The sequence below is a fragment of the Candidatus Thiodiazotropha sp. AKAK3 genome (genome assembly GCF_058244645.1).
On the sequence record NZ_JBSYOQ010000050.1, the window covers coordinates 173014 to 288356 of the forward strand.

Below are 115343 nucleotides of genomic sequence, written 5' to 3' on the forward strand. Positions count from 1 at the left end.
ACAGTTGCCATGGTGATTGGGCTGTTTGTGCTGGCAGTGGTCGGCTTCGGCAGTGTCAAGCAGGCCTTCTTTCCTGAATCCAACACACCAATGTTCTTTGTCGATGTCTGGGAGATTGAGGGAACCGATATTCGCGCCACCCGTGAGGACACCCTGCGCATCAACCAGTTTCTGATGGAACAGGAGGGGGTGGAGCAGACCAGCATCAGCATAGGCAGCGGCCATCAACGATTCACTCTTGTCTACGACCCCAAAGAGACCTCAGCAGTCTATAGCCAGATCATCGTTCATACCGATAGCAGAGCGCGTATCGCTGAGATCTGGGCAAAGGTGGATCGCCACATCAAAGAACACTACCCCTGGACAGATCCGATTATAAAATCCATGCGCATCGGCCCAGGCAGAGACAGCAAGATTGAGGCACGCTTTCAAGGTCCAGATCCGGTTGTATTGCGCCAACTTTCTCAGCAGGCCCAATCGATCATGCGAGCTGATTCCGAAGCAAAGGATATCCGTGACGATTGGCGGCAGCCTGTAAAACTGATTCGCCCGATTTTCAATGAGCAGGCTGGTCGTCAACTGGGTATTACTCGTGAAAACCTGGCTTCGGCACTGCAATATGCTATGGATGGAACCCCTGTAGGGCAGTTCCGGGATGGCATACGGGTTCTCCCCATCTACATGCGTGCTTCTGAGGATGAACGAAGTGATGTAGGCAACCTGCGGGATATCGTGCTTTGGAGTCCGGTATTGAACCAGTCAGTGCCTGCAGCTCAGGTAATCAATGGCTTCGAAACGGTATTCGAAAATCCACTGATCCGATCCCGTGATCGTATTCAGACCATTATCGCTTCATGCAATCCAACTACAGAATTGGCCACTCCCCTGTTCAGCCGTTTAAAACCTCAAGTAGAAGCAATCGAACTACCGCCTGGTTACAATTTCAGTTGGGGTGGAGAGTATGAGGATTCGAAGAACGCACAGGCAGGATTAGCCAGCTCCCTGCCCTTCGGTTTTCTGCTCATGATTTTGGTCAGCATTCTACTATTCGGCAGACTCCGCCAGCCATTGATCATCTGGCTGACCGTACCTTTAGCCATAGTTGGTATCACCGCCGGATTACTTGGCTTTAATGGTGCCTTTGATTTCATGTCACTGCTTGGCGCCCTATCCCTGATCGGGCTATTAATCAAGAATGCCATCGTACTCATAGATGAGATAGACCAACAGATTGCCAGCGGTAAGCAGGCCTACGACGCAATCCTTGACTCGACTGTAAGCCGTCTGCGACCAGTAGTGTTGGCGGCAGCCACCACCATTCTCGGATTGATACCACTGCTACAGGATGTATTCTTCGTCAACATGTCACTCACCATCATGACAGGACTGGGTTTTGCTACACTCTTGACGCTGCTATTCGTGCCAACACTCTATGCAATCATGTTTAAGATTAAACCAACCTCATAAACAGATAAGCTGAGCGCCCTTAACTATTAAGTGAGGCACCAGCAATTACACCCTGAGGCAAAGTGTCGGGAGCTGGCGAGAACTGCAGACGCTTAATTGAAGTCAGCGGTATGACATGCAGATGGCCATCGGCTTCAATAACAAATCGATCTGTCTTCATAGCGTCATTCAATTTACTCATAAGATCAAAATGATCCTTCGCTTGCTTGGGAAAGGTGAAAGTCTCATTTGAGCCATCCAGATAGTGAATTGTCAAAAAGCGACTTGCTGACATCTTTAACCTCTTTATTATGTTGGGGCCTGTTAACACTAATAGTCAATCAGAGAGTTACATCAAGCTTAGTAGTATCAGGTTATTGATTCAACACGCCTCGCCATTGGGATATTAGCATTGATATCTTGATAATATATATTTCTGCGTTACTTGAAATCAGCGACCATTGGTTTTTACTCTTCTCTGATCCATAGTAGTAGAATCGGGTTAATAACCAAACTTTCAGTAGGATTTTCAGACATTGAACCAATCAATTTTTTTGTTTCTTTTATCTCTACTACTATTTCCAGTCATAGGTCATGCAACTAATTTCAGTTCGTTGTTTGCGAAAGTAGATCCCGCTGTTGTTACACTCCATACCTATTCAAAATCCCCTCTTTCCGAAAAAGTGGATCGAGGTATTGGCACAGGTATTGTTATCAGCAACAAGGGGGATATTTTAACTGCCGCACATGTTGTTCATACAAGTGATGCTGTTCATGTCGAATTCAAAGATGGTCAACGGGCGTTGGCTAAGGTAATAGGCTCTGAGCCTGCAGCAGATCTCGCCCTACTCCGGTTACAAAAAATCCCTGATAATCTAATTAGTGCTGAGCTTGGAGATTCAGACAAAGTCGCTATTGGTAACGAGATCTTTGTAATAGGCTCACCATATGGCCTGCACCACACATTAACCACCGGTCATATCAGTGCCAAACACTCAGGGCATGATTTAGGTAAATCTTTCCTACTCGGTGATTTTTTTCAAACTGATGCCGCCATCAATCAGGGCAATTCCGGAGGTCCGGTATGTAATCTCAATGGTGAAGTGATCGGAATAGTCAGTCACATAGAGAGTACATCTGGCGGAAACCAGGGTATTGGCTTTGCTGTTACTTCAAATACCGCACGCAGATTGATGTTAGAAAGGAGCAACTTTTGGAGCGGTCTTAACGCCATTTCCATTACCCCAGATATTGCCAAGGCTATCAACTTTCCTCTTGAGCAAGGGGTGTTAGTGCAAAAAATCGCCGATGGCTCAGCTGCAGACAGATTGGGATTGCGTGAAGGCAGTGTTCCAGCAACTATTGATGGTCAAGAACTCTTGCTGGGTGGTGACATCATCGTCTCTGTTGCCGGCATTCCTCTCGATAGCCAAAATAGCCTGCAAGCAATACGAGGCAAAATTGATCAATATAAAAAAGGACAATCAATAAACATTCAGATCTATCGAAAAGGGATGTTGGCTGTTTTAAATCTTAAGAAACCCTAAACCCACTGTGACCCTCCATATTAGATCACCCTATCGATCCAGGCATTGCAAAACGCAACGATAGTTACGGATTGCAACAAACCTTACATCTCACACAATTCAGTAGTTCTACGACATTCCTGTGAATGAACGATTGCAAAATGCAACGCCATCAAATCAGCGCCTCTAATTATCTACTTACAATCAATAACTTAACGGCACCGACTCATGGCACGAACAGTGCAATAAGATCATTAAATGGTGAACATGACACTGGATGTTTATAGCTAGACAAGGCTGTCATAGGGGTGAACAGAACCAGATCATTCATGTTGCACTGCAATTCAAGCATCAGTCTCACAACATGAGACTCATGAATTTCATAGAAGTAAAAATTTCATGCAAACAACGACTCATCCTGCCTGGTGGAGCTGGTTTCTACCCTTTCTGAATTGGCTGCCAAATACGTCAAATCGTGATCTGCGTGCCGATCTATCTGCCGGATTAACCGGTGCCATTGTCGTGCTTCCCCAGGGGGTTGCCTTTGCTGCCATTGCTGGTATGCCACCGCAATATGGACTCTACGCAGGTATGATACCGGCTGTCATTGCAGCCCTCTTTGGCTCCTCGAAGCACCTTGTATCCGGCCCTACCACAGCGGCATCAATCGTACTTTTTTCAGCCCTGTCGGTTTACGCTGAACCTGGGACTATCGACTACGTCTCTCTGGCGTTGACCATGACTTTTCTTGTTGGTCTGTTTGAATTGGCCCTGGGTCTCGCACGTATGGGTGCTCTGGTCAATTTCATCTCCCACTCGGTTGTTGTAGGTTTTACTGCCGGTGCAGCGATATTGATTGCTGCAAAACAATTAAAGTACTTTTTTGGCATAAGCATGGAAGGTGGTGGTCATCTACACGATATTCTCATCCAGTTTGCTTACCAATTCAGTCAAATCAATGTTTATGTCACCAGTGTTGCCCTATTCACACTATTCAGTGGTGTGTTGGTAAAACGCTGGTTACCGCAGATTCCATACATGATTTTTGCGATGGTATCCGGCAGTCTATTAGCATTTGGTCTGAACCAGTTTCTCGGTGAATCCATTACAGGCATTGTTACAGTCGGTGCTTTACCAGATACCTTGCCGCCTCTGTCAGCCCCCAATCTCACCCTGGAGAACATCAAGAATCTAGCCCCATCTGCACTAGCAGTCACCCTCTTTGCACTTACCGAGGCTGTATCTATTGGTCGCTCCCTGGCAGCACGTGGCGGTTATCGGATCAATGGAAATCAGGAATTTGTCGGTCAGGGTCTGTCAAATATTGCCGGTGCGTTTTTCTCTGGATATGTTGCAACAGGCTCTTTCAACAGAAGCGGCCTCAACTACCAAGCAGGGGCTAAAACCCCAATAGCGGCGGTCTCAGCAGGCCTCTTCCTGATGGTGATCGTGCTCCTGGTGGCTCCATTGGCAGCCTATCTACCAAAAGCTGGCATGGCAGGCATTCTGTTTCTGGTTGCCTGGGGATTGATCGACTTTAAAGAGATCAAGCATATCCTCCACACCTCCAAACGGGAGAGTGGTGTGCTAATGGTCACCTTTTTCAGTGCGCTTTTTCTGGAACTGGAATTTGCTATCTTTGCCGGAGTGCTTCTCTCTCTTGTCCTCTACCTGGAGCGGGTTTCAAAACCTTTAATCACCTCCCGCATTCCAGATCCACGTCTGCATAAAAGAGCCTTCTCATGTAACAGCGAACTGCCCGAATGCCCACAATTGAAGTTCGTTCGTATCGATGGTTCGCTATTTTTTGGCTCGGTCAACCACGTTCAGGAGAGATTCGACAAAATAAGGTCGGAAGCACCGCAACAAAAACACCTCGCGATCATCGCCCAGGGTATCAATTTCGTCGATCTTCAGGGTGGTGAGGCGATAGCGGAAGAGGCTCGTCTTAGAAAAGAGAATCAGGGTAACCTCTATATAACCAATGTCACCAAAGGATTGTGGACCTCTTTGGAAAAATATGGCTGTCTGGATGCGACGGGAGCCAGAAACGTTTTCCAATCAAAAACCGCAGCAATCAGGGGTATATACCAAAAACTGGACAAATCGATATGCGCCAGTTGCACACAGCGTATTTTTCATGAGTGTCAGAAAAAACCTTAACAACAATAACTCACTGTCTTAGTTAGGCAAAACATATAACCTTGCTCACTAAAACCAGGGATGGGATGGCAAATTTTGGAATCCTTCTAATTGACACTTGATCGAGTGTATGTGCTACAACCGGTTTATTAACTGATCTAAGGCACTCCTGATATTTAAAGCTATTATTGTTGTTCAGGGAGGTGCCTGCAGCCTTCTCCTAAGACCAGCGGGCCATGTCAGGTCTCTTCTAATCCTGCATGGAGATGGACTGAGTAACAGTTTCTCGGCTTTGCTCTGGTGTTTGCCATGTCCCCTAGTGAATAGACTGCTTCTGGGCCAAATCGGAGGTGTTAATCTTTTTAGCCCCCCTGCCGCTAGGGTTCTAGTGACAGAGTACAATTTTTGGACCGCTTTTTAGATATGTGGAAGTTATCGATAATTGCAAAACCACTCCTTTGGATCCCCTTGTTGCTATTGCTAAGTGGCTGCGAAAAGGCAATAGAACCCAGCTATAAACCCACATTTTCAACCACACCGCCAATAACTGATACTGTCTATCACTTTGGTGTCCACCCCCTGCACAATCCTCAAAAGCTATATGCGGTCTTTAGCCCTCTAACGGATTATCTCAGTGAGCAAATCCCAGGGGTAAGATTCAAGCTTGAAGCATCGCGCAACTACGCCGCTTACGATAAGAAACTCTATGCCGGTGAGTTTCATTTCAGTTTACCCAACCCCTTTCAGACTATTAACGCTATTGACAAAGGCTACCGCGTATTTGCGAAGATGGGAGACGACTCAAATTTCAGAGGTATCATTCTGGTCAGAAAGGATAGCGGAATTAGTCGGGTCTCAGATCTAAAAGGCAGAAAAGTCAGCTATCCTGCACCCACTGCCCTGGCCGCCACAATGATGCCCCAATACTATCTGCAAACTAATGGGGTTGATGTCATGAAGGATCTTGATAACCGCTATGTTGGTTCTCAGGAGTCCTCGATCATGAACGTATACCTCAAACAGACAGCTGCGGGTGCTACCTGGCCACCGCCCTGGATAGCATTAGCCAAGCAAAGACCTGAGCTGGAAGAGGAATTATCGGTTATCTGGGAGACTGACTCTCTCATCAATAACAGCCTGGTGGTTCTACCCGAAGTACCGAAATCAATTGTGCAACAGGTTCATGATCTGCTCGTCAATCTGCATAAACACGAGCCTGGAAGAGAGATTTTAAGACCGATGGAACTGTCTCGATTTGAAACTGCTGAAAATCAATCTTATGATGTGGTTAGGCAGTTCATCGATAACTTTACACAGAAAGTTCGCCCTGTAGGCGGTGCTGGCTAGTCATATTATGCTGAAGCTGTTTCACCACTTCTGGACTGCATCCATCGGGCGTCAACTGATGCTCGGTATCTCCTTGGTCCATGCTTTTCTGATGAGCGTCTTTGTCTATGACCTGGTCACTCGCCAACAGGATTTTCTGCTGGCTCAATCCCAACAGCAGGCTATCTCCTTAGCCGAAACGCTGGCAGCTAATGGCACCTCCTGGATTCTGGCCAGAGATTACATCGGCATCGAAGAAGTTATTCTCTCTCAGCAGAAGTTTCCTGGCCTGCAATATGCCCTTTTTATCGATCTGCAAGGCCAGGTACTGGGCTATACAGACCGCAGCAAAGTGGGTAGTTATGTCAATGATGCTGTCAGCCTGCAACTATTGCAGGCACCTAAAACCACCCAAATCCTTCTCGACAACCCCCTGCAAATCGATGTTTCCCACCCAATCATGGTTGAAGAGAATCATATTGGCTGGGCCCGGGTAAGTATCAGCCGTGCAGCGATTACTGAAAATCTTCAAGTAGTTACCCAGGAGGGGCTGTTCTATACCGTAATTGCCATCTTCGTCGGCGTCATTTTTGCCTGGTTGATGAGCCGTGGTCTAACCCAGGACATCCGTAAACTGGCTGGATTCGCCAAAGGCATTGAAGCGGGAGATCGCGATCAACACTGCCATCTGAAACGACCAGACGAACTGGGTCAATTATCTGATGACATGAATCATATGCTCGACACCTTGGTTGAAAGGGAGAACGAGGTCGAATTGATGAATGAGCGCATCAGTGCCAGCGAAGAACGACTGCGCTATGCGTTGGAAGGGAGCAATGACGGCATATGGGACTGGGATTTAACAACCAACAAAGTCTACTTTTCACCCCGATGGAAAGAGATGCTGGGTTATCAGGAACATGAGATTGCTGATCACTATCAATCCTGGGAAGATCTGATCCATCCCGAAGACCGACCCGCTGTGCTTAGCAACCTCAAGGCTCACCTGCAAGATCCAGCTTCAACTTATGAAATCCTGCATCGTATGCGCCATAAAGATGGCAGCTTACGCTGGATATTGACCCGTGGCCGTGCCTGGGGAAATAGCGATGGGGAAATGGTGCGAATGGCCGGCACACATGTTGACATTACTGAGCAGAAAGAACTTGAATCAACCCTTTATGAAGAACGGGAACGCGCATTAGTCACCCTAAGCTCTATTGGCGATGGCGTCATCACTACAGATGCAAATGGTCTCATTACATTCCTAAACCCAATTGCAGAGAAGCTGACCGGCTGGCAAAACGAGGATGCAGATGGCAGGACGCTGGAAGAGGTCTACCCAATAATTGATGAGAATGAGCGTACCCCAATAGAAAACCTGGTAGAACACTGCTTGCGTGAGGAGCGGGTTATCAACCTCGGCTACCAAACCCTGCTGATCAATCGAGAAGGCATAGAGATAGCCATTTCAGACTCCGCCGCACCTATACGCAATGAATCAGGCCAGATCATTGGGGTGGTTCTGGTATTTCATGATGTATCCGTTTCACGGCAACTGCAACGGAAAATTGAATATCAGGCAATGCATGACAACCTCACTGGATTGTGGAGCCGTACTGCATTTGATCAAGAATTAGAAAAGCATGTCGGACTTGCATTGAATGGTATGGGAGAGCATGTACTGATCTATATCGATCTGGATCAATTTAAAGTTGTCAACGACACAGTCGGTCATGTGGCAGGTGACGAATTACTCAAGCAAGTTGCTACTCTGCTGCTGAGTCATACCCGGGAGTCTGACATGCTCGCACGTCTGGGGGGTGATGAATTTGGATTACTAATGAAAGGCTGTGATGTTGATCACGGCCTTAATACTGCAGAGCAACTACGTAGCAGTCTCGCGGACTTCCCCTTTGCCTGGGAGGAACGTCATTTTCAGATCGGCGCCAGTTTCGGGATAGTCGAAATAAATAGTGATTTGCCCGATCCAAACGCGTTGAGTCTGGCTGATCTGGCCTGCTACAGCGCAAAGGAACAGGGACGTAACCGAACGCACGTCTACCAGGCAGATGATCAACTGATGGTTGAGCGACGCAGTGAGATGAACTGGGTTACACACATTAAAGCGGCACTTAACGAAGAGCGGTTGGTTCTCTATACCCAACGCATACAACCCCTCTCACGGGAGGCATCCTCCAGAATCTATCACGAAGTTCTAGTCAGAATGGTCGACGAAAACCAACAACTTGTAATGCCCGGACAGTTTATTCCTGCCGCAGAGCGGTATGACATTATGCATCGAGTGGATGAATGGGTGATTCACAAAGCATGTAACTGGTTAATGATCCCTGAAAACAGTGATATCAGTCTTTTCATCAATCTCTCCGGTGGCTCTCTAGCCAATCGCCATATCCTGGAAGGTGTTGAGGCACGTTTGCATCAAAACCCTGAATTGGGCGAAAGAATCTGTTTTGAGATCACTGAAACAGCCGCAATAGGAAATCTGCAGAAGGCCCTAAACTACATAGGGAGACTGAAAAGGCTCAAGGTAAAATTTGCCTTGGATGATTTCGGCAGTGGTTTGTCTTCTTTCAATTACCTTAAAACACTCCCCGTAGATTATGTAAAAATCGATGGGTGTTTTATCCGTGACCTACCTGATGACCCCCTGGATGAAGCAATCGTGGAGTCTATCTGCCAGATCTCCAGACAGCTGAATATTGAGACCATTGCTGAGTTTGTTGAGGATCGAGCAATCATTGACTGGCTGACTGCAATAGGCGTTGATTTTGCCCAAGGTTATGGTATCGAAAGACCTCAGCCTATCCAGCTGGCTGACTGACACTGAGAAGTAAAATTTAGTGAATCTCCGAATAGGTTCAAGATGACCAGACTGACTGTACTACCAAATGATCTTTCTCCATCGCAAGGATATAGAATTCACCACCTGAAAGAATTGTTTTCTCCTGCAAAGATATAAAGAAACCAGGCAACTTATTCTGATACTTTGGTTCAATCATATTACTGTCAATCTCAGCACGTAGAACCAGGTGATTTTCCACCTTTTCCATAGTGAAGTTTACTTCACCATCCAGGTGTTCATCTAAACATATCATTTTCAGTGTATCTTTAAACATTCGATAGAGAATTGATTTCTGATCCCGATAGATCTGATCCTCATCAACCGCGATATCTATGCTGATTTGCAAACCTGTCGTGATCGTATGGCACTCAGAGACAAGTGAGTTCAAAGCCGCCTTAAGCCCAAAATCATCCAGACTCGGAGGCCGAAGATCTATCGCCACCGACCTTATTCTATGAGCCGCTTCTTGCAACACAGGTATGATATTTTTTGAAAGCTCGGTTGCGTTATCGTCTTCATCCAGCTCACCAATCGACAAAATATAGCGCTCTAGCTGCATTTTTACACCAGACAAGGTCTGCACGACATCCTCATGCAGTTCAAATGCAATACGCTTTTTCTCATCCTCTTGAGCTGTAATCATTTTCGAGGTCAGAAACTCGAGAAGCTTTTTCTTCTCTCTGGTCTCTCTGTTTTGGCGCTCTATAATACGTTCTGATCTTTTGATATGCAGCAGTAGGAAAAAGTAGAGGAATGCCATCAGAAGCAGGATGACGATCAGTAACAGAAAAGTGGTTTTATTCGCCTCAACAATATAACCACTAATGTCTGAGTAGATCTCCATCACCCCAAGAACGGGAGATTTCTCAGTAGCTCTAATTGGCACGTAAGTTTGTACCAAGCTATTCTCTTTAGTCGGTCTGAAGAGCTTAATAGTGCTCTCATAGACCGTACTTGTTGCTGGAATACCACTGATTGCAGAGGAGAAGGCCTCGTTGTGCTCTTCATCATCCTCTATGTAGGATGGGTCTGTCGTATAGACCACCTTGCCAGAAAGGTTGTAGAGCTTGATTCTGACCACATGGGTGTCAGAGAGCATTTTTCTGATGACACGCTCCAATACCGGCTCAAACGGCATATGTGATATTTCGCGGTCCTTATTATTCTTAACCACATTGAGAAACATCACAAAATGGTCATTCAGGGCATACTCTGTGGCTATGGTAAGAGTTTCGTTACTTCGCTTGCTGGCATCTTCAATAATTGAAAGTGCTTCGAATCGTATGAAAAAAAAGATAACCACTAAGGTTGCTGCCATTGCGGCTAGACTGGTTATACCATAGCGCTTGGCAAGACGATAACCGGTAGTATTTAGTTTTGTCCCTGAGGGTTCCATATTTTCAAGCACACTATCCAGTCTAGCTGTTAGCGTTGTAACCAGCTGGGGTCAGGGTGCTTGCCAATTGGTAAGCTGAACCAACCCACCACCTTGATTGTCGACTGTTGCAATGTAGAACCCTCTGGAGACGAATCTTTGCCCTGGGGCCAAACTAACCCTTGGATATATGGAAGTATAGGGCAAATCGTCAACCATATGTTCTATTTTTTCGATCATATAGTCGCGATAAAAGTATCCTCGTATCTGCTTTACCGCATCTCCGGCTGCTTTCATGGCAAAGTAAGCATTGGCCTGAATCTCCTTGGCCTGGGGGTTATAGATACGTTTTGACTTGAACCACCCGGTGGATCTGAGCAGCAGGCGGTTCAGTTTCGATGGCATCTCAGAAGAGTGAACAAACCTCAGATTACCCCGAATCTGTTTGGGAATCGATTCGGTTGAGGAACCATAGAAACGGGTTGAGAGATAGAGAGCCGGTCTCTGCTCCTGGCTTTTTGCCAAAAATTTAGCCAGCAGTTGGTCGGATTTAGCCTTATTAGCCCAGATTACTAAAGCCTGTTCGGCATCAAGCGGGTCAATATGTGTCAAGCCCTCAGAAAGCTTATCGAATTGAACCGTTTTGACTGCCATACCACGCTGTTCCATAGCAGATATAAATCTGTTTGCGGCAATCTGGCTCAATGGATCAGAGCGATCTGCTATTTGCACAATCTCACCCACCCCTTTCCATGATGAAAGATGAGAGGCCAGTGCCTCCGCTTCCTGTGCAACCCCTCTATCAAGATAGAGATTATAAAAACTTACATCTGACTCAACCGGAGTCAGTGTTGTGGGGAAGAGACAGGGCAAGGCGTTCGATTGGCAAAATTCATGCACCTTCTCCCAACCCTGGGGGACTAAACCGTTGAGAACTGAAAATACTGGTGTTTCCCTGTAATAGGCTTCCAGCTGTTCCGGCCAGCTCTCAGGTGAGCCCTTCAGCTCCCAGACATGAAGCCGCCATTTTCTATAGGGCTTGAGTAACCACTCCTTATGCCAGGGTGCGTTCTTAGCCCTTTTAGACTCATAACGGGTCTCAATATTCTTCTGCTCAAAGTAACCCTGCATAACATCCAATAGCGCTTTATTCTCATCGGCAGAATTTGTCTCGAGTATTATTGTCGCGAAATGTATATCCACTTCATCTACACCAGGGGAGATCTCCTGGGAGAGTGTATTCATATAGGCGATCAAACCCTCTACATCTGCCTCATCCAGCTCATAGCGAGGCATAAAGGGATCAAGTGGATCACCATTGGCATCAACACCATCACGAACAGCCCTGAGTAGACTCTCTTTGGTATAAGCTGGCCGGTAGACTGGTGGCTCCGGGGGTTTGGTGATGGGCAGTTTCAGTGGTTTGAACAGCATATGCCCCGCAATGGCTGGCACTACCTGCTGCCCTTCTGTCGAGCCCATGCCACTTCTTCTATGGCAGGTTTCGCAGATCAGTTGATCCCCTTCCACCTGAATATCATTCTGAACAACAGCCCTGACCAGCTTGCCTGAAGCACGCTTGCCCTCTGTATATATCTTTTGGCCTACCAGGTAACCCTCGGAATCGATCTCTGCGTTAAGCAACGAGGGTGATGAATAACCAACACAGCTAGCTAGTAGTACAGCGTTGAGCAAGCCATGGGGCTTTTTAATCATTGTTTTGTCTTGTTCAAAATATTTTTATACTCTTTGACGATATCCTCAGCACTGGCCAATCCATCTATACGGGTCCAGGCACCTTCTTCACCACCTCGAATCAAGGTAATGGGTTCGTGGTTCATTTTTGATCCACGGAAGATATCAAATGCTTTTTCAACAGCAACCACGTCATTATAACTACCTGTATAGAATTTCCAATTCTCTTTAGCTTTAAAGCGCTTTGAATATTTCATCAACTGCTCAGGCGTATCATATTCCGGATCGATGGTAATCGAGATCATTGATACGCTCTGATCTTCACCCAATATTTCCTGAACCTGGTGAAAACTGGCAGACAACACAGGGCAGATAGTCGTGCAGGTGGTGAAAATGAAGTTGAGCATGACTGGCTTATCGGTATTCAGAAGCTGAGGCAGGTTGGTATCTTCACCCTCATGAGAAGTCAGTACAACATCTGGAATCGAATAGTTGGCGGTATCCACCTTGTAATCTTTCTGATCCATCATCATCTGGTGATGAGCATGATGATCATGTTGGGCTTGTTCACTCATATTCATCGACACCCTGAACCTGTCTGAGCTTTTACTATTCTCAGATGGTTTGGTAACACAATCCATCTTGAAGGGGGGAAGCAGAGTCTCTTCGTTCTGTTTGGTTGCTATTTCAGGTAAATCAGCTGAATGTGCAATAGAGGCACATAGCATTCCACAGAATAACCATAAACCTTTACTCTGCTGCCTAATCAGTAATGCCATTTTATAACTACTCCAAACAGTTTAATAACTAATGCTTTACTCGCCCTTACAGACGAGACCTGCTCGCTCGTGGATTTCGGTAAAGCAGAACCAGACTACACAGCAACATAGTGAGCAGCATCAGATCGAGACTTCCGCCTCCGCCACCACCGCCGCTATCACTACCACCTCCGTCACCGGGATCTGTTGTTGTCGTCTCATCGTCAATAATCGTAATCAGCAAACTATTGTTAGCGCTATCAATCGTCGCACTGCCTGATGCATTGCCTAAAGTAAAGGTGATTGTCTTATCTCCATCCTCTACCGTGTTGTCAATGATCTCCACATCTATGCTCTTTGACGACTCACCATCCGCAAACTGAAGCGTTCCTGTAGTGACATTGAAATCAGTACCAGCTGTAGCATTCGAAGAATCCACTGTCAGATCCACCGTGATAATTCCGCTGGTGGATGTAGCCCGAGTGATGGTGAATGTTGCGCTCGCAGTTGATTCATCGACACTCAGACTGGTTGTCTGGAAGGCAAGAACGGCAGTATTTGAAGGTACCTCATCATCGGCAATGGTGATAACTGAATCACTTTGAGCCCCCAGCACAGCACCACCCTGTACATTACCAAGCTGCAATGCGATCTGTTCGCTACCTTCCAGCTCGCTGTCATCATTGATGGTAACCACAAAACTCTTAGCGGTGGTTTCACCATCAGCAAAATTGATTCTGCCAGCAGTAAACTCGTAGTCCGATGAAGCAACAGCCGATATATCAAAAGTGGCATAGTCAACACTGATGGCACCAGTCGAGCCATCGCTTCGGGTTACATTAACCGTGACGCTGGCGCCATCTTCGGTAACATCGTAATTGACCAGCGAGAAGCCTACAGCACCAGCTGCAGGTGCGGTATCATCATCACCCAGGCTAACTGTAGAGGTCACCTGACTACCAAATATGGCACCGAAAACCGTGCTTAACTCGATATTGATAGTCTCACTACCCTCATAATTACCATCATCGATAAGGCTGATATCAAAACTCTTGGAAACCTCGCCATCGGCGAACACCAGGATTCCGCTGGCAACGTCATAATCACTACCAGCCGTCGCAGTACCATCACTGGTGGCATAGTTGACTTGTGCTGTTCCGGAACTGCCACCTACACGCTCGACAGTAATGGTCACGCTGCCATCGAACTCTTCGGCAGAGTATTCAGCTGTTGTGAAGCCGATGGCACCAGAAACTGGAGCCAGCTCATTATCATCAATGGTTAACGTGGCACTATTGTTGGCGCCTAGTACAGCACCACCTGTTGGACTGCTCAGGGTGATATCTATCGTTTCATCACCTTCGTAAGCGCTATCATCTATCAGGCTGATCTGGAATGTTGCAGACGAAGCACCATTGGCAAGACTCAAGGTACCCGATGCGGCATTGTAGTCCTCACCAGCGGTGGCACTACCATCTGAGGTTGCGTAGTTGACAGTGATTGCACCTGATGTGCCACCGGTTCGGGTCACAGATATGGTTGCAGTGGCTGAATCCTCAGTCTGACTGAACTCGCTGAGACTGAACTGTAAACTGCCAGCGCTTGGTACCGGATCATTATCGTGGATGGTAACGCTGGCCATAACGGGCGTGCCCAAAACCGCATTTCCAGATAGTGAACCCAGGCTGACAGCAAAGGTTTCATCATTTTCATAACCGCTATCGTCAGTGATTGGAACATTACAGTGCTGAACGATCTCTCCACTGGCGAAGTTAAGCGTGCTCTGTGTGGCGGTATAGTCGCTGCCGGAAACCGCACTCGAATTGGTACTGCTGCAGACCACACTCACAGCACCGCTGCTACCATTGATACGGGTAACCGGAATGCTGATCTGAGTTGCGCCTTCAGTGACCTCGTAGGAGGCACCACTAAACTGAAAACTGCCACCAGCAGCCGCAGGCTCATTATCAAGAATAGTCACCTCAGTGAAATCCTGATCTCCCAGACTTACGCTAACCGGGTTACTCAGACTCACCATGAAGGACTCCGAACCCTCCTGTGAGCTATCGTCAGTGATAGCAACAGTAAAACTCGCACTGATCTGGCCATCGGTAAAACTCAAGGTACCAGAGGTACTGGTATAATCGCTGCCAGCACTGGCTGAGGTATCAGCCGTCGCATAGTCGACTGAGCCACTACCCAGTGAACCTTCATTTCGCTGTACAGTAATCGTTACACTGCCTGCACCTTCCGTAACCCTGTACTCACTGCCACTGAACAGAACTTGGCCAACAGGCTGGGAATCATTTTCCTGAATTGTCAGTATGGCCGAGTTCAATACCCCAAGGTCGCTCCCACTCAAAAGCAGATTGACGGTTTCATCACCTTCATAGACACCATCATCGATGAGATCCAAGGTAAAGGTTTTGCTGCTCTCACCGTCAGCGAAATCGAGCGTCCCTGAAGTGTCTGTATAGTCCTGGCCACTGGTAGCCGTACCACCAGTTGCGATCTCATAGTCGACAGAAAGTGCACCAGAGGTTCCACCACTACGCTCTACTGTAATCTGTACACTGGAAGCGCTTTCACTGACGCTGTAAGTTGCACTGCTGAACTGCAGCTTCTGTCCAGGAAAAGCCCCAGCTTGAGCAGCCAGGGTGAAGTCATCTGAGAAAAAGGTATTTGCTTCCGGACCAGTCTCATCAACTGTTTCAATGAGTAGTGTAGAGAAGCCACCATCATCGATGAAACCGAGGAAACTCCAATCGAATACAGTCGCCTGCTCGCCTGTGAAATCCACTGTATCGCCATTGGTGGTAAAACCCAGTTGCGCGCCACCAGAGCTGCGAAACCATCCACCAACACCGTACAGGGTAATCCCATTGGCAGTGAGGGTTATCTTATCTGGCACCAGATGACCATTATCTTTATCAGCGGCAAACAGCAGATAGCTGCCTTCATGGACATCCCCGCCTCCGGTGCTGGTTCGTACTCCAGAGACGCCAGTGGAACTGGCAGCCCAGGTTACACTCTGGGAGGTTACGCTCACCTGAGGTGTGGTACGGGTTCCCGCCCAGTCGCTACCCTCGAAGCTTTCAGTGGTCATATCCACCGAAACTGAGGTCAAAGCTGCAAGATCCTGTATGTATTGAGCTTCGGCATTGGCATCACAGCAGTAAACTGTCACTGCTGCATGACTTTGAAAGGAAAAAAGGAGGGCAATCAGCGAGAGAATCTTTAAGGCAGGATTCCTGGTGAGCATATATCCATCTCTTATGATAAGTGGTTCAGTTAACAGTCAAATTAGCGGCTTTAAAATCCCCTATGACCATGGTCACCTTCTCACCTGATTTGACATGTGCATCAGGATTTGCAAAGACCATGTAGTAGGTCCTATCCGGCTTAATGTTCTTGCCACGATTGGTGGTGCGGAAAGCACCGACTTTCGCTGCCATAGGTATAGGTAGTTTAGCATTTGAGCGTTTAACCACCAGTAGAGGTTTAAAGCGGTTGTCAAAAAAGACTTTCGCTTTTTCCACATCCAGAACGCGAAACCGAAAATCGATCATATAGCCTGCGGCAGTAAGCCTGAGACTGACCAGTTCCACACCCCATTTCTCTGCGATATGCTTGGCCATCTCCTTGTCAACCACGGGTTTCAGGGTTACAGCTTTAGCGACTGGGGGACGCCAGGTATCAACCGCCTTTTTACCCTCCTTCTGAGGCACTTGAGTTTCACCGGCTTTTGCAGCCAATGCGAACCCCATCAGAACCGATGCACAAACGATTAAAACCAGGATAATTAAGAGCGGATTCTTTTGCAGTTCAACGTCCCTGCAATCCAGTTCAGTAGTTTCTTGAGTTTTCATAGCCAACCAACTTTTACAACTTTAGATTATGCCAACTCAGTGATCGACCCCGCTCCAAGCAGGATCGATCACCTAGTTCACTATGGCATGATAAACACAGGATAGTTCGTGTAGACAGCATCTACAAAGCCTTCAACTTCAACCCTTAGAGTATCGCCAGGTTGTGGCTCAGGACCAATGTTGTTTGCATTGATACTCCAGGTGTTATTGGCGTTGTTGAGTACTACACCACTGTTATTCACATTGACGTTGGCATGGGGAACAATCTCTGCAACATCAACGCCATTACGCACCAGGAAGACATGTACCTGTGTGCCAGGTGGAATACTCACATCCGCCCTACCCCGAATACGCCAATCATCGTTCGCCGGATTGGTATCTTCACGCAGGTTGTACTCAGAACGGTTGATCGACACCAGCCTCATAAAGTCGGCCTGGGCCTCAAGACTGACTGCACCGTTTGAGTCGGTTGCCTGATAGGTCAGACTGCCAACTACACCAGTTGCAACACTGTCGACTGTTATGGTGGCAGCGCCATCCACACCAACCAGTTCAGGTGTAATTCCATCAGGATCGTTAACCTCAGCTGCAGTCATGGTGTCGCCTTCGAGATCGACATCATTCGCCAATACACCCAGTGCAGGGATATTGAAGATTGTCTCCAGAGGTTGGCCATCAGGATCCAGGGTGGTCAAAGTAGCATCCGTCAACAACAGGGTGTCAGCGTTCGCCTGTGGTGCATCATTCTGAGGAGTAACTTCAATGGTTACCGTCACCAGATCTGAGTTAAGCATTCCATCGTTCGCCATGTAAACGAAGCTTGTAGTGCCGCTGAAATCTGCAGCTGGCTCATAGTGGAACGAACCATCAGGATTAAGCACAAATGATTCTGGAAGGTTATCGCGAATTTCCAGTGGTGCACTGACCAACACCGCAGTGATCGGGTCACCATTAGCGTCGGAATCATTCTCCAGCACACCAGGAGCAGCCACATCAAAAACAGTGTCTTCAAGCATCACATAGTTTTCAGCTACACCGACAGGAGCAACAGGGACATTTTCCATAATGTTAATGGTAACTTCTGTTGCAGGATCTGATTCAACATTTACATTGTCAGTAATGGTGTAGGTGAAGGTCAGTGCCAGTGGCAACGTGCTGGGCGGCGTAACTGGTGCCTCATAGGTACAAGCACCTGTTAAGTTGACACAGGTCAGCGTACCTACTGTGATGCCTGTAGCATCCAGCGTGACGATTTCGAGAGCATCACCTTCATTGTCTAGATCATTCAGTAGAACGTTGAAGTCCACCGTCGTACCAGGCTCGACATTAACTTCATCATTAACCGGACTTGGTGCCTCATTGCCGATCATTTCCACAGCGACCTGAGCAGTCACCTCGTTGACTCCATCGGAAACGGCGTAGTTGAAAGTTCCGGTACCCTGGACATAGAAGCCCGTGTTGACATCGATCTCTGGGGTGAAGGTACAACCGCCAGCGGCCAGACAATCAACGGTACCACCTAAACCAGTGACAAAGGTATCGGTGTTGGCAATGTTCAGACTCAGTAGCATACCTTCTGGATCTGAATCGTTGGCGAGCACATTAAGCACGCCCTCTACACCTGTAGTTGCTTCAAGTGGATACTGAATGGTAAGTGTGTCTGGCTGAGGAACTGGAGGCAGGTTTGCAACACTGGTTCCGAAACTCAGAAAACGAAGCATACCGCCTACCGTGTCGCCCTGAGTGATAACTTCAGGATCACTGGGATTGGTCATATTGCCATTACCATCGTAGAGCGCATAGCGCCCTGCCAGTGCTGGTGTAATGATGACATCCTTGGTCTTCAATGGTGGCAGTCCGACTGAATATTGCTCGCGAGGCGCATATTCAAAATCTCCCGCAGCACTGTTCTGCCAGTTATAACGAATACCGTCCTCTGCGTGGATAACACCGTGCATACCTTGCAAAACCGGTACATGCTTCTCACTGGAAGCGCTCAAAAAGCGCAGCAGTGTAGGTTCACCCGCACTACCCAGCGCAAGATCCGCCATTGTCTCCACATAGGGTTCGCCATTGATCAGGAACCACTTGGGATGGTAATGGATGGGGGTGTAGTTGGGGTCACCAGCTGCAACCGCCGCATTGTGATCCGGATCGATCTCACTATAGAAGAGGATCTGTTCGTTAACGAATGGTACCCCTTCATAGACCTGGCCAGCAGCAAAACTCTTTGTTGCAGCGCCATACAATCCCATATAGACCTGCAACTGAGGCTCTGTACCAGAGTAGTAGGTAAAGGTACCACCAGGATTGGCGATTTGTGTACCGCGATTATTATTCCAGATATATCGCTGTTTACCACCCCCTGCATCGGCTTCACGTCCATATGAGCGTACTCTCTGGGTCGAATTAATACGAGAACCAACATGATTGTCATTCCAAGTTGGACCGTTATTGTTCCTTGACCACGGACGCTCCTGACCCGTCATGAAGAGAGAGGTTGGAACCGGAAGAAGGTTGGTTAGAAAAATCCTGACATTCTCCATGCCTGGGGGAATAACCAACTCAGGTCCTGGCGCAGTAGCCTCAGGAGTTGTACAAGCAGTATCTGTCGTAGGCGTTGCTGCCGCATAACAAGTGCCTGCCGCATCATCCTCTGCGTAACCCCACATGGTCACAGTGCTGCCATCTGGTAAGGTTTTGGTGAACTCTTTAGCAATCAGATAGAAATCTATTGCCATAGCCGGTCCACTCGCTAGAGCCAAAGCACAGGCAATAGCGATAGGTTTGATCTTAGCATTCATGATTTTTGACCTTTTCATTGTCTCTTTCTCCCCTTATTGAATGCCAACGTAGGGCGGAAGGACGACAACTGCGCCCAGGCTTCCACCTGGAAAGATATCGAACGTGGTGAGCTCTTTTTCAGCATGTGAGTGCCATACAAGAAAGTAACCACCGAATGGATTCAGACCACCTTCACCCGGAGGCAGATCGCCTGTGTCACCCAGGAAGGGGCTACCACTCCACCAACCACCCAGTGTCATATCGCCAATACCAGGAATGTTGACCAGGTTGGAGAGCGCCTTGCCATGGTCATCGCAGAACTCATGCTCATAGGTACTGCCTGCTGAAACGTCACCAAAACCGTCACCATTACCATCAATACAGACGTGGTTGGTATCGTGTCCGTAGATATCCCAGTTCAAGTTCTTACCTGACCAGGTCCAGAGGGCATCAACGGTCTGCTTGGGAGCTGAATTAATAGTGTTGTCAGAACGCCCTAAATTGGAAACCGCACCATCAGAGGTAAGCATTTTGCCATCACGACCTATGAATCGCAGGTTCTCACCATGGTAATGCATTGGATGTGAGTCCTGACCTGCATTGACATTGCGTACCAGGACGTAATCACCAGGATGGGCCATTACCAGTGACTCATAAGGCTGATGAGGAAAGAGATTATTGAAGTCCCCTTGGAAGAGATCGGGGAAAACCCGGCCGTTGATAAACCAGACCTTGGCATAACGGTCAGAGTTGGTGAAATGCTCGAAGTGACCCTTCTCCATCTGAATATGGATATCGGGATCGATCTCTGTCATCAGATAGAGATTTTCCTGATCATAGTCAGTCAGGGTGCCCGCACCGTAGGCAGTACGACTACCGTCTGCAGGACGCACAATCATCACACCCTGCAACCCCATTTCAGCATGCAGACCCGGATTCGAGCCATCAAGACTGTGGTAGATATAGGTACCTGGACTGCCAGCAGTGAAACTGTAGGTCACTGACTCGCCAACATCGGCTGATTGGGTTACCAGACCTGGAGAACCACCGGTTGCTTCCAGATTATGACCTGTCATGACGATGGATACCGGATTAGGCACACCGTAATTGGTCAGGTTGATGGTAATCGCCTGACCTTCCTGAACAATCAAAGTCGGCGCAGGATATTGAGGCAGTGCATAGCCATCCCCTTCCTGATGGGTTGCTCCGGTTCCCCCATCGCGATCACCAAACCCCCACATATAGAGGCTGGTGCCTTCTGGCAGGTTCATATTGAAAGGGAAGCTGTATAGGTTAAACACCCCATTTGTATCCGGCATAATGCCGCGGATGTCGTGTGCCGCCTGAGCCTGCGCCCAGGGAAGCAGACTCGCAACACCCAACATCAGGACGCCCATCAGCCGTCCAGGTTGTTTGAGTAATTTTCTCATCATCATTATCTCCTAGCTCGGCTTGGCTTTAGTTCACGACGATCTCAGTGATCATGCCGCCATCGAACTGTGTCATGTTGCTCATCTGGTGGAGTTCAGTTGTATGCAGGAAGTAGGTCCCTGGTGCGATGTCTGCTGTCTCGACAATCACGTCAAGCGTCTCACCACCACCGAAGTTCAGTGAAGATGCGGTGTGATAGAGGTTCTTACCATCTGCACCTCGCATGTGGCGAGCACCGGTTCCGACTACTGTCATCTTCAAACCAGGCGCTGAAATGGTCCAGAAGCGATCCAGTCCCACATTGGAAAGTCTCAGCAAAAGTCTCTCACCCTGGTTAACTTCAATAACTGAATCCAAAGTTTGGGAGGGCGTACCATTGTTAAGGATTTCACCAGGAGTGCCGGTGACCTTACCCGTTGCGTCATCGACAGGAGGAGGAAGAGCACCTGCTCTGACTGTGTCAGGATAGCCTCGACCATTGAACTGCGGATATTCACCCTCCAGTAGCGCGAATGGCAGAGGTTGAACAAACAAACTCGCATCATGGAAATCGGCATCAAAACTGGACAGTTGCAGGGCCACCTCATGATCAAACGCTGTGCTGCCATCGTCGTCGTTGTAGACATACCCTAAAGGTGCGCCCAGATCAGTACCGCCTTTTCTTGTGGCAATCGGGCAGCCTGGATTTGGACTCACACAACCTGTCTCATCCTGACGAGGATGTACATAGAGGTTGGCCAACATGCCCATCTCCATATGCTCTGTGGCTTCCACATGGCAGTGATAGAGATAGGTGCCAGGCTCGACCACATTGTAGTAGTAGGAGAGGGTCGCACCCATGTTGATACTGATCGAAACCTCAGGCACACCATCAAATACTGCAGAGGCATTAGGAAAGCCATGCCAGTGAATGGTGTGTGGATCGAACAGATCGGGACGTATCACCGTACCCACGTTGGTCAGGTTGAGCCAGAACTCATCTCCCTCATCAAGTTCGATGGTAGGGCCCGACCACTCAGCATCGAGGATACCGTTGGCGATGACATTCGACTCAGCGGTTCCAGTCTGATTACCAAAACCGAAGATATACATCGGATTGTCATCAGACATGACGGCGAAACCGTCACCGGCAACCAGGCTCATACATTTGTGGTTATCCGGAGCCAATGGATCATCAATCACCGCATCACCGTTGCTGTCACCGGGACACTGGATATTGACCACCGCAGCGGCGCTGCCCATGAAACCCAGCAGCGTCAATGCAATGGCTCCCGCGAGTGTATTTTTGCTAAACGTTTTCATTGGGCGTTACTCCTCGTGATCTTGTAACCGCCTGGCATAATGACAAAATAACTTTCTTGCTCTGTTTGTCCTTTGACCTGCGCCTGGCCAGGCGCAGTCAGGGACAATTCAATTGTTGGTTTTGACTTATTCATTTAAGGCACCATCTCATCAGCACCGATGTCGGACTGACCAGCTGCTGGTGTCCTCGCATCATTGTCAAAGTCAACACTCAACAGGCCACTGGCAGGGGTACTGCCACCGTTGTTGATTGCAGCTGAACCAACAGCCAGATGGTAATCAAACAGGGTTGCTCCAGCTGTACCCGGCTCTACCAGAGACAGAGGACCGTAAGCTACCTGTATGAAGTTGCCACCCTCGTCGAAAGCCGCTGCTGTCTGCAGCCCAATCGCTTCGTTGAACAACAAGGTGTTGTTACGTCCTACGTTGAAGTACTCGTTGGCAAAGCCAGGATCACCAGTGATATAGGTGTTGTTTGTACTGTAAGGCGTACCTGCCAGGAGCAGTGATCTAATCGGATTGAGACTAAAATCAGGGCTTACTCCAAGACCGTTCAACACTGCAAGATCACGGGAAACATCATCCATTGAGGCCACTGTCGCGATATCGCAGTTAGCGTTACCGACAGGTGCCGCAGGCGTATCACAGGTCACTGGTACCAGACTGTTTTCAATCACCAATGTGTTTGGATCATCAAAGTTGGTCCAGAAGAATGAACGGTTGTGATAGACAATCGAGTCACGCAGGATCGGATCAGAGAAATCAGAACCCTGTGGGCGATTACCAAACACATCCGGATCGACAAATACATCACCAAAGTTCTCATCCAGGTTCAGCAGCTGATCCATCACATCACTGTGATAACGGGAGACGATACCCGCTGGCATAGCTGTGGAGAGATTTGGTGAGCCAGGTGCGAAAGCCTGAGATCCGGTAGCTGTAGAGTCGTTGTTGGCGACTGTGTTATTACGGATAAAGACCTTAGGTGAATCCAACAGGGCCAAGGCGCCTGCTACACCAGCAACGTTGTTGTCGATCATGTTGTTGTAGACCAAGACACGATACCAGGGACCACGTGCACCCAGATTCTGGCCAATATCCTGACCATTGATGCTGGAGAGCATGATACCGCTACCGTCACCGGCACCTGCCAGGTTACCCCGGATCAGGTTGGCGTCGATGGTGACATGACCTGTTCCAGGTGAGAGCAACAGACCTGTCTCATCCTCTGGAATAAGTGCTGGCAGACCTGTAACCAGGATACCACCACCTGCCGGCGCACTGCCGGGAGTCTGACGGAAGGTCTCATTGAAAAGGATGGTGTTATCCTCGATCAGACCGTTACGCGAGAGACCCTGGTGAGCGATACCGCCACCGCCGCCCTGGCTGAAGTTACCGCATACCCAGTTCTTCTGTACACGATAACTGTCGCTGCCGGTATTCAGAGAGATACCGCCACCTGCACCGTTAAGGGTACCGTTCTGGCTGATGTGGTTATGGTGAATACGAACTCGGTCGTTGACAGCATCATCATAGACCAATGAGCCAACAGCCTGGTTCGGATTGCCATCCACAAAGCTAGGATCGTTTTCATTGGCAATGGCGTGAGTCAGGTCAGGATGACCGATACGAATACCACCACCGTTGAAGCCTGAGTTGGCAGTCAAACGATTGTTAGCAATATGCAGGAACTGGTTAAAACCATTGGCGATGATACCGCCACCGGTGCTGGCACCGATAATGGTGAAACCATCGATTCTGGCGCCACGGTTACGGGGATGACCAAAGCGGTTGATGCCGTTACGTACACCGGCAACAAACACGCCTGCACCCTCTTCCGTTGGGAAGGCACCGTTGTTCAGACCAGGAAAACCGAAAGGTGCATTTACCTGACCTGGTGTCTGGGTAATGGAACCATCATCCACCAGATATTGGGCAAGTGCACGCCAGGCGATAATCTTCTCAGTCGGTGACTTTCTGGCATTGATGGTTACTGCACCAGCGCCCCAGCCTTGGAGCTTAACCGGCTTGTACATAATGACCATCTCATCGTACACACCAGGTGCAACCAGAATCAGATCACCAGCCTCAACACCAGGCTGACCTTCCAGTGGATTACCAATAGCTGACTGAATAGTAGGATATTGGGCGCTTGGAATATTGACTACGTTGTAGTAGGTACCATTACCGCGCAGACCCATCTCAGTGCCGTTAACATCAACACCAACTGTCAGTGTTACACCGATAGGTGTTTCAGCACCATCACTATTAACAACGGTCAGTTGATATTCACCTGCTGCTGTACCGGCGGGTATGGCTGCGAAGATCCGGTTACCGTTTCCACCTGTTACTGTCAGCTGGGAGCGAGTGCCAGTGGCGTCCTCAATCCAGGCTTCAGCAGCTGCTGAGAAGCGATAGTCACGGGTCGTTGTCTTCAGCGCCAGATCAGCACCATCCCACTCTGGATTAGGTACAACAACGTTGTTACCCATAGAGTTGATGCGAATCTCCTGGCCTGGCAGAGCGAAAGGACCGCCACCGCCACTGCTGTTTCGACGCTTCACCGATGAGATCATCGGAGTTGAGTCTGGGCGTTCGCAATCGACCGGGAACTGTCCAGGACCAGCAAAAGCCGCAACCTGAACCACTGGGGTATCCAGATAGGTAATGGTTCCCGGCATATACTGGAAGGTGTAACAGAACTGGCTGTACTGAGTATCGAAGTAAGGATCGATAATCAGCGCCGACTGTCCGTTCTCATCAATACCATCACCATCAGTATCTGCAGTTGGATCATACTGTGGATTCTTGATCGGACCGGCGTCGTTCATGCAGGAGACCAGCATGTTAGGTGACATACCGGAAGGCATCGGCAGATTGGCTGTAGAGGTCGAAGGCACCAGAGCGTCAAAGCGACCATACTGATCGGCATAGACCCGGTTCACCAGATCACCATTCCAGTCATAGAAGGCGACTGGCACATGAGGTGGTGCATACTTCTCACCAAAGCTTGGTGCGCTTGGATCGAACTCATTGGCCAGATCGTTCAGGATGACACCTGAAATATTGCCTGCCTTAGGTACATGAGTCATGACGAAGAACTCAGCTGCAGCATTCTGTGCAGATGAGAGCGGGATCTGTTTCATGTCACACAATGGGCGGGTATCACCTGCGAAAGGTGCATAGACCCCTTCATCTCCAACCAGAGCCGGATCGATCAGATTGGCATCACCTACTCCTGCATCACCGCTGCCATCTTTGGTGACCATGGTGAGATATTGGGGCACAACATGAGGTTCACCTACGCATGATGGTGGAAGAGCCTGTAGATCAGCCCGCCAATCCTGGCCTTCACCTGGGATGTACTCATCACCGAAGTCGACGTTCTTATGTTCCTCTCTAAGGTTTTCGTACCCTGGAGGGGTCGACATCTGCACGATGTAGTCGCTCGGCAGCATACCTAGTTGCAGGTTATCCGCCTTAGCAGGATCGATCGCACGAACCGCGGCATCAGCACTTACCAGATAGTTCTGGATGTCTGCTACAGCGGCTGCGGTGTTACCGCCAATATTTGTCAGATGATCAAGATCATAGTCCGCAAAGGCAAAGCCACCATCAAATACAGCATCACGTAGCTGATTGTAGTTTCGCAGTCCGTCAAAACAGCGGTCATCGGCAATTGGAGGATCGACAATAGCGACACCCACATTGTTTCGCCCCTGACACCCTTCTGGAATGCTGTCGTCCCAGCTGTCAGTGTAAGTGACCTGCAGTGCATCGTTGAGATCAAATACGCCGTTACCTGCACCAGGATTCTGGATACAAACGCCATTTGCATCAGGCGTATTGGTCCAGTTGTAATCTATATCCTCATCTCCAGGGAAGTTACCGAACGGATAGTTATCGACGTCGGCATAACTGACACAGCCGTTAAGATCGATATCATCGATTACACCGTCATCAGGTTGAGCGATACCATCGTTATTCCAATCCACATCACCATAGGTTGCTTCACCAAAGGCATCAGTTCCATTCGGGAAGCTGGCACCTATTGGAAAGGAGTCGATGTCACCATCTGCATATAGAGCCAACTGCACTCTTGGCATACCAGGCTCCCATACTTCTGCAGCGGCTCCCTGAGGATCGTCTTCGGCACGGGTGGTGGCATAGAAAACCATACCTGAAATGCCGCCATTTTCACCAACGAATTTCGGTAGGACAGGTGGGAAAGTAGTAAAATCAGCCTCGGTGAAACCGATATAGTCGGTCTTACCAAATTGCATCACATTGGTTTGTCCAAGAAAACCCTGGATACCCATCGTCAAAACCTGGCCGGTCTCTGTGCGAGAGAGATTATCACCAGTATTTGGGTTGATGGCTTCAAATCCTGGACAGCTGTTGGTCGCAGGATCGTATTGGGATGAGTCCGTACATTGGGCTTGAGGAACCAGCTCACCATAGCTTGGAAACTCTGTAGCGGTGGTGTCCACTGGACCGCCAGCGTCAACTACAAAAGTACCGCCGGTAGCTTTCTTGTTGGCAAAGCTGACTTCCGCAACCAACCAATGAAAGAAGGGGAACTTCTCATCGAAAGGCGCCAGGCCTTCACCATCAGTTGGAAAGTTCTGATAGATGGTACCATCACGCCAGCGCAGTGAGACATCCTGACTCTCAGGCCCGATTCCGGCCTCAGTTGGATCCCAGAAGCCATCCTGATCTTCATCAGAGAAAATGCCCGCATTGACTCTGGAGAACCAGTTGAAGACGCCCACATCGCCAAAGTTACAGGTGCCACCAAGATTACAGGTTCCACCAGTCGGATCGACGGTAAAGGGCTGCAAACTAATGACTGCATCCAGGTTGGCATCAAAAACAACCAGTTGATATGAACCAGGACTCAGACCAGGAATTGAAAAATTACTGTTGGTGCATGGTGTAGCGAAGACACCTTGACCACCACCGGCAGCCATGTCATTCACACCAACCCAGCAACCAGGAAAATCACGTCCACTGTAAAACTGAGAAAAAGGAGGACGGGAGATATGAATATCGGTAACCGTACCTGTGACGGTGGCAACCTGTTCCCCTGGCGTTGATGTCAACGCAGGAAAACCACCATCAGCAGTCGACTTAATGAAGCCGACGAAGACATGTGGACCAGGAGGTCCGAACTCAACAAAAGCGGCAGGCTCATTTGCCTTGACCCAGGCATCGATAACCTTACTGCCCTCGATGGTACTGGTCTGCTGCCAACCAGTTGCTTCATTGGTATCTTTGATCGGGGGCTTGATTATTATGCCATATTTACCAGGCGCCAGGTTTTTAACAAGCAGCAGGCCGTCTTCATTGGGCTGCAGTGTTCCGTTACCCAGTTGATCAATAATCGGCGCGCCATCTACGTAGCAGATGAAATTGGTGAATACATCGGTATCGGGTTGACCGTTGATATCGCAATCTTCACGATAGGAGGTACCGAGATAGTTACCGAAAGCGTCTTGAATGACCTGTCCACCAGCCTGTCCATAACGACCGGCAGGCTCTTCGAGAAAGAGGTTAAACTGAGTCCAATCCACATGACCAGGCTCACCTGGCGCTGGATTGGTCTCTTCTGGAAGATCAGGCGCACCATTGATTGGATAGTTATCATGGAAGAGAAAGATCGAGATCTGTGCAGTAGGAATCGGATAGGCCTGAGATGTCACCGTCAGATCATCAAGCATGTTATCCGGATCGTTGGCGTTTGGTAATACAGTTACCGAACCACCAGTAATGCCATGACCACTGTAGGGCAACACGGATACATAGTATCTACCAGGAGTAACATTCAAAATCTCTACGCTTGAGAGATCTGTATTGCCACTCATGCCACTGGCATCATTCTGTGCCTTTCCGACAGGTGCATAACTCCTGTGAAAGCTCAGTGAGAGCAGCTCATCAGCAGTCGTCGCCGGGGCAGCAGGATCCACCGGAAATGTGGTGTCGTCCTGAATCATCCAGCGGAAACCTTCCACTGGGTTACCTGCGCCATCCACTACATTCAGGTTAAAACGCGCAGCATTTACTGCGGTACTTAAAAAAAGCAGAGTCAGCATAATGAATATCATCGCGACTCTGTTTTTGTAACCCTGATTCTCGTTTATCATGGTTTCTTTCTCCAGACCCTAATTGGTCAACAAACTTTCCGGGGCTTGCATACAAGCCAGCCAGATATACTGGCCCCTTTACCAGCACTTGCAGCTAATCATACGTTTCCTTATATATATGGTCTTTGAGTGGTACTACGCCTTTGGCCGGGGTTCGCCCCTACCCTGCGGGTCTGAAAATATGTAGTTGAGCGGGGTAGAAACCCTACCTACCTGGTAGGGTGTTCAATTGATGGGATATGGTATACAGCGCAGTTAAATGTAATAGTTATGTTGGAGGGAATTTGACCAGGCAATCCTGGCCTCTCATTTGGAATAAGAGGGTCTGCACTCTAGTGGCCAACCAGGTAATGGTTGAGTGCAATAATTGGATACGCTGTTGAACTGTTATCTGAATTTGAATAGACGATCTAAATTCCCTGACTGACAATTATTGATGACATTCAAGCTTGCTTCGAGGTCATCCCCAACTAAACTTTCAGGGAAGCGTGTAAAACAATGGATCCTGAACTTTTAACGCCCGGCTGCTCGAGAACAAACGAAGAACATGAGCTCAGATAAAAAGAATATCCTTATCGCAGAAGATCACACAATTCTGCGCGCCGGATTAAAGGCATTACTCACATCGAATCCAAATTTCGAGATTATTGGGGAAGCTGATAACGGGCGGGATGCCATCCGAAGAACCATAGAACTCAAACCCGACCTTGTGATTATGGATTTAAATATGCCTGGTCTCAATGGAATGGATGCGGTCAGGGAAATCAAAGAGAGAATGCCGGAAGTTAAAGCCCTGGTTCTTACAGTTCACAATGAAGAAGAGTATGTACTGGCAAGCCTTAAAGCGGGCGCCAATGGTTATGTACTGAAAGATGCAACCCAGAACGAATTGATGGTTGCGGCTGAAAGGGTGCTGGAAGGAAAAACCTACCTGAGTGCGGAAATTACAGAGAAAGTAGTCAACAGCTATTTACATACCAACAATGTCAATCAGGAACCACTTACCCGCTGGGACACAATTACCCAAAGAGAGCGCCAAATTCTGAAATTGATCGCAGAAGGCCACACCAATAAAAGCATGGCTGACTATCTCTGTATCAGTGTAAAAACAGTGGAAAAACACCGCGCGAATTTAATGAAGAAACTCGATCTGCACAGCGTCTCTGCATTGACCACTTATGCCTTGGAGAAAGGTATAATCAACCGCTAAGAAGATCGGTTTAGAGTGGAAAAGATGCGCGAATCTGAACGCCTTGATTGATTCCGGTATCGATTCGGATTCTACCTTCGACTGACTCTGCCCGCTCACGCATACCAACCAGACCCATGCCAATTTTACCCTGAATTTCAGAAGGGTCGAAACCAACACCATCATCAATAACCAGCAGATGAATCGCATCGTGGGCCTGTAAAAGTGAGACACTGATTGTCTTCGCTTTAGAATATTTGACTGCGTTATTCAGTGACTCCTGGACAATACGATAGATGACACTTTTGTAGTCATCAGGGATTGCGCTCTCATCAACATCAAAATCGGTTACGACTTGAGTATCGCTGCAAATTTTAGAGATTTGACGACACTGCCATGAGATAGCAGGAAGCACCCCAAGATCATCAAGTATGGCAGGTCGAATAGCACTGCAGATTGACCTGACTTCTGACATCGCCTGTTTGACCATTGAAGATATAGCCTCAAGTGAATCGCGATGTTCAGCCGGCATTGCCTGATCCTGATTTTCATCACAATCATTCAGGCAACGCTGCACATGAAGACCCATACCGGTAAGTAGCTGTCCTAGACCATCATGAAGTTCCCGGGATATGCGCTTTCTCTCCTCCTCCTCTGAAGTTACAAAGGGGTGAGAGGTGTGACTGGTTTTTTTGAGACAGGCTAAGCCGTCTGATAGATGAGGATCGGTTGGCTTGACCTTGTCGTTGATAGATATGCCTGAAGTGAGCTCCCTTTCGGTGACAGGAAAGGCTGAAGAAGAGAGTCTGATTGCGGAAATTTCATTCAGACTGATACTGCCCAACTTGTCTTTCATTAAGGTCATATATACCCTTTTTGTTTTTTATTTAAACAATGTTTCGGCTGGTAATAAAAAAAATGAACTGGTTTTGCATCACATTTTATATCTCAGCCTAATTGGGATTCATTATTTGCACGGTTCATGCCAAATAGTATATTATCCTTTAATTACAGTAAGTTATTTTTGTTACTTGATAAATCACTCTCAGTTATTAATTTGATCAGTGTAAAGTATCTCGACAGATATGCCTTTGATTCCTAAATCGCAATGGGTTAAATGCCCTATTTCATGGGTAGCGTCGAATAATTTTACACTGTTTGATAATTGTCAATGACTTGGAATCTCATCAACAGAGAAGTGTAATATCCGGGAAATTGTTCAAAAACGGGCCTACCTGCCCGTTCTTGAGAAGATTTTTAAATCCAGGGAAGGGAGAATAGAACTGTTGCCCTGTGTGGAAATCTCAAGGATTTGTCTGAGATCCCTGGAGAAGCGCTTCTACTTTTGAAATATCATCACGTGTATCCACGCCATGACCAGGATCGACCTTAGCATTACTGACATGAATCCTGCCTCCATGCCAGAGTACCCTGAGCTGCTCCAGGGATTCCGCCCTTTCGATGGGGGCGTGCTCCCAGGAAACAAAACGTGCCAGATAGCCAGCACGATAGGCATACAGACCGATATGCCGGGAAAAGCCGGTCTCCTTGGGTAAGGGGCTCTCAGCCTGCAAAAACTCATCACGATGCCAGGGAATGGGCGCACGACTGAAGTAGAGCGCATAACCCTGCTGATCCGTCACAACTTTGACCACATGGGGGTCAAACAACATATTTCGATCAGTGATCGCAGCAGACAAGGTAGTGACACCTGCGACTTCGTGTCGACTCATATCATCTGCAACCTGAGTCAGCAGCTCAGGCGGCATACAGGGTTCGTCTCCCTGCAGATTGACCACAATCTCATCCTCCCCCCAATTTTTCAGTGCCACCACCTCAGCAATACGATCAGAGCCACTGCGATGATCTGCTGATGTCATACAGATATCTGCTGAGAATGCCCCACAGACATCTGCAATCTGCTGACTGTCTGTGGCAACAACCACCTCTTCGGCTCCACTCTCGACAGCTCTCTCAAAAACATGCTGAATCATCGGTTTACCGGCAATCGGCAGCAACGGTTTTCCAGGCAGGCGAACTGAAGCGTATCGGGCAGGAATGACAACTTTGAAACCCATCGTTTTATCCTTCTGGAATCTCTTCATCTGCTGCTAATTTCCTCGCCTCTTCTTCCAACATGACAGGTATTTCGTCACGTATGGGATAGGCCAATCGATCAGCACGGCATATCAGCTCTTGCTCTTTTTTCATATACAGGAGTTTTCCCTTACATACAGGGCAAACCAAAATATCAAGCAGTTTTCTGTCCATCTAAGAGCCTTTTTACCTTCGTCAAAAATAGTTGTTCGAATTCAGGATCTACCTTCGCAGTCGCAGGTACATACCAGTGATTAGATTGAGCGTACTTTTCGCACTTTACAGCATCTTTCTCGGTCATGAGAACTGTGTTGTCACGATAAGCGGCCAAATCATCAGCGGAAAAGGGATGATGATCTGGAAAAACATGGCGATCAACCCTGAGCCCTGATAGTTCAAGCATAGAAAAAAATCGCTCAGGATTCCCAATACCCGCTACTGCATCGACACGGCTCCCTGAAAACTCGACCAGGGCCTTAGCAGCCAACTCTCCGTTAAGAGGGATTGCCATCTTGCCTGTAACACTCATCTGGTATTCATCTGTATTGGCTTGGCCGTTTACAATCACCAAATCAACACTATTCACTCTTTTTGGGGTCTCTCGCAAGGGGCCGGCGGGAAGGCAGTAGCCGTTACCAAAACGACGCTGACCATCAATCACAACAATTTCCAGATCCCGTTGCAACGCATAATGCTGTAATCCGTCATCAGAGAGAATGAGATCACATTGGTAGTTGGAAATTAACTGTTCTGCAGTTTCTGGGCGGTCTGGCCCTGCATAGACTGGACATCCACTATGTCGTTTGAGCAATATCGCTTCATCACCCACCTGCCCTGCACCACTATCGGATGTGACTTCACAAGGCCAGCTCTTCGACTGACCACCATAGCCTCTTGTGATAATGCCTGGCCTATAGCCCAACTCAGTCAGTTGCTGAGCCATCCAAACGATGAGTGGCGTTTTTCCAGTGCCTCCCACTGTGATATTGCCAACAATGATCACCGGCTTTCCCACACTCCGACTACTGAAGAGACCCAACCGATAGAACCATCTTCTTAATAGAGCAACCAGGCAAAACAAGCCACTCAAAGGCAACAGTAACAGCGTTGAAAGTCGCCGCTCCTGCCAGGAAGATTCAATCCAATTCAATGTAGAGAAAGCCTCACTCTGCTGCCGGCTTATGGGCTGAAAATGTCATCTTGGTCAAACCAAGCTGACTCGCTGCATCCATTGCGGTCATCACCGACTGGTGGGGGGTACGAGCATCTGCATTGATAATCACCGGGATATTCCCCTCTTCACCAATGGCTTTACTGATTGCCATTTTCAAGGTTTCGATTTCTGTATTGACAACTTCTCTCTGATTGACAAAAAAGGTTCCGGCAATATTGATGGTTATATCCAGCTCATTCTTTTCACGCTGAAGTTCCTCACCGGTCGCTTCGGGTAGTTCGATAAGGATCTGGCTCTCATGTTCGAAGGTTGTCGATACCATGAAAAATATCAACAATAAAAACACAACATCGATAAGTGGCGTGATATCCACCTCAGGTGTTTTTCGAGGCTTCAGTCTGAAATTCATTTCAGCGCTCTCTCTCACCGTGTATCACTTCGACCATCTTCAATGCCCGCTCTTCCATACCGATCACCAGTCTGTCGATCAGGCCAGTAAAATAACGATGAAACATCAGGCTGGGTATTGCTACAGAAAGCCCCGCAGCTGTAGTTATCAGGGCTTCAGAGATACCCCCCGCCAAAACACCGGGATCACCTACTCCTGAAGTCACAATGACGCTGAAGACTTTGATCATGCCGATGACCGTACCAAGCAGACCGAGCAGTGGTGAGATCGATGCAATCGTGCCTAATGTATTGAGGTAACGTTCAAGCTCGTGCACAACCTGACGCCCAACCTCTTCGATCGCCTCTTTCATCACATCTTTGTCATGATTTCGATTGACCAGCCCAGCGGCAAGTATTCTTCCCAGAGGTGAACTGCTTTTTAACTTGTTCAAGTCCGCCAGGCTCAGTTTATTCTCCTGGTGAAGCTGTAGAATCTGCTTCATCAGATAATCCGGCATAACCTTTTTGTGCTGCAGGGACCAGAAACGCTCAATGACGATACCCAATGCAACGATGGAACAGATGATGATAGGCAGCATCAGCCATCCGCCAGATTTTACAAGTTCAAACACTTATCCTTTTCCTTTTATTGCATTTCACTAACAGATCGCTCGATCAGGCCATGTTCCTAATGTGCCGTGCAGTAAATTCGGCAACTCTCGTCCGCACCACAAGTCTCATTGGCAAGCAATACGAGCGGCGACTAGCAGTCTCTAGATCACGCAAGCCTAACACAGCCAATGGCGCTTGTGGACAGGCCCATATGAAGCGATTCGTTGCGCCTCTGGGAGAGCCCGATATTCACTCCCTATTGTGCCAGTATCGACCATTTAACACCCGGTAGAGCCGAGGCAGTGGATTTTTTTCTCCAGCTGCAATTCGAAATTCAATCGCACCGCTCAGCGCCGTATTCAGATTATCAGCACCTTGAAGCCGCCAGCGTTCAATTACCTCAGGTCTGGGGAAACCATAGCTGTTTTTGTACCCAGTTGAAAATAGAACCCACTCAGGATCGACAGCGGTCACAAACTCAGGGGATGAGGAGCTGTTTGAGCCATGGTGTGGTGCCACGATCAGTTTCGATTTCAAATGCTCAGGGCTCTGATCTATCAATTGCTCTTCAGCCGCTTTTTCAATATCTCCCGGAAGCAGAATGCCCCAATCGCTGCTGACTATCTTCAGCACGCAGGAACGATCATTACGTCTCTTATAGCTTGCCTCTGCGGTTGGATGGAGTATCTGAAAACTGACACCATCCAATGACCACGCTTCTCCAGCGCGACAGGGTTGAGCCTGATCAATCAACTCCGGCTCTCCAGCCAATATTCTCTCAGTAGGAATCGCTTTGACGAGCGTCTCCAAACCCCCAGCATGATCCCTGTCTCCATTACTCACCAGTAAAAGATCGATCTGGTCGTGACCACGCGATCTGAGGAACGGAATGATAACTGATTCAGCCGCATCCTGAGCTGTACCACGCTTTGGTCCTGTGTCGTAGATTATCAAATGATTACTGGTCTCTATAACACAAGCCAGCCCCTGACCCACATCCAGTAGTGTGAACCATAATTCACCCTCTTCTGGCCGCTCCGGTGTCGATAGCAGAACAGGCAGACAAAGCCAGATCCCCATCCCCCTTCCGGGAATGCCACTGGGCATAATCAGAAGCAGGCACCCAACCAAAGCAGAGAACCAGAAGAGCGTCTCTTGTGCCGGCAATTCAGAGACCGCGAACGACAGAGTTGAGAACCATTGCAGGGTATCGAAGGTCATCCCGGAGAGGGTGCCGAGCCAGTTAAACCAGATCTGGGCCAACTCAGGAATAAGCAAAGCAGGTAAACCAATCAGCATCATCGGCACTAAAACCATACTGAACCAAGGCACCATTATCAGATTGACCAAGGGCGAGATCATAGAGACCTGACCAAAGAAGAGAAACAGCACCGGCAGTAACCCCAGGGTAACGGCCAGCTGTATTCGCACTCCCTGGCGCCAACCACGCATTGGAACAATTCGCCCTCCCATATGCCACAATATCACTGCCACAGCGATGAAAGAGAGCCAAAAACCGATACTCAGCGTTGCCAATGGATCGATCAGGACAACCAGAAACAGGGCAAGCAGCAGGCTTCGTCCAAACTGCACACGATAGCCAAGAATCACTGCACCAAGGGTGGTCACCAACATCAGCAGTGCACGTTGTGTGGGGAGCGTAAATCCTGCTAAGGCGGCGTAGCCTATTGCTCCCAGCAGAGCGATCAGGGCACCCGCCTTGAGTGCTGGCCAGATCAAACATAGCCTGCTGCTACGACGCCAGAGCCAGGATCCTGTAATCAGTAACCAGCCGGCAACCAAACCGACATGCAAACCGGATATCGCCATCAGATGGTTGGTTCCCGTGCTGCTAAAGACCTGCCAGGCTTGTTGATCGATGCCCCGCTTGTCACCGACAGCCAGCGCCTTCAATAGTGCCGCAGCTTGAGGTGCTTCTGTATAGTGGTCTATGGCACCGGCAATGCTTTGACGTAAGCGCCCTATCCATGATGGAATCAATACAGCATCAATTTGCTCATTTCCCTGCCACTTCCGAACATATCCTTTGGCATCAATCTGCTGTAGAAACAGCCAACGTTCATGATCGAATCCTGCAGGATTCTGAGTGCCTCTTGGCCGGATTAATCTCACCTTCAAACGCCAGCTATCTCCGACTTTCAGTGGTTGGTGGGCGCCGTACCAACTGAGTTGGACATGAGAAATTTTGTACGCCACATCGTCAGCATCATGAAGCGAGATTACACGCATCCGAAAATGAGAAATAAGACCACGCTTTACGGGCAGGGAATCCACCACCCCTTGCAGAACCATATCACTACGTTCTAATGAGACAGGCAACTGCTGTTGCAGGGAGAAGCTGGCATGAAGTAGACTCCATGCAAGGCCTATAAAAAGCCCCAGCCATGGACGTAACTGAGTGAATCGCCAAAGGAATGGTACAAATAGAAGTAGTGACAGCCACTTTAACCCAGGCAGGGCATCCAGTTGATGAAACAGTGTTGCCCCTATAACAAAACAGATAAGAATCCAATTCATGACTTCTCCTTGTCACCATCCATTCCCTTTCCATCAGGTATACTCTATCTTTTAGTATCTCAAGAGTTTTTCATGGAAGAATCAGTTTTTAGATCAACCAGCAGAGGACATTTCCCATGCTTTGCTGATGCTTGCAATCCGGTTGCACCCACTAATAGCCATTGAGACCGTTTTTTAACAACAGACATGCCAAAACGACTCATCAAACGTCTGCTGCCCCATCACGACCAGGTGCGTAATCACAAACACCTGCAGATATTTGGCAATCTACTCCATGACCCCAACCTCTGGCACCTGAATAGACACTCTGTCTCAGGCGCATTCGCAGTAGGCCTTTTCATGGCCTTTTTGCCCTTCCCTTTTCAGATGGTTTTTGCAGCTGCCGCAGCCATCTTTTTCCGGGTCAACCTACCTCTCTCTGTTGTCTTGGTATGGATTACCAATCCAATCACCATCCCCCCTATGTTTTATTTCGCATACCGGGTAGGAACTTCAATCACTGGTGATGAAGCGACACTGGAGCCTTTCCAATTCAGCGTGGAATGGCTGCAGAGCGCCGGTTTTGATATTTTGATCCCTCTGATCGTCGGCTCACTGGTCTGCGCCACAATCTCATCAATCATTGGTTACAGTCTGATTCTATGGATCTGGCGCTGGCGAGTAATAGAAAAATGGAAAAGTCGACGACGTAGATGTCCATCCCCAAAAGTCTCTAAATGAGCCTTTCTGCAGGGCCACTGATTTACTCAATATGTTTAGAGCTACTGATTAGCTAATCTGCCATCTACTAAATGCAACGTCCGATCCATGCGCGCGGCTAGATCCACATCATGAGTGACCACGATAAAACTGACCTTACGCTCTGTATTAAGCTGTAACATCAATTCATAGACCTGCTCTGCTGTTTTTCTATCCAGATTGCCTGTTGGCTCATCGGCTAAAACACAAGCTGGGTGGTGAACCAGGGCTCTTGCCAATGCGGCCCGTTGGCGCTCACCACCAGAGAGTTCGTTGGGTTTATGGTGTGTCCGCTTGGCCAAACCAACCTGTTGCAGCATTTCAGCCGCCTGATCCCGGGCACTAGTGACCGATTGACCACCTATCAACAGTGGCATCGCCACATTTTCCAAAGCGGTAAATTCCGGTAGCAGGTGGTGAAATTGATAGACAAAGCCCATGCTTTGATTTCTTAACTTTCCTTTATCCCGTTCATTGAGACTCAGCAGATCCTGACCATTGAGGATGATCGAGCCTGAATCCGGTCTATCCAGTCCACCAAGGCAGTGCAGTAAAGTGCTCTTTCCTGAACCGGATGCCCCAACGATGGCTACCCGCTCCCCCTCTTTTAACTGCAAGCAGACATCCTGCAGAACCTCCACATAGAGATCACCTTGTGCGAAAGTCCTGACCAGATTACTGGCTTCCAGTACTAAACCAGCTTCACTCATATCGCAATGCCTCAGCAGGCTGGGTGCGGGATGCTTTCCACGCTGGATAGAGTGTTGCAATCAGCGTAATCAGAAAGGCCATGCCACCAATAAACAACATATCGCTGGTATGGGGATCTGATGGCAGCTTGGTGATGTAGTAGATACTGGGATCGAGAAAGTCGACGCTCAATGTGCGCTCTATCCAACTCACAATCTCTTCCACATTGTGGGCCAGCAGCATGCCCCCGGCCATTCCGAGAATGTTCCCCACAATACCGATTGTCGCCCCCTGAACCATAAAAATCCCCATAATCGACTGGGGTGATGCGCCCAAAGTACGCAGGATTGCAATATCTGACTGTTTATCAGTGACAACCATAACCATGGTCGAAACTATATTGAAAGCTGCCACAGCAACGATCAGGGAGAGGATAATGGTCATCATCCGTTTCTCGGTTCTTAGTGCAGAAAAGAAGTTTCGATGCTGCATAGTCCAGTCGCTGATACGGTAATAGCCCCCCATCTTCATCGCCAACTCACGGGAAACCTGAGGTGCCAGATAGAGATCATCCAATTTCAATCGAATACCGGTAATCCCATCCTGCAAACGCATCAGTTTCGCTGCATCTATGATATGCAGAATAGCAACACCACGGTCATACTCTCCCATACCCACCTGAAAAATGGCGCTGACCCTGAGACGTTTCAATCGTGGCATTATCCCGGCAGGTGTTACGTTGACCTGTGGCGTTACCAGGGTGACCCTATCGCCAACTCCAACATCCAGAACTGAAGCAAGTTCACGCCCCAGAACAATACCGTAATCTCCTGGCTGCAATGTCTCTATCGATCCATGGATAATGGATGATATAACTTCAGAGACCTCACCTTCCTCTTCTGGCAAGATCCCCCTCAACAGCACACCACTGACTTTCTGACCACTGATCAACATGCCCTGCCCCTCAACATAGGGGGCTTCTCCGATCACATGGGGATATTTGGCAGCTTCAGATTGAACTTCCCGCCAATCTGTCAGCTCCCCATTGACGCCGGAAATTGTTGCATGGGAGGCCATTCCGAGAATCCGTTCACGGATCTCTTTGTGAAAGCCGTTCATAACTGATAACACAACAATCAAAGCCACAACCCCAAGCATGATCCCGACCATGGAGATCATTGAGATAAAGGAGATGAAGTGATTTCGACGTTTTGCTCGTGTATAGCGCAGGCCGATAAATAATTCGATCGGTTTAAACATAGCTCGGCATTAAAACACAAAGTTGCCACTAAACCGCATACCCTGGCAAAAAAAATTACCTGAATTGATTAGATTATGAAATCTGTCAACTGCATCTGGGTTTTATGCAGTTCACGCTTTTCATTCCGATTAATTGCTCATGGTTTCCTATAGTTAGACAAGAGTGCTATATTCCTTCTTGAAGAGACAAATTCGGAGTTGCTCAGATGAGTTTTCGCATTACCGCCCTATCCATCACCCTGTTTGCCTGCCTGATATCTCAATCCGTCACTGCGGAAGTGCTGTTGATTGATTCAATCGACACTGCACCGATCAACAGTGAAGAGGGGATACCCCGTCCTAGCCGCAGTATGACAATGGACCAGGTAAGTCAGCGATTCGGTCAACCCAGCGCAGCCCATCCCAGTGTGGGCGATCCCCCTATCACCCGTTGGGACTATCCGAGTTACTCTGTATTCTTTGAATATAACCATGTATTGACTTCGGTACTGCACCGCTAGGTTTTTCCTGCTCAGGTTCGCTAGCCTCGGACTTTGCTTGCTTGACTGGCGATTCCTGGGGATCTCCACAGCTCCCATTGGCTAACAGCTACCGCGTTTGCCAAAAAAACACCCCACGGAGTGTCCGGCAGTAATTCTTGACAATTTTACTAAGTTTTTTATACTCCCCCGCAAACCTATCTCTAATAGATCATTCGGCAGGCCCCCAAGCCGTCAGGTAGTAGAAATGACAAACAATACTTCAGCAACTTTGATGCACTCCATTATTCAACGCATCGCCACTGGCCCGGAACTGAGCAAAGATATCTCACTGGATGAGGCCAGGGAGGGTATGTCAGCTATTCTTCGAGGTGAGATCGACGATGTTCAGACCGCTATTTTTCTGATAGCTCTGCGTATGAAGCGGGAAACCGATGATGAAAACAAGGGTGCTTTAGAGGCGATTCTGAATATTTCTGATAGTCGTACAGCCAACGTAGAGGAGCTGATCTCTTTGGCTGACCCCTATGACGGCATGAATCGAAATCTGCCTGTTGCCCCGATGATTCCGGCTCTCCTCGCTGCTTGCGGACTGCCCTGTGTCAGCCACGGCCTCGATGCAGTAGGTCCCAAGTTTGGTGTCACCCACCGCCATATTCTTCAGGCAGCAGGTATCAATGTCGATATGAGTCTGGATGAAGCGGTATCCCGCATTGAGAATCCCGAGTCAGGATGGGCCTATGTGGATCAAAAGACCTTCTGTCCGGGCCTTCACGACCTGACCGACATTCGCAAAAGAATTATCAAACGTCAGGTGCTGACAACGGTTGAAGTTCTTGCAAAACCGATTACAGCACAAAAAAAGACTCACCTGGTCACCGGCTATGTTCATAAGCCATATCCAGCAAAATATGCTTCACTTGCTCGCTTTGCAGAATTTGAGGGATGCCTATTGGTGCGCGGCACAGAGGGTGGTGTAATCCCCTCATTGAGACAGCAGGGTATGCTCTTTCGCTATGACGATATGGGAGAGGAGCAAGCGGTGGAAATCTCTCCGGAAAGCCTGTCGATCAAGCAGTCTGTTCGCGCTGTTCCCTTACCTGATCATCCCGCCATCAATAACAGCGGTGATGACGTCGCACGTATATCTGATGTCTCACAAGCAGCACAACTGGCCGCTGATACCGGCTTGCGTGCGCTTCAAGGTGAACCAGGCCCTGCCTATGACTCACTGGTCTACAGCTGTTCATTGTCTCTATGGCATGCTGGCCGACATGATTCCCTTGAAAAAGCTGCCGCCCAGGTTCGACAGGTTCTGGATTCAGGTAGAGCTGCTGAACGGCTCGTATAGTGGATGTAAAAATGCAGGAACAATGGATCAAGGTCGCAGCCGCTGATGAATTGCCTCCAGGCAAAATGAAGCGATTCGATTTCGAACAACATCGCTATCTGATCGTCAACGCAGAAGGTCAAATATACGCTGTGAATGATCAATGCAGCCATGAGGATGTTTCGCTCTATCTTGGCTGCATTCAAGGACAAAACATTAAATGTTCTCTACATGGTAGCCGCTTTTGTCTTAAAACAGGTCTACCTCTGGAAGAGCCGGCTACAGAGGCAATTGCTACATTTCCTGTCAAAATAGAGAATAATCAAATACTAATACAGCTAAAAAAATAGCCGAAAGACTCCCTTTTGGTGACCTGGATCAAAATCAATTGCTTCCTACACTAGCGGAGTCAGGGTAATTACTATATATTCCACCTCATAAAAATTCTGCCTGATAAGGCATTACCATTTCACCACCATACAATGTTCCGGGGGTACAATCGGTGAAATTTCTTTTAATGTTGGCAGTCGCTTTCTGCATGACTCTCTTTTGGCAAACGTCCAACATTGCTGACAGAACCCCTAATCTCCAGAGTTTTGAACAAGAGCAAGTCATTATCAAGGCGCCACAAGCCTCCTAAGATCTACTCTATGCACACCTGATTTCAGGAGTGCGTATCCAAACACCACACTTGCAACATCCTGTATCGCTTTATCAAATGGTAGGTCCCATCGATTTTCGTGACCTAATACCGATTTATGAGTAAAAAACAGTTCGATGTTGAATAAATTCTGGCATTCCGCTGTCCTAGTTTGGGAATATTAACCCACACATATAGATTGAACGGATAATTCACTCGGCTAATTGGCCCAAAGCTTTTTTTTGTTGAGACTCCTGTGTGAGTTCAGGTATTGTTGTCAGGCTAGGTTCTGCTAACAAAACATTAAAAATAGAGGCTGTTAAGCGTACAGAGAGTCCGGAACTGGCTTATTCTGTATTTGCGAGATGAAAGCAGTCCTGGCTGTGCCGGCTGAATTTATATTATCTGGCCTTATAAATACGATAAAGATAAACGACTAAACTTGTGACAACCTCATCTTCCCCCCATTCCACTGCGACATTTGAAGCGAGAGCCCTCTCCTGCATAAGGGACGATCGAATGCTGTTCGAGGATCTTGATTTTACGATCAATCCTGGACAAGCCCTGGTTCTTGAGGGTAGAAATGGCAGTGGCAAAACCTCACTATTGAGGATCTTATGCGGCATTCGCCTCCCCGAATCCGGTAAATTACTCTGGGAAGGTAAAGATATTTTCATGCAGGGCCCAGAGTTCCATGAACACATAGCCTATCTTGGACACAAAGATGGCTCAAAACTCGACCTGACACCCCTGGAGAATCTACGTATTGCCCAAGGTCTGGGCAAGGCCAAAGAGGGTATAGACCTGGAGCATGCACTGGAACAGGTTGGTCTTTACGGCTTCGAAGATGTACCTACCCGTAATCTTTCAGCAGGACAGCAGCGTAGACTCGCTATCGCACGCCTGCTGGTCACCGACGCAAAGCTTTGGATACTCGATGAACCATTCACCTCACTTGATCGTAAAGGCATAGAACATATGGAGCGACTGTTTGAGGGGCACCTCAACCAAGGCGGCATGGCTGCCATGACCACTCACCATCGAGTTGGCTTTAGGGATGAGGTCGAACTGGTGCGCGTAAATCTGTCTGAAAGATGAGTACACTCTCCCTAACCAGCGCTTTTAGCCTGCTCCTGAAAAGGGATCTGTTGCTCGCCTATCGCCGACGTTCAGAGCTGGTCAATCCAATGCTGTTTTTTGTTCTGGTGACCGCGATGTTCCCTCTTGGCATCGGCAACGACGCCAAACTTATCGAAGCTGTAGGTCCTGGGGTTATCTGGGTCGCCGCACTGCTGGCCTCCCTACTCTCTCTGGACAGCATGTTCCGTTCTGATTTTGATGACGGCTCTCTTGAACAGTTTATGTTGAGTGCCCACCCCGTCTCCATTCTGGTGTTGGCGAAGATTTTGGCCCATTGGCTCGTGACAGGCTTACCCCTGTTTATCGTTGCCCCCCTACTGGCGGTGTTATTGAACATCCCCGGATCTGCCATTCCCACCCTGATGCTAACCTTAATACTGGGAACACCTGTGCTCAGCCTCATTGGGTCTGTTGGGGTTGCACTGACTGTCGGGTTGAGACGTGGCGGCGTGATTCTTTCGCTGCTGGTCTTACCCTTATATGTTCCAGTGCTGATATTTGCTACAGATGCTGTTAAAACAGCCATAATCGGCATACCAATCACCGCGCAATTGTCTATTCTGGCAGCGATGTTGGTAGGCTCCCTGGTACTGGCGCCCTTGGCCACTGCCGCTTCACTGAGAATTAGTCTAAGTTGATATGATCATACGCTTCTTTCATCAAATGGGTTCTCCCCGCTATTTCTATAACGTTGCGGGTAAACTGGTTCCCTGGTTCATGGTCAGTTTTCTGATCACTTTGGTGGTCGGCCTCTACTATGGTTTGTTCGTGGCCCCTCCTGACTATCAGCAGGGCGAAAGTTATCGCATCATGTACATCCATGTTCCAGCCGCCTGGATGTCAATGTTCATCTATGTCGTGATGGCGGTTTCTGGATTGATCAGCCTGGTGTGGCGGATAAAAATCACTGAAATAGTGGTTATCAGCAGCGCCACTGTCGGCGCCTCCTTTACATTCCTTGCCCTGGCAACAGGTTCTCTATGGGGCAAGCCCATGTGGGGCACCTGGTGGGTCTGGGATGCTCGACTGACCTCTGAGCTGTTATTGCTGTTTCTCTATCTCGGCATCATCGCTTTGCACAGCGCAATCGAAGACAAAAGGGTTGCTGCCAGAGCGGTTTCAATCCTTGCCCTGGTGGGCGTTGTTAATATTCCAGTGATTCACTATTCGGTCGAATGGTGGAACACCTTGCACCAGACAGCCTCGGTCACAAAATTCAGTAAACCCTCCATGGATATCAGGATGCTAATCCCTCTGCTGACCATGGCTATCTCATTTAAACTTTACTATGGCGCTGTGGTCTTAATGCGCGCGCGCGCAGAAATTGTTGAACGTGAAAGAAACAGCCGCTGGGTATTGGAAATGGTTGAGCAGGAGGCGAAATGAGTGAATTTTTCGCAATGGGTGGCTACGCAGTCTACGTTTGGCCCTCCTTCCTTCTGGCGCTCATCGTTCTGGTTGCCAATATTGTTGCTCCTTTGCTGCAAAGAAAACGCGCATTAACTGATATCGCCCGAAAAATTCGTCGGGCCAGGAAAGTAGAGAAATGAATCCCATACGTAAAAAACGACTTACACTGATCGGTTTAATGGTAGCTGGTATAGGTGTTGCCACCTGGCTGGCATTGAACGCATTTGACGAAAATCTGATGTTCTTCTTTTCACCCTCCGAAGTAGTTGAAGGCAAAGCTCCGGTTGCACACCCATTCCGCATTGGCGGCCTGGTTCAGAATGAAAGTGTCAAACGCAAACCCGATGGCCTTACCACGGCCTTCTCGGTCACTGATAATGCGGAAGCCGTTACCGTGGAATATACCGGCATTCTGCCCGACCTGTTCCGTGAAGGTCAGGGCATAGTTGCTATGGGACAGCTCAATCAGGATGGTATTTTCATCGCCAGCGAAGTGCTGGCTAAACATGATGAAAACTATATGCCCCCAGAAGTCGCAGATTCTTTGAAGACTGCACATGATGAGGGCGTTGGTAACACTCAACCTCAGGCCAGCATTCAATGATCCCGGAATTAGGACATTTCACCCTAATACTCTCCCTCTGCCTGGCAGTTACCATGGCAGTGGTACCTTTAATTGGCTCTTACACCCATAACGCCTCATGGATGGCCGCTTCTCGCAGCCTGGCATGGGGCCAGTTTGTGTTTCTGGCTATCTCCCTTTTGATTCTGACAAATGCCTTTCTGAGCAACGATTTTTCAGTAATCTACGTGGCTCAGCATGGCAATACCAAATTGCCAGACATCTACAAGATATCTGCAGTTTGGGGTGCTCATGAGGGATCATTACTACTATGGGCCTTCCTGCTTGCCAGCTGGAGTGTTGCCATTGCCAGTTTCAGTCGCAATCTGCCACTGGAGATGGTATCCAGAGTACTTTCTGTGATGGGTATGATCAGTATCGGCTTTCTGCTGTTCATGCTACTGACCTCAAATCCCTTCGATAGAACCTTTCCGGTGCCTTCCGAAGGTGGCGAGCTTAACCCGATGCTTCAGGATCCCGGCCTGGCGATCCATCCCCCCATGCTCTATATGGGTTATGTGGGCTTTTCGGTTGCCTTTGCTTTCGCCATAGCGGCACTTCTTGGTGGACGACTGGATGCCTCATGGGCTCGCTGGTCACGCCCCTGGACTACGGTTGCCTGGGTCTTTTTAACCCTCGGCATCGTCCTTGGAAGCTGGTGGGCCTACTATGAGCTGGGCTGGGGCGGCTGGTGGTTTTGGGATCCGGTGGAAAATGCCTCATTCATGCCCTGGCTGATTGGTACGGCATTGATCCACTCCCTGGCCGTCACTGAAAAGCGTGGTGCATTTAAAAGCTGGACAGTATTGTTAGCCATATCAGCATTTTCACTAAGTTTGCTGGGTACCTTCCTGGTTCGCTCAGGTGTACTCACCTCTGTACACTCTTTTGCCTCTGATCCGGCACGGGGTGTCTTTATCCTGATATTCCTGCTGATAGTTATTGGTGGTTCGCTGCTGCTCTACACGTGGCGTGCCCCATATATAACCAGTGGAGGACGATTTGATCTGGTCTCAAGGGAGACCTTTCTACTCGGCAACAACCTGCTGCTCTCCGTGTTTGCGGCTCTGGTACTGCTCGGTACTCTGGCACCCCTGATTTACGACGCCTTGGAGCTGGGTAAAATTTCAGTGGGATTTCCCTGGTTCAACAAGATGTTCCTACTCACAACGCCCTTCCTGGCACTGTTAATGGGGATAGGTTCTCTCTCCAGATGGAAACACGCTGAACCCTCCTTATTGATCAAAGAGCTCAAGGTAGCCTTCGCTGTCAGTCTGGCTTTTGGTCTGATTAGCCTGCTGCCTATGTTCTCCGGCGGTAACTGGTTGGTAGGACTCGGTATGGGACTGGCCCTCTGGGTAGCTACTGCTCATCTTGTCAACATCAGGGATCGCCTTAAAAACAAGCATGGCTTCAGTGGATTCTGGCAAGATTTCAAAACCGGCGGCCGCAGTTATTACGGGATGATCACTGCCCATATGGGGGTAGCGGTATTCATAGTGGGTGTCACCATGGTCTCTAATTTCGGGCAGGAGAATGATGTCCGCATGAGTCCAGGTGATGTCAGTGAGATTGCCGGTTATGAGTTCGCTTTCGAAGGGGTAAAACGAATCCCCGGACCGAACTATAACGCCCATCGTGGCAGTTTCAAGGTTTCCAAAAACGGTGAGCAATTCACCACTCTGGAGCCTGAAAAACGCACCTACTTCGTGCAGACAAGACCAATGACAGAAGCCTCTATCGATTGGGGTTTCACTCGCGACCTCTATGTCTCTCTCGGTGAACCACTGGGGGGTGGCGACTGGAGCTTACGTCTCTACTACAAACCCTACGTTCGGTGGATATGGCTTGGGGGTGTATTGATGGGATTGGGTGGCTTACTGGCGATTACCGACCGACGTTATCGCACCGCTCGCGTACGTTCTGCTGAAATGGTAAACAGCGCTACCGCAGCAGCTGCTGCCACTGGGAGATGAACCTGAAATGAATCGATACTTGCGTTATTCCGTTCCGCTGCTCGTTTTCGGAGTAATTGCGGTCTTCCTGTTCAAGGGGTTGGGGATGAATCCAAGGGAGATCCCATCCCCTTTGATCGGTAAATCCGTGCCAGAATTTTCCCTGCCAACAGTTGAGAGTGCTGAGACCTTGATCAGCGACAAAAACCTGAAGGGAAAGGTCTACCTGTTGAATGTCTGGGCAACCTGGTGTGTATCCTGTCGTGCTGAACATCAGACCCTTGTCCGTCTGGCCCGTTCCGGCAAGGTGGATATCGTTGGACTCAACTGGAAAGATGAAAGAGACAAGGCCCAATCCTGGCTGCAACAGCTTGGAGACCCCTATGTCATCAATATCTTTGATAAAAAGGGCCGGACTGCGATCGATCTTGGTGTCTACGGCGCCCCGGAAACCTTCTTGGTAGACAGTAAAGGCATCATCCACTACAAACATGCAGGGCCGGTGACCATGTCACTGTTCAATGAAAAGCTCCTACCGATAATTAATGAATTGAAAGGCCAAGGGTCATAATCGTGCGTCTAGTCTATCTCAGTTTTTTAAGCCTCTTTTGCCTGGCATCCCTGCAAGCCGCAACATTGGCGGAATATACCTTTGAGGATCCTGACCAAGACAATGACTTTCGCGCCATCATTGAAGAGATGCGCTGTCTGGTCTGCCAAAATGAATCCTTGGCAGGGTCGAATGCCGAACTGGCAGTAGACCTCAGAAACGAAATCTACGAGATGATGAAAAATGGCCAGAGTAAGGATGACATCATCGAATTTATGGTCGCACGTTATGGTGACTTTGTACTCTACAGTCCACCAGTCAAACCAAGCACCTACCCGATTTGGTTCGGTCCAATGATCGTATTTTTAATCGGTGGCGTGGTTCTGTTTCGCATTATCAGGCGCAAAAACAGAAGCAGCGAAACTGAATTGACTGAAGAAGAACAACAGCGACTCGACAACCTGCTAACAGAGTCGACCGAGAAAAGAGACACGAATCAATGACCCTATTTTGGATTATTTCTGCCGGACTTACTGTTCTGGCAATGGCTTTTGTTGCGCTGCCGTTACTGAGAAAAGAGGTAACCAGCGACATCACCTCAGATGAACTGAATCTAGCCGTCTTCAAGCAGCAGCTGGCTGAGCTGGACAGTGATCTTGAAGAGGGAAAACTCGACCAGGCCCAACATGAGGCTGCCCGCAAGGATCTGCAAAAGGCACTTCTGACTGATGTCTCGCCTAATGCAGAAATCACGCAAAACAAAACCTCTGGCCGGGCGATGGCTGCCACTGCAGTCCTGGTTCCTATAGCTGCTGTGCTGATATACAACATATTAGGCTCACCTGAGATCATTCAGCATTTGGCTCAACAGCCTGCAGGCCAACCCAATCAACAGCCAGTCCAATCTCAAAAAGAGGGTATGGAAAACCTGCCGCCAATGGAGGAGCTGGTTCGAAGACTGGCAGAAAAGCTCGAGCAAAATCCTGACAATCATGAAGGCTGGATTATGCTGGGCCGTAGTTATATGTCACTCAATGATCACTCCGCAGCAATCAATGCCTATCAACGGGCAATGGAGATGAATGATCAGGATGTGAGCCTGCTGCTGGCCTACTCTGAAGCCATCGCAGCCACCAGTGGAAACGACTTCACTGGACGGGCTGCACCGATGATACAGAAGGCCTTTGAGCTGGAGCCTGAGAATCCCAATGTGCTTTGGCTGACCGGTATCCTTGCCTATCAGTCCTCAGACTTCAAATCGGCGATAGTCCGCTGGAACGCACTTCGTGATCAACTGACTCCCCAAAGTAACGAGCTCGAATCTGTCAATAAAGCCATCGATGATGCACGCTCCCAGCTTGGTCTACCGGCTGAAGTAGAGGAGTTACCATCTATTGTCAAAGCGAAAAAGCCGGCAGCGAAACCACAATCTTCGACTGCAGCCAAAGCCATCAAGGTAGAAATATCCCTTTCACCTGATCTGCAAAGTAAGGCAAAACCAAACGATCTGGTATTCATCTACGCCAAAGCGGTCAGTGGCCCCCCTATGCCGCTGGCTGCAGTTCGGAAAAAAGTGAGTGACCTGCCTATCTCTCTCAGTCTCGATGACAGCATGGCCATGATGCCGCAAATGAAACTTTCAGGATTCAGTGAAGTGACCGTTGGCGCCAGAATATCCCTCTCTGGCAATCCAAAAGCTCAGAGTGGTGACCTGGAAGGTGAAATAGAGCCAATCAAACCAGGACAAGCTGAGACGGTACAGGTCGTCATTAACTCTGTACATCCCTGATATTACTACTCCGATAGCCCATTGATTGCGCCCTGGCGCAGCAGCGTGTCTGCTTGCGCCACTTCCTTTGTTGATAACATCAAAAATTCTGTATCTGAAATCAGTGTCACACCACTCTTTTGTCTGCATGGCATGCCATAGGGAGTGATATCTACCGCAACAATACAGATGGCCACTTACCGAACTACCCAATGAAGGTTAGCTCAGGCCAGGCCAACACCCTGTGGTTTACTTTTTTTTGATATACCCTAGGGTTTTATGCCAATCTACTGCTTAAACTCAACAACTGTTCTTTTTTGATTGATATACTGGCAATAAATAAAACCATAAGTCATTTTGCCGACGCCTTCCCTGGCTATTCGAAGCAAGTCGGCAAGTTCCGTTGATAGGAGTCAATATGGCCAACTACTCTACCCACGATATTCGCAATGTCGCTCTGACCGGCCATGCCGGCTCTGGTAAAACCAGCCTGATTGAAGACCTGTTGTACCGATCTGGCGCCATCAAAACCAAAGGCACTATCGAACGTGGAGATACCGTCTGCGATAACGATGATCTTGAGAAAGAGCTTCAACACTCTCTTGATATCGCCATCACACATCTAAGTCATGAAAATAAACAGGTCAATATTATCGACACCCCCGGCTATGCTGATTTTTTAGGGCGGGGCATCAGTATATTGCCAGCGGTTGAGTCGGCTGTAATCGTAGTCAATGCGGCTACAGGTATCGAACCCGTAACAATACGAATGATGGAAGCCGCGAAACGCCGCGATCTCTGCCGCTTTATCATTATCAATAAAATTGACTTACCGGAGGTAGATCTTGCAGCCCTGCTGGAGAATCTTCAGGAGACCTTTGGTAATGAGTGTCTGCCCATCAATCTACCAGCAGAAAATGGCCAAAAAGTCATCGACTGCTATTTTCAACCCGGTGGTGAATCTACCGATTTCTCATCCGTCAGTCAGGCTCATGACAACCTGGTAGACCAGGTTGTGGAGGTAGACGAGGCTTTAATGGAGGTCTACCTGGAGCAAGGAGAGGCAATCGAGCCGGAGCAACTGCATGATCCCTTTGAAAAGGCACTCCGGGAAGGACACCTCATTCCAGTCTGTTTCACTTCCGTAGAGAACGGCGCAGGCATAGATGAGTTATTAAACCTGTTTTCTAAACTCATGCCTGATCCCACTGAAGGTAACCCTCCCCCATTCATGAAAGGCGAAGGGGCCAACATGAAGCCAGTCGAGGTCTCCCCCGATGAGAACAAACATGTCATAGGTCATGCTTTCAAGGTCATCAACGACCCTTACCGTGGAAAACTGGGCATCTTCAGGGTTCATCAGGGGAAACTCGAGGTCAACTCTCAGCTCTTTATCGGTGACGCTCGCAAACCTTTTAAGGTCAGTCATCTCTTCCGTCTACATGGAAAAGATCAAGAGGAGATGAAACAGGCTGTGCCTGGTGATATCTGTGCCGTTGCCCGGGTGGAAGATATTCACTTCGATGCCGTGTTACACGACTCTCATGATGAAGATCATCACCACCTGCGATCAATCGAGTGCCCAGTACCCCTGTTTGGGTTGGCTATCAACACGGCCAAGCGTGGCGATGAACAGAAATTAAGTGATGCACTGCATAAACTGGAAGATGAAGATCCCTGTTTCCATGTAGAGCATAATGTCAGTCTAAATGAAACAGTCATGCGCGGACTTGGAGAGTTGCATCTTGATGTACTGCTGCAACAGATCAAAAAGAAATACAGTGTAGAAGTTGAGACTCACCCACCCAGTATCTCCTACCGGGAGACCATTACACGCAAAGCTGAGGGCCACTACCGGCATAAAAAACAGACCGGGGGTGCTGGCCAGTTCGGTGAAGTCTTTTTACGTATCGAGCCTCTTGAGCGCGGGTCTGGTTTTGAATATGTCAATAAAGTGGTTGGTGGCGCTATTCCCGGTCAATTTATACCGGCGATTGAAAAAGGTGTTAGAAGCGCATTGGATGAAGGTGCTATTGGTGGCTTCACCATGCAGGATGTACGGGTCACCGTTTATGATGGAAAGTTTCACTCTGTTGATTCCAAAGAGATCGCATTTGTCACTGCAGGTAAAAAAGCATTTCTTGAAGCTGTCGAAAATGCAGGTCCCGTGATCCTTGAGCCGATTGTTAACATCTCAATTACCACTTCTGACCAGTTCATGGGAGATCTGACAGGAGACCTTGCAGGGCGACGCGGACAGATCAGTGGTACCGAGACAGGACGAAACAATACATTGATCATCAAAGGCCAAGCACCTTTGGCGGAACTGGAAGGGTATGCCACCCACCTGAAAGCACTCACCGGTGGCGAAGGAATTTACACCATAGAGTTCAGCCACTATGAACCGGTTCCTGGAAACATCCAAAAGCAACTGTCCAATAACAAGCCATCATAGGCTTCCTGAATCGCTGCAAGATCAGATCCGATGGGCAAGTTACTTTTTTTCTTGCCCATCGAAACAGCAATCACGAAATAGTATCGGATCAACTGTTATCAACCCGGTCTGACAAACAGATAGGCTAAGGCACAGCTTCGAGTGACAGCTGAGATATTAAAACCTCATCCTGGGTTGCAGTGAATAGATGGTTGTTCAGGACTGTAACTGCTCTTACCTGTGAGGATGTATGAAAATTTCCCACAAACTCTGGCACTTCAGGGTTATCTACGTTGAGCACTTGAATATTCCCTGCTGAAACTGTACCGGCTGAAGCAAACTCCATAACAGATTGGTCATAGTTTGAATGTAAAGATAGCGCCATGGGATCAGAAATATCGAACAGAGTAACACCTGAAAAGATGCTTGTTGCATAGAGGTGTTGATCTAAAACCAGTGGATTCTGGTACAGGTCAGAGTAGACTTCTGTAGATGTGCTAATGATTTCTTGCATATCTGACAGGTCCAGACTCACAATGCGGCGGTGTTGATCCTCTCCGGACAGCAGAAAAGCATGGTTTCCAGCTGATGTGGCGATCTCCTGTACATCCTGTACATCCATACGCCCAACTATTGCTGGACTTTCCACACTCACCCATCCTCTCAAATCAAATATCTGTAAGCCAAATTGATCAATTACAGCAAAAACGACAGATCCAGATCTACTTTGAACATAAAGCCATTCATCAGTGATCGACATTTCAGTTATATGACCAGAGATATAATTCACTTACTGATGGTTCGATGGCATCAAATAATGTAATTGTGTGTTGAGCTGTAGATCGATTCTGATGTATATCCTGGATAACTAACTGAAGCTGTTCCAGACTGGGTCTTGTTGTTTCACGATCAAGTCGCGGGTGCCATTCAGCAAGGTCCAGATGATCAATAGTGCCATCACCGTTAAGATCCTGTTTCAGTAGAAACTGCGCACTACTATCCAATGCTAGCAATATGTCAGCCTGGCTTGACCTGCTGGCTAATAGATAGCGAACATTTTGGTATGCAGCTTCGGTTAAAACTGTTGCCTTTGCCTCACCTGAGATCAACTGTTCACCTGTCAACAGGGTATGAAATTTTCCATTGACTTGAGCGGGTGCCTCATCCAGCAGACCATCATCATTTGCATCAATATCGACACCTTGACTGATTAACAACAGATTAGGTTAATAGTTTGCATATAGAGATGTACCACTTTGTGGGTATGCCGTATAATTAATCCAGGGTAGATAATTTATCGGATAGATTTTTACCCCTGAATCGTCAGATATTATTTCACCAGAAATAGAAATAATAATGAACTTTTTATTTTAAAAGATAACATCAAAAAGCCTATATTTAATTGCCTTTTGCTACATTTAAAGACACTTTTAATATTCGCTAAATTTCTACTTTAAATAACTCCATTGGCACTTGATTTAGATCAAGGCATACCCACATCCGAACCGTTCTCATAGCCCTGAGTAAGCACTAATAAGAACAGGGTTTTACTGACCATAAGAGTGAAACCATGCTGTCCCCATATCTATAATAAATTAAGTGGGGTTGGGTAATTTAGTCAAAACTATCCCTTTCTTCGAACTTGGCTTGCCAATACTTCAGGGGTGATTTTCAACAGTGATTCAATGTGCTCGATAAAGCAGTAGTTTTTCGACACAAATCCCTATTGGAGGAGATCCCTCATTATATCAACCCACTATAGGAGGGAGCTATGAAACGCTTCGGTAACCGTACGTTCACAGCGATACTGGGTAGTATGGCAGCGGCACTGACTCTATTGCTGCAAGTCTCAACTGCTGATGCCGCAAGACCATCAGGTTCAATAGGTAAGGATTGGGGAAACCCAAAAGGCCAGGAGTGTATAGAGTGTCACTGGCAGGAAGACCCCGGATTGACCATGGAGTGGAACCGCAGTCAACATGGTCAGAGTGGCGTCAACTGCCTCGACTGTCATGAAGCAAAAGCTGATGATATTGATGGCTTTGAACATGAAGGACAACGTATCACCATCATCGTTACCCCTAAAGACTGTTCAAAATGCCACTCTGTGGAATTTGAGGAGATGGATGGCTCCCACCACTCAAAAGGCGGTCAAATCCTAGCTTCGCTTGATAACCTGCTCGGTGAAGTTGTTGGTGGCCCGGCTGCTGTTAATGCTGGCTGTCGACAATGCCATGGTGCAAAGATAGAGATTGGTGAAGATGGCAAACCAAGCCCGACAACCTGGCCAAACACAGGTATAGGCCGGATTAACCCTGATGGCTCCACTGGCTCATGTACAGCCTGTCATGGCCGCCATCGCTTCTCTAAGGCACAAGCCCGAACACCGGATACTTGCGGTAAATGCCACGTCGGCCCTGACCATCCACAGATTGAAGTCTACAACGAATCCAAACACGGCATTATCTATCGTGCAAAAGTCGATGAAATGAATATGGAATCGGACAAATGGGTGGCTGGTATCGATTACTCTGCCGCACCTACTTGTGCCACTTGTCATATGAGTGCTGGTGGTAAAGAGAGCAAGACTCACAACGTTGGTGATCGTATATCCTGGACACTGCGCCCACCCATCTCCCAGAAAATCAATCTGGTGCGCCTGGAAGATGGTAATGAGTTTGATGTCAAAGAGGGTAATGCTCTACCAAAGGTTGGCGACAAGGCCAAGGGCTCTACTGTGGTCGAAGTACTGACCTGGAAAGAGCGTCGTAAAAAGATGCAGGAGGTCTGTAAAGCCTGTCATAGCGACAGTGTCATCAATGGCCACTACAACCAGTTCGATAATGTGGTTGAACTCTACAATGAGAAATTCGCCAAACCTATCGCAGCTGTGATGGGAGAACTGAAAAAGAACGGCTATATCACAAAGAGCCCCTTCGACGACAAAATCGAGTGGACCTGGTGGGAGATCTGGCATCATGAAGGACGTCGCGCCCGCCATGGTGCTTCCATGAATGGCCCCGACTACACCTGGTGGCACGGTATCTATGACGTTGCCAAGCATACCTACTTCAAGTGGATTCCTGAATTGAAAGAGGCAGTTCATAAGAAGGATGGTAATGAGAAGTTTGCCGACGCAATGCTTGATAAATACTTCAGGCCGATCGATGGTCATACCTGGTACTTTGAAGGTATGAGCAAAGAAGCTATCGACAAGGTACGTAAAGGCTTTGAAGACCGCTACGGTAAGGGTGCACTGAAATAAGCAAGCCCTGCCCCTTCAGGTTCAACCTGAGGGGGCTTTTATTAACCCGGCGACTAAGTATGTCGTCTTCAGGGTTTCAAGCCTGCCCTTGATCAAGGCGCGGCTCGTAGGCAATGGTTGTTCCCTTGTCAAGAGCCGCAACACCGAGCAAGGGCTGGCTTGAAACCCCTAACAATATGATTTTTAAAAGAGAGGCCGAAGTGTGCCTGCCTGCAGACTGCGTTATCAAAACTTGCTGTAGGAGTGCTACAGCGGCGTTTTGATGCCTTGCCGCAGGCAGGCACACTTCGGCTGAAGACAACATACTCAGTCGCCGGGTTAATAGCTTTTACAATCTGCGAAAACTGAACAATCTCACGAGGTATTAAATGTTGCAATACTCTAAATACCTGTTTCTTGCTTTACTCGGGTGTAGTCTTTGTATATCCGCTACAGCAAACAGCGAAACTGATTCTTTAGTCAACCAGGCATTGGTTCAATCTGAAGCTGGTGATATGAAAAAGGCACAGTCTCTGTTGGAAGAAGCAGTTAAAACAGAACCCTCCTCTTTGGCTTATACACGACTTGGTGGTGTACACCTGCTTCAGCAGGCCTACTCATCAGGTATTGACCATTTTCAACAGGCCATTATGCTCGATCAATCCAATTCTGAAGCTTTTATCGGATTAGCGGTAGCCTATTTACACCTGGGTAGATATCAACTAGCCAGAGAAGCTCTGAAACAAGCTCAACAGCTTGATCCCACCAAAAAACAAGAAATAGATAAAGTTGTCATATGGTTGAATCAGCGTTCCTCCCAACAATCAGTACACTGATTCAGAAAACATCAGAGGAGATTTTCATGACTATAAGAAAAATACGGCTTTTGGCAATCAGTGCCGCGCTGATACTCTCAGGGACTCTTTATGCTGAAGGTGTGCGCACTCCGAGCATGCTTGCCAACACCTGTGCCGGTTGCCATGGCACCCTGGGTGCAAGTGCCGGTGACCTGATGCCAATCATCGGTGGAATGGAAAAAGAGTTTTTACAAACCATTCTCCTGGAATATAAAACTGGAGAACGTGACTCCACCATTATGGGTAGGATTGCTAAAGGCTACAGTGATTCAGAATTGAAAGCGATCGCTTCATTCATGGCAGATCAGGAGTGGGTCTCCAGTCCAGTGAAAACAAATTCAAAAATGGTTTCAATGGGTAAAAAGATTCATGACAAGCAGTGTAAAACCTGCCATGAAGAGAACGGCCGTGTACAAGAGGATGATGCGCCACGCCTGGCCGGCCAGTGGCCTGAATATACCCTGCACTATCTGCAATGGTGCCATAGTAAGGGAAAACGTTGTCAGCCCCGAAAAATGGGCACTCGTGTCATGAAACTCTCCGAAAAAGAGTTAAAAGCCATGGCTGAGTTTTATGCCAGTGAAAAATAACTTTTGGGGAGAAACAGATATGGCTAAATTCACTCGAAGAAGATTTATTAAAGCGGCTGGCGCCTGTAGTGCATTAGGTGCGATGGTATCAATGGGCGCCTGTACTGCCAGTAATCCCAAGCAATCTTCCAGTATCAAGAAAGGCCGGGTGATTGTTATTGGCGGTGGCTATGGCGGCGCAATTGCTGCGAAGTATGTCAAACTGGCCGATGCAGAGATCAGTGTTACTTTGATCGAAATGAACAAAAAATATGTCTCCTGCCCACTGAGTAATGAAATACTGGGTGGAGACAGAACGATCGACAGCATTACATTTGGTTATGACAAGCTCAGTGATAATCGAAATATCAATGTCGTATACGATGAAGTCGTTGCAATTGATGCTGATAAACATAGCGTTAAATGCAAGAGTGGTAAACAGTACAGCTATGATAAATTGATAGTCTCACCTGGTGTAGACTTCCACTACGAAAAGATTGATGGATACAGCGCTGAGGTTGCTGAACAGATTCCCCATGCCTGGAAGGCTGGACCGCAAACTGTCACCCTAAGAAAACAACTTAGTGCCATGAAGAATGGTGGTGTTTGTTATATTGCAGCACCACCAAACCCGTTTCGTTGTCCTCCAGGGCCCTATGAGAGGGCCGCTCAAATCGCTCACTACTTTAAACAGCATAAGCCCAAATCCAAGGTTATCATCCTTGATGCCAAGGATAAGTTTTCAAAACAGGGGCTGTTTATGCAAGGTTATAAAAAGTTCTACGGCGATATGGTGGAATGGGTATCCGGTGCCGGTGGCGGCATAATCGAAGCGATCGACCCTAAAAGCCGAACCCTGGTTGGCCAGGTTGATGAGTATCAAGGTGATGTTGTTAATATCATACCGGCACAGAAAGCGGGTAAGATTGCGCAAATTGCAGGCTTGGCAGATGACTCAGGTTGGTGCCCGGTGGATCAAAAGACCTTTGAATCCAAACTGCACAAGGACATACATGTCATTGGTGATGCCTGTATTGCCGGCAAAATGCCTAAATCCGGCTATGCCGCCAATTCTCAAGGTAAGGTATGTGCTGCTGCAATTGTGGCGGCATTGAATGGCCAGGATCCGGGCGAGCCATCGTACGTCAATACCTGCTACAGCATTATCGCACCTGAATGGGGTATCTCGGTCGCAGCGGTATATCAGCTGGCAGACGGAAAGATCGTTGGTGTGAAGGGTGCTGGGGGGCTGTCGCCCATGAATGCCAGTGCCGCAACCCGCGCCATCGAAGCCAAGTTTGCCCGAAGCTGGTTTAAAAACATCACTGGAGATATGTTTACCTGAGCTAAACCTAACATGAAGTAGGATGAGTAGAGGAATAGTGTGACCATTCCTATGAGTGTATAACGATACCTTCAGTTATTCACAGAATCTGATGTAGTCACATCACCACTAACTCATCCTACTTCGTTAGATTACACCTTAAATTGCGCAATAAGGCCTTTTAGCTGTTCAGAAAGTTCTGCGAGATCCAAACTGGCCTGGGCAGTTTGTTCAGCACCAACTGAAGTCTGTTCAGCAACGTGAGAGATATTGACTATATTACGATTTATCTCTTCTGTAACCGAACCCTGCTCTTCAGCAGCGCTGGCAATTTGGGCGTTCATATTGTTGATCAGATCCACTGATTCAGTAATCAGATCCAGCGATTCTCCTGCAAGGCTGGCTTGTTCCACACCATCTGCCGACTTTGCTTTACTGGCCTCCATAACCTGAACTGCTTGAACAGCACCAGTTTGAAGTTTACTGATCATCTCTTCAATCTCTTGAGTGGACTTCTGAGTGCGACCAGCGAGTGTTCTGACTTCATCCGCAACCACGGCAAATCCACGACCTTGCTCACCTGCCCGTGCAGCTTCAATTGCAGCATTGAGAGCAAGAAGATTGGTTTGCTCTGCAATACTCTTAATCACATCAAGAACTGACCCTATACTCTCTGTCTCAGTCTCAAGTCTATGTATTACGTTTGCAGCCTGTTCCACTTCAGTTGCCAACTGGCCGATAGCTTCAATCGTTTGGCTTACCACCTCCTTACCTTTTGCAGATGAGTGATCAGCTTTCTGAGTTGCTTCAGCAGCATTTACAGCGTTTTGAGCGACATCATGTACTGTAGCATTCATCTGATTAATGGCAGTCGCAATCTGTTCAGTCTCAGATTTTTGTTGATTGATTGCATTTGTGGTTTGTGCGGTAACAGTCGATGTCTCTTCGGCAGCAGATGCGAGCCGTATAATAGAGTCTTTTATCTGACTGATGGTATCACTGAACTTCTCTGCCATACTATTAAATTCAGCTGCGATATGGCCAAGCTCATCCTTTGCCACATAATCTACCCGGGCTGTAAGATCGCCCTCTGACATTCGTTTAGCAGATTTTTCAATCGATTCAACGCCCTTTGTAATACTGGAGATGGAAAGATATGCCAGAAATGCACTGATTATCGATCCTACAACAAGAATAAAGATAACCAGCTTTAGCATCGATTGATAGTTATCATACGATTGATTGAAAGAGTCTTCCGCCTCTTCCATCTGCATCTCAAATAGCTTCTCTGCAGCTTCGTTAGTCTTCTGGAATGTAGGATTAATTACCTCCACTATAATTTTGTTCGCTGCAGTATAATTGCCAGACTTGATTTGCTCGACAGCGGGCACGATTCCCTGTGATTCCAATTTCTCTTTATACATTTCAAACTCGTTTGCAGCAGCTCTCTCTTCACTATCCAATTCAGAGTCAGTGATCTCCTTCCAATGCTCATCAATTTGTTCCAGGTTATGAGCAATAGTATCGAGATGCTTCGATATGTTGTGGTTATGCATATTGGCATATTCGCTACTAGGATCATGCTGCACGCTGAGTAGCAACTGGGTTCTATTGTCAGAGCTATGCTCTAATACAACGCCTAAAGCATGGGTATGGTGCATTCCTCCGTGATATAGGTCATCTATCGACAGGTTTGCATTACGCATTCCACTGATTGCAAAGAGACCGACAATCACGGTCATCGAAATTGCAATTATGACAAGTATGGTTAGCCGCCATTTGATAGGTAGACTGTTTAGCAGTGACATATCTATTCTCCTTCATAATATGTTGATATAGCACACAAAACAGTCCGAATTTAAATCCAGGGATAGCGCTAAGATCAGCAAGAGTCCATTAGGGGATTAAATTAATCCATTCGACAGAAAGAGTCGGCTCTGATCGGGTTTTCTTCAACTATATTTAATTAACTATTTTGACCTAAATCAATTAACCATCACTAGTATTCTTCACTATTTAATAGTTTATGCCGATATAAAAACCATCGACATTAAGGATGGATATACCGGTGACTTTATCTAAAAATACTCTCCTTCCTATACTATTGTGTTTATATCCAGGCTCCCAGGTTTTTGGTGATGAACCACAAGATAGATTTGGTCTTCTCACTCCAGCCATTCCAGGAGTTGAGGTTGGAATGACAATGATTTGGCAAGCGGCTGATGATGAAAATGTAGACCGTGAGTTATTGGCATCATTGGATGTAGTAGGCCATTGGTCTGTCGCAGGAGGAGCAATCACCCTCTATGTAGAAGGCAGCACGACACCGGGCTCATCGGCTGTCTCATCTTCGTTTCCAGAAGCTAATGGTGATGCAGGAAGTGCATTGAATAAGAATGGCGAGGGACGCGTACAAGTGTCTGAACTGTTTTATGAAAAGGAATTCGGCCCAGCAACTGTTTTTGGTGGCTTGCTGAACCCCACCTCTTCGCTTGATAATAGTGATCTTATGAATGATGAGACCTCACAATTTTTGGCGACGCCACTGGTCAACAACCCTACGATTGGATTCCCTGACTATTCATTGGGGGGACTACTTCATCACGAACCCTCATCGAATTTACCAGGTTTTAATCTATTCATCTCCAGTTCACATGGGCTCGGCGATAATCCGAATGCAAGTTATGATGAACTTTTTCATATTGGCGATGATGAGAAAGGCTTTTTTACAGCGATAGAGGCCTATAACTATAGCAAAAGCATAACCTGGCGATTTGGTGCTTGGCATAATAGTGCAGATCATGAACAGCTAGATAATCCCAGTAAGAGTGACACAAACTACGGTATGTATATGGTTTTGGATGGAGAAACAGATCTGTTCAACTGGTCTCATCGTTTAGGTATTGCTAACCCAAAGAGTTCTGCTGCCGACCGATTTATTGCCCTGGCCATATCACGAGAATTGACTGAGGATTTAGAATTAGGAGCGGGCTTTGCACATACTATGGTAAGCCGAGAGTTACCTAATGATCTCGAAGATCAATCAATTTCAGAGATCTATCTCAAAAAAGCCATAAAAAAACACGCTGAACTCTCACTTTCAATTCAATATCTCGACCAAGCAAATTTCGCTGATCCGGAAAGTGTCAGTGGCTGGATCGGTAGTGTAAGAGTGTCTGTGGTACTTTGAGAAAATGGACTACAATCTGATAACCGAGTTGCGCTCTAGTGGGCCGCTCGGTAAATTTCACCTTTCAAATATCTCTTACGAACTACCTCAGGAAATTTCTCAATCGCATACCTCAACATAGTCCGGGGCATTGCTTTATAGTGTTTTACAAGGAATGCTTCTTCTATCTTCCTCTCCCTGTTACCCACTTCACGCAACATCCATCCTACTGCTTTATGTATTAAATCATGCTCGTCATTCAGCAACAATTCTGAAAGTATCAGGGTATCCTGAAACTGATCTCTTTTTATAAAATGATAAGTGGCAATAATAGCTATCCGTCTCTCCCAAAGGGAGGGAGATTCAACCAACTGATAGAGCGGAGCCTTATCTTTTTCAAATAGATAACCACCAATTATGTGATAGGCGGAGCTGTCAACCAGATCCCAGTTGTTTATATAACGTGTCTGTTTCAAGTAGAGCTGATAGACTCGACCACGCAATGTTTCATCACCACGCTCGAATTTTCTTACCAGTAACAGCAGTGCGCATAAACGCTCCTCGTGATAGTCAGATTTGAGTAAGCGTTCAACTTCCTTGAGTGACATCTCTTGAAATTTTTTTGTCTGCTGCCTGAGGAGAGGCACTCTTATACCCAAGAATTTATCACCTTCTCCGTACTCTCCCTTGCCGGTTTTAAAGAACCTCTGGGAATGAGTAGCTATCTCAGGATTGGCTAACTCTCTAAGCCGCTTTCTAAGGTGATCAGCTTTTAATGTTGCTTGAGAAATCGCCATGACATTTATTCTGGATCGCGTTTATTGCCAATTGCCCCATCTAAAATATTGCCTCTCAAATCGACACCTGCAAATAGTGCTTCCCGTAAATTGGCCTTACGTAAGTTGCATCGATGTAGTTTGGCCCCTGTAAAGTCTGCTCCATAGAGATTTGTCGATGTGAAATCAGTGAATTCCAAATGTGCCCGGCGAAAACTTGCCCCTTTAAGATTTGATCCACTCATGTTGACCCGCATGATGCTGGCGTCAGAGAAGTCTGTATCGATAAGGTTACCACTGACAACAACCCCTTCCAATTGAGCCTCCTGAAGTTGCGCCCCTTTGAGATTAACTCCCAACATCTGTGCCCTGTTCAACTTAGCTCGACGCAGGTCAGCGCCGATCAGCTTGGTTTTTTTCAACTCGGTTTCTGATAACAGGGACGATAGCAGACGACTGTTCGACAAATCTGCCTTGAGTAGTCTGGCTTGAGTGAAATCGACATGGCTCAGATCCAGTCCTGATAGATTGCTGTTGCGCAGATTGGTTTGTCTGAAACTGACCTGACTGATCGAACTGACCTGACTTAGATCGACACCTCGTAAATCGGCACCATCAAGGGTCGCATTAGAAAAATCTGTAGCCACGAGTCTACTTTTGGAGAAGAGTGCCGATTTCAAATTTGCACCACTTAGATTAGCATCCGAGAGGTCCGCGCCACTAAAATTTGCCTCTTGCAGATGGCTCTGCTGAAGATTGGCACCGCTTAAATCTGCCCGACTGAAGCGACCTCGCTTAATCACTATTCCTTGCAGGTTGGCTCCGGAGAGGTCAGATTTGGCGAAGCTCGCGCCATTTAAGCTTGCCCCTCGGAAATCAACGTTGCTGAGATCGCTGCCGTAGAAGATGGCATTATCCAGTTTGGCGCCTCTCAGATCACTACCTGACAGAGACTTCATCCTCAGATCAGCGCCGGATAGATCGCACTCCCGGCATTCACCTTGCGTAAGCAGTTGTTCCACAGACAACTCAGAGGCAGAGAGGGAGCCGAGCGATCCGATGATGAGAGAGATCGATATCGAGTAAAGTATTTGCACTGACATTCGCATTGAAGACCTTTAAGTTTATTTAGGAATAGTCAGAGAACCTCTGAACAGTTCATGGATCGACATCTTGCCGCCAGAACGGGCTGCTTCTGCATCAATAATCTTCGCTATAGCTGGGTTATTATCTGCAATTCGCGCTTGAATCACCCCATTTTGTTCGGCCCAGACTTATTAAGAGGTTCCATAGCTGTTATCAGCCTATTGTAGGCCTGTTTATAGTGCTCGCACCAATTAGATGCACTGTTTTTTTTGCCGCCTGACCTGTGGCAGTAGTTGTGAGACAATTAGCCGCTTTTTATTTTCAGCTAGTCGTAGATGAACACACAAATATCAAACCACTCCCCTCTCACCCCTGAACTGCCCCGAGCTGCCGGAGAGCGCTTTCAGTGGGGCGGCCTGCGTGGTTGCAGTGCCTCTCTGGCAATTGCCAATACAGCACAGCACTATCAAGGTGTTATTTTAGTTGTAACCCCGGATATGCAGTCGGCAAACCAGCTCGAAACTGAGTTACGCTTCTTTCTTGGTGAAGGGGATATTCCGGTCATCAACTTTCCAGACTGGGAGACCCTGCCTTATGATCTCTTCTCACCACTACCCGAGCTGATATCACAACGACTGCTTACCCTGCAGCAACTGCCCTCTATGAACCGGGGTTTGCTGGTCACACCAGTCTCAACTTTGATGCAGCGGCTGGCGCCACAGCATTTTCTCGATGCCAATTGTCTGCTGATAAAAGCTGGACAGCAGCTAAATATCGAAGAGACCCGGAAACGACTGGAGCATAGCGGTTATCAGTGTGTCTCCCAGGTCTTTTCCCATGGTGAGTTTGCCGTTAGAGGCTCTCTGCTCGACATCTATCCTATGGGTAGCCAGACACCCTACCGAATAGATCTCTTCGATGATGAAATTGACACAATCCGCACTTTTGACCCGGAAACCCAACGTTCACTGGAGAAAGTCAATGCCATCGAGATGCTGCCTGCACGGGAGTTTCCGCTTGATGAATCCGGCATCCAACAATTCCGGCGTAGCTATCGGGTCCAGTTTGAGGGTGACTTACAACAAAGTCTGATCTACCAGGATGTATCAGAAGGCAGAATCCCCAGTGGACTGGAGTACTATCTGCCACTCTTTTTCGAACAGACTGCTACCCTGTTCGACTACCTGCCACAACAACACCTGGTTATCCAATGGGATGATATCAGGCAACAAGCTGACAATTTCTTCGCAGAAGTTGCCAGTCGTTTCGAGGAGCGTCGACATGATATTGAGCGCCCTATCCTGCCACCACAACATATCTACTTGCGGGAAGATGAACTGGTAGCAGAACTGAAACGGGGACAACTGATTACAGTCAGCCGTACTGAGCTTGCACAACGTAGCAAAGGCTATGCTGACCTGATCAACTACCAGACTCAACTGCCACCGCCTGTTGCCTTTCAGGCCCGTAGCAAAACTCCAGCTATCGCTCTCAAACGATTCCTTAAGGATCAGGGAAAACGAACCCTGTTTGTTGCCGAAGGTGCCGGCAGGCGTGAAATGCTTCTTGGAACGCTTCGAGACATCGGCATTCATGCCAAACCTGTCGAGACATGGCATGACTTTCTTGATTGCGATCTCGAAATCGGGCTCTGTGTCGCTCCCCTCGAACAGGGCCTGTGGCTTGAGTCTGCTGGCATTGCGATCATTACCGAAACCCAGCTGTATGGTGAACGGGTACGTCAGCAACGCAGACGACGCAAGGTCAGTCAGGATCCAGATCAAATCGTTCGCAACCTTACCGAGCTTCACGTTGGAGCGCCGGTTGTTCATGAAGATCACGGTGTCGGTCGTTACCTGGGGTTACAAACCCTGGATGTGGGCGGTCAAACCACAGAGTTCCTTACCCTGGAATATGCTCGGGGTGACAAACTTTATGTCCCGGTTGCCTCCCTGCATCTAATCAGTCGTTACGCCGGCGCGTCACCCGAGCATGCTCCTCTACATCGACTGGGTGGAGACCAATGGGAGAAAACCAAGAAAAAAGCGGCCAAACAGATCCGCGATGTTGCCGCTGAGCTGCTGGAGATTTATGCCCGCCGTGCGGCCCGTCAGGGGGTAGCCTTTCCTGCCCCAGATGCAGAGTATCAGGAGTTTGCCGCATCATTCGAGTTCGAGGAGACTCCAGATCAGCACCAGACTATTTCTGCAGTAATAGAGGATATGACCTCCCCTCAGCCTATGGATCGTGTTGTCTGCGGTGATGTGGGTTTTGGTAAAACCGAGGTGGCGATGCGAGCTGCTTTTACTGCTACCCAAGGCAACAAACAGGTCGCAGTATTGGTGCCCACCACCTTATTGGCGCAACAGCACTATCAAAATTTCGCAGATCGTTTTGCCGACTGGCCGGTCAAGGTGGAGAGCCTTTCCCGGTTTCGTACCGGCAAACAACAGCAGGTCGTGTTGGATGGGCTGAAAAGTGGCGTTGTTGATATTGTCATTGGTACCCATAAACTCCTCTCCGAAGGCATACAGTTCAAAAACCTGGGGCTTGTCATCGTTGACGAAGAGCACCGTTTTGGCGTGCGTCATAAAGAGAAACTTAAGGCACTTCGCAGTGAGGTTGACCTGTTGACCCTCACAGCGACTCCGATTCCACGAACCCTGAATATGGCCATGTCGGGTATGCGGGATCTGTCCATCATTGCCACCCCTCCTGCCTTGCGACATCCGGTGAAGACCTTTGTCAGCCAGTGGAGTGACAGCCTGATCAGTGAGGCCTGTCAACGTGAGTTAAAACGTGGCGGTCAGATCTACTTTCTGCACAATGAAGTCAGCACCATCGAAAACATGGCGGAACGGTTGGAAGCACTGTTGCCAGGTGTGCGCCTGCAGGTAGCCCATGGGCAGATGCGGGAACGCCAGCTGGAAGGGATCATGCGTGATTTCTATCATCAGCGCTTCAATCTTTTGGTCTGCACCACTATCGTTGAGAGTGGCATTGACGTGCCCACAGCCAATACCATCATCATCAACCGAGCGGATAAACTTGGCCTGGCACAACTCCATCAGATACGTGGACGCGTTGGACGCTCACACCACCGTGCCTATGCTTATCTGCTGACGCCAGCAACTGAAAGCCTAACATCTGACGCAAAGAAACGCCTGGAAGCCATTGAATCTCTTGAGGATCTTGGAGCTGGATTTACGCTAGCAACCCATGACTTAGAAATCCGTGGCGCCGGTGAGCTGCTGGGAGATGTACAGAGCGGGCAGATACAGGAGATCGGTTTTGCCCTCTACACAGAACTGCTGGAACGGGCTGTGGAAGCACTGAAGTCCGGTCAACAGCCGGAATTGGATCGACCTCTCGATCATGGCACCGAAATTGAACTCAGCATACCGGCACTGCTACCCGAAGACTATCTGCCGGATGTTCACAGCCGTCTGGTGCTCTATAAAAGGATCGCCAGCGCTAAAGACAAAGCAGAGCTACGGGAACTGCAGGTGGAGATGATTGACCGCTTCGGATTGCTTCCAGATGCAGCTAAAAACCTCTTCTCAATCACAGAGCTGAAACTCCGCGCCCATCCTCTTGGAATCAGAAAGATAGAAGCCGGTCCAAAGGGGGCAAGATTGCTGTTCGATGAGAGTCCTAAATTTGATCCAGCTTCGCTGATACGACTGATACAACAGAAACCTCAAGTCTATCGATTTGAGGGTAGTGATAAATTGAGATACCACATACCACTTGAGAATCCTGCCAGTCGCGTTGAAAAGATACACGAGCTGCTCGACAGACTGATAGACTAGGGTCTGTTAACCCCAAATAGATTACTGATTTCAGAGGCATGTCCCACAAACACAAGGTGTTTTTTGTACTATGATCCGCGAGATGTTCGATAAAAAGGAAAAAAATCTCCTCCTTATTCTTGGCTTTCTGCTGATTCTTCCCATGAGTCTGCAGGCAGAATCCAATAGCGGAGAAACGTCCGAACCCTGGTATCAGTTCGAGATCCTGGTATTTCGTCGTATAGCACCAGGTGCCGGGGGTACTGAAGCCTGGGAATTTGACCCAGGCATACCAGATCAAGAAGGCAGCGTACGGCTTACTCGAGGTCCTCTCACACAGGGGAACAAACCGATTGCCTATCGCGCACTACCTGCAGTGGAGAAGAGCCTGACTGAGGCCTGGAGCATTATGCGTAGATCGAGGGACTATCGGCCGCTATACCATATCGCCTGGCGTCAGCCCGTTACTCATCCTGATCGAGCCACACCACTCTATTTCAGTTTAAAACCGAAAAGTAACTCCGCATTCGATGAGCCCCTACCAAGACTGGAAGGTCGCATTAAATTTGGTGTGAAACGCTATCTTCACCTGGAGACCGATATCCTATTGAGAGCTGAGAACAGCAACTCACTTTCTGAGGAGGGCTATGGCCCCAGTTTTCGTAGCTATCGGATGCAGGACAAACGTCGTATGCGCAGTGGTAAATTGCACTATCTGGATCACCCCGTCCTAGGTGTTCTGGCTATAGCAAAGCGCTATGAAATGCCTGTTCCTGAAGTTGTTGAACCACCAGCTGTTCAAGCCGTGCCGATGGAGGCAGAAAAGACTCAACAGAGCGAGCAGTAGTGTTATCGCCACGCCACATCCGCCACTATTTACTGTTACATTTTTACGGATTTCACCGGCAGACCTTCGGCTAAAGGCTAAGGTAGCCTGGATGGAGTGTAACGGAATCCGGGGTAGTTTCGTGCGTTGCTCTTCCCGGATTCCGTTGCACTCCATCCAGGCTACGGTGTGGTAGTAATCGTTGGGATCAAATGTAAGGTTTGCTTAATTAATCAACCCTTTACTGTTTATCATAGACAGCAGAACCTTTATCGGTTTTTCACATGTTTTCCAATTTGAGACGCCATATGTTCTGCCAATCGACTCACTGCCCGATTGGCAGCCTCGACACCCGCTTCAACCCCTCCGGAAAAGGCTTCTTGCAGGGTTATTTGCTGCATCTCTACAATCTCACTGGCATGACCTTCTATCAGACTCCAGAGCGCCTGTATAACCACCTTATCACCCACCCTATCGAAACGTTGGATTGAAAGCGTCAATTCATAGTCTGGACTTATACCTTGTTGCCAGGGATAGGTGATCACCTGCATCGTCTTGAGCTGCTGTTGTAATCGATCACTTACCACACGCTGTAAATTATCTTGCAGAGATCCTGCCCACTGGTCAAAGTCATAGAGTTCCAACCGATGTCCAGAACGACGTTCAACAATCTGAGGTCGATCCAGATAGCCGGCCAATACCACAGAGGAAACACCTATTTGGACAACACCGGGCCGAGGTTTCAGATCAACCATCTCAGGGTTGGCTTCACCGCTATCCAAACGATAAAAGCGCGTAGGCTGTGATGGGCTGGCGCAGCCTACCAGACTGGCTACGACCAGCGTCGTAACAATCCGTTTTGTGATCCCCCAACATTTCATATGATTACTGTTTCCCACGTAGTAATGCCTCCGGATGGCGTTCAAGATATTCAGACATGATGCGTATCGACCGCGCCGCACTCCCCAGTTCACGCAGAGTCATGGTGAGCTGACTCATCAGTTCCGAATCCTGATTCAGGACCTGATCAGCGGACTTTGCCGTATCACCGACCTGTCTTAAGGTTGAATCCCATCGAGAGAAGGCCGATGAGAGTTTCTTATCCGTGGTTGCGATCAATGTCTGTGTCTCTTTTGCGGTGTCCGCCACATCAGAGATCATCGCACGAGCCTCAACCAGGGTTGCATTGCTGTTATTCAGCAGCACAGGAGCCTCTTCAACAAGTAGTTGACTCACTTTATCCAATCTTTCAGTTATCTGAGATAGAGAAGTGATCAGATTTTTAAGCCCACCATGATCCATCATCCCATCGATGCTATCCAGAATCTCCGACAGCCGTTGTGTTATTCGCTCAACCGGTATCTTATCAATCGCGGTTGCCAGCTTTTCCATGCTGGATTGAATGGTGGGTATCTCAGGATAGCTATCATCCTCATTGACCAGTCTGATTGGCGTATCTGGCATGAAATCCAGTTCGATCTCCAATCTACCTGTGACCAGGCTTTGTAGATTCAATCTGGCTCTGAGTCCTTGCTGGATCAGCTTATTCAGTTCCAATATACCACTTTGATCGGTTACCACCCCTTCCACTTCGACTCGAGAATCCTCTATACCAATCACAACTGGAATCCTGAACTCCTGTGACTCATGAAAATAGGTAATCGACATCGATTCGACCTCTCCTACCTTTACCCCACGGAAGTTCACAGGCGAACCAACCTGCAACCCCTTCACGTCCCCTTCGAAGTAGAGAATGAATAGCGTAGGCTTTTTAGCCAGGGAGCCATTTGAGAGAAGAAACAGAGAACCTAGCCCCAGCACCAATGTCGCCAAGACGAAGCTTCCAATAAGGGTTGGGCTAATCTTCGATTGCATGATAGTGGTTTGCCTCTGAATCACCCCGGGTCAGAAATTCTCTAACCCTGGGGTCTTCGGTCTGAGCTAAAAGTTCTACTGGATTACCTTGTGCAATCATGGTTTTGCACTCCGGATCAAGAAATACTGAATCATTTCCTATTGCAAATATGCTCGCCAACTCATGGGTCACAACAACAACGGTAGTGCCCAGGGAATCACTCAACTCCATGATCAGGTCATCTAGACGTCTCGCACTAACCGGATCCAGACCTGCGGAAGGTTCATCGAAAAACAGCAGTTCAGGGTCTAGCGCCATGGCGCGAGCCAGTCCGGCACGTTTCTGCATACCACCACTGATCTCAGATGGGTAGTAATCCTCGAAACCTTTCAATCCCACCAGGGAGAGTTTAAACGAAGACAACTCACTCACTTCAGCGACAGACAATTCGGTGTAAGTTCGCAGTGGTAGAGAGATATTCTCAGCCAGGGTCATATGAGACCAGAGGGCACCGGACTGGTATAGAACCCCCATTCTACGCATGATCTGTTGGCGATCCTGGAGGTCAAGATCCCAGAAGGATTGCGCCTGATAGTGTATTTTTCCCTGTGCTGGCTTTTTCAGCCCTACCAAATGGCGTAAAAGGGTACTTTTGCCACATCCACTCCCCCCCATGATAATGAACACATCACCACGCCGGATAGTGAAATTCAGATCCCTTTGAATGACAAAATTGCCATAGGCCATAGTAAGCCCTTCTACCTCGATTAAAGCCTCATCAACGCTCTCATGCTCTGCTTGCAACACCATGCCGATTAAAAACCTAACTGGTTAAAAAGAATGGTGGTAATAGCATCCCATATAACGATCAACAGGATGGCTGTAACCATAGCCGATGTGGTCGCTTTACCTACTGAAGAAGAGTCTTTGCCACTCTGTAAACCTCGTAGACAACCAGACATGGCAATAACGATCGCGAACAGTACACTTTTTATCAGTCCAGCTGCGATATCCTCCCAAGCTATGGCATCTTTGCTCTGTACCAAATACTCCAAAAGTGAAAGATCGAGAATAAAAACCCCCACTAGTAGACCACCAACAATACCGAGAATATCGGCCCAAAGCGTCAGCAGTGGCAACATGATTACCAGAGCCAGAATACGCGGCAGTACCAGAAAATCGATCGCTGATATACCGAAGGTTTTTAGTGCATCAAGCTCATCATTGACCTGCATACTACCCAATTGTGCCGCATAGGCTGATCCAGTACGGCCCGCCATGATGATTGCGGTCATCATCGCTCCCATCTCCCGTACCGAACCCAAGGCAACCAAGTTAGCAACATAGATCTCTGCGCCAAACATCTGCAGTTGTATTGCCCCAACAAAAGCCAGTACGGCCCCAACCAGAATAGCAATCAGACTGACAATCGGCAGGGCTTCCGGGCCTGCAGCCTGAAGAAAGAGATAGAAATCTGTGGAACGGAAACTTGCCTTTCCCCTCAACAACCGAAGAAAGGCGATAACCAGCTCCCCAGCAAAGGTGGTAAAGCTGACAGACTCCCGCCAGGCGGACAAAACGGTATCACCAATACGATACAGCAGGGAAAACTGCTGGCGCCCTCTTCTCGCCCCTTTTCTTTCGGCAACAGCCTGCCCCAAATCCAGCAACCGCTCTATCCCTGATGGCAAGTCACCAGCCTGCAGCCGACACTCATTCTCAGTACAAAAATCGTTCAATTGCTGCAGTAGCGTTAACAGACGGCTATCCCACGAACCAAGATGGTGGGTATTGAGCCGGATCTCATTTAAATCTGTCTGGGAAAGTAGCTGATCCTGCAGCTGTTCCCACCTATAGATATCCGACTGAATAGTCCAATCGCCAAGGAACACCAGCTCTACAATATCAGCTGCAGGAAAAGCTATTTTCAGCGAATCATGGTGCATTGATCAATGTCCATTCTCGACCGAAATAATCAAGTTAAGGAATACCTGAATAAGTCTGGGCCGAACAGATTGTCGAACAAAATGGGGCGACTCAAGGTACGTATTTCTCATAATAGCCCAGCCATTGTTAGAATTCGCAACGCTGTAGCAGCCGTTTTGGCAGCAAGATATTGGCCCATGACTTGTTCAGAGGTTGCTTCAACACATCAATATCATATCCCGGGTTTGCTGGATAGCCCACAATGATCCATATTATGGAATCATAATGAACGGTTCAGATATTTCTACTCGAGTCGATGTAGATAGAGCTGCCACAAATAAAACAGAATGGTTGAAGCCATGTCTAATGACCCCAAAATCAGCGGAAATCACGGCAAAGCTCTAATTGTCGAGGACGAAATCACCAACAGGATGATTTTAAAAAAGCTGTTACAAAAACATGGTTATGAGGTAATCGAAGCGGAAAACGGCATTGAAGCTGTGGCATATTTTGAACAGCAACAACCCGATATCGTCTTCATGGATGTCATGATGCCGGAAATGGATGGCTATGAGGCAACCACTCAAATCAAACAAAAAGCGGGTGACCACTTTGTGCCCATAATATTTCTCACAGCCATGCAAGATGAGAAAGCCCTGGCTCGTTGTGTCGAAGTCGGGGGAGATGACTTTTTATCAAAACCTTATAGTTTTACGGTTCTTTCCGCAAAAGTGAAAGCAATGGAGCGTATTCGCATCCTGCAGCAAGATACTCGTATGCTCTACAGTAGAATGCAGAGGGACGAAGAGATCGCTGAACAAGTCTTCAGTGGCGCAGTAGTTGCTGATAATGTTGCACTTGATCAAATCCATAGTCTGCTAAAACCCGCCAGCGTATTCAGTGGTGACCTGCTACTCACAGCGTTCGCGCCATCTCACGATCTATACGTCTTATTAGGTGACTTCACCGGACACGGACTGGCATCTGCGTTGGGTGCATTACCGACCTCTGAGGCCTTCCGCTCTATGACTGCGAAGGGGTTTGCGCCACAGCAGATTCTTCAAGCCATTAATAACAAGCTCTACAGTTTACTCCCTACCGGGATGTTTATGGCTACCCAGTTTGTAAAGATAGACAGTCAGCTCGACCATATAACCATCATCAATTGTGGCATGCCTGATTGCTATCTGATTGAAAAAGATAGTCGTCGCGTCAAACAGAAAATCGTTTCCCAGTCACTTCCGCTGGGAATATCACCCAATATCGATATGAAGGGTGAATTCCATGTACTGCGAGTCGATGAAGGCGACCGAATCATGCTCGCAACCGATGGTGTGACTGAAGCACGTAATCCCCAGGGTGAGCTATATGGCCAGGCGAGATATTCTGAATCTATCAGCAACAGCATCAAGCATAACTACATTCTGGAAAAGTTGGAGCAGGATCTGCATAACTTCTGCAAAGACGCAGCCCAGGACGATGATATCAGCGTGGTCGAGGTACCATTGGTTAGAGAGATATTTCCAAGCTGGGGATCGGCTTCAGATTACAGTTCGCTTCAAAACGGCTATCCAGATGCTCTTTTAAAAGAGCATCCCGACTGTGTTGAATTCGAGTTTACGCTTTATGGCACACAACTTCGCCAGGCAGATCCTATACCTATCCTGATCAACTCAATACAGGAAACTGCAGGACTCCACGAACACAGACGTCCTCTTTACACAATTCTGACAGAACTCTATGTCAATGCACTTGATCATGGCGTACTCAAGCTGGAATCAAGTCTTAAACAGGGTGAGAACGGTTTTACTGACTATTTTCAACAGAGAGAAGAGCGTTTGAGTAATATATCCCAAGGTTGTGTCAGATTAAATCTGAGGATTCATAGCCAGGATGACGGCGGTTATATCATCATCACCATTGAAGACAGTGGCACTGGATTTGATTACAAAAACCATGTAACTGAAATTACCGACGACCAACTATATAGTGGGCGTGGTTTAAAACTGGTTGAATCTCTGTGCAAGCAACTACACTTTTTTGAACCGGGTAACAAGGCCGAAGCCATCTATACCTGGAAGCATACTGAATAGAGGCATGGCTGGTAATGAACTTTTCATTTTAGTCATTACATGATCTATAGTGACAAATAATAATAGAGTTTTTACACCCAGATTAACCAAAGGTTCCCAAGAAGCCAGAATAGTACAATCATGGAAAGTGACCAATTTACTCCACTATGATCTACTGATCTGATAGTCTCTCAGCATGGCTAAAACACTCATTATAGACAGTAACGATCATACCCGTGCGCCCTTCCTGCGGGGCATATTGACTCGTTCCTTAACTGATTCAGGATTATCCTTCGAGACAGCCTATCAACTCTCATCAGAGATCAGGCAGCAGATCAGTGGAAAAGATGAAATCTCAAGCCGCGACCTGCGTAAGTTGGTACTAAAAAAGCTCGAGCAACTTGAACAGCATGAGGTAATTGAGAATTACGAAAGCATCGCACCCTCAACCACTGAAATTATGGTTACCGACCGGAAGGGTAACGCTCGCCCCTTTTCAATTATCGAACACAGACAAACATTGGAATCAACCGGCCTGAGTAACGATAAAGCTGCTTTGATCTCCCAGGCCATCTATCTGGATCTGTTGGAATCCTTCCAGGATGGCGTTACTAGTAGCACTGTAGGCAAACTGACCTATGAGAATTTAAAACAACGCTATGGCAAGCAGGCAGCTAACAACTATCTGGTATGGGTCGACTATAAGCACTCCAAGCGCCCACTGATCATATTAATTGGTGGGGCCACCGGTTGTGGCAAGAGTACCATTGCCACAGAAGTCGCTCATCGACTCAATATCATTCGTACCCAATCGACCGACATGCTGCGGGAAGTAATGCGCATGATGATCCCGCAGCGATTGATGCCGGAACTGCACTCTTCATCCTTTAATGCCTGGCGTAAAACACTTGGGCAGCATGAACACGAAGAGAGCAGCGAAGAGATGATGATTCATGGCTATCTGCATCAATCCGAACTGGTTTCGGTGCCCTGTGAAGCGGTAGTGCAGAGGGCTTTGCGAGAGCGGGTCTCATTGATCCTTGAAGGTGTCCATGTGACACCAACACTGTTCAATCGATTTCGTGAAAATGAAGACGCGGTGATCGTGCCAATCATGTTGGCAGTATTAAAACAAAACCAGCTGAAACACAGACTCAGAGATCGAGGGATCTCCGCCCCTGAGCGGAGTGAAATGAGTAACTATCTTTCGAATTTCGAATCAATCTGGATGTTACAGACCCATCTGCTTTCCGAAGCTGACAATCACTCAGTCTCAATCATCTCCAATGACAACAAAGATCTTGCTACAGACAATATCATGCGCTTGATAATTAGGGTGTTAGAGCAAAATTTTCATGCTAAAGTGACCGATGTATTTGGTGTTGACGAGGATCAGTCGACAACAAAAGAGTAATAACAAAACTGCAATGACATCCCCCCTATTCGGCAGAGGTTATTTGACTTGATAGCGACCCGCAAAGGCCTGATGATTGTCCTCGATGGCCTGGGAGACAGGGGTATCCCCTCATTTGGAGGAAAAACCCCCCTAGAGGTAGCGCAGACAGCAAACATGGATAGTCTAGCCAGTGCTGGTCAGTGTGGCTTGGTCGACCCCCTCTTTCCAGGTATGCCGGTAGGAACACACACCGGTTTCTGTCCGTTGTTTGGCCTATCCCAGGAGCAGACGGTTCAATTGGCCAGAGGTCCTGTGGAAGCGTCTGGTGTCGGATTCGACAAGAGCGATCAGGCACTCTACTTCCGATGTAATTTTGCAACACTGAAAAAAGCTGGTGAGCAATTTCATATTCTCGATCGACGTGCCGGGCGTATCAATCAGGGCACCGAAGCCCTGGCCTCAGCATTGGGGCAACTGGATCTCGGTGAGGGCATCACAGCCACACTCCATCCCGCAACTCAACATAGGGCTGTTCTGCAACTGAGAGGAGAAGGGCTTTCTCATGATGTGAGTAATACAGATCCAGGAAACCACTTTCATACCAAGGGATTACTCTCCTGCCAGGCCAACGCCCCTGCCGACCCTGGCGCAGAAAGGACTGCCCGTGCCATGAATCGGCTGATAGATATCGTGCATGAGAAACTGGAACCTCATCCGATCAATCAGAGCCGCGTAAATAGTGGCCTGCCGCCAGCAAATGGCCTCATCTGTCGCAGCCCAGGCAAGCTTCCAAAAATCAAATCCCTGATAAAATACTTAAAGCTACAAGCAGCAATCATTTCGGGTGAAAGAACTGTACTCGGATTAGGTAAGTTACTGGGTTACAAATTGTATGAGGATCGTCGTTTCACAGGCACTGCCGATACCGATCTCAATGCCAAAGTAGCTACAGTTTTGAAAGCATTGGAGAAACATGACCTTGTCTATCTTCATATCAAGGCAACTGATATCGTCTCGCATGACACGGATGCAAATGGTAAACGGGAGATATTGTTAAAAATCGATGATGCAATTACACCGTTGATCAATGATGAATTGGTAATCGGCATCACTGCAGACCATAGCACCGATAGTAACACCGGCCGACACACTGGAGATCCTGTTCCCAGCCTGATCTACAACCCCTGGGGCAGGAGAGATGCCTGCAAGGAATTTAGCGAAACCGAGTGCACAAGAGGCGGCCTTGGCAGAATTAACAGTTTCGGATTTCTTCTGACATTTCTCGACCAGATGAATCAACTGGAAAATTTCAGGCCGAAAGACAGTACATATATTTTTTGACAGCTACATAAGATATTCCACTATTGCTGAATCAAGGCATATACTTACAGGGCAGCTGATAAAATCTTGAGCAACTGAATGGTGATTGTTGAAACAACCAGCTGCTCATAACCTATCCACCTACACCACTACACACAGCGAACCATGAACAATCCAGAGCCGATGACAGTCCAGCAGGAAGTAGATGCCGATAAGATGGACAGTGAGCAAACCGAATTCGATTTGGAAGATCCCAGCCTATACCTGAACCGGGAACTTACCTGGCTTGCTTTCAACAGCCGGGTTTTGTCTGAGGCATTGAGAGAGAATAACCCTACTCTTGAGCGGGTAAAGTTCCTGGCAATTGTAAGTAATAACCTCGATGAGTTTTTCATGAAACGCATTGGTGGTTTGAAGCAACAGGTGGCTGCAGGCATCAGTCTCCCGAGTATCGATGGCCGAACTCCGATACAACAGCTCGAGGCATGCCACGAAGTGACCCGGGAAATGCAGCAGACTCAGCAGGACATCTACAGGGAGCTACTCGAAGCGCTATCCCTATCGGAGATAACAATTGCAGAGTATAAAGCCCTGGACGCCAGTCAGCAGGAGAGCCTGCGGGAACATTTCCAACAAAATATATTTCCCATGCTCACCCCTCTTGCTATGGATCCCAGCCATCCATTTCCCTTCATTTCAAACCTGACACTCAACCTTCTGGTGACATTGCGATTCCCAGGTGGACATGATCTGCACATGGCCAGGGTCAAGGTCCCTGTAAGCAAGGATGTCTCGTCACGTTTAATCCAGGTCGGAGAAGGTTTCACTTATGTCACACTGGATGATTTGATTGCCAACAACCTGGATATGCTCTTCCCAGGCATGGAGATTCAATCCTGTGATCTGTTCAGGGTTACCCGAAACGCTAATGTTGAGCTCGATCAGGAAGCGGCCAACGACCTGCTTGAAACCATTGAAACTGAGTTACGCGAACGTCATTTTGCTCCAATTGTACGCCTGGAAATATCAGATGGCATGAGCCCGGTGCATCGTGGCATGTTAGCTGCTGAGCTTGGACTCAATGAAGAGCAGGATGTCTATATCATCAAGGGCATGATGGCCCTTTGTGACCTATTCGAGCTGGCCAAGCTGAATCTGCCCGATTTACACGATGCGCCACATCACCCGGTGGACCATCCTCAATTGGCCCATGACAGACGGAATATTTTCCACATCCTCCGTGATCACCAGGGATTACTGTTACAACACCCCTATGAATCATTCAGTACCACGGTCGAGCGTTTTTTACGCACTGCTGCAGAAGACCCCAAAGTACTGGCGATCAAAATGACCCTCTATCGTACATCTGCGGACGGTAATGTACTCGATTCGTTAACCAAGGCTGCCCGTAACGGCAAACAAGTCGCTGTACTGGTCGAGTTGAAGGCACGCTTCGATGAAGCTGCAAATATACGTTGGGCCAGACGCCTGGAGCAGGCAGGCATCCATGTTACCTATGGTGTTCTCGGGCTTAAGACTCACAGCAAGTTGACCATGGTGATTCGCAAAGACTATTCACAATTGCGGCGCTACTACCATATTGGTACAGGTAACTATCATGCAGGAACTGCCCGTCTCTATACTGACCTGGGCTTATTGGGCTGTGACGAAGAGATTGGTATGGACCTCACAGAACAATTCAACTACCTGACAGGCTACTCTCCGCCTCCCAGCTACCGAAAGATTCTCGCTGCCCCCTATAGCCTGAAACAGTCACTGCTGAACAAAATTGAGCGTGAGATCAAGATTCACCAGGAATCTTCAACGGGACACATTCAATTGAAAATGAATGCCTTGGAGGATCATGACATCGTCAGAGCACTCTACCAGGCAACTCAAGCTGGAGTGAAAGTCGAGTTGATCGTACGCGACACCTGCCGCTTCCGTCCTGGTATCAAAGGACTCAGTGAGAGCGGTAGTGTAGTCAGTATCGTGGGACGCTTCCTGGAACACGCCCGAATCACATACTTCCATAACGGAGGAGAGGAAGAGTACTTCATTGGCTCAGCCGATCTCATGCAACGCAACCTGATGCAACGGGTGGAGGTTCTGGTTCCCGTTGAGGCCCCAGCACTCCGTCAAGAACTGCGTTTGATTCTCGATGTCCAGCTGAGTGACAAACAGAATGCCTGGGATATGCAATCAGATGGCAGTTATATTCGCCGGACTCCTGCAGAGGACGATAAATCTCTAAATTGCCAAGAGACCTTGATTGGTGTTGCAGAGCGACGCTTGGAAGCGGCAAAGAAACATCGTGAAAAACGTATGCGTGAAAAGCTGATGACCCATTTCAAGCATCGTGTGAAAAGTCATTCTCAAAATGGCAACAATGCCTGATCATCGGGAGAAGAATCAGTTTTTAAAGAAATGATAGATCGATATGACATCAGGCAGTCGAGGCTTGCTGCTGTAGGAGCAGAGTCTGAGTAGGAAAGGCGAACTCAATACCCTCGCGCTCGAAGGCTTCGTTTATCTCCAGGTTAATCTCCTGCTGTATGTCCATATAGAGGTTATAGTCAGGACCGAGCACATAGTAGACAATCTCGAATACCAACGAGTAGTCGCCATACTTGAAGAAATGGGCGCGATCGAAGCGTGTCTTATCCTGACGCTCGATCGCCTCACGCATGATGCCAGGAATCTTCTTCAGTTGTTCTCGGCCAGTGTCGTAGGTCACACCAATATTAAAGGCAACACGCCGCTCATACATCCGGCCATAGTTGCGCAACCTGCTCTTCAGTAAATCCGAATTTGAAAAGACCAGTTGCTCGCCCGACAGACTACGTACACGGGTGGTCTTCAACCCCACATGTTCAACACTGCCCATATAGTCGTCGACGATCAGGAAATCGCCAACTACGAATGGTTTGTCGATCAGAATGGAAAGAGAAGCGAAGAGGTCGCCCAAAATCGACTGCACTGCCAACGCCACTGCAACACCACCGACCCCAAGACCTGCGATCAGGGCCGTGACATCATAGCCGAGGTTATCGATAGCAAGCAGAAAAACTGCCAGCCAGAGTAGACCGGTGGCAAACATGTTGATGGCATTCAGGGCAGTGACACTGGCTGGATTCTTCTCCAGTTGCCTTTGGCGATAGACCTGAAAACTTAATTTGAGGGCAGTACTGACCCAGATCCCCAGCTGTAGAAACAAGGCGATAACCAGTATCTTACCCAGGATATCAGTGACCCGTGCAGGCAGTTCCACAAAGAGGGAGCCGAGAAAGAGGGAGAGAATCCCCAACAACCACCACTTGGTCTTTTTGATTATCTGCGTGATAACATCATCGATATGGTTGCTGGTCTTCTCCGCAACGTGCGAAAGCTTGCGTCCCAGTATGCTGATAAGCAACTTCAACAGTAAAAATGTCGCGACCACCACCGCAATGGCGATCAACCACATCTCCAATGGCCCGCCTGAAAGGCTGAGGTTCAGTGTCTCCTCAAGAAAGCTCTTTACGACATCGTTCATGCCGTGGATCCTTGCTGTTTGTCGGTTTGATCAGTGGTCAGTGTAAGTTCAAAGAGAATAAGCACACCCTCCCCGTCTGGCAAGACGCAAGAGTGGGTATCTGAGCCCTCTTGTGTGGTGCTTCAACCTGTCGACCCGAGCGTAAAAACACCACAATCCTGAAATCAGGATTCCGTCAGTAGATTCTGGGCCTGGTCAGATTGGTCACTACCGGTTCTGCATAATATGACCTGATGAATACGACGTGTGGAGGCATCTTCAACACGCACCATTAAACCATCCAACTCGAATTTTTCATCCTTGGCTGGAATACGCTCGGTATGCTCCAGTAGCCAGCGATTGATGGTATCGGTGGGCTTACCAGGAATATCTATTGAGAAAAACTCTTCCACTACACGCAATTCAGCAGTGCCTTTGACGAGGATCTTATCCTTATTAAGCACCATGATGTCATCGGGTTTCTCGTCACTTTCGTCGTAGATTTCTCCCACCAGCTCTTCAAGCATATCTTCCAGTGAGATGACACCTACCATCGCCCCATGTTCATCAACAACCACGGCCAAATGAGTGCTTTTGTTTTTAAGTGTTCGAATCAGTTCATCAATTGGCGTTATTGATGAAGTGAATAGAGGCTCTTGACCCAGTGTTGAGAGTTCAACATCCAACTCATCCTTGACGATGTACCCAATCATGTCTCTTAAAATGATAACATTGACAATCTCATCAGGATCGTCTCGGAAAACCGGTATACGGGAGTAGCTTTGATTCAAAATATCCGGAAGCGTGTCTCTGAGTGTACGCCGGCCATCCAGACGAAACACCTGTCTTCTGGGTGTCATGACATCTTCAGCCTTGAGATCATTGAAATTGAAGATACGCTCAATCATCTCTCGTTCACCAGTATCAATGACACCCTCTTCTTCACCGTGCTCAATAAGGGTTATCACTTCAGATTCCGTGATCAGAGGATCATCCATCGCATTAGTCGAAGATTGTACCCAGTTGGTAAATTGCAGAAACAACCATACCAGCGGATAGATTGTTCGCATAAATCCGTAGATGAGGGGAGCGATCGCAAGGGATATGCGTTCAGAAAAACGTGTCGCCAGGCTCTTTGGTGTAATCTCTCCAAAGATAAGAATTACAATCGTCAGTACACCGACGGCAATACCTGGGCCAGTCTCCCCGAAATAGTCAGTTGCGATCACTGTCGCTATCGCAGAAGCGGCTATATTGACTACATTATTACCGATCAAAATCGTGATCAGCATGCGGCTGGGATCTTTCTTCAGAATGTAGAGGGCATGAGCACCTCTTCTACCCTCCTTGTACAATGACTCGGCACGAGCCATCGATAGGGACACTAACGCTGTTTCTGAACCGGAGAAAACGCCCGACAGCACGAGCAATACAACCAAAATAAGGTAACTTTCCACTAAGTTTCTTTAAAAAATACGCCAGACACGGCCTAGTAGTGGATTATCTCTGTTGAGGCGTGGAATCACAAGTCATCCCAGCACTTTTTTAAGACTGCCTGCTTAGCGGAATAACTGAAAGAGACCTATAATTATATTTTCTTATTAACTATCAATTTGTTAATAAAATTTCTTAAAGTTAAATATATGAAAAGACCAAGTGAAAATCCAACTCTTTTATTGGCCAATCTCTGCCAGTCAAACTGGCCGAACAGGAGCCCCAATAACAACTGAGCAAGTTGGCATATATGATTTAGAATACGCTTACATATGATGGCCAAAAAATCTAAAATGCCAATTTCCATATACAACCAGCCATTGACCAGGCGATTGAAATTCAAAGCATCGAACAACAGAAAACTATAGTGTTGCAACTTCATCTTTTTCGGTAGGAAGACACGATTAAGCGATATTCAAATAGTGTGCTCTACAATTCCTGGAATGGATCTGTATAGACAGACACTGATCACCTGGATCCCAATAGAGCCAAATGCCTAAAATATTAATCGTAGAAGATGAACCGGAAATCAGAGAGATGATCCGCTTTGTATTGGAGCCAAAGGGATTTACTGTGTGCGAAACGGATAACGCCCAGGATGCTCGAAAATTACTGGCACACAATAGCTACGACCTGATCCTGATGGATTGGATGTTACCGGGTCGATCAGGCCTGGATCTTACTCGAGAACTTAAACAAAAATCCCCCTCATCAACACCAATCATTCTATTGACCGCAAAAACAGATGAATCTGACAAAGTCAAAGGACTCGACGGTGGTGCTGATGACTATATTACCAAACCATTTTCCACCAGAGAGATGATAGCGCGAATCAACGCTGTGCTACGAAGAGCTGGAAGCAAGGACGATCAACATGCAATCGAGTACCATGGATTACACCTCCACCCCGCAAAACATCTGGTTCTTGTCAATGACGCCCCACTCCACCTCTCTCCAGCTGAATATCGTCTACTCCATTTTTTCATGTCTCACCCAGATCGCGCGTATAGTCGACCACAAATCCTTGACCATGTCTGGGGTAATGATGTGTATGTTGATGAGCGCACTGTGGATGTGCATATTCGTCGCCTTAGAAAGCTGTTAACCCCATCCAGACACGATCGACTTATCCAGACTGTGCGCGGCGTTGGTTATCGATTTACGCCCCAATCATTTAGCCAAGAGCCAGAAATAGAGTGAGACACTACTTCAATATTGAACTCAGTCAGCTAACAGGCGTGCTACTGGTATTTTTACCATTTGGTTATCTATCTGATTCTCTAACCTTATCGTTACTACTGGGCATGACTGCCTACCTGGGTAAACATGGCTACTACCTGGTTAAATTAGCTTATTTGATCAACTACGCTAAACCGATCCCCCCCCCCTATCCTGTTGATATCTGGGGACTGATTTACAAAGAGTTGTCAAGACACAAATCAAGAAGCCGCAAACGCAAACGTACACTCAATCGTTTTGCTTCCCGTTTTAGAAAAGTCACAAATTCGATCCCTGATGGACTGATATTGCTCAATAAATCAGGAAAAATCGAATGGGCCAATCCAGCAGCCAACAGTCTCGTCAATATCAGTTGGCCACGCGACGAAAATATCTCTCTGGTAGAGAGAATCAAGCAGGAGACCCTGGCTGAGTATTTAAAGAATCCTGACTACTCCAATCCATTGGAATTTCCATCTCCCGCGAATAAAGCAGTTATCGTTTCACTTCGCGTCAATCGTTTTGGTGGAAAAAAGGCGCAACGTTTGGTTGTTATACGAAATATTACTGATGTCTATACCTTGAATCAGACACGTCGGGACTTTGTCTCTAACGTCTCTCACGAATTACGAACCCCACTGACCGTCATTACTGGATTTTTAGAAAATCTTTCAGACAATGAGATGCTGCCGATCCAAGAACGACCATTCGCTTTGATGAACCAGCAGGCCGAAAGGATGAATAGCATCATTAATGATCTTCTGGCTCTATCCCGACTGGAAATGGGTAGTGCCCCATCGGCGGATAAGCCAATTGCAGTGCCGGAACTACTGAATAGAGTCGTTGATCACGCACGAATACTGGCAGATCAGAAAGGTGGATACACAATTAACCTGCAGGTAGATGAAGATCTATTTTTATTGGGTGAAGAGAGTGAGTTAACCAGCGCCTTCTCCAATCTGATATTTAATGCGATCGTTCACACGCCGCCCGGGACAAAGATTGATATCAGTTGGAATAGAGATGGTAAAAGTGCTCGTTTTGCAGTCGTAGACAGCGGCCCAGGAATAGAGCAAAGAGATATTCCCAGGTTGACTGAAAGATTCTATCGGGCTGATAAGGCGCGCTCACGCCAATCAGGTGGGACCGGTTTAGGTTTGGCGATCGTTAAGCATATTATTGGCAGGCACGACGGAGAGTTACTGATTGTCAGTCAACTTGAAGTTGGCAGCCAATTCATCTGCCTGTTTCCAGAAGAGGTAATCCTCAATAAGGGGGAAATGAAAGTCTCTGAACAGAGTCCGTCTAAAAGCCTTGAGTCGACAATCTGAACAGACGCCGACACATCAGGATGTATGTGGTAAATGGGATAAGTAGCGGTGCATGTGAGTGAACCTAGACAACCAGGGGCAGCACCCACAAGCAACACCATCAAGGCCTATATAGAGAGCTATAAGGCCTGTATATTCACTGAAACAGTGAGGGGTAGACGAACTTACGCCGACTCTTCCTCTGCATTTTCCAATGAATAGGTATAGTTGATATTTACTCTGTCCCGCAACTCTTTGCCAGGTTTGAAATGTGGTACGTACTTGCCCGAAAGTGCAACAGTTTTTCCGGTCTTGGGATTACGCCCCATTCTAGGTGGTCTGAAATGCAGCGAAAAACTGCCGAAACCACGAATCTCAATCCGTTCACCAGATGCAAGAGACTGACTCATGTGTTCAATCATGCACTTCACAGCCAACTCAACATCCCTATAAGCAAGATGGCTCTGCTCCTTGGCAATTATTTCTATCAATTCGGATTTTGTCATTCTTGTAAGTTCTCCAATTCGCCGTTTATTAAGGGGTTGCACCTTAATTGTGCAACCCCTTATTCCCGGTTTCGGAGTCTCTAAGTTGCAGACTCCAGGATCTATCAGTCGCCCTGATTATCCATCTGCTCCTTCAGCAAGTCACCCAATGTCGGGGCACTGGTTGCAGCATCACGAGCATAGCCCTTGATTGCTGCGGCCTCTTCATCAGCATCCTTTGCTTTGATAGAGAGCGAAATGGTACGATTTTTACGATCGACTCCGATGAACTTCGCTTCAATCTCTTGACCATCCTTAATCATGGCACGGGCATCTTCTACCCGGTCCCTAGAGAGTTCAGAAGCCCGCAAGTATCCCTCTACGCCATCAGCCAGAGTGATAACTGCACCCTTTGCATCTACCTCAGTCACTGTACCTCTAACGAAACTGCCCTTTTCATTGGCTGCTACGAAGAGTGAGAAAGGATCCTGAGCAAGTTGCTTGATACCCAAGGAGATACGTTCACGTTCCGGATCTACAGAAAGTACAACAGTTTCAACTTCATCGCCTTTCTTGAAGTTACGAATAGCATCCTCACCCTCGTCATCCCAAGAGATGTCAGAAAGATGAATCAAACCATCGATACCACCGTCAAGACCAATGAAAATACCAAAGTCAGTGATTGACTTGATGCTGCCACTGACGTGATCACTTTTCTTGTGTATTGCTGCAAACTCATCCCATGGGTTGGGCTTGCACTGCTTGATACCAAGAGAAACTCGACGGCGCTCTTCATCAATATCCAGCACCATAACCTCAACTTCATCACCCAGAGAGACGATTTTTGAGGGGTGGACATTCTTGTTGGTCCAATCCATCTCAGAGACATGAACCAGGCCTTCAACACCCTCTTCAATCTCAACAAAACAACCGTAGTCTGCAATGTTTGTAACCTTGCCGAACATACGGGAGCTTTCTGGATAACGGCGAGCCAAGGCTACCCAAGGATCATCACCCATTTGTTTGAGACCAAGAGAAACACGATTGCGATCACGATCGAATTTCAAAATTTTGACATTGATCTCATCACCAATTTCAACAACTTCAGAAGGATGCTTAACGCGCTTCCAAGCCATATCGGTGATGTGCAACAGACCATCGATACCACCAAGATCAACAAAAGCACCATAGTCGGTCAGATTCTTGACCACACCAGTGATTTCCTGACCTTCCTGTAGGTTTTCAAGCAGCTTTTCGCGCTCTTCACTATACTCTTGCTCAACCACAGCACGTCGGGAAACTACGACATTATTGCGACGGCGATCGAGTTTGATCACCTTGAATTCGAGGTCTTTACCTTCAAGATAAGCGGTGTCGCGTACTGGACGCACATCCACCAGAGAACCAGGTAAAAATGCACGGATATCATTGAGTTCAACAGTGAATCCGCCTTTAACCTTGCCATTGATGCGACCAATGACGGTCTCTTCGGCTTCGTGGGCTTTCTCAAGCACTTTCCAAGCTTGGTCGCGCTTGGCTTTTTCACGGGAGAGTCTGGTGGCGCCGAAACCATCTTCAACTGCATCGAGAGCGACTTCGACCTCGTCGCCAATCTCTACTTCAATCTCACCAGAGTGATTAAGAAACTGGGAACGGGGAATAACGCCTTCGGACTTCAGGCCAGCATTAACGATAACAGCTTCGGATGTGATATCCAGAACGGTGCCAGTGATAATGGAGCCACTGCGAAGTTGAGTACTGGAGAGACTCTCCTCAAATAATTCTGCAAAACTTTCGGTCATGGGATTGGATTTCCTGCAACATGTCTGTTGCACAAGTGGAGCGAATTAACGAATTTGATCCACTAGATGTTAGAGTTAAAACAAAGCCGGGAACATCCCGGCCACCAGTTCTTACTGATACACTCCATTAATAAAGAGTGCTAAGTAGTCAGATCAGGCAGGACATTATTGACCTGCTGCATGACCTCGTGAAAAACCTGATCGGCTGTTAACTCAGTCGAGTCCATCTGCAAGGCTGCCGCCGCCGCCTTGAGCGGAGCCACAGCCCGTCCACTATCACGTTCGTCACGCTCTTTGATCTCTTCAGTAAGATCGGCGAGATTAACACCCAATCCCTTTTCTTTCAACTGTTTATAACGCCTTAACGCGCGCTCCTCCACACTTGCAGTAAGAAATATCTTTACTTCAGCATGAGGAAAAACCACGGTACCCATATCCCGCCCGTCAGCTACTAAACCAGGAGATTTGGCATAATTTCGCTGCCAATCCAGCAAAGCCTGCCTCACCTCCGGGATAGCTGCCACTTTCGAAGCTGCATTTCCAGCGGTCTCTGTGCGAATAGCGTCCGAAACGTCCTCATGACCAAGCCAGACCTTGCCCTTTTCGAATGAAAGCTCAAGACTGTGAGCAATTTCCACTACTATAGCGACATTTTCAACGCCAATAGCAGCACGTTCGACCGCCAACCCCAACACTCTATAGATTGCCCCGCTATCCAGCAGCCTCAAACCCAGGGCATTTGCAACCTTTTGTGCCAGGGTGCCCTTGCCAGAGCCGGAGGGACCGTCAATTGTGATTACCGGAACGGCCATTACTCGGCACTCTCGGTAATGGTTAAGCCTGTTTGGTTAGCCAAGGCTACAAACCCAGGAAAAGAGGTGTTCACATTCGCCACATCAGAGATTTCGATAATACCTGAGGCACCCAGGCCTGCCATTGCAAATGACATGGCTATTCGGTGATCTCCATGACTCACCACACGGCCGGAAGTTATTTTGCCACCTTGGATGGTAATTCCATCCTCTGTTGGTTGTGCTTGAATTCCCAGGGAAATCAGGCCGTCAGCCATGACTTGGATGCGATCACTCTCTTTTACCCTTAACTCTTCCGCTCCCCGCAGACGGGTTTCACCTTCTGCATAGGCGGCTGCAATAAATATCGCTGGAAACTCATCGATTGCCAGAGGCACCAATGATTCGGGAATATCAATACCTTTCAAGCGACTTGCACGTACGCGGATATCGGCAACCGGTTCGCCACCGATCTCCCTTTGATTCATCAGTTCGATATCTGCTCCCATCAGGCGCAGAATCGATATCACGCCGTCCCGAGTTGGATTGATGCCTACATGTTCCAGTAGCACATCGGATCCCTCTGCAATGGATGCACCAACCATAAAGAAAGTAGCTGAAGAGATATCCCCAGGGACATCGATTTCACACCCTTTCAGAGAGCCTCCACCTTGCAGGCAGATTTTTTCGCCATGACGGTAGACTGAATAACCAAATCCCTGCAGCATTCGCTCAGTATGATCACGAGTCGGAGCTGGCTCAGTCACACAAGTTTCACCCTCAGCATAGAGACCAGCCAGAAGAAGAGCAGATTTGACCTGAGCACTCGCCATAGGTAGTTGGTAATCAATCCCTTTGAGCTTTTGGTTTCCAGCTAGAGTCAACGGAGCTGTCCCCCCCTCAGCTGCATCAATTTTCGCCCCCATCTGACTCAATGGGTTGATTACACGTCCCATCGGTCGTCCGGAGAGTGAACTGTCTCCTGTCAATGTTACTGCCAGACCAGTGCCAGCCAAGAGACCGCTGAGTAGGCGCATGGATGTACCTGAATTACCCAGATCCAGAGGCTCTTGAGGTTCAACAAGCCCATCCATTCCGACACCATCGATGGTAACCTGACCCATTTCAGGGCCTTGGATTGTTACACCCATAGTGCGAAAGGCATTCAGGGTTGCCAGGCTGTCCTCACCTTCGAGGAATCCGTTGACCACGGTTTGACCCTCTGCCAGCGAACCCAGCATGATCGACCTGTGGGAAATGGATTTATCACCAGGAACGCGAAGGCTTCCTTTGAGTTTACCGCCTGGTTCAACACGATATTGTCGTTTTGTGCCTTGCAAAGTTTTGCTACTCATATTCCTAGGGCCTGTTAACACTAATTGAATATGGATTTTTCAAATTCGGGTGGTGAGGTTGAACTCACCCAAAGGTTGAGAAGAAAAATCACTTTTTGATTCATTTTGAGGATTTAACCCCATCCACATATCGATCCCGTGCACTTTTGGCTGATTCAAATAGCGCCAATAGACCACTCTCATCGCCCTTTTCCAGTAGTCCCGCCAAGCCATGCAACTCATTTGCAAACCCGGTCAACATTTCCGTCAAGGCCTTCTGGTTGGCAATACAGATATCCCGCCACATTACAGGATTGCTCGATGCAATACGGGTAAAATCACGAAACCCTCCAGCAGCAAAGCGGAAAATTTCATCATTCTCTTTCATCCGCGAGAGGCTATCCACAAGTGCATAGGCAAGCATATGGGGAAGATGACTGGTTGCCGCCAACACCTCATCGTGATGCTCAACACTCATTTTTGAAACATCAGCACCGCAATCGCACCAAAGTTGTTCAACCCGGGCAACTGCTTCCGGCCTAGTCTCTTTCAGAGGTGTCAATATCACTCTGCGATTACGGTATAACTCGGGAAAAGCAGCCTCAACACCGCTCCGTTCAGTACCAGCAATTGGATGTCCCGGTACAAAAAAGTCTGGCACACCCTGGAAAACCGCTTCAACATCAGCAACAACACTGCCTTTAACACTACCAGCATCGGTGACCACTACATTATCAGATAGATGATCTCGCATAGCCTCCAGCGCAGATCGAATCGCACCAAGAGGGATAGCGAGGAGCACCATATCAGCACCATTTACCGCCTGAGCAATGTCATGGGTATAGTGATCAATAACACCCATCTCTTCTGCTTTCTGCAGATTTGCACTGCCGCGTCCGCAGCCGACAACCTCTTTCACTCTGCCCTCTTCCCGAAGGGCCATAGCAACCGAACCACCAATCAGTCCAACACCAATTATTGCAAGCTTTTCGATCATCGTTGAAGTACCTCTTTCAATGCTGTGAGGAGTCGTTGATTCTCCTCCTCCAGTCCAATGGAGATCCTTAAATGATTTGGCATGCCATAACCGCTTAAAGGACGGGTGATACAGCCCAGTCTTAACAATGACTGATCAATGCTTGAAGCATTCTGCTGCAGATCCAGAGTAATGAAATTACCAACGGAAGGAATATAGGGGAGCGCCAATGAGTTGAAACCCTCACACAGTTGCGCCATACCTGCACTATTCAAGGCAACACTCTGTTCAATAAACAGCTGATCTTCCAACGCTGCCAATGCCGCCACTTGCGCCATGCTGTTAACATTGAAAGGTTGGCGCACACGGTTAAGCAGATCTGCAATCACTGGGTGGGAGATGGCATACCCAACTCTCAGCGATGCCAATCCATAAGCTTTGGAAAAGGTTCTGGTTACAACCAGGTTGGGAAATTCATCAAGCCAAAGTGAGGCGTCAGGATAGTCTGCCTCTTGAACATATTCGAGATAGGCCTCATCCAACACAACAATTGTGTTCTCTGGTACCTTCTTCAGGAAACTGTAGAGCAACTTCTCACTCAACCAGGTTCCTGTGGGGTTATTAGGATTGGCAATCCAAACCACTCGCGTATTCGCTGTTAAGCGCTGCAACATGGCATCCAAATCATGCCCATAGTTTTTGGCAGGTGCAGCAACCAGTTTTGCCCCGGCTGCCTGACTGCTGATCGGATAGACTGCAAAGGCATACTCTGAAAAGAGTGATTCACTTCCTGCTGCCAGAAAAACTCTGGCAACCATATCCAGCACATCATTGGATCCATTACCCAGAGTAATAGCAGATGGATCAAGCTGATGCTTTTCCGCCAACCGCTGACGTAATTCAAATCCACTGCCATCAGGATAACGGGCAAGATCTCTCATCGCATCATTGATGGCCTCTATTACCTTGCCGCTCACGCCGAGAGGATTTTCATTCGATGCCAGCTTAATAGAGTGGCTGATACCCAACTCCCGTTCCAACTCCGCAATCGGCTTACCAGGTACATAGGGGGTTAACCCCCTGACTCCGGGAGAAGCATGTTCTAAAAACGGGAAGTCTGAACTGGTCATTATCGGCTGTTATTCGAAGGTTATGGAATCAACGGACTCAAAGAACCGCTTTGGGATACGAACCCAGCACCCTGAACTGGGTTGCTGCCTGTTCTATTTTCTTCAATGCCGCTGAAAGATTGGCATCATCTTTATGCCCTTCGACATCAATAAAAAAAACATAATCCCAACGCCCGCGTCGCGAGGGTCTCGATTCGATGCGGGTCATACTGATGTCATGTTCAGCAAATGGACTCAGCATCTCATGCAAGCCACCTGCCTTATTGTGAATCGAGAACAGGACTGTGGTTTTATCCCTGCCGCTGGCAGCAACATCCTGCTTTCCAATAACCAGAAAACGTGTGGTGTTTCCCGGTTCATCTTCAATATTGGTAGCCAACTGATTTAATTGATAGATCTCTCCAGCAGCTTCACCAGCAATAGCCGCCGCACCAGCTTGTTGGGATGCCAATCCTGCAGCCTCGGCATTGCTACTGAGAGGAAACCGTTCGGCATTGGGCAGATGTCGATCCAGCCATCCTCGGCACTGGGCCAGGGATTGTGCATGGGAGTAGACCTTATCAATCTGTTCAAGGTTATTCTCCATACTCAATAGCTGATGATTGATACGAAGGGTAACCTCACCGCAAATCAGCAGTGGTGAATTGAGAAAGCTGTCCAAGGTATGGCTGATTACCCCCTCAGTCGAATTCTCCACGGGCACTACACCATAGTGACAAGCTCCCGCTTCCACATCACGAAAGATATCACCGATCGAATTCAATGAGTGGGTTCTTACTGAGTGACCAAACTGCTTCAGAGCTGCAGCCTGTGTATAGGTGCCATCAGGTCCGAGAAAAGCCACATTCAGTGGCTGCTCCAAGGCAAGACAAGCAGACATGATTTCACGAAACAGGCGAGCAACCTCTTCACCATTGAGTGGACCCTGGTTGCGATCCTTGACGGCTCTCAATACCTCGGCTTCTCGCTCTGGTCGATAAAACTCCGCCAGAGGATTAGCGTTCAATTTTATACGCGCTACTTCCTGTGCCGCCTTCGCACGTTCGTTGATCAGCTGCTGCAGCTGAAAATCGATTTCATCAATCCGCTCGCGTATGCTTTTTAGCTTGGCATCATCGTTCATGCATTGATCCTGGTGGACAAAAGTCCTCTATCAAGCTTCTCCACTTAAAGAACGAACAGATAATACACCTTCGATGGATGCTAATGTTTCTATAAGTCTATCACTGGGCTGCTGGTCAACATCAAGCAGTGTCACTGCCACACCATCACGGGACTTATTCAGCATATCGAGGATATTCAAGCCTTCATTGGCTAAATCCGTAGAGATCTGACCAACCATATTCGGTACATTATTATTCACCACTGCTATCCTAAATCCACCGTTTCTTGGCAGATTTATGCTGGGAAAGTTAACAGAGTTGGTGATATTTCCGTTTTCAAGATAGTCCTTGACCTGTTCTGCCACCATGATGGCACAATTATCCTCTGCTTCCTGAGTAGAGGCGCCTAGGTGAGGTAGAGTGATTACTCTTGGATGTGCTTTAAGCAGGTTACTGGGGAAATCACAGACATAAGCGTAAAGCTGACCACTATCCAATGCCTCTACTGCAGCCTCGTCATCAATGATGCCATTCCTGGCAAAATTAAGCAGGACCGAACCAGACTTCATTAATTTCAGGCGTTCTGAATTAATCATATTGGCTGTGGCATCGGTGAGTGGGACATGAAATGTGACAAAATCAGACTTTGAGAGCAGGTCATCCACACTCAGCGCCTGTTCAACCTCTGAAGCCAGTTTCCAGGCACTTTGTACTGTGATTGTCGGGTCATAACCAATTACGTTCATACCCAGCGCACGACAGGCATTGGCAACTTTAACACCAATCGCACCCAGTCCGATAACACCCATGGTACGCCCAGGCAATTCAAACCCGACATAATCCTTTTTACCCGCCTCAACCTGCTTGGTAATCCCAGGATCATCACCTTCTATAGAGCTGGCGAAACGCCACGCCTGCCCCAGATTTCTGGCAGCCAGTAGAGCACCGGCCAGGACCAACTCCTTTACCGCATTTGCATTAGCTCCCGGTGCATTAAACACCGGAATGCCTTTTGCCGTCATATCAGAAACAGGAATGTTGTTGACCCCGGCTCCTGCGCGCCCGATCGCCTGTACCGTCTCAGGTATCGCCATATCGTGCATTTTGTAGGAACGCAGTAAGACTGCATCGGGATGGGTAACCTCCGATGCTACTTCGTAACTCTCACGTGGCAGGCGATCCAAACCAGCTACGGAAATATTATTCAGGGTCAAGATTTTATACATGCTATCTCTCAGTTTTCTTCTGCGCCACAAGGCGTATTTCTATAAAACGGCAATCTATATCAGATAGATTTGGCCAGCTGATGTAGAGAACAGATGAACTATCCGTTTACCCTCTCGAATTCAGCCATGAACTCGATCAGGGTCTGCACCCCGGCTTCCGGCATAGCATTGTAGATACTGGCGCGCATACCACCAACTGAGCGATGCCCTTTCAAGGTCTTCAGCCCCTCTGCACTCGCCCCTTCCAGAAACTTGCTGTCCAGCTCCGCATCAGCCAGTGTAAAGGGAACATTCATCCATGAACGACTCTCAGGATTCACCGGATTAGCATAGAAGTCAGAGTTATCGATTGCGCTATAGAGTGCATCAGACTTACGACGATTGATTTCAGCCATCGCCTCGAGCCCACCTTTTCCCTGTAGCCATTTAAACACCAGGCCTGCCAGGTACCATCCGTAGGTAGGCGGCGTATTGTACATTGAGCCATTGTCACTGTGAGTGGCGTATTGAAACATCACTGGTGTGGTGTCTGCGGCTTTTCCTATCAAGTCTTCACGGATAATCACCAGCGTCAGTCCGGCAGGGCCAATATTTTTTTGTGCGCCCGCATAGATAATTCCGTATCGAGAAACATCTATTGGCCGGGAGAGAATGGTCGATGAGAAATCAGCTATCAGAGGGACGCCATCAGTCTCCGGAATATAGGGAAACTCCACACCCTGAATGGTCTCGTTGGGTGTGTAGTGTAGATAAGCCGCATTACCACTGAGTTGAAGTTCAGACTGGCTTGGTGTGCTAGTGAACTTTGACTCTTCAGTAGTCGCAGCAATATTCACGTCTGCAAATCGCTTAGCCTCAGCAATTGCCTTTTTTGACCATGAGCCTGTATTGATGTAGTCCACTTTAGAATCAGTACTGGCCAGATTCATCGGTATCATTGCAAACTGACTGGAAGCACCGCCCTGTAGAAACAGCACCTTGTAGTTATCTGGAATATTCATCAAGCTGCGCAGGTCAGCTTCTGCCTGCTCAGCGATTGACATAAACTCCTTACCTCGGTGACTCATCTCCATCACCGACATACCAGCGCCATGCCAATCCAGCATCTCTTCTTTGGCCTGTTGTAGAACCTCTTCCGGCAACATCGCCGGACCGGCGCTGAAGTTAAAGACTCGTGACATCTTAGCCTCTCAATTTTGGTCTATAGAAACGGCCTGCCCCATGCGGTTCAGACCAATTAGTTATGAAATAGTGGGTTATTCAGTAGTGTCATCCGATTCAGAGGATTCACTCTCTGAGTCATCGCCTTCTGTATCATCATCGAGACTCTCGACACGTTCGATTCCGATCAGCTTCTCGTCATTACTGAGCCTTATCATGATCACCCCTTGGGTGTTACGGCCCATTTGAGAAATCTCAGCGACCCGGTTACGCACCAGGGTACCGCCATCAGTGATCATCATCACTTCATCCTCATCTGTCACCTGAACCGCACCGACCACATTACCGTTGCGGTCTGAGGTTTGGATTGAGATAACGCCCTGACCACCGCGACCATGTATAGGATACTCAATTATAGGTGTGCGTTTACCGTATCCATTTTCTGTGACCGTTAGCACATCCCCTTCGGAAGCAACGATCAGTGAGACAAGACTATGTGAATCCTCCAGACGAATACCACGAACACCACAAGCGGTGCGACCCATGGGGCGTACATTGGATTCAGAAAAACGTACCGCTTTACCACTACTGCTGAACAACATGATGTCCTGCTTGCCGTCTGTGACAGAGACACCCACCAGCTTGTCACCATCGCGCAATTCCAAAGCAATGATGCCATTCGCTCTGGGTCTGGAAAAAGCTTCAAGAGATGTTTTCTTTACGGTACCGGAAGTGGTGGCCATAAAGACATAGCGATCATCGTCATATTCACGCACTGGCAGGATTGCATTGATCTGCTCGTCGCTACCCAGAGGCAGCAGGTTGACAATAGGCTTGCCACGGGCATTTCTTCCAGCCTGCGGCAGCTCGTAGACCTTGAGCCAATAGACCTTACCCATGTTTGAGAAACAGAGAATCGTGTCGTGGGTGCTGGCAACAAATAGCTTATCGACGAAATCCTCATCCTTGGTAGCTGTGGCTATCTTTCCTTTTCCACCTCGACGCTGAGCCTGATAGGTACTCACCGGTTGGGCTTTGGCATAACCGGCGTGGGACAGGGTAACAACCACATCTTCCTCTGTGATCAAATCTTCCAGAGTAAGATCCAGACGGGTCTGGATGATCTCTGTACGACGCTCATCACCATACTGTTCAAGTATCTCCAGCAACTCATCCCGTATCACTTGCATCAAACGATCAGGGCTGCCGAGAATATCGAGAAGATCAGCTATTTTTTCCAGTAGATCTTCGTATTCCTTAATAATCTTGTCTTGTTCAAGACCAGTCAGACGATGCAGACGCAATTCCAGTATGGCCTGGGCCTGTACTTCGGTGAGTCGATACCCCTCAGAGGTCAGCCCAAATTCATCTGTCAGCTCTTCGGGTCTTGTACTTGAAGCACCGGTACGCTCTAACATCGCCTCCACAGCACCGGACTGCCAGCAGCGTTCCAACAGCCCTTTTTTCGCTTCTGCAGGACTGGCGGCCTGTTTTATCAGCTGGATCACTTCATCGATATTGGCCAGGGCGACAGCCAGGCCTTCCAACACATGAGCCCTGTCTCTGGCTTTGCGTAGCTCATACAGAGTACGTCGGGTCACCACTTCACGGCGGTGTCGTATGAAGAACTCCAGCAACTGTTTCAGATTCAGCAATCTTGGACGGCCATCGACCAGAGCAACCATGTTGATGCCGAAGACACTCTGCATCGCGGTCTGTTGATAGAGGTTATTAAGCACCACTTCGGCCACTTCACCGCGCCGCAGCTCGATGACAATACGCATACCGTCCTTATCGGACTCATCTCGCAACTCAGTGATGCCTTCGATTCGTTTCTCTTTCACCAGCTCGGCGATCTTTTCGATCAGTCGCGCCTTATTGACCTGATAGGGCAACTCATTAACGATGATGGTCTGTTTGCCATTGCTCTCATCGGTTTCAATCTCAGAGCGGGCACGCATGTAGATGCGTCCGCGGCCGGTATGGTAGGCCTCATGAATACCGTTGGCGCCATTGATCAGGCCATAGGTGGGGAAATCGGGGCCTGGCAGGTAGCTCATCAACTGATCGATTGAGATGGCCGGATCATCAATCACTGCCACGCAGGCATTGACAACTTCCGTCAGATTGTGAGGCGGTACATTGGTCGCCATGCCTACTGCGATACCGGCTGAGCCGTTCACCAGGAGGTTGGGTACACGGGCAGGCAATACAGAGGGTTCATGCTCCGTTTCATCGTAGTTGGCGATGAAATCAACTGTCTCTTTGTCGAGATCATCCAGCATGGTGTGAGCAATACGAGCCATGCGAACTTCGGTGTAACGCATCGCAGCAGGCGAGTCGCCATCCACTGAACCGAAGTTACCCTGTCCGTCGATGAGCATGTAGCGCATGGAAAAAGGTTGCGCCATGCGAACAATGGTGTCGTAGACCGCTGTATCACCATGGGGGTGATACTTACCGATAACGTCACCGACGATACGGGCAGACTTTTTGTAGGCTTTGTTCCAGTCGTTACCCAGCACGCTCATGGCATAGAGCACGCGGCGATGAACCGGTTTGAGTCCGTCGCGGACATCAGGTAGCGCCCTTCCCACGATGACGCTCATGGCGTAGGCGAGGTAGGACTGCTGCATCTCATCTTCGAGATTGACGGGGAGTACTTCTTTAGCGAATTCTGTCATGAGTTATGGCTAGCTTCCTATAGCGCCCGAGCCGGCAGTTACGGATCCGTATCACTGGACCCTCCTGGAGGCTCTGTGGGGCGTCAGAAAAAAGAGCAGTGTACCATAGTCCCCTGACACAGTACTGTATAAAAAACGCCTGAAATAGGGTTTAAGGGCCTCTCAGATCAATAATCCATCAAATTTCGCATCTTTTTTTCATTTGGCAAATGCACAACCCCCCTTTCAGTAACGATCGCATCCACCATAGCTGCGGGGGTAACGTCAAATACAGGATTCCAGACACTCACCCCCTGGGCAGCAACTCTCTGCTTTCCACAGGCCATGATTTCATCCCCCTGCCGAACCTCGATCGGGATCTCGTCTCCGCAAGCAAGACTCATATCGATGGTAGAAGTGGGTGCCGCCACCATCACTTTGACACCATGATGTTTCGCCGCCACAGCCAGATGATAGGTACCAATCTTGTTGGCCACATCCCCATTACCTGCGATTCTGTCCGATCCGACAATTACCCAATCTACCCCCCCCTGGGCCATCAGACTGGCCGCTGCTCCATCTACTAAAAGAGTTACCGGGATATGATCTTGAATCAGTTCCCAGGCTGTCAGACGCGCACCCTGTAACCATGGGCGAGTCTCATCAGCATAAACTGTGTCCAGTTTTCCCGCTTCGAAAGCTGAACGAATCACCCCTAATGCTGTACCGTAGCCACCGGTTGCCAGCGCACCTGCATTACAGTGGGTGATCACATTTGATCCTGGCTGAATCAATGCCGCACCGTGACCTCCCATGGTCTTATTCGCGGCAATATCTTCCTGATGTATCGAGTGGGCTTCAGCCAATAACGAATCGAAAGGATCGACAGCCTCGGGCTGTGTACTGATCACCCGCTCCATTCTCTCTATCGCCCAGAAGAGATTGACCGCAGTCGGCCTTGAGCGACGCAACAACTCAAGCTCCGATTGCAGGTGTTGGCGCCATTGATTGCCGGCTGACCGATAGGCATCCCGGGCCGCCATCACCACGCCGAATGCCGCTGTAATCCCGATTGCAGGCGCCCCCCTAACCACCATATCGGCAATGGCTTGAGCGGTCTCTGCTGCAGAGTTCAATTCAAGGAAAGTAACCTGATCCGGCAACACTCTTTGATCCAATAAAAACAGCCTGTTCCGATGCCAGACAATGGCGTCGTCTGGCGAAGCCAGCTCGGGATTCAATCGATTATCCATATTCTCTCATTTAACCAATTTTGCATTATCATAAGGATGACCCAGAGCATGAATCTAACCAGACCAGGTGAACCTAAAAAGATCAGTTGGACAGCGTTAAGTGTGCGCTTGTGGTGCTACAGCGCAAGGCACAACTGATTTTTCAGGTTGAAACCCTACCGGGTGTGGTTACAGCTATCAACAACCGAATCGTCTTCCCCCTCTCTGTAGCCTGGATGAAGCACAGCGGAATCCGGGCCACTCTCTGCTTCACTCCTTTTTATTTAACTCTTGAGCGAATCAAGCCACACAGCTCAATCTCACTATTATTGTGGCATTGCATCTCAGAGCCTGAACATGCCATGCTTGCCCTATACATCCACCAGAGTATCCGCTACACAAAAAGTGTCGCAGCCGCGCTTGTGGGTCGAGTTAATCATAGAAACATTAAAGAGATGCAATGCCACATCAGGTTGATCTTCTGATCCATGCTGAATGGATCGTACCGGTAGTCCCGGAAAACCAGGTTTTATCTCACCATACTCTGGCGGTTGATGGTGGCAGAATCCATACCATCCTGCCAAGAGCTGAAGCCGAATCAGAATTTCAGGCTTCCCAGGTATATGATCTACCTGGGCAGGTGCTGATTCCAGGGCTCATCAACACCCACACACATGCGTCCATGTCGTTGCTTAGAGGCTTGGCAGACGATCTGCCCTTGATGACCTGGCTGAATGAGCATATCTGGCCAGCAGAATCGAAATGGGTCAATGAAGAGTTTATCCATGACGGGACACAAATGGCCATTGCTGAGATGCTGCTCAGTGGCACCACCTGCTTCAATGATATGTACTTCTTTCCCGATGTAACTGGACGAGCTGCAGATCATGCTGGCATTCGGGCAGTACTCGGCCTAATCGCTATCGATTTTCCCTCTGCGTGGGCTGCTGATGGTGATGAATATATCCACAAGGGGCTAATGGTTCACGATCAATTTCGAAACAACCCCAGGATTCACAGCGCTTTCGCACCACATGCCCCCTACTCTGTCGGAGATAAAGTTCTAAAACGCATCGCAGTATTAGCCGATGAGCTTGAAATACCGATTCATATGCATCTTCATGAAACCCATGAAGAGATCGTTCAGGGACAGCAACAGCATGGAAACCGGCCAATGCAGAGACTCCAGGAGCTGGGATTGCTCTCCCCTGCTCTGACTGCTGTCCACATGACCCATCTGCAAGCTGAAGAGATTGAGCGTTTCGCATCCAGTGGTGCTCATGTGGTGCATTGCCCTGAATCCAACTTAAAACTGGCGAGTGGATTTTGTCCAGTTGCAGAATTGATGGACGCAGGAATCAATGTCGCTCTTGGTACTGATGGCGCCGCCAGCAACAATGATCTGGATATGTTCAGCGAAATGCACACTGCAGCGCTTCTGGCCAAAGGTGTTGCAGGGGACGCCAGTGCAGTCCCGGCTGCCAAAGCGCTCTCTATGGCAACCATAAATGGAGCAAAGGCACTGGGCCTGCAAGAGACCACAGGTTCGTTAGAACCGGGAAAATCAGCCGATATGATCACAGTGGATCTGCGTCAGGTATCCACCCAACCGGTCTATAATCCCATCTCACAGCTTGTCTACGCAGCCGGTCGTGAGCAGGTCAGCCATGTTTGGGTTGCCGGGCAACAGTTGGTCAGCAATCACACCCTGACAACACTGAATAGAGAGAGACTCATCGAACGTGCTTCAAATTGGGCTGAACGTATCTCCGCTGCCGACAGCGGCACAAGAGACTCGTAAATCAGCTTATCGATGTGTAACCTAAGGGAACATTGAAGCTAAAAAAAGATCAGTTGAAATGCGTGATTCACCCTACAGGTGACGATCTGCATCGAAGCTATTTTCTACAAAATCAACTCAACATAACAATCAGTCGAAAAGATCCATGAATCAGGAACAGATCAACGTTGACCACTCAGAAGTCAGCAAATTCGAGGAGCTCGCCTCTCGCTGGTGGGATCCAAACAGCGAATTCAAGCCATTACATGAAATCAATCCCCTCAGACTCGGTTATATTCAGGGGTTTACCTCTTTGGATGGCAAGGCGGTTCTAGACGTTGGCTGTGGTGGAGGTATCCTTTCGGAGAGCATGGCGGCGGTTGGCGCCAATGTAACCGGCATTGATATGGGAGAAGCCCCCCTCCAGGTGGCCCGTTTGCATCTTCTCGAATCTGGCCTGGAGGTCAACTATGAGCGTATCCCGGTTGAGCATCTGGCTGATGATCGACCAGAGTCATATGACGTGATCACCTGTATGGAGATGCTGGAACATGTTCCTGATCCTGCCTCGGTTGTCACTGCCTGTGCGAAACTGGTAAAACCGGGGGGGCAGCTTTTCTTCTCAACCATAAATCGAAATCCAAAATCCTACATGTTTGCCATTCTAGGTGCAGAATATCTACTCAGACTGCTTCCTAAAGGGACTCACGATTACAGCAAATTCATACGTCCCTCTGAGCTCAGTGCCTGGGTCAGGGAGGCGGGTCTGGATAGCCTCGACATCACTGGGCTCAGTTATAATCCGCTGACACAGCACTATCGCCTGGGCGACGATGTGGATGTCAACTATATGGTTGCAGCAAGTAAAGAAGGTTAACCCTATCAAACCGACTCTCACAGAGTGTGTGCTGTTCGATCTGGACGGTACATTTGCAGATACAGCACAAGATCTGCACTACACATTGAATCTTCTTCTGGAGAGACATGGCAAACGAAGCATAACCCTCGAACAACTCCGGCCATCGGTATCTCACGGCAGTCGCGCAATGCTACGGGTTGGGTTCGGTATTGAGCCGGAGCATGCAGATTTCAACCCGCTTCAAAAAGAGTTTCTCGATCTATACCTGGAGAATATTGCCCAGCAAACCCGGCTGTTCGATGGTATGCCAGAACTTCTGAGTGAGTTGGAAGCCAAGGGTATTCCTTGGGGGATTGTTACCAATAAACCAGCCCGCCTCACAGACCCACTGATGCAGCAACTCGGCCTGCAAGAGAGAGCATGTGCTGTTGTCAGTGGTGATACAACCCCATATGCAAAGCCTCACCCCGAACCCATCCTTTATGCCTGTCGACAAACCAAAGTTAATCCGCAACAAACACTCTATGTTGGTGACGCGGTTCGTGACATTGAAGCAGGTCGCAGTGCTGGCACCAGAACGCTGGTAGCACTATTTGGATATCTGGGTGATGAAGACAAGCCTGACGAGTGGTTGGCAGACGGCCAGATCACCCACCCATTGGAAATATTAGAGTGGCTCTGACCCCCCCCCTTCCACTGCCTCAACAGACTGACTTTTTAGTGAATAACAGATCATGAGTAATATCAATGCCATACCCCAGATGATGACCGTTATAATGCCCCACTCGCAGACGTATTAGTGTTAACAGGCCCTAGGTTAGATCATGCAAAATTATCACCCCACAAAAAACTTACTCAAAGAGCGCAATATTCTGGTTACAGGTGCGGGAAGCGGCATAGGACAGGCCGCTGCCAAGACATTTGCAGAATATGGCGCTACTGTGATCTTGCTGGGACGTCACGAAGGCCGGCTTGAGGAGACCTACGATGCCATCGAGCAGATCGGCGGCCCAACCCCTGCAATGATCTCTTTTGATCTTCAAAAGGCACCGGCAAAAGACTATTACGCTTTGGGGGAGAGCCTCTATGAAGAGTTCGGCCTATTGCATGGCCTACTACACAACGCGGCACAACTCTCACTGCTCAGTCGCATCGATGACTATGATTATGAGACTTGGCAAAAAGTTATTCAGGTCAATCTCTCAGCCCCATTCTTACTCACTCAAGCCTGCCTTCCGTTATTGCGCAAGGCAGAAGATGCATCAATTATTTTCACCTCTGATGAGCGCGGTAGAAAAGGCAAGGCCTACTGGGGAGCCTATGGCGTATCTAAATTTGGTATCGAAGGCCTGATGCAAATCCTCGCAGACGAGCTTGAAAACAGCCAGATCCGAGTTAACAGCATTGCCCCTTGCCCAACACGTACTTCACTCAGAGCCTGGGCCTATCCTGGCGAAAATCCACTCACTCATCCCCTACCGGAATCACTAATGAGCAACTACCTCTATCTGATGGGACCGGATAGCCTGAATGTTAACGGGGAAGCTTTGGTAGCTCAGCCAAACAGTAGTCATAAAACTGATTAAGCAGTTTTTCTCTATATCGCTATTCTGGAGGTTTCAGCGCTCATCTCTCGAAGAGGGCGCTACTGCAGTAAACCATCATCCAGCGGAAGGAGCACTCTGTAGAAACTCCCTTGCGATCAGATCTCTGTAGAGTTGCAGAATTTTCTGTTCTTTCATGTTTTTATTCGATTTAAGAGTATCGATAGACTGCAGTACTTCGAGACGCTCTTTTTGTGTTAAACCACTTGTCAGCTTCGGCATTTCGCAATCTCCGTGTCTATTTTCATTAGATCCTAACCGCAGCCAATGAGGCTTGTTGATTAGGAATTATTTGACACTGCATATTGACCCCGACCTGAACCTTTTACCCTGAATAGTGTGCTGCGCCTTCTCTTCTCAAGATCGTGGGTGTAAGCCTAACCATAGACCAAAATAACCTGAAAATGAATACCCAACTGTTACAGTAGGTTAACTCTTTAACCTATGTTCTTTGTGGCTATTCTATTTCTCACTCTCAGATTTACCCTGCTTTTTACGTCTAACATCCTCCTCAGATACCACCAAAGTGTAATTATCCTGCCTGACCCCATTCAAAAGCAGATCGACACTGTCTTTGGGTACATCGATCATCTGTAATGCGATCGCACCCAACCTGAGACTTCCTTCCAGTGCCTCAGGGAAAGCATGGCTTGCACCGGCACTGACCTGGTGGCCACAAGCCTCCAGATCACGCGCCCTGGAGATTACCGGCACATGGGAATAGGTGTTCCTGATATGGGTAATTGCCCGCAATGCGGTCGGACCGCTATTAACTGTCAGTACCACTAAAGAGGCATTGCCAAGGTTAACCGCATCCAAAAGATCCGGATCACTGATATCGCCATAATAGACCGGCAATCCATCTTTTTTTCCTTGCGCTACCCGATCGGGACTAGTGTCGAAAACGACCAGCGGTACGCCACTGGTGTGTAGTAGAACGGCTACTGTGTGTCCAACACGTCCATAGCCTCCAATCACCACTTTTTTACTGATACCCCCCTCTTCAGCTGGATAGCGTAGGTGGTCTGTGTCCAGCTTTCTGCTGCTCAGCCGCTTTCCCAGCTTGTCGCTTATACCTACAAGAAGCGGGGTAATCAGCATACTTACAGATATCACACCGACCACCATGACAAATGTACTGTCATCGATAAGTTGCAATGCCTTTGCTGAACCGAAAAGTACGAAACCGAATTCACCGCCCTGAGCAAGGTAGAAACTGATACGCAATGCCACTGACTTTGAAACCCCGAACATCACGGCCAAAAGAAAAAGTACAACTATCTTGATAGATACAATTACCAGAATGTGCTGCACGAACATTGACAACTCGCTATAGATAGAGGCGAAGTCAATCGACATGCCGACCGCCACAAAGAACAAGCTCATCAGCAACCCTTTATAGGGCTCTATATAGGCTTGGATCTGTAATCGATAACTAGAACCCGAGAGCAGCATACCCATAACAAAGGCGCCCAAGGCCATCGACAGACCGGCTTGATCCATCGCCCAGGCCGCTAAAAAAACTGCCAGCATGACCACCAGTAAAAAACCCTCCCTGTTGGCCTGCTGGGCCAGGTGGTTGAGCGCAACTGGAAGTACAAAGCGTCCAACCACAAAGACCCCGCCAATCATACCCACCACGATAGTTAATTGCTGCCAAAGAGGTACCTCAGCAGAGAGTCTGCCTGCATCTGAAAGGATTGGTACAACGGCCAACAGTGGAACGATGGCTAAATCCTGCATGAGTAGAATTGAGAAAGCGGTCATACCATGCTTGCTGGCAATCTCCCCCCGATCCTGAAGAACCTGAATGACAAACGCTGTGGAGGAGAGCGCGAACGTCAAACCAATGAGTAGAGACAAGGACCAGGATGATTCATAAAGATGTATATAGAAGGCGATAACCAACCCTGTCAGCAGGATTTGAAGCGATCCCAAACCAAACACTTCTCTGCGCATTGCCCATAATCGACTCGGACGCATCTCCAGGCCAATCAGAAAAAGTAGCAGTACTACACCCAATTCAGTGAAGTGACGCACATCCTCCACATGTTCAGTGACATATGGGCCAGGTGAATATGGCCCGACAACAATCCCTGCGACCAAAAGCCCCAGTACCGATCCAAGACCCAGATGTTTAAACAGTGCAACTGCCACGGATGTGGCAATCAATAACATCAAAGCCGATACTAAAAATGTGTCCAGATGCATAGGAGTATAAAAACGCCATCGAAATCACCGCATATATTCCCTGTCCAAACAACACTTCGTGATAGTGCCAGATAAACCCCAATTCAATGAGTCATATCCAGTAAAAAGTATGTTTGAATGATCAAGTACTAATTTCTAACAGGGATAGATCTTTCTACAATTCTCTTCGATTTAAAGCGTTTCAGCCTCCTGTAATGTCACTCTGTTCTGATTCCACGTTTATATTCAAGGCCCATTGGAAAAATCATATTTTCAACAGGGCTGTAGTGGGAGCTTCCCATAGCAAGCCATCCAATGAAACAACTAATTGTCATGCAGTAATCAACAGTGGCAGCTCGACTGCTGGAATGCAGTCAACCCCCTACCTTAAATTCAATTATGACATGAGTAAAATACGATTTAAATTTCCGATATATAACAAAAATATCTTACAACCTTATAAAATGGTGGGGTATTTCATGCTTGTAATTACCTCTATCTGAACTAGCTTCAAACTTGAGGAACCTCTGTATGCTTCTCTTTAGAAATCTTTGGTTAGCTTGAAGGTCAGTTGGTTGTAGGAAAGTTTCCGTATCTGTCTCCTGACGACAAGCTTTAATACTTTAGTCTGGCATTCAAAGTGGCTAAATGGAGATACAAGAGTCTATCAGAGGTTTCTTACATACTAAAACATCTTCAGACTCAATTACCTGAATATATCTTGTCGATAATGAGTTGAGCCATAACAGAGGCCCGTTTTAGTCAATAACTATTTTGTAAGCTATTGATGAACTTCCAGGATGGTAAGCAGGATACCCTATACAAACAGGAGTGACTCGAATGATCCAATTTGATGCCAATGCAGTTGTACATATAAACGAACAACTTTCTGCTAAAGAGATTCATGACATTGAAAAAGAGTTATCTGGGGTTCGCGGTGTCGTCAGTGCTTGTGCACATGTCAAAACGCCCCATTTGCTGGTAGTCGATTACGACCCGCAATCGATTCACTCTTGCGATCTGTTGTTCTTTATTGAGAGGAGTGGCGTTCATGCTTCGCTGGTCGGTGGTATTTAAAATCAGTGCAATTTACTTAACATCGATCAATTACCTGAGATTGTTCTTAAAGCTAGAATCTTAGTCTACAAGGAGAGCAGCCGAAACTATAAGATGACAAAAAAAAGATTTAAAATACCTCTGGAGATCCTGCTAGAGGCTAAAAAGTGCAATAAGCACCATGCTTGTCTGACTGATGACGAATACCAACTTTGTGGCATTCGGATCACAACTGAGAGTCATAAACACGCGCGGATGGTCTGCGGTAAAGAGACCGATTGTCCCTATAGTTCTCAACTTGGTAACCAAACCGTCTGTACTTGCCCGGTCAGGCATGCCATTCACAGTAAATATGATACGTAAACATGCATGGATTTAACGGATTCCCACACCAGGCCTTGCCATTTCTTCAACAACTATCCCGTAACAACAAGCGAGAATGGTTTAATGACCATAAAGCTGATTATGAGTCATATATACGTGAGCCTGCCCTCGCCTTAATTGAAGAGATTGCACCTAAATTAAAAGGCATATCCAATCACTTTCATGCCATTGCAAAAAAATCTGGTGGCTCCTTGATGCGGGTCTATCGGGACACCCGCTTTTCAAAAGATAAAACACCTTATAAAACCAATATAGGCATTCAGTTCAGGCACGTACTGGGTAAGGATGTACATGCCCCAGGTTTTTATCTGCATATAGAACATAGCAGTTGTTTTTTAGGTGCGGGTATTTGGCATCCTGAATCAAAGACCCTTGGAAAAATACGAAACTTCATTACTGATAACCCCGCATCCTGGAGCAAGTTAAAACAAAATAACCAATTTTCAACTCAATTTGAACTCTCAGGAGAATCTCTTAAGCGGGCACCCAAAGGTTTTGCACCTGATCACCCTCTGATTGATGATCTAAAACGCAAAGACTTCATTGCAATCATGTCCTTTGACTGCAATCAGATTAACAGGCCTGATTTCGCCGATTTTATTATTCGCGAGTATCAGCGAACTGACGAGTTTATGCGTTATCTTTGTGCCGCTATTGAAGTCAACTATTGACTGCACCCTTAAGTCGTTCGCGTATATCTTCACTTGCCTGTTTAAGGATTGAGTCTTTATCCACTGAATCGAGTATCTGCTGTACGATGGTCTTTGGTCCATCGCTACCCCACGAACGCCCTTGAGAAAAGTAACGTTGGGCTGCCAGACCTACTACGTAGGTGGTGTAGTAGCCCATCCCGCCCTGTGCTGCAGCAGTAACAAGGGTAGATAACCCGGCACTACTTGCCTTAAGCGCACTGGCTGCAATATTCACACTCCATACCGTAGCCATCAGCAGAGCCATTTGAGAACCAATGGTCTTAATCAACTGCCCTGCTTCACCTCTTGATACGGACATGCCATAGACTCGCGCCAAATGCACAACCATAGAGGCATCCAAGGCAAGTGCTGCAACCAGATCAGCAACAGGGATGGGATTGACAGCTACCGCAATGCCTTTTCCCAGACAATACCCTCGAATTACACGTTCAGCCACTTCCTGTCGTACACGAACTATGCGTCCCGCAACTTCATCACTCAACTGACCGGCAAAGAGACTGGCATTCAAGGCCGAAAGGGCCATTCCCTCTTTCTCAATCAGCATCCATAGACTATTGGTCAGGGCTAAAACATCGGCACTGGGGGTTTTTCTGATTTCACTCTCTTGACCCTGATCGTCCACTTGAAGATAAATACGCTCCGAAGGCATTGCAGCAACCGGCACAATGAAGTCAGGCATAACAATTCCCTGCAACTTCTCTCTCAGGCTACCCATCAACAGTTCAAGTTCATCACTGGTGTAACGGTCTGATTTATTCAACACCACCAACAGCGGGCGGTTGAGTCTCGCCAGCTTCTGCATAGCCTGAAACTCTGTTTGAGTCAGATCGGTATCGAGTACAAATAAAACAAGATCAGCCCGACTTGCGACATCCTCAGCCATGCGCTCCCGCTCTTCCCCACTGATTTCATTGATGCCTGGAGTATCGATCAGAAACACACCGGATGCCTCTACTTCACGCCAGGCTGCCATATCACTGTGACGAGTCTCACCGTGCAACGCACTAACAGCAAAACGTTGCTCACCAAGTAGTGCATTCAACAGAGCAGATTTTCCGACACTGACGCGGCCGAAAACAGCGATATGCAGATGACCATGCTCCAGTTTATCGAGCATCGCCTCTACCTGCTTAAAATCATCTTTCAAAGAATCACGTACAGGCTCAGGTAGGCGGTCATCACTCAATAGTTCACGTAAATTATCCCGTGCCAGTTGAAGATGATCGCTTTCAGATGTAGCTGTTTCGTCACTCTCTTTTGACGAGATGTTCCAAAGCGAGCCGCGCAAGATGTTTTGCACGCGCTTCCAGATTTCCACTCATTGTCTCCTCGAAATTATCCAAAATCTGTGTTGTCTCAAACTGATCACCTTGATCTAGTGCCTTAACGACAGACTCCCCCAAGGCTTCGAAAATCAAGCCATAAGCCACTGCATGAGTCAGCCCACCAGTAACCGTCCCCACACCAGGAAAAGCCTTCAGTACATTTCCTGTCAGGGCCAGTAACAGGGTCATTCGCTTGCCGACATTCTGACTGGCCAGATCTACAAGATGTTCCCCATCAACATCCCTGATCCTAACGTCATAGAGCTCGCACAAGGCCTTGACCATCTTTATCCCCAAATAGCCCTGAATAAGAATATCTGTACCAGGACTGACCGCAGCCATCGCCCCAAGCATCGCCTTGCGGGTATATCCTTTGACTACTTTCTCACTCTGCCCCCGTCGATGAGCGATGTTTGCCGAATGGAGTTTTTCAGCACCCAGTCTTAGCAGGCTTTCATCTCTCTGTTGATCAAGAGATCCAGCCTCTTCATCTATCTTTTTAAGCATAGCTTCGATCAATGGTTCGACCTGAGGCGGACGATCCCGCAATTCACGTTTTTGCTCTCCTTGCACATCGATACGAATAACCTCCTCTTGGCCACCCGCCTGAACCGGCACCAATTCGATTTCAGGAAACTGCTCGCCGATTCGAGCTACAATCGCTCTCAGATCCTCTTCTGAGTATCTATCCTGTTTGTTTAGAGCCAGTATCAAAGGGCGATCGTAGCCTTGCAATTCAGCCAGCTCCTGATGCTGATCCCGGGTCAACTCCCCTTCACAGACATAGATCACAAGGTGGGCACGTCGAGCCTCTTCACGGGCCCTACGTATGTGCTCTTTATTCAGATCAAGGATGCCAGGTGCATCTGTCAGAAACAGTTTTTTTCCATCTCGACTAAAAGTGTAATGTTCGATGCTTTGCGTGGTGCCGGCACGAGGATCGATATGCATAGACTGAGCACCGGTAATTGCGTGAATTAATGCGCTTTTTCCCGTCGAAACAGGCCCAAAAAAGGCTACATATCGCTGCACAAGTTCAGCACGTTGATCCAGTTCATCCAGCTCCTCTTTCGCCTGCGCAATATCCACCCCTTGAGCATCCGCTTTCGCCAATGCCTTTTCAAAGGCCTCCCTGGTTTCCGGCAGATTTGAGTCTGTCTGTTGCTGCCTACCCTGCTGATGCGATTTATCTGACCTCAATAAGCGCCAACTCAAGGCAACAAGCCCTAAACTAAAACCGAACAATCCTATACCATAGAGTATTAACAGGCTTGGTGAGAGTTGATTGAGCAATTGCCAGACATTCAAGGCAGATTCTGTAAGCTGTAGCGCTATCAATAGAATCAGCAATCCAAGAAACAGTAACAGCATCACTAGAAGCATCTTGATGATCTGCTTAGATGACCTGTTTTTCTGCTGCTTGCTCATTGATAATGCCTTAATGAAATAGTTCCTAACTTTTTTTGGGCTTACTAACCCATGATCAGGAGTCTCAGATGATCCTCCTCTCAAAAACACGTGACGCCTGGCAGTCAAATCACTTCAAAGAGACCTTAAAGCATGAATTGGAGGCTGTCGATGCCAATAAACTACCACTCCAGCAAGGTCTGAAGCTTAGCAGTATTGTCAGCGATGAACCTTTTAATGTCATGGTTATGAATTACCATGACGACAGATCAACCATCCAGGTAAAAGTCGCTATCATTTATAGTGGAATTGAGGCGGGCTGTAACTGTGCAGATGACCCAACGCCAATAAACACACAGCCGGAATATTGTGAAATCATGCTCTCAATTGACAAGATATCCGCTGAAGTATTGGTGAATTACATTCACGACAGCTGATCAGATTTTGACCGACCTGATATCAATATTATCAAATTAGTCGCAAACAACCACCATCTTCAAGTAAATTTACAAATCAATGTGTTTCAACACTATCCAGGCCTTGCAAGAGCGGCTTTGCCGCTACCGGCGCCAAATGTTCAGCCTGTATATAGTCAGCGACCTCTGACCAATGTAAATTCAGTTTTTGAGATGTGTCGATTTTCGGAAGAATGATGAAGGCATTTAAAGCCCGAACATCTGAAACGATTCTGTCAATCTGTTCATCATCCACGCGTAACAACGAAGGATGAAGCCTGACAGCATCAGCCTGGAGGTAGGATAAAACCTTGTATGCAGTATCGTTGCAGGCAAAATTTCCCAGCAGGATGGTTATGCCTAATGTAGAGAGTTCATCCAACAGTTTTTTCGCCCGTTTAAGTTCTGGCGCAAGGGACGGCAGGTCAAACTCGATGATTAACCCGGTACCTACGACATGCAGCTTCCTCAATTCAGACTGCAGGAAAGGTATCAACTGGTCATCGTGAATGGAGAGCCCGGACATCCACACCAAAACCTTGTTGGGAATCCCTCTGAATGCCACCTCACCCAACATTCTCACTGCATGTTTACAGACCAGGCGATTCAGCAAACCCATGCCATTGAATCTACCCGCGCTTTGATAGATATCCCCTATTTCAGATGTAAGTCCGGTAGCTGATACAAAACTTGGAATATGCTCAACAACTGCCCCATCCTCATGCAGTGCCAGATAACGTTGTTCGTGGAACTCCACAAAGCCAGACTTTAATGCTGTTCTGACTCGCTCCTTTAGCAGCTCATCAGGAATTTCCTGGTGGGTTGCTGTTTTCAGTCGAACTGCTTCATTGTGCTGCAGATAGTGCTCCGCCTCTTCATCAGCTGCGGTTTTAGCAATGATTTCTGCCTGCTTAAGATACTTATAAGCAGCGAGATCGGGAGCATCGATAGTTACCAGACCGATCCCCCAGCTGAGATCAATCTGATTACCCTGTAAAAGTTCATTCCGAACCTGTTGATAGAGATCCATTCCCAAGCGTTCGATATCATGCATCGAAGCCCGTTCCACGAGAACGCCTAGGCCTCTTCTGCCTGTTCTCGACAGCAGATCCCGTTTCCCCAGCACAGGCCCCAATACATCTGCGATCCGCGCTACTAAGGCATTATCAGTTGGGGTAAAACTATCCTCTGTCGTGGCATCTTCGCCTTCCACCGTAATGACGAAAAGCCCGCACTGCTCTCTCTCCACTGAGAGTCTGATGCAGATCATATCCAACTCATCCAGCAGACGACGACGATTTACCAAACCAGAGACACTATCAACCATGCTCGTATTGGAGCCACTGATCATCTCTTTAGCCCGCTTAATGCGTGTTAGCACAGTTGCAATAAGATGTTGAGGACGTACAGGCTTTGTTAAAAAGTCATCAGCACCGGAATAGAGTGCCAATATTTTCTTTTCCACGTCATCTTCACCGGAAAGAAAGACTATCGGCATAAAACTGGCGTCCCTTCTATCCCTGATTAACTGAGTCAGTTCGATACCGTTAGCACCTGGCATATAGAGATCCATTAGTATCAGGTCTGGCTGAAAACCTTGCACCGCATCCATGACATTCAAAGGATCTGTGATAGCCAGGGTATCAAATCCACCCTTCTTGAGCAGTTTGCAGGCAAACTTTGATTGAGAAACATCATCTTCCACCACTAAAACCCTGTAGTGCGGTTTCAGTTCTGGTGAGATAGCCTCTTTGATACTCAATATCAGGTCATTAATACTGATAGGTTCAGAAAAGCACTGGGTTGCCCCAGCACGCAAAACCTCTAGTCGAATTTCGACATCACAATGGTTGGATATAAAAATCAGTTCCGGTTTTTCTGCTTTTGAGGGATCGATTTTTGCGAAGGCTTTATTCAATACCTCGATCTGAGGCAGATATTCTGTATCCAGCAATACAACTTCAGACTGATATTGCAATATGGCAGCCTTTAATGCATCAATATCAGAGAGCTGATTGACTAACCATCCATTTTTTTCAATGGCTGAACAGATCAGATCCCCGGATACTTTGTTCCGTGGCAGGTAGAGCACCTCGTAAGAGTTAGTAAAGGACTCCTGGGCAACCTGTTTTGAGTCTGAGGCTTCTATTGCATCTGTGAGTTGCTGAAGGTATTGATTGAGTTTCTCAATCTCTTCTTCATCTGCTTGCATATTCTCTTCGTAGACATCACTGATGATTTTTTCAATCGATCGAGAGAGTTCTAAGACATTAATCAAGTTGGATGCTTCACCTTTTCTTCCCAAATCATGCAGCAGACGAAGTGTGGTATGAACGCAAGAGCTATTCCACATTCCCGAAGGGAGTACGGGCCAGTTGCTTTTGAGTTGGATCAACAGTCTCTGTAGCTGATCAAGTGAGCCATAATCCATTAAATTGTCAGATGAGGACATCCCATTCACCCTGTATGATTTCTGGCATATAAGCCAGTTGTAAAACTATCTCCGACCAGTATCTGTTGCAGCCTGAAGAAAATCTGATTAATTCTGTAATGTGAGCGATGTAATGAGAATTATTCTGGCTCTAAGTCTAAGGAAAAGTGAGAGCATAGCCCCACTGCTGCCAAGCTTTTAATAAGAGAGCCAGATTTTTCTGCGTCACAAAGCCGCGGTTGAATCGATCAGAGTCCTCATATTGAATCTGCCCGTCGAGATTAACGCATTTGCACCAATCAGTCACTCATGTAACTACTGATTAGTAGCATCAGGCAGATATCTGAACAACGCTGAAAATTAATAGCTGCCCTAAGATGACAATCAGATGTTCAAAAATCAACGCTTCTTAAAGACGTACTCATCTTCCCCCATATCTACAAAACCCCAAGTTTTACAAAAGGCTATATGATTCTCCGAAATCAAACCAGAGAGCATAATCCAGAATCTTGATGTTTTTCGGCTGTCAGGCATACTCTAGTATCTCCTCGGTAAATTCGGTAACACTCAGAGGCCCACTATAGGGCTGGGCATCCACAACTGATAGTTTATGACTCATACCACTTCTCAAATTGATCAAATTCGAAATATAGGTCTAATCGCCCACATTGATGCCGGTAAAACGACAACCACAGAGCGCATGCTCTACTACTGTGGGCGCACTCGCCAGGTGGGATCAGTCGACAGCGGAACCACCATTACAGACTGGATGGATCAGGAACGCGAGCGCGGCATCACCATTGTGGATGCGGCGGTCACAGCCTATTGGCGCGACCACCAGATCAATCTCATCGACACACCAGGGCATATCGATTTCACCGCAGAGGTACAACGTGCGCTCAGAGTACTCGATGGTGCTGTGGTAGTGTTTGATGCGTCTCAAGGGGTAGAACCGCAAAGCGAAACTGTCTGGAGACAGGCAGACCGTTACCGTGTACCCCGACTCTGCTTTATCAATAAAATGGATAGATTGGGTGCTGATCTGCAGAATTCAGTCGCAACCATCCGCAAACAATTGTCAGCAAACCCAGTCATTGTTCAACTACCTCTGGGGGTAGAGAGCGAATATCAGGGAATTATCGATTTAATTTCCATGCGATGCCTGATTTGGCATGACGAACTCGATAGGCCACCGGTAGATCAAGAGATACCTGACGAGCTTATGCTGAGTGCCCAATCTGCCCGTAGCGTGATGATTGAGGCAATCGCCGAGCAGGATGATGAACTCCTCAATCTCTGGTTGAATGGATCAGATATTATCGAAACTGAGATTAAGGCAGCGCTTCGGCGTACAACATTAAACAATAGTGTGACCCCTGTGCTCTGCGGCAGTGCCTTTAAAAACAAGTGTGTTCAGCCACTTTTGGACGCCATTGTTGAGTACCTTCCCTCCCCTCTCGACGTAGGTGCGGTTGAAGGAAGGCACCCAGAAACAGATGCAGTGATTGAGCGTCAAGCTGATGAATCAGCTCCCTTAAGTGCTCTGATCTTCAAAACAGTAACAGACCCCTATGCCGGCAGACTCTGCTACGTACGCGTCTATTCAGGGGTACTCCAATCCGGTTCAAACATTCTCAACCCTAGAGATAATCAGACTTTACGAGTTGGCCGCCTGGAGAGAATGTACGCTGAGCACCGGGAGGATATAAAGGAAATTCACAGCGGTGATATAGCAGCACTTCTTGGTCTTAAGAAGACGGTAACCGGTGATACACTCTGCGCGAATAAACATCCGATAGTGCTCGAGTCCATTGCTTTTCCTGAGCCTGTTATCAAAATTACAGTCTCTCCTATCACTGCTCAGGACAATGACAAGCTGGCTGATGCATTACATCACCTTGCTGAGGACGATCCGACATTTAAATTTGAAACAGATAAAGAGACTGGCCAAACCCTTCTGGGTGGCATGGGAGAGCTGCATCTGGAAGTTGTTCTAGAACGACTCAAACGTGAACAAGGTGTCAACGTACGTACCGGAACGCCCAGGGTCGCATATAAAGAGACTGTAACTCAGAAGGTTAGTAGTGCCGAAGGTAAGTTTGTGCGACAAAGCGGAGGACATGGTCAATATGGACATGTAATCATCTCAATTACACCCAACCATGCCTCAGAGGGCGTTGTTTTCGAGAACCAGATAAAGTCCGGCGCTATCCCGTCAATGTTTATCCCATCAATCGAAGCTGGCATAGATGAAGCCTCACGTAGTGGAGTCATCGGCGGATACCCGGTAACCGGCATTAACGTGACGCTGATCGATGGCTCAGTTCACGAAGTCGATTCGAATCCACTATCTTTCAAAATAGCCGCCAGTATGGCGTTACGCCAAGGCCTGGAAAAGGGCAAACCCACACTATTGGAGCCTGTAGTAAGTTGCGAAGTTCTGATACCTGAAGAGCATCTTGGAGATGTGCTTGGTCAATTGTCCAACAGGCGCGCAGTAATAGAAAGTATGTTAGACAGGCCTGGTGGCATTAAAGCCATTCGTAATATTGTGCCACTCTCTGAAATGTTTGGATACACCACAGAACTGCGATCAGCGACACATGGCCGCGGCTCTTTTACTATGGAATTTGATCACTTTGCACCGGTATCTCAAGAGATAATGAAGACCATGGGGAGATAGAAAAGAGTTAAGGTCACCTCTATAGTGGTCAACCTCGAAAAGCCTCTTCAGAATTAAGATAGGCTATCTCATCACTGCTGTTTTCGCGGTTCAGAATCTTGTTACGATGGGGAAACCGACCAAAACGCCTCACAATCTCCCGATGGTGTCTTGCCCATTTAAGATTGTCCTGCATACCAGCCTTTTCAAACATCGCAATCGAATAGTCCTGGTCTTTCAATGATTCACTGTGCATAAATGGCAGATATAGGAATGCACGCTGATGCAATGTCAGGGAGCTATCAAATCCGGAGTCTATTGCATGCTGAGCAACCTCTCTGGATTGCTGTTCGGTAGAGAAGCTCTCTGGTTGGCCTCGAAATATGTTCAACGGAAACTGGTCCAGGATCAAAACCAATGCCAGGCATCCTTGAGCGTTTGCTAACCATTCATCAAGCTGATGCGCTTTCGCCTTTTCCCAATGTCCTAGATAGCGCTCTTCCAAGAGCAGGTCGAAATCAGGTGTCGAACTGAAATGGCGTGGTTTGACATCGTCGGAAAACCAAAAATCGATTATCTCTTCCGGGGTTTCCACCACCATAGTTGCCTCGTTAGGATATAATACTGGGCCGATCTACAACTCTTCTTCATATTTTATAGACCATTACGAAGAATAAGGTGATTATATTTCAGATCGGCATGGTGCGGCAGGGCCGAACCCTGCATCACTTGAAATTATTCAGGAACATAGTGAGCATTCGCAGACGTGACTCGATTGTATAAGACGCAGCTTGGTCGGTAGGTATGTAGCTTCATGTTCAGTCGGTAAATTCCAGATCTTCCCAAATCGCCTGTAGACCGGCTTGAGCACAATCCCCATCAATACTGTCTCGCTCTGAAGAGCCTGGAGGAGCACCGGATACACCAATACCACCTACAGTTTCACCTTGAGCCTCGATAACAAGTCCACCACCAACTATTAACCCGGCGACTAAGTATGTTGTCTTCAGCCGAAGTGTGCCTGCCTGCAGCAAGGCATCAAAACGCCGCTGTAGCACTCCTACAGCAAGTTTTGATAACGCAGTCAGCAGGCAGGCACACTTCGGCCTCTCTTTTAAAAATCATATTGTTAGGGGTTTCAAGCCAGC

93 protein-coding genes (1 of these 93 running past the window's edge) are annotated in these 115343 nt (G+C 47.9%); 43 read left to right on the forward strand and 50 right to left on the reverse strand.

The window, feature by feature from the left end; all coding sequences use genetic code 11:
* Nucleotides 1-1467, forward strand: partial view of an efflux RND transporter permease subunit gene (locus tag AC4IE7_RS11190; protein ID WP_490776925.1) — the end only. Its footprint begins 1578 nt before the window's first position; only the last 1467 of its 3045 coding nucleotides appear in the window; the start codon falls outside the window, past its left edge; it ends in the stop codon at nucleotides 1465-1467.
* A 19-nt stretch (nucleotides 1468-1486) separates the two neighbouring features.
* Here the strand turns inward: AC4IE7_RS11190 and AC4IE7_RS11195 are convergent, their stop codons facing one another.
* Entirely contained in the window at nucleotides 1487-1741 is a 255-nt protein-coding gene (locus AC4IE7_RS11195) for a hypothetical protein (protein WP_490776926.1), read from the reverse strand.
* Between the two features lie 241 nt (nucleotides 1742-1982).
* Between AC4IE7_RS11195 and AC4IE7_RS11200 the strand changes: the two genes are divergently transcribed.
* The 4 genes from AC4IE7_RS11200 (at nucleotide 1983) to AC4IE7_RS11215 (ending at nucleotide 9285) form a co-directional block, all read left to right on the forward strand.
* Entirely contained in the window at nucleotides 1983-2993 is a 1011-nt protein-coding gene (locus AC4IE7_RS11200) for a S1C family serine protease (protein ID WP_490776927.1), read from the forward strand.
* Between the two features lie 378 nt (nucleotides 2994-3371).
* Entirely contained in the window at nucleotides 3372-5135 is a 1764-nt protein-coding gene (locus AC4IE7_RS11205; protein WP_490776928.1) for a SulP family inorganic anion transporter, read from the forward strand.
* Nucleotides 5136-5585: 450 nt separating this feature from the next.
* A complete protein-coding gene (locus AC4IE7_RS11210; protein ID WP_490776929.1) occupies nucleotides 5586-6461 on the forward strand; it encodes a phosphate/phosphite/phosphonate ABC transporter substrate-binding protein in 876 nt (291 codons plus the stop codon).
* Between the two features lie 7 nt (nucleotides 6462-6468).
* Nucleotides 6469-9285 carry an EAL domain-containing protein gene (locus AC4IE7_RS11215; protein WP_490776930.1) on the forward strand — a complete coding sequence of 939 codons (2817 nt, stop codon included), beginning with the start codon at nucleotides 6469-6471 and terminating at the stop codon, nucleotides 9283-9285.
* Between the two features lie 37 nt (nucleotides 9286-9322).
* Here AC4IE7_RS11215 and AC4IE7_RS11220 read toward each other — a convergent pair whose 3' ends face one another.
* The 10 genes from AC4IE7_RS11220 to AC4IE7_RS11265 form a co-directional block, all read right to left on the reverse strand.
* The gene (locus AC4IE7_RS11220) at nucleotides 9323-10714 is read right to left on the reverse strand and encodes a sensor histidine kinase (protein ID WP_490776931.1); all 1392 of its coding nucleotides are present in this window, start codon (nucleotides 10712-10714) and stop codon (nucleotides 9323-9325) included.
* A gap of 39 nt (nucleotides 10715-10753) precedes the next feature.
* The gene (locus tag AC4IE7_RS11225) at nucleotides 10754-12397 is read right to left on the reverse strand and encodes a c-type cytochrome (RefSeq protein ID WP_490776932.1); all 1644 of its coding nucleotides are present in this window, start codon (nucleotides 12395-12397) and stop codon (nucleotides 10754-10756) included.
* Nucleotides 12394-13155, reverse strand: coding sequence for an SCO family protein (locus AC4IE7_RS11230; RefSeq protein WP_490776933.1), 762 nt, complete (start codon nucleotides 13153-13155; stop codon nucleotides 12394-12396). Before AC4IE7_RS11230 ends, AC4IE7_RS11225 begins: the two co-directional genes overlap by 4 nt.
* Nucleotides 13156-13201: 46 nt before the next feature.
* Nucleotides 13202-16396: a Calx-beta domain-containing protein gene (locus tag AC4IE7_RS11235; RefSeq protein ID WP_490776934.1), complete on the reverse strand. Its 3195-nt coding sequence runs from the start codon at nucleotides 16394-16396 to the stop codon at nucleotides 13202-13204.
* A 25-nt stretch (nucleotides 16397-16421) separates the two neighbouring features.
* Complete coding sequence (locus AC4IE7_RS11240; RefSeq protein WP_490776935.1) at nucleotides 16422-17003, reverse strand: hypothetical protein; 582 nt, start codon at nucleotides 17001-17003, stop codon at nucleotides 16422-16424.
* A gap of 80 nt (nucleotides 17004-17083) precedes the next feature.
* Nucleotides 17084-19825: a cadherin-like domain-containing protein gene (locus AC4IE7_RS11245; RefSeq protein WP_490776936.1), complete on the reverse strand. Its 2742-nt coding sequence runs from the start codon at nucleotides 19823-19825 to the stop codon at nucleotides 17084-17086.
* A gap of 15 nt (nucleotides 19826-19840) precedes the next feature.
* On the reverse strand, nucleotides 19841-21223 hold the full coding sequence (locus tag AC4IE7_RS11250) for a multicopper oxidase domain-containing protein (RefSeq protein ID WP_490776937.1): 1383 nt from the start codon (nucleotides 21221-21223) through the stop codon (nucleotides 19841-19843).
* A 22-nt stretch (nucleotides 21224-21245) separates the two neighbouring features.
* A complete protein-coding gene (locus tag AC4IE7_RS11255; protein ID WP_490776938.1) occupies nucleotides 21246-22520 on the reverse strand; it encodes a multicopper oxidase domain-containing protein in 1275 nt (424 codons plus the stop codon).
* On the reverse strand, nucleotides 22517-22654 hold the full coding sequence (locus AC4IE7_RS11260) for a hypothetical protein (protein WP_490776939.1): 138 nt from the start codon (nucleotides 22652-22654) through the stop codon (nucleotides 22517-22519). The genes AC4IE7_RS11255 and AC4IE7_RS11260 overlap by 4 nt, the downstream gene beginning before the upstream one ends.
* The gene (locus AC4IE7_RS11265; RefSeq protein WP_490776940.1) at nucleotides 22655-28663 is read right to left on the reverse strand and encodes a right-handed parallel beta-helix repeat-containing protein; all 6009 of its coding nucleotides are present in this window, start codon (nucleotides 28661-28663) and stop codon (nucleotides 22655-22657) included. It lies immediately after the preceding gene.
* Between the two features lie 547 nt (nucleotides 28664-29210).
* On the opposite strand from AC4IE7_RS11265, the gene AC4IE7_RS11270 reads away from it, so the two are divergent.
* On the forward strand, nucleotides 29211-29873 hold the full coding sequence (locus tag AC4IE7_RS11270) for a response regulator (RefSeq protein ID WP_490776941.1): 663 nt from the start codon (nucleotides 29211-29213) through the stop codon (nucleotides 29871-29873).
* Nucleotides 29874-29883: 10 nt separating this feature from the next.
* Here AC4IE7_RS11270 and AC4IE7_RS11275 read toward each other — a convergent pair whose 3' ends face one another.
* From AC4IE7_RS11275 to AC4IE7_RS11305, 7 genes are all read right to left on the reverse strand, one after another.
* Entirely contained in the window at nucleotides 29884-30717 is an 834-nt protein-coding gene (locus AC4IE7_RS11275) for a sensor histidine kinase (RefSeq protein ID WP_490776942.1), read from the reverse strand.
* A gap of 439 nt (nucleotides 30718-31156) precedes the next feature.
* The gene (kdsB, locus tag AC4IE7_RS11280) at nucleotides 31157-31930 is read right to left on the reverse strand and encodes a 3-deoxy-manno-octulosonate cytidylyltransferase (protein ID WP_490776943.1); all 774 of its coding nucleotides are present in this window, start codon (nucleotides 31928-31930) and stop codon (nucleotides 31157-31159) included.
* Between the two features lie 4 nt (nucleotides 31931-31934).
* Nucleotides 31935-32123 (reverse strand): Trm112 family protein, encoded by a 189-nt coding sequence (locus AC4IE7_RS11285; protein WP_490776944.1) that lies wholly within the window; start codon nucleotides 32121-32123, stop codon nucleotides 31935-31937.
* A complete protein-coding gene (gene lpxK / locus AC4IE7_RS11290; RefSeq protein ID WP_490776945.1) occupies nucleotides 32104-33099 on the reverse strand; it encodes a tetraacyldisaccharide 4'-kinase in 996 nt (331 codons plus the stop codon). The genes AC4IE7_RS11285 and lpxK overlap by 20 nt, the downstream gene beginning before the upstream one ends.
* A 13-nt stretch (nucleotides 33100-33112) precedes the next feature.
* Nucleotides 33113-33532: an ExbD/TolR family protein gene (locus tag AC4IE7_RS11295; RefSeq protein ID WP_490776946.1), complete on the reverse strand. Its 420-nt coding sequence runs from the start codon at nucleotides 33530-33532 to the stop codon at nucleotides 33113-33115.
* Nucleotide 33533: 1 nt separating this feature from the next.
* On the reverse strand, nucleotides 33534-34145 hold the full coding sequence (locus tag AC4IE7_RS11300; protein WP_490776947.1) for a MotA/TolQ/ExbB proton channel family protein: 612 nt from the start codon (nucleotides 34143-34145) through the stop codon (nucleotides 33534-33536).
* 229 nt (nucleotides 34146-34374) lie between these two features.
* Nucleotides 34375-36663 carry a DNA internalization-related competence protein ComEC/Rec2 gene (locus tag AC4IE7_RS11305; protein WP_490776948.1) on the reverse strand — a complete coding sequence of 763 codons (2289 nt, stop codon included), beginning with the start codon at nucleotides 36661-36663 and terminating at the stop codon, nucleotides 34375-34377.
* Nucleotides 36664-36849: 186 nt separating this feature from the next.
* Between AC4IE7_RS11305 and AC4IE7_RS11310 the strand changes: the two genes are divergently transcribed.
* Nucleotides 36850-37383 (forward strand): DUF2062 domain-containing protein, encoded by a 534-nt coding sequence (locus AC4IE7_RS11310; protein WP_490776949.1) that lies wholly within the window; start codon nucleotides 36850-36852, stop codon nucleotides 37381-37383.
* 41 nt (nucleotides 37384-37424) lie between these two features.
* Here the strand turns inward: AC4IE7_RS11310 and lolD are convergent, their stop codons facing one another.
* Both lolD and AC4IE7_RS11320 read right to left on the reverse strand, forming a co-directional pair.
* Nucleotides 37425-38111 (reverse strand): lipoprotein-releasing ABC transporter ATP-binding protein LolD, encoded by a 687-nt coding sequence (gene lolD, locus AC4IE7_RS11315; protein ID WP_490776950.1) that lies wholly within the window; start codon nucleotides 38109-38111, stop codon nucleotides 37425-37427.
* On the reverse strand, nucleotides 38104-39351 hold the full coding sequence (locus AC4IE7_RS11320; protein WP_490776951.1) for a lipoprotein-releasing ABC transporter permease subunit: 1248 nt from the start codon (nucleotides 39349-39351) through the stop codon (nucleotides 38104-38106). Before AC4IE7_RS11320 ends, lolD begins: the two co-directional genes overlap by 8 nt.
* 206 nt (nucleotides 39352-39557) lie before the next feature.
* On the opposite strand from AC4IE7_RS11320, the gene AC4IE7_RS11325 reads away from it, so the two are divergent.
* From AC4IE7_RS11325 to ccmI, 12 genes are all read left to right on the forward strand, one after another.
* Nucleotides 39558-39851, forward strand: coding sequence for a hypothetical protein (locus tag AC4IE7_RS11325; protein ID WP_490776952.1), 294 nt, complete (start codon nucleotides 39558-39560; stop codon nucleotides 39849-39851).
* 226 nt (nucleotides 39852-40077) lie between these two features.
* Nucleotides 40078-41181, forward strand: coding sequence for an anthranilate phosphoribosyltransferase (locus AC4IE7_RS11330; protein ID WP_490776953.1), 1104 nt, complete (start codon nucleotides 40078-40080; stop codon nucleotides 41179-41181).
* Between the two features lie 11 nt (nucleotides 41182-41192).
* Nucleotides 41193-41510 carry a non-heme iron oxygenase ferredoxin subunit gene (locus AC4IE7_RS11335; protein WP_490776954.1) on the forward strand — a complete coding sequence of 106 codons (318 nt, stop codon included), beginning with the start codon at nucleotides 41193-41195 and terminating at the stop codon, nucleotides 41508-41510.
* Between the two features lie 734 nt (nucleotides 41511-42244).
* The gene (gene ccmA / locus AC4IE7_RS11340) at nucleotides 42245-42898 is read left to right on the forward strand and encodes a cytochrome c biogenesis heme-transporting ATPase CcmA (RefSeq protein ID WP_490776955.1); all 654 of its coding nucleotides are present in this window, start codon (nucleotides 42245-42247) and stop codon (nucleotides 42896-42898) included.
* Nucleotides 42895-43578: a heme exporter protein CcmB gene (gene ccmB, locus AC4IE7_RS11345; protein ID WP_490776956.1), complete on the forward strand. Its 684-nt coding sequence runs from the start codon at nucleotides 42895-42897 to the stop codon at nucleotides 43576-43578. Before ccmA ends, ccmB begins: the two co-directional genes overlap by 4 nt.
* Before the next feature lies 1 nt (nucleotide 43579).
* Nucleotides 43580-44326 carry a heme ABC transporter permease gene (locus tag AC4IE7_RS11350; RefSeq protein ID WP_490776957.1) on the forward strand — a complete coding sequence of 249 codons (747 nt, stop codon included), beginning with the start codon at nucleotides 43580-43582 and terminating at the stop codon, nucleotides 44324-44326.
* A complete protein-coding gene (gene ccmD / locus AC4IE7_RS11355) occupies nucleotides 44323-44490 on the forward strand; it encodes a heme exporter protein CcmD (RefSeq protein ID WP_490776958.1) in 168 nt (55 codons plus the stop codon). The genes AC4IE7_RS11350 and ccmD overlap by 4 nt, the downstream gene beginning before the upstream one ends.
* A complete protein-coding gene (ccmE, locus tag AC4IE7_RS11360) occupies nucleotides 44487-44954 on the forward strand; it encodes a cytochrome c maturation protein CcmE (protein ID WP_490776959.1) in 468 nt (155 codons plus the stop codon). The genes ccmD and ccmE overlap by 4 nt, the downstream gene beginning before the upstream one ends.
* Nucleotides 44951-46948 (forward strand): heme lyase CcmF/NrfE family subunit, encoded by a 1998-nt coding sequence (locus AC4IE7_RS11365; RefSeq protein WP_490776960.1) that lies wholly within the window; start codon nucleotides 44951-44953, stop codon nucleotides 46946-46948. Before ccmE ends, AC4IE7_RS11365 begins: the two co-directional genes overlap by 4 nt.
* 7 nt (nucleotides 46949-46955) lie before the next feature.
* Entirely contained in the window at nucleotides 46956-47498 is a 543-nt protein-coding gene (locus tag AC4IE7_RS11370) for a DsbE family thiol:disulfide interchange protein (protein ID WP_490776961.1), read from the forward strand.
* 2 nt (nucleotides 47499-47500) lie between these two features.
* Nucleotides 47501-47980: a cytochrome c-type biogenesis protein gene (locus tag AC4IE7_RS11375; RefSeq protein WP_490776962.1), complete on the forward strand. Its 480-nt coding sequence runs from the start codon at nucleotides 47501-47503 to the stop codon at nucleotides 47978-47980.
* Nucleotides 47977-49266 (forward strand): c-type cytochrome biogenesis protein CcmI, encoded by a 1290-nt coding sequence (gene ccmI / locus AC4IE7_RS11380; RefSeq protein WP_490776963.1) that lies wholly within the window; start codon nucleotides 47977-47979, stop codon nucleotides 49264-49266. The genes AC4IE7_RS11375 and ccmI overlap by 4 nt, the downstream gene beginning before the upstream one ends.
* 5 nt (nucleotides 49267-49271) lie before the next feature.
* Here ccmI and AC4IE7_RS11385 read toward each other — a convergent pair whose 3' ends face one another.
* A complete protein-coding gene (locus AC4IE7_RS11385) occupies nucleotides 49272-49442 on the reverse strand; it encodes a hypothetical protein (RefSeq protein ID WP_490776964.1) in 171 nt (56 codons plus the stop codon).
* Nucleotides 49443-49663: 221 nt separating this feature from the next.
* Between AC4IE7_RS11385 and fusA (AC4IE7_RS11390) the strand changes: the two genes are divergently transcribed.
* Nucleotides 49664-51700: an elongation factor G gene (gene fusA / locus AC4IE7_RS11390; RefSeq protein ID WP_490776965.1), complete on the forward strand. Its 2037-nt coding sequence runs from the start codon at nucleotides 49664-49666 to the stop codon at nucleotides 51698-51700.
* Nucleotides 51701-51824: 124 nt separating this feature from the next.
* Here fusA (AC4IE7_RS11390) and AC4IE7_RS11395 read toward each other — a convergent pair whose 3' ends face one another.
* Nucleotides 51825-52328 carry an LVIVD repeat-containing protein gene (locus AC4IE7_RS11395; protein ID WP_490776966.1) on the reverse strand — a complete coding sequence of 168 codons (504 nt, stop codon included), beginning with the start codon at nucleotides 52326-52328 and terminating at the stop codon, nucleotides 51825-51827.
* A 112-nt stretch (nucleotides 52329-52440) separates the two neighbouring features.
* The gene (locus tag AC4IE7_RS11400) at nucleotides 52441-52896 is read right to left on the reverse strand and encodes a hypothetical protein (protein WP_490776967.1); all 456 of its coding nucleotides are present in this window, start codon (nucleotides 52894-52896) and stop codon (nucleotides 52441-52443) included.
* 554 nt (nucleotides 52897-53450) lie between these two features.
* On the opposite strand from AC4IE7_RS11400, the gene AC4IE7_RS11405 reads away from it, so the two are divergent.
* From AC4IE7_RS11405 to AC4IE7_RS11420, 4 genes are all read left to right on the forward strand, one after another.
* Nucleotides 53451-54944 (forward strand): multiheme c-type cytochrome, encoded by a 1494-nt coding sequence (locus AC4IE7_RS11405; RefSeq protein ID WP_490776968.1) that lies wholly within the window; start codon nucleotides 53451-53453, stop codon nucleotides 54942-54944.
* A gap of 368 nt (nucleotides 54945-55312) precedes the next feature.
* Entirely contained in the window at nucleotides 55313-55759 is a 447-nt protein-coding gene (locus AC4IE7_RS11410; protein ID WP_490776969.1) for a tetratricopeptide repeat protein, read from the forward strand.
* A gap of 26 nt (nucleotides 55760-55785) precedes the next feature.
* Nucleotides 55786-56370: a c-type cytochrome gene (locus AC4IE7_RS11415; protein ID WP_490776970.1), complete on the forward strand. Its 585-nt coding sequence runs from the start codon at nucleotides 55786-55788 to the stop codon at nucleotides 56368-56370.
* 19 nt (nucleotides 56371-56389) lie between these two features.
* Nucleotides 56390-57694, forward strand: a complete 1305-nt coding sequence (locus AC4IE7_RS11420; RefSeq protein ID WP_490776971.1) for an FCSD flavin-binding domain-containing protein — start codon at nucleotides 56390-56392, stop codon at nucleotides 57692-57694.
* Between the two features lie 131 nt (nucleotides 57695-57825).
* On the opposite strand, the gene AC4IE7_RS11425 is transcribed toward AC4IE7_RS11420, so the two are convergent.
* Nucleotides 57826-59481: a HAMP domain-containing methyl-accepting chemotaxis protein gene (locus tag AC4IE7_RS11425; protein WP_490776972.1), complete on the reverse strand. Its 1656-nt coding sequence runs from the start codon at nucleotides 59479-59481 to the stop codon at nucleotides 57826-57828.
* A 260-nt stretch (nucleotides 59482-59741) separates the two neighbouring features.
* Here AC4IE7_RS11425 and AC4IE7_RS11430 point away from each other — a divergent pair, with 260 nt between their 5' ends.
* Complete coding sequence (locus AC4IE7_RS11430; protein WP_490776973.1) at nucleotides 59742-60863, forward strand: hypothetical protein; 1122 nt, start codon at nucleotides 59742-59744, stop codon at nucleotides 60861-60863.
* 35 nt (nucleotides 60864-60898) lie between these two features.
* On the opposite strand, the gene AC4IE7_RS11435 is transcribed toward AC4IE7_RS11430, so the two are convergent.
* The gene (locus AC4IE7_RS11435) at nucleotides 60899-61639 is read right to left on the reverse strand and encodes a DNA alkylation repair protein (RefSeq protein ID WP_490776974.1); all 741 of its coding nucleotides are present in this window, start codon (nucleotides 61637-61639) and stop codon (nucleotides 60899-60901) included.
* Between the two features lie 5 nt (nucleotides 61640-61644).
* The gene (locus tag AC4IE7_RS11440) at nucleotides 61645-62715 is read right to left on the reverse strand and encodes a pentapeptide repeat-containing protein (RefSeq protein ID WP_490776975.1); all 1071 of its coding nucleotides are present in this window, start codon (nucleotides 62713-62715) and stop codon (nucleotides 61645-61647) included.
* Between the two features lie 324 nt (nucleotides 62716-63039).
* On the opposite strand from AC4IE7_RS11440, the gene mfd reads away from it, so the two are divergent.
* Nucleotides 63040-66516, forward strand: coding sequence for a transcription-repair coupling factor (mfd, locus tag AC4IE7_RS11445; RefSeq protein WP_490776976.1), 3477 nt, complete (start codon nucleotides 63040-63042; stop codon nucleotides 66514-66516).
* Between the two features lie 82 nt (nucleotides 66517-66598).
* The gene (locus AC4IE7_RS11450; RefSeq protein WP_490776977.1) at nucleotides 66599-67342 is read left to right on the forward strand and encodes a CsiV family protein; all 744 of its coding nucleotides are present in this window, start codon (nucleotides 66599-66601) and stop codon (nucleotides 67340-67342) included.
* Nucleotides 67343-67590: 248 nt separating this feature from the next.
* Here AC4IE7_RS11450 and AC4IE7_RS11455 read toward each other — a convergent pair whose 3' ends face one another.
* From AC4IE7_RS11455 to AC4IE7_RS11470, 4 genes are read right to left on the reverse strand one after another with little or no spacing between them, the layout of a single operon-like run.
* Entirely contained in the window at nucleotides 67591-68202 is a 612-nt protein-coding gene (locus AC4IE7_RS11455; RefSeq protein ID WP_490776978.1) for a PqiC family protein, read from the reverse strand.
* A 4-nt stretch (nucleotides 68203-68206) separates the two neighbouring features.
* Nucleotides 68207-69196: an MlaD family protein gene (locus AC4IE7_RS11460; protein WP_490776979.1), complete on the reverse strand. Its 990-nt coding sequence runs from the start codon at nucleotides 69194-69196 to the stop codon at nucleotides 68207-68209.
* Complete coding sequence (locus AC4IE7_RS11465; RefSeq protein WP_490776980.1) at nucleotides 69180-69986, reverse strand: ABC transporter ATP-binding protein; 807 nt, start codon at nucleotides 69984-69986, stop codon at nucleotides 69180-69182. The genes AC4IE7_RS11460 and AC4IE7_RS11465 overlap by 17 nt, the downstream gene beginning before the upstream one ends.
* 5 nt (nucleotides 69987-69991) lie before the next feature.
* Nucleotides 69992-71122, reverse strand: coding sequence for an MlaE family ABC transporter permease (locus AC4IE7_RS11470; RefSeq protein ID WP_490776981.1), 1131 nt, complete (start codon nucleotides 71120-71122; stop codon nucleotides 69992-69994).
* A 339-nt stretch (nucleotides 71123-71461) separates the two neighbouring features.
* Between AC4IE7_RS11470 and AC4IE7_RS11475 the strand changes: the two genes are divergently transcribed.
* The 4 genes from AC4IE7_RS11475 (at nucleotide 71462) to ppk1 (ending at nucleotide 78287) form a co-directional block, all read left to right on the forward strand.
* On the forward strand, nucleotides 71462-73195 hold the full coding sequence (locus tag AC4IE7_RS11475) for an ATP-binding SpoIIE family protein phosphatase (protein WP_490776982.1): 1734 nt from the start codon (nucleotides 71462-71464) through the stop codon (nucleotides 73193-73195).
* A gap of 175 nt (nucleotides 73196-73370) precedes the next feature.
* Entirely contained in the window at nucleotides 73371-74588 is a 1218-nt protein-coding gene (locus AC4IE7_RS11480; RefSeq protein WP_490776983.1) for a hypothetical protein, read from the forward strand.
* A gap of 48 nt (nucleotides 74589-74636) precedes the next feature.
* Nucleotides 74637-75911: a 2,3-bisphosphoglycerate-independent phosphoglycerate mutase gene (gene apgM, locus AC4IE7_RS11485; protein ID WP_490776984.1), complete on the forward strand. Its 1275-nt coding sequence runs from the start codon at nucleotides 74637-74639 to the stop codon at nucleotides 75909-75911.
* A gap of 162 nt (nucleotides 75912-76073) precedes the next feature.
* Nucleotides 76074-78287 carry a polyphosphate kinase 1 gene (ppk1, locus tag AC4IE7_RS11490; RefSeq protein ID WP_490777041.1) on the forward strand — a complete coding sequence of 738 codons (2214 nt, stop codon included), beginning with the start codon at nucleotides 76074-76076 and terminating at the stop codon, nucleotides 78285-78287.
* 49 nt (nucleotides 78288-78336) lie between these two features.
* On the opposite strand, the gene AC4IE7_RS11495 is transcribed toward ppk1, so the two are convergent.
* Both AC4IE7_RS11495 and AC4IE7_RS11500 read right to left on the reverse strand, forming a co-directional pair.
* Nucleotides 78337-79425: a mechanosensitive ion channel family protein gene (locus tag AC4IE7_RS11495; protein WP_490776985.1), complete on the reverse strand. Its 1089-nt coding sequence runs from the start codon at nucleotides 79423-79425 to the stop codon at nucleotides 78337-78339.
* A gap of 164 nt (nucleotides 79426-79589) precedes the next feature.
* Nucleotides 79590-80861: a hemolysin family protein gene (locus tag AC4IE7_RS11500; RefSeq protein WP_490776986.1), complete on the reverse strand. Its 1272-nt coding sequence runs from the start codon at nucleotides 80859-80861 to the stop codon at nucleotides 79590-79592.
* A 529-nt stretch (nucleotides 80862-81390) separates the two neighbouring features.
* Between AC4IE7_RS11500 and phoB the strand changes: the two genes are divergently transcribed.
* Entirely contained in the window at nucleotides 81391-82098 is a 708-nt protein-coding gene (gene phoB, locus AC4IE7_RS11505; RefSeq protein WP_490776987.1) for a phosphate regulon transcriptional regulator PhoB, read from the forward strand.
* On the forward strand, nucleotides 82095-83447 hold the full coding sequence (phoR, locus tag AC4IE7_RS11510) for a phosphate regulon sensor histidine kinase PhoR (protein WP_490776988.1): 1353 nt from the start codon (nucleotides 82095-82097) through the stop codon (nucleotides 83445-83447). The genes phoB and phoR overlap by 4 nt, the downstream gene beginning before the upstream one ends.
* A 164-nt stretch (nucleotides 83448-83611) precedes the next feature.
* Here phoR and ihfB read toward each other — a convergent pair whose 3' ends face one another.
* The 11 genes from ihfB to mtnA all read right to left on the reverse strand — a co-directional run bounded on the left by ihfB (nucleotide 83612) and on the right by mtnA (nucleotide 97350).
* Nucleotides 83612-83932 (reverse strand): integration host factor subunit beta, encoded by a 321-nt coding sequence (ihfB, locus tag AC4IE7_RS11515; protein WP_490776989.1) that lies wholly within the window; start codon nucleotides 83930-83932, stop codon nucleotides 83612-83614.
* A gap of 104 nt (nucleotides 83933-84036) precedes the next feature.
* Nucleotides 84037-85713 (reverse strand): 30S ribosomal protein S1, encoded by a 1677-nt coding sequence (rpsA, locus tag AC4IE7_RS11520; protein ID WP_490776990.1) that lies wholly within the window; start codon nucleotides 85711-85713, stop codon nucleotides 84037-84039.
* A gap of 140 nt (nucleotides 85714-85853) precedes the next feature.
* Nucleotides 85854-86525 (reverse strand): (d)CMP kinase, encoded by a 672-nt coding sequence (gene cmk / locus AC4IE7_RS11525; RefSeq protein ID WP_490776991.1) that lies wholly within the window; start codon nucleotides 86523-86525, stop codon nucleotides 85854-85856.
* On the reverse strand, nucleotides 86525-87859 hold the full coding sequence (gene aroA, locus AC4IE7_RS11530; RefSeq protein ID WP_490776992.1) for a 3-phosphoshikimate 1-carboxyvinyltransferase: 1335 nt from the start codon (nucleotides 87857-87859) through the stop codon (nucleotides 86525-86527). The genes cmk and aroA overlap by 1 nt, the downstream gene beginning before the upstream one ends.
* Nucleotides 87860-87959: 100 nt before the next feature.
* Entirely contained in the window at nucleotides 87960-88835 is an 876-nt protein-coding gene (locus AC4IE7_RS11535; RefSeq protein WP_490776993.1) for a prephenate dehydrogenase, read from the reverse strand.
* A complete protein-coding gene (gene hisC, locus AC4IE7_RS11540; protein WP_490776994.1) occupies nucleotides 88832-89944 on the reverse strand; it encodes a histidinol-phosphate transaminase in 1113 nt (370 codons plus the stop codon). Before hisC ends, AC4IE7_RS11535 begins: the two co-directional genes overlap by 4 nt.
* A gap of 37 nt (nucleotides 89945-89981) precedes the next feature.
* On the reverse strand, nucleotides 89982-91067 hold the full coding sequence (pheA, locus tag AC4IE7_RS11545) for a prephenate dehydratase (protein WP_490776995.1): 1086 nt from the start codon (nucleotides 91065-91067) through the stop codon (nucleotides 89982-89984).
* Between the two features lie 30 nt (nucleotides 91068-91097).
* Complete coding sequence (locus AC4IE7_RS11550) at nucleotides 91098-92273, reverse strand: 3-phosphoglycerate dehydrogenase family protein (RefSeq protein WP_490776996.1); 1176 nt, start codon at nucleotides 92271-92273, stop codon at nucleotides 91098-91100.
* Between the two features lie 98 nt (nucleotides 92274-92371).
* Nucleotides 92372-93454, reverse strand: a complete 1083-nt coding sequence (gene serC / locus AC4IE7_RS11555; RefSeq protein ID WP_490776997.1) for a 3-phosphoserine/phosphohydroxythreonine transaminase — start codon at nucleotides 93452-93454, stop codon at nucleotides 92372-92374.
* A 75-nt stretch (nucleotides 93455-93529) separates the two neighbouring features.
* Entirely contained in the window at nucleotides 93530-96118 is a 2589-nt protein-coding gene (gene gyrA, locus AC4IE7_RS11560) for a DNA gyrase subunit A (RefSeq protein WP_490776998.1), read from the reverse strand.
* 167 nt (nucleotides 96119-96285) lie between these two features.
* A complete protein-coding gene (gene mtnA / locus AC4IE7_RS11565; protein ID WP_490776999.1) occupies nucleotides 96286-97350 on the reverse strand; it encodes an S-methyl-5-thioribose-1-phosphate isomerase in 1065 nt (354 codons plus the stop codon).
* A gap of 110 nt (nucleotides 97351-97460) precedes the next feature.
* Here mtnA and AC4IE7_RS11570 point away from each other — a divergent pair, with 110 nt between their 5' ends.
* The 5 genes from AC4IE7_RS11570 to AC4IE7_RS11590 all read left to right on the forward strand — a co-directional run bounded on the left by AC4IE7_RS11570 (nucleotide 97461) and on the right by AC4IE7_RS11590 (nucleotide 101554).
* Nucleotides 97461-97814, forward strand: coding sequence for a hypothetical protein (locus AC4IE7_RS11570; protein ID WP_490777000.1), 354 nt, complete (start codon nucleotides 97461-97463; stop codon nucleotides 97812-97814).
* Nucleotides 97790-99130, forward strand: coding sequence for a TRZ/ATZ family hydrolase (locus AC4IE7_RS11575; protein WP_490777001.1), 1341 nt, complete (start codon nucleotides 97790-97792; stop codon nucleotides 99128-99130). Before AC4IE7_RS11570 ends, AC4IE7_RS11575 begins: the two co-directional genes overlap by 25 nt.
* Nucleotides 99131-99275: 145 nt before the next feature.
* Nucleotides 99276-99986 carry a bifunctional 2-polyprenyl-6-hydroxyphenol methylase/3-demethylubiquinol 3-O-methyltransferase UbiG gene (ubiG, locus tag AC4IE7_RS11580; RefSeq protein WP_490777002.1) on the forward strand — a complete coding sequence of 237 codons (711 nt, stop codon included), beginning with the start codon at nucleotides 99276-99278 and terminating at the stop codon, nucleotides 99984-99986.
* Nucleotides 99949-100650 carry an HAD family hydrolase gene (locus tag AC4IE7_RS11585; protein WP_490777003.1) on the forward strand — a complete coding sequence of 234 codons (702 nt, stop codon included), beginning with the start codon at nucleotides 99949-99951 and terminating at the stop codon, nucleotides 100648-100650. The genes ubiG and AC4IE7_RS11585 overlap by 38 nt, the downstream gene beginning before the upstream one ends.
* Before the next feature lie 142 nt (nucleotides 100651-100792).
* Nucleotides 100793-101554, forward strand: coding sequence for a YciK family oxidoreductase (locus tag AC4IE7_RS11590; protein WP_490777004.1), 762 nt, complete (start codon nucleotides 100793-100795; stop codon nucleotides 101552-101554).
* Between the two features lie 75 nt (nucleotides 101555-101629).
* On the opposite strand, the gene AC4IE7_RS11595 is transcribed toward AC4IE7_RS11590, so the two are convergent.
* Nucleotides 101630-101794: a hypothetical protein gene (locus tag AC4IE7_RS11595; protein WP_490777005.1), complete on the reverse strand. Its 165-nt coding sequence runs from the start codon at nucleotides 101792-101794 to the stop codon at nucleotides 101630-101632.
* Nucleotides 101795-102034: 240 nt separating this feature from the next.
* Nucleotides 102035-103783 carry a cation:proton antiporter domain-containing protein gene (locus AC4IE7_RS11600; protein ID WP_490777006.1) on the reverse strand — a complete coding sequence of 583 codons (1749 nt, stop codon included), beginning with the start codon at nucleotides 103781-103783 and terminating at the stop codon, nucleotides 102035-102037.
* Between the two features lie 819 nt (nucleotides 103784-104602).
* Here AC4IE7_RS11600 and AC4IE7_RS11605 point away from each other — a divergent pair.
* The 3 genes from AC4IE7_RS11605 to AC4IE7_RS11615 all read left to right on the forward strand — a co-directional run bounded on the left by AC4IE7_RS11605 (nucleotide 104603) and on the right by AC4IE7_RS11615 (nucleotide 105873).
* Nucleotides 104603-104839, forward strand: a complete 237-nt coding sequence (locus AC4IE7_RS11605) for a heavy-metal-associated domain-containing protein (RefSeq protein ID WP_490777007.1) — start codon at nucleotides 104603-104605, stop codon at nucleotides 104837-104839.
* 93 nt (nucleotides 104840-104932) lie between these two features.
* Nucleotides 104933-105181, forward strand: a complete 249-nt coding sequence (locus AC4IE7_RS11610; RefSeq protein WP_490777008.1) for a hypothetical protein — start codon at nucleotides 104933-104935, stop codon at nucleotides 105179-105181.
* Nucleotides 105182-105183: 2 nt separating this feature from the next.
* The gene (locus AC4IE7_RS11615; protein ID WP_490777009.1) at nucleotides 105184-105873 is read left to right on the forward strand and encodes a DUF2461 domain-containing protein; all 690 of its coding nucleotides are present in this window, start codon (nucleotides 105184-105186) and stop codon (nucleotides 105871-105873) included.
* On the opposite strand, the gene AC4IE7_RS11620 is transcribed toward AC4IE7_RS11615, so the two are convergent.
* Together AC4IE7_RS11620 and AC4IE7_RS11625 are read right to left on the reverse strand one after the other, a co-directional pair.
* Nucleotides 105863-107233 (reverse strand): DUF697 domain-containing protein, encoded by a 1371-nt coding sequence (locus AC4IE7_RS11620; protein ID WP_490777010.1) that lies wholly within the window; start codon nucleotides 107231-107233, stop codon nucleotides 105863-105865. The two genes, AC4IE7_RS11615 and AC4IE7_RS11620, sit on opposite strands and share 11 nt — an antisense overlap.
* A complete protein-coding gene (locus AC4IE7_RS11625; protein ID WP_490777011.1) occupies nucleotides 107163-108668 on the reverse strand; it encodes a GTPase in 1506 nt (501 codons plus the stop codon). The genes AC4IE7_RS11620 and AC4IE7_RS11625 overlap by 71 nt, the downstream gene beginning before the upstream one ends.
* A gap of 68 nt (nucleotides 108669-108736) precedes the next feature.
* On the opposite strand from AC4IE7_RS11625, the gene AC4IE7_RS11630 reads away from it, so the two are divergent.
* A complete protein-coding gene (locus AC4IE7_RS11630) occupies nucleotides 108737-109084 on the forward strand; it encodes a hypothetical protein (RefSeq protein ID WP_490777012.1) in 348 nt (115 codons plus the stop codon).
* A gap of 76 nt (nucleotides 109085-109160) precedes the next feature.
* Here AC4IE7_RS11630 and AC4IE7_RS11635 read toward each other — a convergent pair whose 3' ends face one another.
* Nucleotides 109161-111554 carry a response regulator gene (locus AC4IE7_RS11635; protein ID WP_490777013.1) on the reverse strand — a complete coding sequence of 798 codons (2394 nt, stop codon included), beginning with the start codon at nucleotides 111552-111554 and terminating at the stop codon, nucleotides 109161-109163.
* A gap of 589 nt (nucleotides 111555-112143) precedes the next feature.
* On the opposite strand from AC4IE7_RS11635, the gene fusA (AC4IE7_RS11640) reads away from it, so the two are divergent.
* The gene (gene fusA, locus AC4IE7_RS11640) at nucleotides 112144-114216 is read left to right on the forward strand and encodes an elongation factor G (RefSeq protein ID WP_490777014.1); all 2073 of its coding nucleotides are present in this window, start codon (nucleotides 112144-112146) and stop codon (nucleotides 114214-114216) included.
* 28 nt (nucleotides 114217-114244) lie between these two features.
* Here the strand turns inward: fusA (AC4IE7_RS11640) and AC4IE7_RS11645 are convergent, their stop codons facing one another.
* Together AC4IE7_RS11645 and AC4IE7_RS11650 are read right to left on the reverse strand one after the other, a co-directional pair.
* Nucleotides 114245-114796: a DUF924 family protein gene (locus tag AC4IE7_RS11645; RefSeq protein WP_490777015.1), complete on the reverse strand. Its 552-nt coding sequence runs from the start codon at nucleotides 114794-114796 to the stop codon at nucleotides 114245-114247.
* Between the two features lie 217 nt (nucleotides 114797-115013).
* Nucleotides 115014-115253: a heme-binding protein gene (locus AC4IE7_RS11650; protein ID WP_490777016.1), complete on the reverse strand. Its 240-nt coding sequence runs from the start codon at nucleotides 115251-115253 to the stop codon at nucleotides 115014-115016.
* Nucleotides 115254-115343 lie beyond the last annotated feature (90 nt).

What these genes read in the sequence shown, in the direction of transcription:
- AC4IE7_RS11195 (WP_490776926.1), bottom strand. Translation starts at nt 1,741, where the DNA reads ATGTCAGCAAGTCGCTTTTTGACAATTCACTATCTGGATGGCTCAAAT.
- AC4IE7_RS11205 (WP_490776928.1), top strand. Translation starts at nt 3,372, where the DNA reads ATGCAAACAACGACTCATCCTGCCTGGTGGAGCTGGTTTCTACCCTTT.
- AC4IE7_RS11215 (WP_490776930.1), top strand. Translation starts at nt 6,469, where the DNA reads ATGCTGAAGCTGTTTCACCACTTCTGGACTGCATCCATCGGGCGTCAA.
- AC4IE7_RS11225 (WP_490776932.1), bottom strand. Translation starts at nt 12,397, where the DNA reads ATGATTAAAAAGCCCCATGGCTTGCTCAACGCTGTACTACTAGCTAGC.
- AC4IE7_RS11230 (WP_490776933.1), bottom strand. Translation starts at nt 13,155, where the DNA reads ATGGCATTACTGATTAGGCAGCAGAGTAAAGGTTTATGGTTATTCTGT.
- AC4IE7_RS11235 (WP_490776934.1), bottom strand. Translation starts at nt 16,396, where the DNA reads ATGCTCACCAGGAATCCTGCCTTAAAGATTCTCTCGCTGATTGCCCTC.
- AC4IE7_RS11240 (WP_490776935.1), bottom strand. Translation starts at nt 17,003, where the DNA reads ATGAAAACTCAAGAAACTACTGAACTGGATTGCAGGGACGTTGAACTG.
- AC4IE7_RS11245 (WP_490776936.1), bottom strand. Translation starts at nt 19,825, where the DNA reads ATGAAAAGGTCAAAAATCATGAATGCTAAGATCAAACCTATCGCTATT.
- AC4IE7_RS11250 (WP_490776937.1), bottom strand. Translation starts at nt 21,223, where the DNA reads ATGATGATGAGAAAATTACTCAAACAACCTGGACGGCTGATGGGCGTC.
- AC4IE7_RS11255 (WP_490776938.1), bottom strand. Translation starts at nt 22,520, where the DNA reads ATGAAAACGTTTAGCAAAAATACACTCGCGGGAGCCATTGCATTGACG.
- AC4IE7_RS11260 (WP_490776939.1), bottom strand. Translation starts at nt 22,654, where the DNA reads ATGAATAAGTCAAAACCAACAATTGAATTGTCCCTGACTGCGCCTGGC.
- AC4IE7_RS11265 (WP_490776940.1), bottom strand. Translation starts at nt 28,663, where the DNA reads ATGATAAACGAGAATCAGGGTTACAAAAACAGAGTCGCGATGATATTC.
- AC4IE7_RS11270 (WP_490776941.1), top strand. Translation starts at nt 29,211, where the DNA reads ATGAGCTCAGATAAAAAGAATATCCTTATCGCAGAAGATCACACAATT.
- AC4IE7_RS11275 (WP_490776942.1), bottom strand. Translation starts at nt 30,717, where the DNA reads ATGACCTTAATGAAAGACAAGTTGGGCAGTATCAGTCTGAATGAAATT.
- kdsB (WP_490776943.1), bottom strand. Translation starts at nt 31,930, where the DNA reads ATGGGTTTCAAAGTTGTCATTCCTGCCCGATACGCTTCAGTTCGCCTG.
- AC4IE7_RS11285 (WP_490776944.1), bottom strand. Translation starts at nt 32,123, where the DNA reads ATGGACAGAAAACTGCTTGATATTTTGGTTTGCCCTGTATGTAAGGGA.
- AC4IE7_RS11295 (WP_490776946.1), bottom strand. Translation starts at nt 33,532, where the DNA reads ATGAATTTCAGACTGAAGCCTCGAAAAACACCTGAGGTGGATATCACG.
- AC4IE7_RS11305 (WP_490776948.1), bottom strand. Translation starts at nt 36,663, where the DNA reads ATGAATTGGATTCTTATCTGTTTTGTTATAGGGGCAACACTGTTTCAT.
- AC4IE7_RS11310 (WP_490776949.1), top strand. Translation starts at nt 36,850, where the DNA reads ATGCCAAAACGACTCATCAAACGTCTGCTGCCCCATCACGACCAGGTG.
- lolD (WP_490776950.1), bottom strand. Translation starts at nt 38,111, where the DNA reads ATGAGTGAAGCTGGTTTAGTACTGGAAGCCAGTAATCTGGTCAGGACT.
- AC4IE7_RS11320 (WP_490776951.1), bottom strand. Translation starts at nt 39,351, where the DNA reads ATGTTTAAACCGATCGAATTATTTATCGGCCTGCGCTATACACGAGCA.
- AC4IE7_RS11325 (WP_490776952.1), top strand. Translation starts at nt 39,558, where the DNA reads ATGAGTTTTCGCATTACCGCCCTATCCATCACCCTGTTTGCCTGCCTG.
- AC4IE7_RS11330 (WP_490776953.1), top strand. Translation starts at nt 40,078, where the DNA reads ATGACAAACAATACTTCAGCAACTTTGATGCACTCCATTATTCAACGC.
- AC4IE7_RS11335 (WP_490776954.1), top strand. Translation starts at nt 41,193, where the DNA reads ATGCAGGAACAATGGATCAAGGTCGCAGCCGCTGATGAATTGCCTCCA.
- ccmB (WP_490776956.1), top strand. Translation starts at nt 42,895, where the DNA reads ATGAGTACACTCTCCCTAACCAGCGCTTTTAGCCTGCTCCTGAAAAGG.
- AC4IE7_RS11350 (WP_490776957.1), top strand. Translation starts at nt 43,580, where the DNA reads ATGATCATACGCTTCTTTCATCAAATGGGTTCTCCCCGCTATTTCTAT.
- ccmD (WP_490776958.1), top strand. Translation starts at nt 44,323, where the DNA reads ATGAGTGAATTTTTCGCAATGGGTGGCTACGCAGTCTACGTTTGGCCC.
- ccmE (WP_490776959.1), top strand. Translation starts at nt 44,487, where the DNA reads ATGAATCCCATACGTAAAAAACGACTTACACTGATCGGTTTAATGGTA.
- AC4IE7_RS11365 (WP_490776960.1), top strand. Translation starts at nt 44,951, where the DNA reads ATGATCCCGGAATTAGGACATTTCACCCTAATACTCTCCCTCTGCCTG.
- AC4IE7_RS11370 (WP_490776961.1), top strand. Translation starts at nt 46,956, where the DNA reads ATGAATCGATACTTGCGTTATTCCGTTCCGCTGCTCGTTTTCGGAGTA.
- ccmI (WP_490776963.1), top strand. Translation starts at nt 47,977, where the DNA reads ATGACCCTATTTTGGATTATTTCTGCCGGACTTACTGTTCTGGCAATG.
- fusA (WP_490776965.1), top strand. Translation starts at nt 49,664, where the DNA reads ATGGCCAACTACTCTACCCACGATATTCGCAATGTCGCTCTGACCGGC.
- AC4IE7_RS11405 (WP_490776968.1), top strand. Translation starts at nt 53,451, where the DNA reads ATGAAACGCTTCGGTAACCGTACGTTCACAGCGATACTGGGTAGTATG.
- AC4IE7_RS11410 (WP_490776969.1), top strand. Translation starts at nt 55,313, where the DNA reads ATGTTGCAATACTCTAAATACCTGTTTCTTGCTTTACTCGGGTGTAGT.
- AC4IE7_RS11415 (WP_490776970.1), top strand. Translation starts at nt 55,786, where the DNA reads ATGACTATAAGAAAAATACGGCTTTTGGCAATCAGTGCCGCGCTGATA.
- AC4IE7_RS11420 (WP_490776971.1), top strand. Translation starts at nt 56,390, where the DNA reads ATGGCTAAATTCACTCGAAGAAGATTTATTAAAGCGGCTGGCGCCTGT.
- AC4IE7_RS11425 (WP_490776972.1), bottom strand. Translation starts at nt 59,481, where the DNA reads ATGTCACTGCTAAACAGTCTACCTATCAAATGGCGGCTAACCATACTT.
- AC4IE7_RS11435 (WP_490776974.1), bottom strand. Translation starts at nt 61,639, where the DNA reads ATGGCGATTTCTCAAGCAACATTAAAAGCTGATCACCTTAGAAAGCGG.
- mfd (WP_490776976.1), top strand. Translation starts at nt 63,040, where the DNA reads ATGAACACACAAATATCAAACCACTCCCCTCTCACCCCTGAACTGCCC.
- AC4IE7_RS11450 (WP_490776977.1), top strand. Translation starts at nt 66,599, where the DNA reads ATGTTCGATAAAAAGGAAAAAAATCTCCTCCTTATTCTTGGCTTTCTG.
- AC4IE7_RS11455 (WP_490776978.1), bottom strand. Translation starts at nt 68,202, where the DNA reads ATGAAATGTTGGGGGATCACAAAACGGATTGTTACGACGCTGGTCGTA.
- AC4IE7_RS11460 (WP_490776979.1), bottom strand. Translation starts at nt 69,196, where the DNA reads ATGCAATCGAAGATTAGCCCAACCCTTATTGGAAGCTTCGTCTTGGCG.
- AC4IE7_RS11465 (WP_490776980.1), bottom strand. Translation starts at nt 69,986, where the DNA reads ATGGTGTTGCAAGCAGAGCATGAGAGCGTTGATGAGGCTTTAATCGAG.
- AC4IE7_RS11470 (WP_490776981.1), bottom strand. Translation starts at nt 71,122, where the DNA reads ATGCACCATGATTCGCTGAAAATAGCTTTTCCTGCAGCTGATATTGTA.
- AC4IE7_RS11475 (WP_490776982.1), top strand. Translation starts at nt 71,462, where the DNA reads ATGTCTAATGACCCCAAAATCAGCGGAAATCACGGCAAAGCTCTAATT.
- AC4IE7_RS11480 (WP_490776983.1), top strand. Translation starts at nt 73,371, where the DNA reads ATGGCTAAAACACTCATTATAGACAGTAACGATCATACCCGTGCGCCC.
- ppk1 (WP_490777041.1), top strand. Translation starts at nt 76,074, where the DNA reads ATGACAGTCCAGCAGGAAGTAGATGCCGATAAGATGGACAGTGAGCAA.
- AC4IE7_RS11495 (WP_490776985.1), bottom strand. Translation starts at nt 79,425, where the DNA reads ATGAACGATGTCGTAAAGAGCTTTCTTGAGGAGACACTGAACCTCAGC.
- phoB (WP_490776987.1), top strand. Translation starts at nt 81,391, where the DNA reads ATGCCTAAAATATTAATCGTAGAAGATGAACCGGAAATCAGAGAGATG.
- ihfB (WP_490776989.1), bottom strand. Translation starts at nt 83,932, where the DNA reads ATGACAAAATCCGAATTGATAGAAATAATTGCCAAGGAGCAGAGCCAT.
- rpsA (WP_490776990.1), bottom strand. Translation starts at nt 85,713, where the DNA reads ATGACCGAAAGTTTTGCAGAATTATTTGAGGAGAGTCTCTCCAGTACT.
- cmk (WP_490776991.1), bottom strand. Translation starts at nt 86,525, where the DNA reads ATGGCCGTTCCGGTAATCACAATTGACGGTCCCTCCGGCTCTGGCAAG.
- aroA (WP_490776992.1), bottom strand. Translation starts at nt 87,859, where the DNA reads ATGAGTAGCAAAACTTTGCAAGGCACAAAACGACAATATCGTGTTGAA.
- AC4IE7_RS11535 (WP_490776993.1), bottom strand. Translation starts at nt 88,835, where the DNA reads ATGATCGAAAAGCTTGCAATAATTGGTGTTGGACTGATTGGTGGTTCG.
- hisC (WP_490776994.1), bottom strand. Translation starts at nt 89,944, where the DNA reads ATGACCAGTTCAGACTTCCCGTTTTTAGAACATGCTTCTCCCGGAGTC.
- pheA (WP_490776995.1), bottom strand. Translation starts at nt 91,067, where the DNA reads ATGAACGATGATGCCAAGCTAAAAAGCATACGCGAGCGGATTGATGAA.
- AC4IE7_RS11550 (WP_490776996.1), bottom strand. Translation starts at nt 92,273, where the DNA reads ATGTATAAAATCTTGACCCTGAATAATATTTCCGTAGCTGGTTTGGAT.
- serC (WP_490776997.1), bottom strand. Translation starts at nt 93,454, where the DNA reads ATGTCACGAGTCTTTAACTTCAGCGCCGGTCCGGCGATGTTGCCGGAA.
- gyrA (WP_490776998.1), bottom strand. Translation starts at nt 96,118, where the DNA reads ATGACAGAATTCGCTAAAGAAGTACTCCCCGTCAATCTCGAAGATGAG.
- mtnA (WP_490776999.1), bottom strand. Translation starts at nt 97,350, where the DNA reads ATGGATAATCGATTGAATCCCGAGCTGGCTTCGCCAGACGACGCCATT.
- AC4IE7_RS11575 (WP_490777001.1), top strand. Translation starts at nt 97,790, where the DNA reads ATGCCACATCAGGTTGATCTTCTGATCCATGCTGAATGGATCGTACCG.
- ubiG (WP_490777002.1), top strand. Translation starts at nt 99,276, where the DNA reads ATGAATCAGGAACAGATCAACGTTGACCACTCAGAAGTCAGCAAATTC.
- AC4IE7_RS11585 (WP_490777003.1), top strand. Translation starts at nt 99,949, where the DNA reads ATGTCAACTATATGGTTGCAGCAAGTAAAGAAGGTTAACCCTATCAAA.
- AC4IE7_RS11590 (WP_490777004.1), top strand. Translation starts at nt 100,793, where the DNA reads ATGCAAAATTATCACCCCACAAAAAACTTACTCAAAGAGCGCAATATT.
- AC4IE7_RS11595 (WP_490777005.1), bottom strand. Translation starts at nt 101,794, where the DNA reads ATGCCGAAGCTGACAAGTGGTTTAACACAAAAAGAGCGTCTCGAAGTA.
- AC4IE7_RS11600 (WP_490777006.1), bottom strand. Translation starts at nt 103,783, where the DNA reads ATGCATCTGGACACATTTTTAGTATCGGCTTTGATGTTATTGATTGCC.
- AC4IE7_RS11605 (WP_490777007.1), top strand. Translation starts at nt 104,603, where the DNA reads ATGATCCAATTTGATGCCAATGCAGTTGTACATATAAACGAACAACTT.
- AC4IE7_RS11610 (WP_490777008.1), top strand. Translation starts at nt 104,933, where the DNA reads ATGACAAAAAAAAGATTTAAAATACCTCTGGAGATCCTGCTAGAGGCT.
- AC4IE7_RS11615 (WP_490777009.1), top strand. Translation starts at nt 105,184, where the DNA reads ATGCATGGATTTAACGGATTCCCACACCAGGCCTTGCCATTTCTTCAA.
- AC4IE7_RS11625 (WP_490777011.1), bottom strand. Translation starts at nt 108,668, where the DNA reads ATGAGCAAGCAGCAGAAAAACAGGTCATCTAAGCAGATCATCAAGATG.
- AC4IE7_RS11630 (WP_490777012.1), top strand. Translation starts at nt 108,737, where the DNA reads ATGATCCTCCTCTCAAAAACACGTGACGCCTGGCAGTCAAATCACTTC.
- AC4IE7_RS11635 (WP_490777013.1), bottom strand. Translation starts at nt 111,554, where the DNA reads ATGTCCTCATCTGACAATTTAATGGATTATGGCTCACTTGATCAGCTA.
- fusA (WP_490777014.1), top strand. Translation starts at nt 112,144, where the DNA reads ATGACTCATACCACTTCTCAAATTGATCAAATTCGAAATATAGGTCTA.
- AC4IE7_RS11645 (WP_490777015.1), bottom strand. Translation starts at nt 114,796, where the DNA reads ATGGTGGTGGAAACCCCGGAAGAGATAATCGATTTTTGGTTTTCCGAC.